The 114518-nt window shown below is 57.3% G+C and carries 107 protein-coding genes and 2 tRNA genes (1 of these 109 running past the window's edge); 70 read left to right on the top strand and 39 right to left on the bottom strand.

Features of this window, described 5'->3' with window-relative positions; all coding sequences use genetic code 11:
• From nqrE to sthA, 4 genes are all read left to right on the top strand, one after another.
• Positions 1-526, top strand: the 3' portion of a protein-coding gene (gene nqrE, locus NH398_RS12830) for an NADH:ubiquinone reductase (Na(+)-transporting) subunit E (protein ID WP_044628064.1). The gene continues 92 nt to the left of window position 1, outside the view; only the last 526 of its 618 coding nucleotides appear in the window; its start codon lies off the left edge, out of view; its stop codon occupies positions 524-526.
• Between the two features lie 68 nt (positions 527-594).
• Positions 595-1827 carry an NADH:ubiquinone reductase (Na(+)-transporting) subunit F gene (gene nqrF / locus NH398_RS12825; RefSeq protein WP_159341926.1) on the top strand — a complete coding sequence of 411 codons (1233 nt, stop codon included), beginning with the start codon at positions 595-597 and terminating at the stop codon, positions 1825-1827.
• Between the two features lie 211 nt (positions 1828-2038).
• Positions 2039-2293, top strand: a complete 255-nt coding sequence (gene nqrM / locus NH398_RS12820; protein ID WP_159341927.1) for a (Na+)-NQR maturation NqrM — start codon at positions 2039-2041, stop codon at positions 2291-2293.
• 121 nt (positions 2294-2414) lie between these two features.
• The gene (gene sthA / locus NH398_RS12815; RefSeq protein WP_253018860.1) at positions 2415-3806 is read left to right on the top strand and encodes a Si-specific NAD(P)(+) transhydrogenase; all 1392 of its coding nucleotides are present in this window, start codon (positions 2415-2417) and stop codon (positions 3804-3806) included.
• Positions 3807-3876: 70 nt separating this feature from the next.
• Here the strand turns inward: sthA and NH398_RS12810 are convergent, their stop codons facing one another.
• The 5 genes from NH398_RS12810 to leuS form a co-directional block, all read right to left on the bottom strand.
• Positions 3877-4848 carry a PA2778 family cysteine peptidase gene (locus tag NH398_RS12810; protein WP_253018859.1) on the bottom strand — a complete coding sequence of 324 codons (972 nt, stop codon included), beginning with the start codon at positions 4846-4848 and terminating at the stop codon, positions 3877-3879.
• Positions 4826-5224, bottom strand: a complete 399-nt coding sequence (locus NH398_RS12805) for a PA2779 family protein (RefSeq protein WP_159341930.1) — start codon at positions 5222-5224, stop codon at positions 4826-4828. The genes NH398_RS12810 and NH398_RS12805 overlap by 23 nt, the downstream gene beginning before the upstream one ends.
• Before the next feature lie 98 nt (positions 5225-5322).
• A complete protein-coding gene (gene holA, locus NH398_RS12800; protein WP_159341931.1) occupies positions 5323-6390 on the bottom strand; it encodes a DNA polymerase III subunit delta in 1068 nt (355 codons plus the stop codon).
• Positions 6387-6881 (bottom strand): LPS assembly lipoprotein LptE, encoded by a 495-nt coding sequence (gene lptE / locus NH398_RS12795; protein WP_253018858.1) that lies wholly within the window; start codon positions 6879-6881, stop codon positions 6387-6389. Before lptE ends, holA begins: the two co-directional genes overlap by 4 nt.
• Entirely contained in the window at positions 6878-9463 is a 2586-nt protein-coding gene (gene leuS, locus NH398_RS12790) for a leucine--tRNA ligase (RefSeq protein WP_253018857.1), read from the bottom strand. The genes lptE and leuS overlap by 4 nt, the downstream gene beginning before the upstream one ends.
• Before the next feature lie 162 nt (positions 9464-9625).
• Between leuS and NH398_RS12785 the strand changes: the two genes are divergently transcribed.
• Positions 9626-10144, top strand: coding sequence for a zinc ribbon-containing protein (locus tag NH398_RS12785; RefSeq protein WP_253018856.1), 519 nt, complete (start codon positions 9626-9628; stop codon positions 10142-10144).
• Positions 10145-10147: 3 nt separating this feature from the next.
• On the opposite strand, the gene NH398_RS12780 is transcribed toward NH398_RS12785, so the two are convergent.
• Positions 10148-11461, bottom strand: a complete 1314-nt coding sequence (locus tag NH398_RS12780) for a hypothetical protein (RefSeq protein ID WP_253018855.1) — start codon at positions 11459-11461, stop codon at positions 10148-10150.
• Positions 11462-12058: 597 nt separating this feature from the next.
• On the opposite strand from NH398_RS12780, the gene NH398_RS12775 reads away from it, so the two are divergent.
• From NH398_RS12775 to NH398_RS12740, 8 genes are all read left to right on the top strand, one after another.
• Positions 12059-12880: a hypothetical protein gene (locus tag NH398_RS12775; RefSeq protein WP_253018854.1), complete on the top strand. Its 822-nt coding sequence runs from the start codon at positions 12059-12061 to the stop codon at positions 12878-12880.
• Between the two features lie 122 nt (positions 12881-13002).
• On the top strand, positions 13003-14778 hold the full coding sequence (locus NH398_RS12770) for an AAA family ATPase (RefSeq protein ID WP_253018853.1): 1776 nt from the start codon (positions 13003-13005) through the stop codon (positions 14776-14778).
• Positions 14779-15010: 232 nt separating this feature from the next.
• The gene (locus NH398_RS12765) at positions 15011-15901 is read left to right on the top strand and encodes a transposase (RefSeq protein ID WP_253018852.1); all 891 of its coding nucleotides are present in this window, start codon (positions 15011-15013) and stop codon (positions 15899-15901) included.
• A complete protein-coding gene (locus tag NH398_RS12760; protein WP_253018851.1) occupies positions 15894-16274 on the top strand; it encodes a transposase in 381 nt (126 codons plus the stop codon). Before NH398_RS12765 ends, NH398_RS12760 begins: the two co-directional genes overlap by 8 nt.
• A 48-nt stretch (positions 16275-16322) precedes the next feature.
• Positions 16323-16535, top strand: coding sequence for a transposase (locus NH398_RS12755; protein WP_253018997.1), 213 nt, complete (start codon positions 16323-16325; stop codon positions 16533-16535).
• 128 nt (positions 16536-16663) lie between these two features.
• Complete coding sequence (locus tag NH398_RS12750) at positions 16664-18328, top strand: AAA family ATPase (protein WP_253018850.1); 1665 nt, start codon at positions 16664-16666, stop codon at positions 18326-18328.
• Positions 18329-18493: 165 nt separating this feature from the next.
• Entirely contained in the window at positions 18494-18661 is a 168-nt protein-coding gene (locus NH398_RS12745) for a transposase (protein WP_253018849.1), read from the top strand.
• Between the two features lie 97 nt (positions 18662-18758).
• Positions 18759-19724 (top strand): 5'-nucleotidase, encoded by a 966-nt coding sequence (locus NH398_RS12740; RefSeq protein WP_253018848.1) that lies wholly within the window; start codon positions 18759-18761, stop codon positions 19722-19724.
• Positions 19725-19994: 270 nt separating this feature from the next.
• Here the strand turns inward: NH398_RS12740 and NH398_RS12735 are convergent, their stop codons facing one another.
• The gene (locus tag NH398_RS12735) at positions 19995-20906 is read right to left on the bottom strand and encodes a LysR family transcriptional regulator (protein WP_253018847.1); all 912 of its coding nucleotides are present in this window, start codon (positions 20904-20906) and stop codon (positions 19995-19997) included.
• A 93-nt stretch (positions 20907-20999) separates the two neighbouring features.
• On the opposite strand from NH398_RS12735, the gene NH398_RS12730 reads away from it, so the two are divergent.
• The 3 genes from NH398_RS12730 (at position 21000) to NH398_RS12720 (ending at position 22931) form a co-directional block, all read left to right on the top strand.
• Positions 21000-21521, top strand: coding sequence for a DMT family transporter (locus NH398_RS12730; protein ID WP_253018846.1), 522 nt, complete (start codon positions 21000-21002; stop codon positions 21519-21521).
• 116 nt (positions 21522-21637) lie between these two features.
• The gene (locus tag NH398_RS12725) at positions 21638-22048 is read left to right on the top strand and encodes a thiol-disulfide oxidoreductase DCC family protein (protein WP_253018845.1); all 411 of its coding nucleotides are present in this window, start codon (positions 21638-21640) and stop codon (positions 22046-22048) included.
• A gap of 193 nt (positions 22049-22241) precedes the next feature.
• The gene (locus NH398_RS12720) at positions 22242-22931 is read left to right on the top strand and encodes an NAD(P)H-binding protein (protein WP_253018844.1); all 690 of its coding nucleotides are present in this window, start codon (positions 22242-22244) and stop codon (positions 22929-22931) included.
• Here NH398_RS12720 and NH398_RS12715 read toward each other — a convergent pair.
• The gene (locus tag NH398_RS12715; RefSeq protein ID WP_253018843.1) at positions 22928-23830 is read right to left on the bottom strand and encodes a LysR family transcriptional regulator; all 903 of its coding nucleotides are present in this window, start codon (positions 23828-23830) and stop codon (positions 22928-22930) included. The two genes, NH398_RS12720 and NH398_RS12715, sit on opposite strands and share 4 nt — an antisense overlap.
• A 156-nt stretch (positions 23831-23986) precedes the next feature.
• Between NH398_RS12715 and leuC the strand changes: the two genes are divergently transcribed.
• The 15 genes from leuC (at position 23987) to NH398_RS12640 (ending at position 41181) form a co-directional block, all read left to right on the top strand.
• On the top strand, positions 23987-25438 hold the full coding sequence (gene leuC, locus NH398_RS12710; protein WP_159341943.1) for a 3-isopropylmalate dehydratase large subunit: 1452 nt from the start codon (positions 23987-23989) through the stop codon (positions 25436-25438).
• 3 nt (positions 25439-25441) lie between these two features.
• Positions 25442-26089: a 3-isopropylmalate dehydratase small subunit gene (gene leuD, locus NH398_RS12705; RefSeq protein ID WP_159341944.1), complete on the top strand. Its 648-nt coding sequence runs from the start codon at positions 25442-25444 to the stop codon at positions 26087-26089.
• 59 nt (positions 26090-26148) lie between these two features.
• Positions 26149-27231 (top strand): 3-isopropylmalate dehydrogenase, encoded by a 1083-nt coding sequence (leuB, locus tag NH398_RS12700; protein ID WP_253018842.1) that lies wholly within the window; start codon positions 26149-26151, stop codon positions 27229-27231.
• A 137-nt stretch (positions 27232-27368) separates the two neighbouring features.
• Complete coding sequence (gene asd / locus NH398_RS12695; RefSeq protein WP_253018841.1) at positions 27369-28481, top strand: aspartate-semialdehyde dehydrogenase; 1113 nt, start codon at positions 27369-27371, stop codon at positions 28479-28481.
• A gap of 259 nt (positions 28482-28740) precedes the next feature.
• Complete coding sequence (locus NH398_RS12690; protein ID WP_253018840.1) at positions 28741-30813, top strand: FimV/HubP family polar landmark protein; 2073 nt, start codon at positions 28741-28743, stop codon at positions 30811-30813.
• A gap of 9 nt (positions 30814-30822) precedes the next feature.
• Positions 30823-31761: a tRNA pseudouridine(38-40) synthase TruA gene (gene truA, locus NH398_RS12685; protein WP_253018839.1), complete on the top strand. Its 939-nt coding sequence runs from the start codon at positions 30823-30825 to the stop codon at positions 31759-31761.
• Positions 31758-32393, top strand: a complete 636-nt coding sequence (locus NH398_RS12680) for a phosphoribosylanthranilate isomerase (protein ID WP_253018838.1) — start codon at positions 31758-31760, stop codon at positions 32391-32393. Before truA ends, NH398_RS12680 begins: the two co-directional genes overlap by 4 nt.
• A 101-nt stretch (positions 32394-32494) precedes the next feature.
• Positions 32495-33733 carry a tryptophan synthase subunit beta gene (gene trpB, locus NH398_RS12675; protein WP_159341950.1) on the top strand — a complete coding sequence of 413 codons (1239 nt, stop codon included), beginning with the start codon at positions 32495-32497 and terminating at the stop codon, positions 33731-33733.
• An 8-nt stretch (positions 33734-33741) separates the two neighbouring features.
• Positions 33742-34545, top strand: a complete 804-nt coding sequence (gene trpA, locus NH398_RS12670; RefSeq protein ID WP_159341951.1) for a tryptophan synthase subunit alpha — start codon at positions 33742-33744, stop codon at positions 34543-34545.
• Between the two features lie 92 nt (positions 34546-34637).
• Positions 34638-35648, top strand: a complete 1011-nt coding sequence (gene accD / locus NH398_RS12665) for an acetyl-CoA carboxylase, carboxyltransferase subunit beta (RefSeq protein ID WP_159341952.1) — start codon at positions 34638-34640, stop codon at positions 35646-35648.
• Positions 35641-36933: a bifunctional tetrahydrofolate synthase/dihydrofolate synthase gene (folC, locus tag NH398_RS12660; protein WP_253018837.1), complete on the top strand. Its 1293-nt coding sequence runs from the start codon at positions 35641-35643 to the stop codon at positions 36931-36933. The genes accD and folC overlap by 8 nt, the downstream gene beginning before the upstream one ends.
• Positions 36934-36950: 17 nt before the next feature.
• On the top strand, positions 36951-37649 hold the full coding sequence (locus NH398_RS12655; RefSeq protein WP_253018836.1) for an SPOR domain-containing protein: 699 nt from the start codon (positions 36951-36953) through the stop codon (positions 37647-37649).
• Between the two features lie 2 nt (positions 37650-37651).
• Positions 37652-38242, top strand: a complete 591-nt coding sequence (locus NH398_RS12650) for a CvpA family protein (protein ID WP_159341955.1) — start codon at positions 37652-37654, stop codon at positions 38240-38242.
• A gap of 113 nt (positions 38243-38355) precedes the next feature.
• Positions 38356-39876: an amidophosphoribosyltransferase gene (gene purF / locus NH398_RS12645; protein WP_159341956.1), complete on the top strand. Its 1521-nt coding sequence runs from the start codon at positions 38356-38358 to the stop codon at positions 39874-39876.
• A gap of 105 nt (positions 39877-39981) precedes the next feature.
• A complete protein-coding gene (locus NH398_RS12640; protein ID WP_159341957.1) occupies positions 39982-41181 on the top strand; it encodes an O-succinylhomoserine sulfhydrylase in 1200 nt (399 codons plus the stop codon).
• Positions 41182-41253: 72 nt separating this feature from the next.
• On the opposite strand, the gene NH398_RS12635 is transcribed toward NH398_RS12640, so the two are convergent.
• Positions 41254-41532 carry a hypothetical protein gene (locus NH398_RS12635; RefSeq protein WP_159341958.1) on the bottom strand — a complete coding sequence of 93 codons (279 nt, stop codon included), beginning with the start codon at positions 41530-41532 and terminating at the stop codon, positions 41254-41256.
• Between the two features lie 334 nt (positions 41533-41866).
• Here NH398_RS12635 and NH398_RS12630 point away from each other — a divergent pair, with 334 nt between their 5' ends.
• From NH398_RS12630 to NH398_RS12620, 3 genes are all read left to right on the top strand, one after another.
• Positions 41867-42424, top strand: a complete 558-nt coding sequence (locus NH398_RS12630) for a cytochrome b (protein ID WP_253018835.1) — start codon at positions 41867-41869, stop codon at positions 42422-42424.
• A gap of 84 nt (positions 42425-42508) precedes the next feature.
• On the top strand, positions 42509-43093 hold the full coding sequence (locus tag NH398_RS12625; RefSeq protein WP_159341960.1) for a YceI family protein: 585 nt from the start codon (positions 42509-42511) through the stop codon (positions 43091-43093).
• 91 nt (positions 43094-43184) lie between these two features.
• Positions 43185-44531 (top strand): MATE family efflux transporter, encoded by a 1347-nt coding sequence (locus NH398_RS12620; RefSeq protein WP_253018834.1) that lies wholly within the window; start codon positions 43185-43187, stop codon positions 44529-44531.
• A gap of 1 nt (position 44532) precedes the next feature.
• Here NH398_RS12620 and NH398_RS12615 read toward each other — a convergent pair whose 3' ends face one another.
• From NH398_RS12615 to NH398_RS12600, 4 genes are all read right to left on the bottom strand, one after another.
• Positions 44533-46017: an NCS2 family permease gene (locus tag NH398_RS12615; protein ID WP_159341961.1), complete on the bottom strand. Its 1485-nt coding sequence runs from the start codon at positions 46015-46017 to the stop codon at positions 44533-44535.
• 239 nt (positions 46018-46256) lie between these two features.
• Positions 46257-47447 carry an amino acid aminotransferase gene (locus tag NH398_RS12610; protein WP_253018833.1) on the bottom strand — a complete coding sequence of 397 codons (1191 nt, stop codon included), beginning with the start codon at positions 47445-47447 and terminating at the stop codon, positions 46257-46259.
• Positions 47448-47786 carry a 4a-hydroxytetrahydrobiopterin dehydratase gene (locus NH398_RS12605; protein ID WP_159341963.1) on the bottom strand — a complete coding sequence of 113 codons (339 nt, stop codon included), beginning with the start codon at positions 47784-47786 and terminating at the stop codon, positions 47448-47450.
• A gap of 29 nt (positions 47787-47815) precedes the next feature.
• Complete coding sequence (locus tag NH398_RS12600) at positions 47816-48727, bottom strand: GGDEF domain-containing protein (RefSeq protein WP_159341964.1); 912 nt, start codon at positions 48725-48727, stop codon at positions 47816-47818.
• A 284-nt stretch (positions 48728-49011) separates the two neighbouring features.
• Between NH398_RS12600 and cobA the strand changes: the two genes are divergently transcribed.
• The 4 genes from cobA (at position 49012) to dcd (ending at position 52636) form a co-directional block, all read left to right on the top strand.
• Positions 49012-49830: a uroporphyrinogen-III C-methyltransferase gene (gene cobA, locus NH398_RS12595; RefSeq protein ID WP_253018996.1), complete on the top strand. Its 819-nt coding sequence runs from the start codon at positions 49012-49014 to the stop codon at positions 49828-49830.
• A 149-nt stretch (positions 49831-49979) separates the two neighbouring features.
• Positions 49980-51113: a kinesin gene (locus NH398_RS12590; RefSeq protein ID WP_253018832.1), complete on the top strand. Its 1134-nt coding sequence runs from the start codon at positions 49980-49982 to the stop codon at positions 51111-51113.
• A 144-nt stretch (positions 51114-51257) separates the two neighbouring features.
• A complete protein-coding gene (apbC, locus tag NH398_RS12585; protein WP_253018831.1) occupies positions 51258-52058 on the top strand; it encodes an iron-sulfur cluster carrier protein ApbC in 801 nt (266 codons plus the stop codon).
• An 11-nt stretch (positions 52059-52069) separates the two neighbouring features.
• Entirely contained in the window at positions 52070-52636 is a 567-nt protein-coding gene (gene dcd, locus NH398_RS12580; protein ID WP_044628317.1) for a dCTP deaminase, read from the top strand.
• Positions 52637-52713: 77 nt separating this feature from the next.
• Here dcd and purN read toward each other — a convergent pair whose 3' ends face one another.
• On the bottom strand, positions 52714-53457 hold the full coding sequence (gene purN / locus NH398_RS12575) for a phosphoribosylglycinamide formyltransferase (RefSeq protein ID WP_253018830.1): 744 nt from the start codon (positions 53455-53457) through the stop codon (positions 52714-52716).
• Complete coding sequence (gene purM, locus NH398_RS12570) at positions 53454-54533, bottom strand: phosphoribosylformylglycinamidine cyclo-ligase (protein ID WP_253018829.1); 1080 nt, start codon at positions 54531-54533, stop codon at positions 53454-53456. The genes purN and purM overlap by 4 nt, the downstream gene beginning before the upstream one ends.
• Positions 54534-54732: 199 nt before the next feature.
• Here purM and NH398_RS12565 point away from each other — a divergent pair, with 199 nt between their 5' ends.
• Positions 54733-55845: an AI-2E family transporter gene (locus tag NH398_RS12565; protein ID WP_159341970.1), complete on the top strand. Its 1113-nt coding sequence runs from the start codon at positions 54733-54735 to the stop codon at positions 55843-55845.
• The gene (hda, locus tag NH398_RS12560; protein ID WP_253018828.1) at positions 55842-56546 is read left to right on the top strand and encodes a DnaA regulatory inactivator Hda; all 705 of its coding nucleotides are present in this window, start codon (positions 55842-55844) and stop codon (positions 56544-56546) included. The genes NH398_RS12565 and hda overlap by 4 nt, the downstream gene beginning before the upstream one ends.
• Before the next feature lie 67 nt (positions 56547-56613).
• On the opposite strand, the gene NH398_RS12555 is transcribed toward hda, so the two are convergent.
• Positions 56614-56988 (bottom strand): phasin family protein, encoded by a 375-nt coding sequence (locus tag NH398_RS12555; RefSeq protein WP_159343734.1) that lies wholly within the window; start codon positions 56986-56988, stop codon positions 56614-56616.
• A 324-nt stretch (positions 56989-57312) separates the two neighbouring features.
• Between NH398_RS12555 and NH398_RS12550 the strand changes: the two genes are divergently transcribed.
• On the top strand, positions 57313-58689 hold the full coding sequence (locus tag NH398_RS12550; RefSeq protein WP_253018827.1) for a class II fumarate hydratase: 1377 nt from the start codon (positions 57313-57315) through the stop codon (positions 58687-58689).
• 29 nt (positions 58690-58718) lie between these two features.
• Here the strand turns inward: NH398_RS12550 and NH398_RS12545 are convergent, their stop codons facing one another.
• Positions 58719-59789, bottom strand: a complete 1071-nt coding sequence (locus NH398_RS12545; protein ID WP_253018826.1) for an endonuclease/exonuclease/phosphatase family protein — start codon at positions 59787-59789, stop codon at positions 58719-58721.
• 179 nt (positions 59790-59968) lie between these two features.
• On the opposite strand from NH398_RS12545, the gene NH398_RS12540 reads away from it, so the two are divergent.
• Positions 59969-60045, top strand: a tRNA-Val gene (locus tag NH398_RS12540).
• Positions 60046-60066: 21 nt separating this feature from the next.
• Positions 60067-60143, top strand: a tRNA-Val gene (locus NH398_RS12535).
• Between the two features lie 53 nt (positions 60144-60196).
• Here NH398_RS12535 and NH398_RS12530 read toward each other — a convergent pair.
• The 4 genes from NH398_RS12530 to NH398_RS12515 form a co-directional block, all read right to left on the bottom strand.
• Positions 60197-60667, bottom strand: coding sequence for a GAF domain-containing protein (locus NH398_RS12530; RefSeq protein WP_253018825.1), 471 nt, complete (start codon positions 60665-60667; stop codon positions 60197-60199).
• A 72-nt stretch (positions 60668-60739) separates the two neighbouring features.
• On the bottom strand, positions 60740-61534 hold the full coding sequence (locus NH398_RS12525) for a MetQ/NlpA family ABC transporter substrate-binding protein (RefSeq protein WP_054640841.1): 795 nt from the start codon (positions 61532-61534) through the stop codon (positions 60740-60742).
• A 113-nt stretch (positions 61535-61647) separates the two neighbouring features.
• Positions 61648-62301 carry a methionine ABC transporter permease gene (locus tag NH398_RS12520; protein WP_159341975.1) on the bottom strand — a complete coding sequence of 218 codons (654 nt, stop codon included), beginning with the start codon at positions 62299-62301 and terminating at the stop codon, positions 61648-61650.
• A complete protein-coding gene (locus NH398_RS12515; protein ID WP_159341976.1) occupies positions 62282-63325 on the bottom strand; it encodes a methionine ABC transporter ATP-binding protein in 1044 nt (347 codons plus the stop codon). Before NH398_RS12515 ends, NH398_RS12520 begins: the two co-directional genes overlap by 20 nt.
• Positions 63326-63784: 459 nt before the next feature.
• Between NH398_RS12515 and NH398_RS12510 the strand changes: the two genes are divergently transcribed.
• The 10 genes from NH398_RS12510 to moaE all read left to right on the top strand — a co-directional run bounded on the left by NH398_RS12510 (position 63785) and on the right by moaE (position 71576).
• The gene (locus tag NH398_RS12510; protein ID WP_159341977.1) at positions 63785-64414 is read left to right on the top strand and encodes a riboflavin synthase subunit alpha; all 630 of its coding nucleotides are present in this window, start codon (positions 63785-63787) and stop codon (positions 64412-64414) included.
• Positions 64415-64618: 204 nt separating this feature from the next.
• Positions 64619-65917: an NCS2 family permease gene (locus NH398_RS12505; protein WP_159341978.1), complete on the top strand. Its 1299-nt coding sequence runs from the start codon at positions 64619-64621 to the stop codon at positions 65915-65917.
• A 34-nt stretch (positions 65918-65951) separates the two neighbouring features.
• Positions 65952-66497 carry an adenine phosphoribosyltransferase gene (locus NH398_RS12500; protein WP_139528053.1) on the top strand — a complete coding sequence of 182 codons (546 nt, stop codon included), beginning with the start codon at positions 65952-65954 and terminating at the stop codon, positions 66495-66497.
• Positions 66498-66503: 6 nt separating this feature from the next.
• Positions 66504-66983: a xanthine phosphoribosyltransferase gene (gene gpt, locus NH398_RS12495; protein ID WP_139528052.1), complete on the top strand. Its 480-nt coding sequence runs from the start codon at positions 66504-66506 to the stop codon at positions 66981-66983.
• 1 nt (position 66984) lies between these two features.
• Positions 66985-67668, top strand: coding sequence for a uracil-DNA glycosylase (ung, locus tag NH398_RS12490; RefSeq protein WP_253018824.1), 684 nt, complete (start codon positions 66985-66987; stop codon positions 67666-67668).
• Between the two features lie 98 nt (positions 67669-67766).
• The gene (gene upp, locus NH398_RS12485) at positions 67767-68396 is read left to right on the top strand and encodes a uracil phosphoribosyltransferase (RefSeq protein WP_044628300.1); all 630 of its coding nucleotides are present in this window, start codon (positions 67767-67769) and stop codon (positions 68394-68396) included.
• A gap of 86 nt (positions 68397-68482) precedes the next feature.
• Complete coding sequence (locus NH398_RS12480; RefSeq protein ID WP_253018823.1) at positions 68483-69712, top strand: uracil-xanthine permease family protein; 1230 nt, start codon at positions 68483-68485, stop codon at positions 69710-69712.
• A gap of 22 nt (positions 69713-69734) precedes the next feature.
• Complete coding sequence (mobB, locus tag NH398_RS12475) at positions 69735-70283, top strand: molybdopterin-guanine dinucleotide biosynthesis protein B (RefSeq protein ID WP_253018822.1); 549 nt, start codon at positions 69735-69737, stop codon at positions 70281-70283.
• Positions 70284-70301: 18 nt separating this feature from the next.
• Entirely contained in the window at positions 70302-71096 is a 795-nt protein-coding gene (moaC, locus tag NH398_RS12470) for a cyclic pyranopterin monophosphate synthase MoaC (RefSeq protein WP_159341982.1), read from the top strand.
• A gap of 3 nt (positions 71097-71099) precedes the next feature.
• On the top strand, positions 71100-71576 hold the full coding sequence (moaE, locus tag NH398_RS12465) for a molybdopterin synthase catalytic subunit MoaE (RefSeq protein ID WP_285264266.1): 477 nt from the start codon (positions 71100-71102) through the stop codon (positions 71574-71576).
• Between the two features lie 3 nt (positions 71577-71579).
• Here the strand turns inward: moaE and NH398_RS12460 are convergent, their stop codons facing one another.
• Complete coding sequence (locus NH398_RS12460; RefSeq protein ID WP_159341983.1) at positions 71580-73181, bottom strand: ribonuclease J; 1602 nt, start codon at positions 73179-73181, stop codon at positions 71580-71582.
• A gap of 273 nt (positions 73182-73454) precedes the next feature.
• On the opposite strand from NH398_RS12460, the gene purU reads away from it, so the two are divergent.
• Positions 73455-74309, top strand: a complete 855-nt coding sequence (gene purU / locus NH398_RS12455; RefSeq protein WP_253018821.1) for a formyltetrahydrofolate deformylase — start codon at positions 73455-73457, stop codon at positions 74307-74309.
• 17 nt (positions 74310-74326) lie between these two features.
• A complete protein-coding gene (locus NH398_RS12450; RefSeq protein ID WP_253018820.1) occupies positions 74327-74998 on the top strand; it encodes an energy-coupling factor ABC transporter permease in 672 nt (223 codons plus the stop codon).
• 33 nt (positions 74999-75031) lie between these two features.
• Here the strand turns inward: NH398_RS12450 and lexA are convergent, their stop codons facing one another.
• Positions 75032-75712, bottom strand: coding sequence for a transcriptional repressor LexA (lexA, locus tag NH398_RS12445; protein WP_159341986.1), 681 nt, complete (start codon positions 75710-75712; stop codon positions 75032-75034).
• Positions 75713-75938: 226 nt separating this feature from the next.
• On the opposite strand from lexA, the gene NH398_RS12440 reads away from it, so the two are divergent.
• From NH398_RS12440 to NH398_RS12425, 4 genes are all read left to right on the top strand, one after another.
• Entirely contained in the window at positions 75939-76616 is a 678-nt protein-coding gene (locus NH398_RS12440; protein ID WP_159341987.1) for a TetR/AcrR family transcriptional regulator, read from the top strand.
• Positions 76594-77109 (top strand): L,D-transpeptidase, encoded by a 516-nt coding sequence (locus tag NH398_RS12435; protein WP_253018819.1) that lies wholly within the window; start codon positions 76594-76596, stop codon positions 77107-77109. The genes NH398_RS12440 and NH398_RS12435 overlap by 23 nt, the downstream gene beginning before the upstream one ends.
• 85 nt (positions 77110-77194) lie before the next feature.
• A complete protein-coding gene (nagZ, locus tag NH398_RS12430) occupies positions 77195-78205 on the top strand; it encodes a beta-N-acetylhexosaminidase (protein WP_253018818.1) in 1011 nt (336 codons plus the stop codon).
• Between the two features lie 43 nt (positions 78206-78248).
• Positions 78249-78827 (top strand): hypoxanthine-guanine phosphoribosyltransferase, encoded by a 579-nt coding sequence (locus NH398_RS12425; RefSeq protein WP_159341990.1) that lies wholly within the window; start codon positions 78249-78251, stop codon positions 78825-78827.
• A 13-nt stretch (positions 78828-78840) separates the two neighbouring features.
• Here the strand turns inward: NH398_RS12425 and NH398_RS12420 are convergent, their stop codons facing one another.
• Positions 78841-79674 (bottom strand): pyruvate, water dikinase regulatory protein, encoded by an 834-nt coding sequence (locus NH398_RS12420; protein ID WP_253018817.1) that lies wholly within the window; start codon positions 79672-79674, stop codon positions 78841-78843.
• 234 nt (positions 79675-79908) lie between these two features.
• Between NH398_RS12420 and ppsA the strand changes: the two genes are divergently transcribed.
• Positions 79909-82293 carry a phosphoenolpyruvate synthase gene (gene ppsA, locus NH398_RS12415; protein WP_253018816.1) on the top strand — a complete coding sequence of 795 codons (2385 nt, stop codon included), beginning with the start codon at positions 79909-79911 and terminating at the stop codon, positions 82291-82293.
• A gap of 153 nt (positions 82294-82446) precedes the next feature.
• On the top strand, positions 82447-84234 hold the full coding sequence (ggt, locus tag NH398_RS12410; RefSeq protein WP_253018815.1) for a gamma-glutamyltransferase: 1788 nt from the start codon (positions 82447-82449) through the stop codon (positions 84232-84234).
• 9 nt (positions 84235-84243) lie between these two features.
• Here ggt and NH398_RS12405 read toward each other — a convergent pair whose 3' ends face one another.
• The 3 genes from NH398_RS12405 to acnB all read right to left on the bottom strand — a co-directional run bounded on the left by NH398_RS12405 (position 84244) and on the right by acnB (position 89443).
• A complete protein-coding gene (locus tag NH398_RS12405) occupies positions 84244-86130 on the bottom strand; it encodes a glycerophosphodiester phosphodiesterase family protein (protein WP_253018814.1) in 1887 nt (628 codons plus the stop codon).
• Positions 86131-86193: 63 nt separating this feature from the next.
• Positions 86194-86688 (bottom strand): ribonuclease E activity regulator RraA, encoded by a 495-nt coding sequence (rraA, locus tag NH398_RS12400; RefSeq protein WP_159341994.1) that lies wholly within the window; start codon positions 86686-86688, stop codon positions 86194-86196.
• 151 nt (positions 86689-86839) lie between these two features.
• Positions 86840-89443 (bottom strand): bifunctional aconitate hydratase 2/2-methylisocitrate dehydratase, encoded by a 2604-nt coding sequence (gene acnB / locus NH398_RS12395; protein WP_253018813.1) that lies wholly within the window; start codon positions 89441-89443, stop codon positions 86840-86842.
• 522 nt (positions 89444-89965) lie between these two features.
• On the opposite strand from acnB, the gene NH398_RS12390 reads away from it, so the two are divergent.
• Together NH398_RS12390 and NH398_RS12385 are read left to right on the top strand one after the other, a co-directional pair.
• Complete coding sequence (locus tag NH398_RS12390) at positions 89966-90622, top strand: tRNA-(ms[2]io[6]A)-hydroxylase (RefSeq protein WP_159341995.1); 657 nt, start codon at positions 89966-89968, stop codon at positions 90620-90622.
• A 29-nt stretch (positions 90623-90651) separates the two neighbouring features.
• Positions 90652-94557 carry an AAA family ATPase gene (locus NH398_RS12385; protein ID WP_253018812.1) on the top strand — a complete coding sequence of 1302 codons (3906 nt, stop codon included), beginning with the start codon at positions 90652-90654 and terminating at the stop codon, positions 94555-94557.
• A 3-nt stretch (positions 94558-94560) separates the two neighbouring features.
• Here the strand turns inward: NH398_RS12385 and NH398_RS12380 are convergent, their stop codons facing one another.
• The 4 genes from NH398_RS12380 to queC are packed head-to-tail and all read right to left on the bottom strand — an operon-like array spanning position 94561 to position 97038.
• Positions 94561-94842: a YkgJ family cysteine cluster protein gene (locus NH398_RS12380; RefSeq protein ID WP_159341997.1), complete on the bottom strand. Its 282-nt coding sequence runs from the start codon at positions 94840-94842 to the stop codon at positions 94561-94563.
• On the bottom strand, positions 94839-95666 hold the full coding sequence (locus tag NH398_RS12375; RefSeq protein ID WP_253018811.1) for a 6-carboxytetrahydropterin synthase: 828 nt from the start codon (positions 95664-95666) through the stop codon (positions 94839-94841). Before NH398_RS12375 ends, NH398_RS12380 begins: the two co-directional genes overlap by 4 nt.
• Positions 95666-96328, bottom strand: coding sequence for a 7-carboxy-7-deazaguanine synthase (queE, locus tag NH398_RS12370; protein WP_253018810.1), 663 nt, complete (start codon positions 96326-96328; stop codon positions 95666-95668). The genes NH398_RS12375 and queE overlap by 1 nt, the downstream gene beginning before the upstream one ends.
• Positions 96328-97038, bottom strand: coding sequence for a 7-cyano-7-deazaguanine synthase QueC (queC, locus tag NH398_RS12365; protein WP_253018809.1), 711 nt, complete (start codon positions 97036-97038; stop codon positions 96328-96330). The genes queE and queC overlap by 1 nt, the downstream gene beginning before the upstream one ends.
• Before the next feature lie 192 nt (positions 97039-97230).
• Here queC and NH398_RS12360 point away from each other — a divergent pair, with 192 nt between their 5' ends.
• Entirely contained in the window at positions 97231-97647 is a 417-nt protein-coding gene (locus NH398_RS12360) for an SRPBCC family protein (RefSeq protein WP_253018808.1), read from the top strand.
• Positions 97648-97677: 30 nt separating this feature from the next.
• Here the strand turns inward: NH398_RS12360 and NH398_RS12355 are convergent, their stop codons facing one another.
• The 8 genes from NH398_RS12355 to NH398_RS12320 form a co-directional block, all read right to left on the bottom strand.
• A complete protein-coding gene (locus NH398_RS12355) occupies positions 97678-97917 on the bottom strand; it encodes a DUF2789 domain-containing protein (RefSeq protein ID WP_253018807.1) in 240 nt (79 codons plus the stop codon).
• A 99-nt stretch (positions 97918-98016) separates the two neighbouring features.
• Entirely contained in the window at positions 98017-99087 is a 1071-nt protein-coding gene (locus NH398_RS12350; protein WP_253018806.1) for an asparaginase, read from the bottom strand.
• A gap of 27 nt (positions 99088-99114) precedes the next feature.
• Positions 99115-100317: an MFS transporter gene (locus NH398_RS12345; RefSeq protein WP_253018805.1), complete on the bottom strand. Its 1203-nt coding sequence runs from the start codon at positions 100315-100317 to the stop codon at positions 99115-99117.
• Between the two features lie 9 nt (positions 100318-100326).
• Complete coding sequence (locus NH398_RS12340) at positions 100327-100827, bottom strand: hypothetical protein (protein ID WP_253018804.1); 501 nt, start codon at positions 100825-100827, stop codon at positions 100327-100329.
• A 76-nt stretch (positions 100828-100903) separates the two neighbouring features.
• The gene (locus NH398_RS12335; protein ID WP_159342006.1) at positions 100904-102157 is read right to left on the bottom strand and encodes a DEAD/DEAH box helicase; all 1254 of its coding nucleotides are present in this window, start codon (positions 102155-102157) and stop codon (positions 100904-100906) included.
• A gap of 270 nt (positions 102158-102427) precedes the next feature.
• Positions 102428-103015 (bottom strand): ABC-type transport auxiliary lipoprotein family protein, encoded by a 588-nt coding sequence (locus NH398_RS12330; protein WP_159342007.1) that lies wholly within the window; start codon positions 103013-103015, stop codon positions 102428-102430.
• Between the two features lie 15 nt (positions 103016-103030).
• Positions 103031-104713, bottom strand: coding sequence for an intermembrane transport protein PqiB (gene pqiB, locus NH398_RS12325; protein WP_253018803.1), 1683 nt, complete (start codon positions 104711-104713; stop codon positions 103031-103033).
• Positions 104706-106049 carry a paraquat-inducible protein A gene (locus NH398_RS12320; RefSeq protein ID WP_253018994.1) on the bottom strand — a complete coding sequence of 448 codons (1344 nt, stop codon included), beginning with the start codon at positions 106047-106049 and terminating at the stop codon, positions 104706-104708. The genes pqiB and NH398_RS12320 overlap by 8 nt, the downstream gene beginning before the upstream one ends.
• Before the next feature lie 185 nt (positions 106050-106234).
• Between NH398_RS12320 and NH398_RS12315 the strand changes: the two genes are divergently transcribed.
• From NH398_RS12315 to NH398_RS12290, 6 genes are all read left to right on the top strand, one after another.
• Entirely contained in the window at positions 106235-107209 is a 975-nt protein-coding gene (locus NH398_RS12315) for a calcium/sodium antiporter (RefSeq protein WP_253018802.1), read from the top strand.
• A gap of 213 nt (positions 107210-107422) precedes the next feature.
• Entirely contained in the window at positions 107423-108838 is a 1416-nt protein-coding gene (locus NH398_RS12310) for a cytochrome ubiquinol oxidase subunit I (RefSeq protein WP_253018801.1), read from the top strand.
• Positions 108839-108840: 2 nt separating this feature from the next.
• A complete protein-coding gene (cydB, locus tag NH398_RS12305; RefSeq protein ID WP_253018800.1) occupies positions 108841-109842 on the top strand; it encodes a cytochrome d ubiquinol oxidase subunit II in 1002 nt (333 codons plus the stop codon).
• Positions 109843-109846: 4 nt separating this feature from the next.
• Positions 109847-111532: a thiol reductant ABC exporter subunit CydD gene (gene cydD, locus NH398_RS12300; RefSeq protein ID WP_253018799.1), complete on the top strand. Its 1686-nt coding sequence runs from the start codon at positions 109847-109849 to the stop codon at positions 111530-111532.
• On the top strand, positions 111529-113268 hold the full coding sequence (gene cydC, locus NH398_RS12295) for a thiol reductant ABC exporter subunit CydC (RefSeq protein ID WP_253018798.1): 1740 nt from the start codon (positions 111529-111531) through the stop codon (positions 113266-113268). Before cydD ends, cydC begins: the two co-directional genes overlap by 4 nt.
• Positions 113261-114253 carry an adenosine deaminase gene (locus NH398_RS12290; RefSeq protein ID WP_253018797.1) on the top strand — a complete coding sequence of 331 codons (993 nt, stop codon included), beginning with the start codon at positions 113261-113263 and terminating at the stop codon, positions 114251-114253. Before cydC ends, NH398_RS12290 begins: the two co-directional genes overlap by 8 nt.
• Positions 114254-114518: the final 265 nt, after the last annotated feature.

Raw genomic sequence — 114518 nt, 5'->3', positions numbered from 1 at the left:
ATCCAAGAAGGTGTCTTCTGCCATTGGCCTCGGCATCGCCGTTATCGTCGTACTGACGATCACGGTACCGGTCAATAACCTGGTATTCACGTACCTGCTGCAAGAAGGCGCGCTGACCTGGACCGGCATTAGCGGTGCTGAAAACATCGACCTGTCATTCCTGGGTCTGCTCTCGTACATCGGTGTCATCGCGGCGCTGGTACAGATCATGGAAATGTTCCTTGATAAGTACGTGCCGTCGCTCTACAACGCACTGGGTGTCTTCCTGCCGCTGATTACCGTTAACTGCGCCATCCTCGGTGGCGTACTGTTCATGGTGGAGCGTAGCTACAACTTTGGCGAAGCCGTGGTTTATGGCTTCGGTGCGGGTACCGGTTGGGCGCTAGCGATTGCGGCCCTGGCGGGTATTCGTGAAAAGCTGAAGTACAGCGACGTGCCGGGCGGTCTGCAGGGTCTTGGCATTACGTTTATCACCGTTGGCTTGATGTCACTGGGCTTCATGTCCTTCTCTGGCATTCAGCTTTAATCGGAGCCGGTTTTCTCGGCAGCCCAGGCTGCCGAGGTACAGAAAACCTTCAGCAATAGGAAACCGACATGGTTGATACATCTGTCATCTTGCTCGGTGTTGTCATGTTCACGGTCATCGTCATTAGTTTGACGGCGATCATTCTGGCAGCGCGCAGCAAGCTAGTGAGTAGCGGGGACGTGACGATCGAAGTCAACGGCGATCCCGAGCACACCCTGAAGACCCAAGCCGGCGGCAAGCTACTGAACACCCTGGCGGCCAACGGTATCTTCCTCTCTTCTGCCTGTGGCGGCGGCGGTTCCTGCGCCCAGTGTAAGTGCCGAGTCGAAGAGGGCGGCGGTTCTATCCTGCCGACCGAAGAGTCGCACTTCACCATGCGTGAGAAGAAAGAAGGCTGGCGCCTCTCTTGTCAGGTTCCTGTAAAGCAGGACATGAAAGTAGAAGTGCCGGAAGAAGTCTTCGGCGTGAAGAAGTGGGAAACCGAAGTAACGGCCAACCCGAACGTCGCAACCTTCATCAAGGAGCTCAACCTGAAGCTGCCTGAAGGCGAAGAAGTAGCTTTCCGCGCTGGTGGTTACGTTCAGCTCGTTGCACCGCCCTACGACATCAAGTTCTCTGACTTCGATATCGAAGAAGAGTACCGTGGCGACTGGGAAAAGTTTGGCCTGTTCGACATTTCCCATAAGAACAACGAGGAAATCATCCGCGCCTACTCCATGGCGAACTACCCGGAAGAGAAAGGTCTCCTCAAGTTCAACATTCGTATCGCGACGCCGCCTCCTGGCACCAGCCATCCGCCGGGCCTGATGTCGACTTACGTCTTCAGCCTGAAGCCGGGTGACAAAGTGACCGTCATGGGGCCGTTTGGTGAGTTCTTTGCCAAAGACACCGATGCCGAGATGGTCTTCATCGGGGGTGGTGCGGGCATGGCGCCGATGCGTAGCCACATCTTCGACCAGCTCAAGCGTTTGAAGTCGGATCGTAAGATCTCGTTCTGGTACGGTGCGCGCTCCTGGCGTGAGACCTTCTACAACGAAGAGTACGATCAGCTGGCAGAAGAGTTCCCGAACTTCGAGTGGCATCTGGCGCTGTCCGATCCGCAGCCGGAAGACAACTGGGAAGGCCCGACGGGCTTCATCCACAACGTGCTGTACGAAAACTATCTGAAGGACCACCCGGCGCCTGAAGATTGTGAGTACTACATGTGTGGGCCGCCCATGATGAACGCTTCCGTTATCAAGCTGCTGCTGGATATGGGGGTCGAGCCGGAAAACATCCTGTTGGATGACTTCGGCGGCTAATGTCGCGTCAGCGTACGTTAGAAACGGGGCTAGCCTTAGGGCTAGCCCCGTTTGTTTTTGAGGTGATGGGAACGCACATCGTGTGGAAATTGCCTCGAATGCCTGATCATTTTGCATCGGCTAGGGTACAATAGGCGGTAACTTTTAAGGCACTTATCGGCGCAATGACTGTCGGCAGGTAAGGCACCTAACGCAATGCTGGGAGGACCACATGGCAATTTGGCTACTGGTATTTGGTTTTATGGCGCTGATCATGGGGGCCATGGCCGTCGGTGTACTGATGGGGCGTAAACCCATCGCAGGTTCCTGCGGCGGGTTGAACCAAATTGGTATGAAAGATGGCTGCGATATCTGCGGTGGCAAAGACGATGTTTGCGAAGAAGAGAACCGCAAACGCGGTAGTCTGCGCCGTCGTAGCGATGAAAGTCGCGGGGCAGACCTGGGCTACGATGTCACACGCCGTTAAGCCCCATCGTGCCGTTATTCACTCATGATGTACGCGCACACATACGTCGAACGCTCGCTTAATCGCGGGCGTTTACGTATGCGCTGACGAAAATGTAAGGGAACAAGGAGATCCAAACCGTATGGCGGTTCACAATTACGATGTCGTGGTTATCGGTACCGGCCCCGCCGGAGAAAGCGCTGCCATCAATGCTGCCAAACACGGTATGCGGGTGGCGATCATTGAGAAACAGGCCCAAGTAGGCGGTAACTGCACTCACTGGGGCACTATCCCATCCAAAGCGCTGCGCCATCAGGTCAAGCAGATCATGGCGTTCAACACCAACCGCATGTTCCGCGATATCGGTGAGCCGCGCTGGTTCTCTTTCCCTAAAGTCATGGAGCGCTCGCGTGGCACGATCGACAAACAGGTCGAAATGCGCACCACCTTTTATGCGCGCAACCGCATCGATCTCTTTCACGGTGTGGCGCGCTTCAAAGACGAGCACACCGTCGTGGTTCGCGACCGCCAAGAGGGCATGGAAGAGCTAGTGGCCAAAAAAATCGTCATCGCCACCGGCTCACGCCCTTATCGCCCGGCGGATATCAACTTCCGTCACCCGCGTATCTATTGCTCCGATACCATCCTAAGCCTTTCCCATACCCCGCGTACGCTGGTGATCTTTGGCGCCGGTGTCATCGGCTGTGAGTACGCCTCCATTTTCTCGGGCCTGGGGGTCAAAGTCGATCTGATTAACAACCGCGATAGCCTGCTGTCGTTCTTGGACGACGAGATCAGCGATGCGCTCTCGTACCATCTACGCAAGCACGGCGTATTGATTCGTCACAACGAAGAGTACGAGAGCGTCGAGGGCGACGAGGCCGGGGTCGTGGTACGCCTCAAATCCGGCAAGAAAATCCGCGCCGATGCGTTCCTCTGGGCCAATGGCCGGACCGGTAACACTGACAGTTTAGGGCTTGAGAACATCGGACTAGAAGCCAACGGCCGAGGCCAGCTCAGCGTCGATGAACACTACCGGACGTCGATTCCGCATATTTATGCGGCAGGGGATGTGATTGGTTGGCCAAGCCTTGCCAGCGCCGCCTACGACCAGGGTTTGAACTCGTGTAACGAGCTGCTGGAAAAAGAGTACCGCTTCGTTAGCGATGTGCCGACCGGTATCTATACCATTCCCGAGATCAGCTCCTTTGGCCCCAACGAGCGCGAGTTGACCGAAGCCAAAGTTCCCTACGAAGTGGGCAAGGCGTTCTTCAAAGATACCGCCCGCGCGCAGATTACCGGCGATACCGTGGGCATGCTCAAGATCTTGTTCCACCAAGACACGCTAGAGCTTTTGGGTATCCACTGCTTTGGTGACCAAGCCTCGGAGATTCTGCATATCGGCCAAGCGATCATGCAGCAAGAGGGCGAAGCGAATACGCTCAAGTACTTCGTGAATACGACCTTCAACTACCCAACCATGGCCGAAGCCTACCGGGTGGCGGCGCAAAATGGCTTAAACCGCGTCTTTTGATCGGCCACACGAAGGGGGCGCTATGCCCCCTTCGTGTTTTTTCAAGCATCGCCTTCCGAAACCATACCCTTTATAGCGATTCCAGCAGCTGCTGGGCGCGAGGCTGCCATTCGCCTTCTAATGAAGCGGCCTGGCTGAGTGATTCCCTGGCGGCGGCGGTGTCCTCTTGCTGAAGCTGCAAGATGGCGAGGTTCAACCACGCGGCACCCATGTTCGGGTCAATCTGTGTGGCGTTTTCAAACGCAGCTAACGCTGCCTCGGGTTCCTGCGTTGCGTAAAGCGCGTTGCCCAGAGCGAACTGGCCCATCGGGTTCTGCGGGAAGCGCTCGGCGAATGCCTGCCAGCTACTCAGCGTTGTGTCGGGGCCGTGCTGCTCTTCAAAGGCGCTAATCGCTTCCAAGGCATTGCGCGCGATCACGCCCTCCGGCAGGCTGCCCGGCTCGCTGACCACAAAGCCCCAGCGCTCAGTGCGCGCCCAGGTAGCATCAAAACGGCTAAACGACAGGGTATGCCGCTCGATCTCACCGCTGCGCAGTATCAGCGTCTCGTTGGGCAAATCAAATCCAATGGCCACCGCATAGTGCCACATGGGAAAGGCGGGCAGGGCGAGGTTCTGCATCACGACGACCGGGTTGCCTGCTTCCAGATGCGTGAGCAGAGCATCCATGGTACCTCGGATGGGAATTGCCAGCTGTTCGTAGCGGCGTACCGTGGCCAACATTTCCGGCTGCACGCTGCCATCACGCCCAGGCAAGAATACCTGAGGGATTAGCTCGTCTAAGTTAACCTCGACGCCTTCGTGATTGAGCACCATAGCCAGGGTCGCCGGGCCGCACTGGTACTCGGTTTGGGCGAAAAACGGCACCTCGGTAAGCTCGGTTTGCGGGGCCAGGCTCGATCTAGTGCTCTCTAACAGTACCGGGCTGCGGGCGCAGCCGGTGAGCAGTACGATCAGCAGGCTTAACAGTAAAACGCCCGCAGAGCGGGCGTTGACGGAGCGATTCATCACTGCAGACGACTTAGCGAGTGAACGGGTAAACATCGGTCAGACCGAGAATATCCGTTACCAGCAGAATCACGAAGACCGCGAACAGCGCTCCTACCACACCGGCACCGGCAGGCAGTTGTTCGAGCTGTTGTGCCATTTGCTGAGCTTCGGCATCGCTAAGGGCCGCCACACGGGCTTCGACGTCGGCAGGATTGACACCCTGCTTTAGCAGCTGATCCTGCACATCGGCACGGGCGAGGATTTCATTGATACGCTCGCGATCAGCGCCGGCACGGTCGCCTGCTAAAACAGACTGCGTCGATACCAAGTCCATGCCTTGCGGGGCGGTCGGGGCTGCCACGACGGGCAGGCTGGCGAACACTAACGCAATCATCAAAAGGGTCGAGAGGTAAGCACGCACTGTTTTCATCGTCTTCATCCTTAGACTTATCAGGGAGCAGGCCATGAATGACCTAGCAAGTAGTATAGAAACAAACAGATGCGGTTTTAAGGCAAAAATGCAAAGTGCTAATTATTTGCACTAATGCGATAGGTCCAAGGGGTTTCGGCCAGAATGCCTTTTGCACCCGCCATAGTCATGGCCAGATCGTGAAGCCCCGGCCAAAGCGGCACGGCAGAGGCGCCTTTTACCGCTAAATCCAAGCGCTGGGCCATCAGCAATAGTTTGTGCAGCCGCTTCATGGAAAGGCGGCCAATGGCTTTTTGATATGCCGGACGGCGCTTATCGAAAATCATCGGCTTTTGGGTTTTGCAGGCGTGCTCGAAACTCTGCCCCTGATCCAGATGCTGATGTAGCGATAGTAGGGTGCGCAGCTCACGCGTCAGTGCCCATAGGACGATCGGCGCTTCCACGCCTTCGCTTTTCAGGCCGTTGACGATCCTAGAGGCACGGCTGGGCTCGCCCTTCAAGCACGCATCCGCCAGATTGAAGACGTCAAAGCGGGTGCTGTCCTCCACGCCCTGGGCAATGTGTTCGACGTTGAGTCGAGTGTTGGCCGGGTAGATCAGCGCTAGCTTCTGTAGCTCTTGATCCGCTGCCAACAGGTTGCCTTCGGTACGCTCACCCAGCAGCCGGGCCGCTTCGAGATCGATCTGTAGGCCGTGATGCGAGGCTCTATCCCGCAGCCAGTAGCCAAGGCGCGAGGCATCGACAGGCCACACGGGTACGAACAAGCCGTGTTTATCCAGGGCTTTGAACCAGGCGCTCTTCTGCTGTTTGGCATCCACCTTACCCATGCTGACCAGCAGCAGGTCATCGCTGCCGTCCATCATGTCTGCGTACTGCGCCAGCGCTTTGGTGCCTTCCTGCCCCAGTTTTTGATTGCCCAAACGCAGTTCTAACAGCTTGTTGGAGGCAAACAGCGAGAGGTTGCTGGCGGTTTCCAAGAGCCGTCCCCAGGCAAAGTTGGGCTCCACGTCCAGCACTTCCCGCTCTTCGATGCCCGCCTGGCGAGCGGCGGCACGCACTGCATCGCAGGCATCGCGATGCTGTAGCGGCTCGTCACCCGCCACGATCACCGCTTTCGGCAGCTTCTTGGCCAGGGCGGCAGGCAGTTGATCGGCAAATACCTTCACCGCAACGCCTCGAGATTGGCCAACCGCTCTACGATGCGCTGTGCGAGCTGGCGGGTCAGTGTCTGCTCCGCTTCCTGGAAAAGGGTTTCCCGATTCAGCAGATCGTCATCGCTGACGCGAATGCGCGTGCTGGTCGCCACCGTGGCATTGTTCAATGCGTAAGCGCTGGTGTCCCGCTGCTGCACCGACAGCGACGTGCTTAGCGTTAGTTCATGCTCACGGCTTGCGCGGCCATCGGTGCCAATGCGCCGCTCCTGCAGTGACGGTGTGCCCAGCGTTACGCGCCAAGGCGCGCTGCTCTCAACGTCCGTGCCTAACTGCTGTAAGCGCGTGCGAAGCTGCTGAGCGAGAGCGCTGTTGTCATCGCCCTCTAGCGAGAGCGCGGGCAGGCGTGGCATGGATTCCGAGCCGCGCAGGCGGAACCCACAGCCACTGAGCAGCACCGCCGCTGACGCGGCGATGCTGAGGGTCAAAAAGCGACGGCGATTCATCCACTCACCACAATGTTAACCAGCTTGCCGGGCACCACGATCACCTTACGAACCGTTTTGCCTTCCAAATGGCGCTGGACGTTTTCGTTTTCCATCGCCAGTTGCTCGATGGCGGCTTTGTCGGCGCTGGCCGGGGCTTCCAGGCGGGCGCGCAGTTTACCGTTCACCTGTACCACCAGCTCGATGCTGTCGCGGGTCAGGGCGGCTTCGTCTACTTTCGGCCACTGGGCTTCAATGGCGGGCTGCTCATGGCCCAACTGCTGCCACAGGGTGTGGCACAGGTGCGGGGTAATCGGAGCCAGCAGCAGCACACAGGCTTCCAGCGCTTCACGGCTAACCGCGAGGCCCAGTTCAGAGGTATCGTCGAACTTAGCGACCGCGTTAGAAAGCTCCATCACAGCCGCAATGGCGGTGTTGAACGTGGTGCGGCGACCAATGTCGTCGCTGGCTTTCTTGATGGTTTCGTGGGTTTTGCGACGCAACGCTTTTTGATCGTCGTTGAGTGCATCGACGTTCAGCGTGCCCGGCGTGCCCGCTTCCAGGTGCTCGCTCACCTGACGCCAGATGCGCTTCAGGAAGCGGTGTGCGCCTTCGACGCCAGAATCCGACCACTCCAGCGACTGCTCAGGCGGGGCGGCAAACATCATAAACAGGCGCACGGTGTCGGCGCCGAACTTGTCGATCATCGACTGCGGGTCCACGCCGTTGTTCTTCGACTTGGACATCTTCTCGATGCCGCCCATCTCAACGGGCTGGCCGTCGCTCATTAGAACAGCGCTCAGCGGGCGGCCTTTCTCGTCACGCTTCACTTCCACATCGGCGGGGTTAAACCACTCTTTACCGCCGTTCTCTTTAATGCGGTAGAAGGTTTCGGCGATCACCATGCCTTGGGTGAGCAGCTGCTGGAACGGCTCGTCAGAATCGACCATGCCGAAATCGCGCAGCAGCTTGTGGAAGAAGCGGGCATAGAGCAGGTGCAGAATCGCGTGCTCGATACCGCCAATGTAGAGGTCCACCGGCAGCCAGTAGTTGGCGCGCTCGTCCAGCATGGCTTCGTGGTTATCCGCACAGCAGAAACGGGCGAAGTACCAGGAGGACTCCATGAAGGTATCGAAGGTGTCGGTTTCACGCACCCAGCCATCGCCCATCTCGGAGAACTCCGGCATCTTCTTCAGCGGCGAGCCAGAGGCATCCACGGTGACTTCCATGGGCAGCGCGACGGGCAGCTCGTCATCGGAGAGCGGTACAGTTTGGCCTTCCGGGCCGTACTTCACCGGAATCGGCGCGCCCCAGTAACGCTGGCGGGCAATACCCCAGTCGCGCAGGCGATAGTTGGTTTTCACTTCGCCACGGCCAAGCTCGGCCAGTTTGGCGGCAATGGCATCGAACGCGGCTTGGAATTCCAGGCCATCGAACTCGCCGGAATTAATCAGCGTACCGTGCTCGGTGTAAGCGCCTTCCGAGATATCCGGCGTATTGCCGTGCTCGTCGGCCACTACCGGCTTCAGCTCAACGCCGTACTTGGTGGCAAACTCCCAGTCGCGCTGGTCGTGGGCGGGTACGGCCATGACCGCGCCGGTGCCGAACTCCATCAGCACGAAGTTAGCCACGAATACCGGCACTTCTTCACCGCTTAACGGGTGAATGGCCTTATGGCCCGTGGCCATGCCCAGCTTCTCTTTGGTGGCCATTTCCGCTTCAGAGGTGCCGCCTTTGGCGCACTCTTCACAGAACGCTGCCATCTCGCTGCTCTGCTCGGCGGCCTGTTTCGCCAACGGGTGACCGGCAGCCACGGCCACGTAGGTCACGCCCATCAGTGTATCCGGGCGGGTGGTGTACACCGCCAGCGGCTCGCAGGCGCTGCCATCGGCGGCTTTAATGTCAAAGCTCAGTTCGACGCCACGGGATTTACCAATCCAGTTGCGCTGCATGGTCTTGACCTGCTCGGGCCACTCGACGTTATCTAAGTCCGCCAGCAGCTCATCGGCGTAGTCAGTAATCTTCAAGAACCACAGCGGGATCTCTTTACGCTCCACCGGCGCGCCGGAACGCCAGCCACAGCCGTCGATGACCTGCTCGTTAGCCAGTACGGTTTGGTCGACCGGGTCCCAGTTCACCGTGGACATTTTCTTATACACCAAGCCTTTTTCCACCAGCTTGGTGAAGAACCACTGCTCCCAGCGGTAGTAGCTGGTATCGCAGGTGGCGAATTCGCGGCTCCAGTCGTAGGCAAAGCCCAGTGCCTTCAACTGGTTACGCATGTAATCAATGTTTTGATAGGTCCACTTGGCGGGTGGCACCTGGTTTTGAATCGCGGCATTCTCCGCCGGCATCCCGAACGCATCCCAGCCCATGGGCTGCATGACATTTTTACCCTGCATGCGCTGGAAACGTGAGACAACGTCGCCGATAGTGTAATTACGCACGTGGCCCATGTGCAGCTTGCCGCTGGGGTAGGGGAACATGGATAGGCAGTAGAACTTTTCGCGGTTGGCGTCTTCTACGGCTTTAAAGCACTGGTGTTTGTCCCAGTACTGCTGAGCATCACGTTCGATATCACGGGGGCTGTAATGTGCGTCCATCGGTGTTTTCAATGCCTTGGGGTCATTCGCCCAAAAAGGGCGCAAAGTGAATAGTAGATGACGACTGTCAGATAAGTAGCGTCGATTGTATCCTATGCAGGTGTATCCTTGAACGGCTAGCCGATGATAGGCAGCACCTATGGCGACAAAAGGAGAGGACCCATGGAAAAACATAACGATCACCGCCTTCGCGAAGGCTACGAGCGCCTGTTGGAGCGTATGCAAGACGGCGCCAACGAGCTCACCTGGGACAACCTGCAAAAGGATTTGGACGACGCCGTTGCCTTTGAAGCAGAGCTTGAAGAGTACACCAAAGACGAGCTGGCCCTACTGCGCGCCTGGGTAGAGCGCGACCTAAAAGATATGCGTTACTACATGGCGGATACCGGCAAGCAGGTCGCCAGTTGGCTAGGCATCGATATTGATCAGCTCTCCCGCCGAGTGGCGGAATCGCTGCTTTCGATTGCCGACCGCAGCGTGGTAGACCGCGAACGCTTCGAGGACGACCTAGAAGCCGCCCGTGCCGACTACTGTGAAGGCGAAATGGCCGCCCCCGGGTTAATGGCCTGCATCCACTGCGATGCCCAAGTAATGCTCAGCGAAGTCGCTCGGCTGGAACCCTGCCACCAGTGCGGCCACCGCTACTTCTACCGCTTCCCCAATAAAATCATCGAAACCTGATTGTTAACCCAGCCAAGCGCTCAAGCCTGCAATCGCCCCCAGCGAGAGCAGGCTCATCATCGCCGCGTAGGGCAGGTTATCTTTCATCATGCGATAACCGCTCACCCCATAGCGCCCCTGCAAGGAAAGGTTAATACCGGAAAGCGGCCCCACGCTGGTGCCCACCGCCCAGGCGCTTAACGCCACAAAGGCAAACAGCGTTTGCTCGCCACCGCTTAAATCCAAAACAGACGCCAGCACGGAAACACCAATAATTGGGTGCAGCCCCACCAGCGCACTCAGCGTAATGGCGGCAAAGCTGGCCATGGCCTGCCAGGTACCAAAGCGGGCAAACAGCGTCCACTCATCGCCCGCAGCAGCGGCCACCAACGTCGAAAGCCCTAATGTTAATAACCCCGCTGCCAAAAACAGCGAGATTTCCCCACGCATGGCGGGCAGCCGGGTCACGGTGTGTTGGCGAATGCGCCGCAGGGTAAAACGCGGGCCTTCCCGCAGGTTGCTCAACAGCGCCACCCCCGGCAGTAAAAAGGTAATGATGCTGACGATAGTGAGCGACGGCGTGACCCAGAAGTGAAACAGCATCACCAACGCCGCCATGCCCGCAGGCATCAGCAGGCTACGAGGCGAAAGCGAAAAGCCATCCACCTCGGTTAAATCAAACCGCCGCCGCAGCTCTAGCGTGGTTAATAGCCCCGAGAGCATGGCGATAGGAAAACCCACCACGGCAATCTGGGCGTATTGCACCGACGGCACCAGGGCAATCACCACCGCCATAGAAGCAAAGAAGGGCGACCAGAGGGCGGCGCTGGAAAGCCCACGGTTCAGCGCCAATAGCTGCGGTGTGGTTAACGGCGCACGGCGAGCCAAACGGTCGCCCACCATAAACACCGTGGAAAGATTCAAAATCGTGCCTAGGAAATGCACCCCCAGCCAAGTGCGCAGCACGCCATCTGCACCCGTTACCCGCTTACCCGGCGGGCGCTTATTGCCTTGGGTGCCAATCAGCGAAATAAAGCTCACGCCCACCAGCATCGTCGCCACAAACACGTTGCCTTGCAGCATGGCAGGCCAGTTCACTGCCGCGCCATACACCGTTTGCGCTACCACCAGCATTATCACGCCAAGGGCAATTAACACCCCCGCCTGAATGCGCGAACGCTTGGGAATATCCCGCCACAGCAGCGCCACCGCCGCCCACAGCAAATAGCTCACCACCTGCGCGGTCGGCACCGCCCCGGTAAAGCCCAAAATCTGCGCCAAAAGCCCCAGCAGCACCAACACCCCCGCCAAGCGCTGCCGCGTCGTTGTATCTTGCATCTCAATCCCTTACTGGTTGAGTTAGCAGGCTAATCGGGTTTGCGAGAGAAGGCCAGTAGCAAGAAGTGATGGGGGAAGGTGAGATAACAGATGTGGGGGATGCCATAGGTGGAAGGTGATAGAGGTGAAAGATGGAAGTTTTGGGAGATGACAGATGCGAGAGATGGAAGGAGTTGGAGATGGCAGGAGTGGGAGGGCGCTTCAGCGCGCGACGCTCAAGCCACCATCCCTACGACAAAGCCACCAACCCAGTAGCGCGGCGTAACGAACGAAGTGAGGCACCCGCGAAGCACCGCAACGCGGTGCCGATTCCACCATGCAGGCCAATCGGGCACAGCAAAAAAATTAACCTAACGCGTGACCTAAGCTGAATTTGTTAATAGAGTGTGATTAGACAGGCAAAACGAGCGGGCACGATAATAGGGGATATGTAGCCTGAGCCAAGGTGATGTTATTCAAAATCAATGGGTTGGGTGGTTTTTTGGCGCTGTGTAACATCAATGACTGTGATCGCTCAGTTATTGGGGTTATGTAGCGGGCTATATAACCACTGTTATGTTTCTATCAGCTAGTAGCACCAAGGATAAGAAATTCTATATGAGCAATAAGTTTACATATCAATCAGATGACTATGATCGACAGTCGCAAAGATTTGTAATCCCTTTATATATCAAGGATGAATTAGAAAATTACAATTTTTCATCTACAGGGACACTCGTTAGGTATAGAGAGCATCATTTTATAATTTTTGCTGCGCATGCATTAGGCAGTGGAATTGCAATTGAGAATATATGTACCTTTGGTATTGATGGGAACTTCCATCAGATCATGAGCTTTGCGATAGGTTATCAAGTATTTGAAAAAGAGGATATAGTAATTGTTGATTGCTTTAACCAGGCACTGGAAAACAAAAACTACTTTGATTTGAATGTAGAAAGTATGAATGGTTTTGATAAAAAGCACTTTGCATGGACGGGGTTTCCTTCAAGTAAATGTAAATCAAAAAAAGTTCATAAGAGTAATTCCCAGGAAGCTTTAAAAAATAAATTTGTATATATTGACGAAAATGGAAATTACTTTCAAAATGCAAAGTACTTCACAATAATATCGAAAGTTATAATAAACAATAGAGTTCAGATGTCTGGAGCTTATAATAGAGAGAAAGTTAATTTAAAATATCAAGGCGATGTAAGCATGGGGCCTCACCCACAAGGTATGAGTGGCGGTGCTATGTACTTTTTTTCGAAAAATCAGATATTAAAAGAAAACCTCGACGACACCTTCCGGTTTGCTGGTATAGGTATTGAATATAAAAAAGACAACTCGATTATTGGTGTTCCTAGACTGAAAATTATTGAATTAATAGAAATGTTTGATAATGAAAACCCCATAAAAGTAAGTCTGGTTCAAGACAGCTAGATCGAGGTTGAGACAATCGAAAAATAACAAGTAAATCCAGGCGACGCCTACGGCGCACCTGATTTAGGCGTTAAATTTCCGGCAGCCATTCTAAGGCTTTAAGCAGGTATCGAAAGTTTTTTATGAAGATAATTAAAAAAGTTGAAATCAGCTATTTTAGATCAGTATATTCAGTAGACCTGAAAAATATTGATGATTTGAATATTTTGATTGGTGGCAACGACAGTGGGAAGTCAAATATCTTAAAGTCTCTGAACCTTTTCTTCAATAATAAGACGGAGCTTGGTCAAGAGTATTATTTTTCAGATGATCTTACGAGGAAGAGAGAGCAAGAGGCGCGGGATACAAAGGGCCGTGCAACTATATGGATAAAAGTTCATTTCTATAACTTCTTAAAGTGGAAATCCTTACCAGAGGAATTTGTCATAAAGAAGGTTTGGAACCGCTACGTCTCTGAGCCAGAAGTGTCATACCCGAAGGGGCTACCCTCAACTGCTATAGCAAGATTTTTGAATAAAATATCCTTTCATTACGTACCTGCCGTTCGAGGTAGAGATATATTTAGCCACTACTTGTCGCTACTACATGACGCTCTGCTTGAAGATGAGAAGGCTGGTTTGATTGGCTCGACGGATGAGTTGATGAATACTTTGAATGATAGCACTCAAGATATGAGTGAAAAAATCATGAGGGGAGTAGGTATAGAAAGTAGCATTCAGCCTCCAACAAATCTGCGAGTGCTATTTAGTGCCTTGGACTTCTCGACTGGGTATGGAGATCACAGCGTCCCTCTTCAAAAAAGAGGAGATGGCGTACAAAGCAGACACATACCGTATATTCTTGATTTCATCGCTAGGCATACAAACACGCATCACATATGGGCCTATGAAGAGCCGGAGACATCTTTAGAACTTGGCCCAGCGTTTGAGCTCGCGAAACAATTCAAAGAGGAGTTTTGTGAGGAAAACCAAATTTTCCTAACGACCCACTCTCCAGCGTTTTATGACTTGTCTGGAGATCACATTTCTAAATGGCACGTTTATCAAAAGGAGATGGAAAGCGGTAACGAAACTCAAGCTGAGAAAGTGACTTCTGAAGAGATATTAGATCGGAAGCTGGGCGTGGCGGCATTGGTTGCTGATCGAGCAAGAGAGGCATATGAACAAATACAGTCATTAACAACTACAATCGATAGGCTTGATACGGAATTATCGCAGCATGCAATGCCTCATGTAATCGTTGAAGGCGTTACTGATAAAGACATAATGGAGGAGGCGTACCGTAAGCTTTATCCTGGTGATGATCCATTTTGCGAATTCCTACATGCTGGAGGGGCCACAAATATTCCTCCATATCTTAAGTCGGCAAAAGTACTATCAAAAGAATTTTCTCACGCTGTCATCGGATTGTTCGATAGAGATCAAGAGGGAAGGAAACAAATTAAGGACTTCTCTTCTAATGATCTAGTAGATGGCACTGAATTCTTCGAAATATCTTCTGATAGAAAGTTGTATGCTGGTTTACTAGCACTACCTGATGCGCTTCAAATAGTTGAACAAAGTTTGAACGACAACATGGGGCAGGACATCAATCTTCCCGTGCCAGTTGAGTTCATGTTTTCGGAAGAGATTGTACGTCAAGCACTGGACCAGGGCGTTATTGAGCTCGAGGATCGAATTGCAAAGGCAAATGATCCTGAGCTCCCTACTAGTATTAACCTCAGTGAAATGTATTCAAAGCACCTTCCAGATGGAAGTGAATACCTTGCAAAAAAGGTTAAGAAAAGTACTAAAACTCAATTTTCAAATTGGGTAGTCAATCAACCTGCAGAGTCGTTCGAAAATTTCAGGACGGTGTTCGAGCAGTTGAGAATAGTTATCAATACAGAGCAGCAATAATTTAACAAGGCATTGCAGCGGATAAACCGCTGAATGCGGCGTTGAGGCTGTAGAAAAACCCTTTTGACAGCCAGGTTTTGATAGGATCGGGAAAACAGACGGGGAGTGGTCAGCATGGCGCGCTTCAAGGTTTATAACTACGATCAGAACGCCATGGTGGTGATCAACTACCAGGATCAGCTTCAGCCTGGCACCTTCGAACACGCATTACCTGATCGAGCATAAACTCGACTTGTCGGTTTTACATCCGGGATATCGCAACGACACGACAGGTCGGCTGGCCTATGATCCGGACATCCTGTTGAAGATCATCCTGTTTGCTTACTCAAAAGGCATCACCTCCAGCCGCGAGATGCAATGGTATTGCGAGACCAATATCATTTTCAAAGCCCTTTCTTGCGATACCGTTCCCCACTTTACCACTCTGGCTAGCTTCGTAAGCCGTCATGCTGATGAGATTGAAGCGCTGTTCGAACAGGTGCTGCTTATGTGCCACGAACAAGGCTTACTGGGCAACGAGCTCTTTGCCATTGACGGCTGCAAGATGTCCTCCGATGCCTCCAAAGAGTGGTCGGGTACGTTCAAAGAGTTGGGCGAGAAGCGGGAGAAACTGAGAGGCCTGGTTCGGCATCACCTGCTAGAGCATTACGCACGTGATGAAGCTGAAACGGAAGCCGATCTGGATCGGGACATTCGTCGAGCCAGGATGATCCTCTCCCTGGATGCCGCCATGAACAAAGTGGATCGCTTCCTGAAGACGCACAGCCCAAGGATGGGCCGGGGGAAGCGACTCAAGGAAGTGAAAAGTAACCTCACCGATAATGAAAGCGCCAAAATGACCACCCGTAAAGGCACGATCCAGGGTTATAACGGTGTGGCCACGGTGGATAAGAAGCATCAGATCATCATTGACGCTCAGGCCTTTGGTGAAGGCCAGGAACACCACACCTTGCAGCCCGTACTGAAAGCGGTCGAAGCTCGTTTTAAGAAGCTAGGTATTGCGGACAACATCTACCAGAAAGGCACCGTCGTGACCGCAGATACTGGCTTCGCCAATGACAAATTTATCGGAAATAAATTTGCACAGCCGCAGGCTGGCCCGAAGGGCGAGTCTCATGGATGAGACGAGTAAACTCAATATGAAGTACCTGCACGAACGCCAGATTTATGGCTACATCCCCGATAACCAGTTTCGCAGCCCAGATACGAAGTTCGCCGACCAGAAAGATAAATACGGCAAGCGCCACCAGAACCTATCTGACAAAGGCTGGTGTGAGACGACGCCAGCCAGCGCGTTCCAGTTTGATTCAGTAGCGCTCACGTGTATCTGCCCAACCGGCGAAAAGCTGTCTTATCGCTGGCAACGAGAAACGGACACTGGCAAGATTCGGGTACGCTTTGAAGGACGTTTGCTGCAATGTCGGCACTGCCCAAAGAAATACCACTGCATGCAGAACCCAGGCTCGGCCGATCATCGCCACGGCGCAGGGCGATAAGTGTCTTTTGTTATCGAGAACAAACGCTTACCCAATTACACCGAATGGATGAGACACCGGGTGTATAGTCCGAAGGGCAAGGAAATCTACAGTCATCGCATGTCAGTCGTGGAGCCGGTATTCGGCAACATTGGCACGACGAAAAGGCTGAACCGGTTCAGTCTACGGGGTAAGAAAAAGGTACAGGGCCAGTGGCAGTTATACTGCCTGGTGCATAACATTGAGAAGTTAGCGAATTATGGTCATTTGGCCGCGTCATGAAAGGCTTGGAGAGGGATAAATTGCTTTGTAACAGCAAAATACTGCCTTCATCTAGCTTTAAATGGGCGCTCAGGTGGCGGAATACCGATATGAATATTATCCAGCCAGATGACTGGCTGGATCAGTAAATGATGACGAGAGGCGGTGGAGACGGCTCGAAATCGGGTTTTTCTACAGCTTTGTTAGCCATGCACCCAAAAAACTTCAACTATAGCGTAATAAGAATTTATATGAGCTACAGAGAAAGCAACCTTGACAGAAACCTAAGAAAATGGTTTGCAAACGACTTCTCAAAGTCACTGCTTAGATCAATAACGCTTAGAACGGGAAATATGCGAGGTTTATCCGCGTTCCATATTGACTTTGAGTATCCAATAACAGCAATTGCTGGAAAGAATGGATCGGGGAAGTCAACAATCCTCGCACTTTCGTCTTGCGCATATCACAATAAAGGCACGGGATTTAAACTTCCAAATAGAAAGACTTCTTATTACACTTTTGCTGATTTTTTTATCCAGCACTCTGAAGACTTACCACCACAAGGTATCGAGATCTCATATGGAATTTCTTATAACAACTGGAAGAAAACAGATCGGCTACCTAATGGTGTCGGAATTGGATATCAAACAAGAAGGAAGAAGCGTGCTGGAAAATGGAATGATTATGCAAGTAGGCTTAAGAGGGACGTTGTATTTTTAGGTATAGAAAGAATTGTTCCGCATAATGAAAAAAGTCAATCAAAAAGCTATTCAAGATCATTCTCACATGCAGGTAATGCCGGCTGGGAGGTTAAGGTAAAGGATGCTGTGGGAAAAATATTGGGGAAAAAATATGACGACTTTAAGTATGTGAGTCATTCTAAATATAGACTGCCCATAGTAAGTGTCAATGGCGATAAATACTCTGGATTTAACATGGGGGCAGGCGAGAATGCTCTTTTTGAAGTTTTTTCTGTTATGCACTCTGTGTCGGAGGGGGCTCTGATCGTAATAGATGAAATAGAGCTAGGTCTACATTCGGAAGCCCAAAAGAAGTTTGTCCGAACACTTAAAGAACTTTGTAAAGAACGCAGTCTCCAAATAATATGTACCACTCACTCAAGAGATATATTTTCGCAATTACCAGATGATGCAAGAATATTTATCGAAACTACGAATGGTAAATCTATTGTTACACCAGCCATCTCTCCTGATTACGCGTTTTCAAAGCTAAGTGCTGAAAACTCACAAGAGCTTAGTATTTTAGTTGAGGATCGGGTAGCCAAGTCTATTCTTTTGGCCGTTTTGCCTAGCTGTATTCGTGCAAGGATTAGTTTGGAGGTTATTGGTTCTGCATCAGCTCTTTCTAGACAGCTTGCGGCAAGTTATAACCGTGAAAATAGAAAATCAATTTTAGTAATATTCGATGGTGATCAAAAGGCAAAGGAGAAGCACAACCTAGACCACGCATTTTCCATGTCTGAGTCCAGGGATAAGGAGGGTTTTAAGGATTGGGCGTTAAATCAAATAACCTATTTGCCCGGAGACACTTGGCCCGAATCATGGCTAGTACAGAAATCTACAGAAAGTATCGAAGAACTCGCTAAGATTTTAAGTGTCGACTTGGATGAGCTTGAAGATGTATTAGAGCGGGGTTTGGAGGCCGGAAAGCATGATGAGTTTAATGAAATTGGAACGCTTATTGGTCTTGATGAGTCAGATGCTCTGAATAGATTTTGTATAAATGTTGCACAGCAACATGCTAATGAGTTTTCAAAGGTCGTAACTATTGTTGAAAATGCTCTGGATGGCTAACAAGTGCGTCAAATACTTTCCGGGCCAAAAGGCCCTCCACCGGACGGCTTTTTCTCCGCTTCGCTGCGCAAAAGCCGCCGTTTACGCAGGCGTTGAGGCTGTAGAAAAACCCCTTTGACAGCCAGGCTTTGGTAGGATCGGGAAAACAGACGGGGAGTGGTCAGCATGCCGCGCTTCAAGTTTTACAACTACGATCAGAACGCTATGATGTTGATCAACTACCAGGATCAGCTTCAGCCTGGCATCTTCGAACACGCAGTGCATTACCTGATCGAGCATAAACTCGACTTGTCGGTTTTCCATCCTGAGTATCGCAACGGCACAACAGAATAGCCTATGATCCGGCCATCCTGTTGAAGATCATCCTGTTTGCCTACTCAAAAGGCATCACCTCATCCCAAGCCCCACCAGCCACCCACAAAGGACACGCATGCCCTACGAACTTGATAACCGCTTGGTCATTGGCGTTGCCTCCAGTGCGGTCTTTGATCTGAGCGAATCCGATGCCGTCTTTCGCCGCGAGGGGGAGGAGCAGTACCGCGAATATCAGGAAAAGAATCTTGAGGTTCCGCTCCCCAAGGGCATCGCGTTTCCGTTTATCAAGCGGCTGCTGGCGTTGAACGACTTGAGCCCCAGCCCGGAAGACCCGCTGGTGGAGGTGGTGCTGCTGTCACGCAACGACCCGGATACCGGCTTGCGCGTCATGAAAACCATCGAGCACTACGGGCTGGGCATCACCCGGGCGATCTTCATGCAGGGGCGTTCGCCCTATGAGTACATTCCCGCGTTGAACATTGCGCTATTTTTGTCTGGTCACAAGCCAGACGTGGAGGCCGCCATTGGCAGCGGGCACCCGGCGGGGCAGGTGCTGGATTCCATGTTTGACGATGATGAAGACGACCAGACACTGCGCATCGCTTTTGACTTTGATGGCGTGCTGGCGGGCGACGAATCCGAGTCGGTCATGCAGGCATCAGGGCTCACGGCCTTCCATGATCATGAAGTCAAAAACGTGATGCAGCCGCACCATCCTGGGCCACTAAAAGAGTTCCTAGTACGCATTTCAAGAATCCAGTCGGCGGAAGAAGCGTACAAGCAGCAGCACCCCGAGTATGAAAACCGTATACGCGTGTCGATTGTCACGGCCCGCAATGCGCCTTCCCATGAACGCGCCTTGAAAACGCTGAAAAGCTGGGGTGTCATGGCCAACGATGCATTTTTCCTGGGCGGAATCGAGAAGGGCAGCGTGCTGGGTGTGTTGAAGCCGCACATCTTCTTCGATGATCAGTCTGGCCATTTGCAGTCCGCCAGTGCGGTAGTGCCTTCTGTCCATATTCCGTTTGGTGTCACCAACCAGCCCAGGGCGAAAGCAGACGAGCCTGCTGCTGGGAGCTGACCCTATTCACTTTACAAGATGGCAACCGACATGACCCTGGTGACGCTTCTGTTATTCATACCTGCATGTTTTCCCCTGAACATGGCCCCAGTCCCAACAATCTGCTCTCCATGGCGAATGCCAGGCGTTGCGGCAAACATGTTGCTGGGTGCATTTCGCTCAGCTCGGTGGCGCGGCCTCGCGGGTGCCTCGCTAATCGCTCGTTACCACGCGCTACCAGGGTATTGACCTGGGTGGTGGGTATCACCGTCGCGATCTGATGCCGCCCAATCACGCGCTTTCTCCCAACATCTCAACGATCGTTTGTCTCAGCCAGTTGTGCCCGGCATCGCTTTCCCGCCGTGAGTGCCAAACCATCTCGTAGGCAAACGGGTCAATGGGAAAGGGTGTGGCGAAGAGCTGCAGTGGTGAGTCCACTGGCAACGGATCGAAGCTGCGCCGTGCTGCCGTCACTATCAAATCCGTGTTGGCCACTAGACTGCTAGCGATGCCCCAGTGGGGCAGGGTCATCGCTATCCGGCGGCTAACGCCTTCGCGCTGCAGGGCGTGTTCTATCTCACCGGCTTCGTTGCTTTGCAGGGCGACCAGGACATGTGGCCGCGAGAGCCAAGCGTCTTTATCCAGGCTGCCAGTATTGGGCAGGGTGTGTTTATCCGCCGCACTCACGAAGTGCTCGATGAAGAGCGTTCGGGTGCGTAACTCATCGGCAAGCGGCGATGGGAACACCCCAAACGCCAAGTCGATCTCTCCATCATGTACGCCTGCCAGCATCGAGGCGCGGCTGCCTTGCGTGACTTGAAGATCGATCTCCGGGGCGCAGGAGCGCAAGCGCTTTATCAGCCCCGGCAGGATGACCCTAGAGCCATAGTCCGACATGGCGAGCCTAAATAGCCGCTTCGTCCGAGCGGGGTCGAAGGCGGGCTGGCCGAGCAGCGTGCCTACCTGATGCAGTGCTTCCGTCAATGCCGGTAGTAGCTCGCTGGCGCGGGAAGTGAGTTCCAGTTTGCCTGCCCGTCGCACCAGCAACGGGTCGTCAAAAATAGTGCGCAAATGAGCGAGTGCATGGCTGACGGCGGGCTGGCTTTTATGTAAGCGCCGTGCCGCTCGCGAGACGTGCTTTTCGGTCAGTAGTGCGTGCAGAGTGACCAGCAGATTGAGATCGATACGTCTTAAATTATTCATAGCTTGAATAATGAAAAATAAAAAATGGAATTTCAATTAATAAAATGAATTATACAAGATAAAAGACCCTTTCAGACGCATTAGGAGCTTGTCATGAATTCATCTCTCACCGTGGTAGGGTTGGCGGCAGTGGCGGTCGTCGCAGGGGCTTTGGTGCCATTTCAAGCCGGTAGTAACGCGGAATTAGGCCGAGCGCTAGGCCATCCTCTTTGGGCAACGCTGGTCTCTCTGGTGGTCAGTATTCTTGTCGTCATCCCTATTGCACTGGCGATGCAGGCAGCGCCTCCCGTTTTCGGCGCTGCTAGGCACTTGCCCGCCTGGGGATGGCTGGGCGGCGTCGCAGGCGCTATCTACGTTTCGTCGGCGCTAATATTGGTGCCGCGGGTGGGGGCCACGAGCTTTATGGTGTGTGTGATTGCAGGGCAGTTGATCGCATCGCTGCTGTTGGATTACCACGGCTGGATGAACTTGCCTGTTAGAGAGGTCAGCGTGGGGCGTGTGTTGGGCGTGGTGATGGTAATAGTGGGCATGGTGACGGTGCTGTGGTTCTCATCCACGACCAAGCCAGCTCAACACGATGCTGATCAGGTCGTATCACGCACCGCCCCTTCATGAAGGCACTAGGTTTTTCGATGAGTCTGCACGGTTTAACGTCGCTCGAACGGTAAGTGGACGTAGTGTAAGTTTGGTTATGCGCTTCAAGCGAACCATCATCTTCCTTTCAGGAGCCTATGGATAATCGATATATCGTCATATTCGATGGTGTTTGCAACTTCTGTAACGGCGCAGTGAATTTCATCATCAAGCGAGACCCAGAGGGAATCTTTGCATTCACCCCGATGCAGAGCGAGTTGGCGCAGGAGCTCACGCAGCGCTTTAACGTGCCCGATGTGGGAATGGACACCTTGGTACTTATCAAAGATGGTAAGTGTTACGTCCTTTCAGATGCGGCCCTTGAGATAGCCAAAGACCTGCAAGGGCCGTGGCGGTTCTGTTATGTATTCAAGGTTGTTCCCAGGCCGATCAGAGACGCGGCTTATAAGTTATTTGCTCGGAATCGTTATACGCTTTTTGGTAAGAAAGAGGCTTGTATGGTGCCGTCAGCAGAGGTGAAGTCGCGGTTTGTGGGTATCGACACTTAGCCCTTGTGCGGGTATTTGTTTCAACCAGACGTTGGTGGGGGGTAAGCGCGTGCATGTTATTTATTGAGGTGGCGCGGCCTCACGGGTGCCTCGCTGATCGCTCGTTACCACGCGCTACAATTTCATTCTTTGCCTACTCGCGTCAGTAGGGTTCTGTGTCTATGGCACTAGCACCATAAGGAAACGTTAATCCATGCCCACCGCCATCGTTCTTGGTGCCACTGGCGCTATCGGCCAGCAGCTCGTTACACAGCTTACGAGGCGCGAGGAGGTGGAAAGCGTCATCGTGATTACTCGCCGTGAGCTGGATATTACCCGTGAATTTCCCAACGCTATCGTTTCCAAAATCCAGCCTGCGCTGCTCGACTTCGACCAGTTAGAAGACCAAGCCGCCAAGTGTATGCCCGCAAGTGCCGTGGCCTTTGTGGCGCTGGGCACCACGAAGAAGCAGGCGGGGAGTAAAGAGGCGTTTCGCCGTGTGGATTATGTCTTAGTGCTGGCGTTTGCGCGGGCGTGTAAAACGGCAGGCGTTAGCAGATTAGGCGTGGTGACAGCGCACGGGGCGAATGCGCGCTCTTCGGTGTTTTATAACCGTGTGAAAGGCGAGGTGGAGCGGGATGTTCAGTCGCTGGGGTTGCCCTGCGTGTTCTTTGCTCGGCCTTCGCTGTTATTGGGACGGCCAGAGGATGGGCGGTTGGCAGAGTCGTGGGCGAGTGCGCTTTTAGCACCAGCGTCACGTTGGTTGCCGCGCTCGGTACGGCCGGTCGAGGTGCGCGTCGTGGCGGCGGCAATGGTCGACGCGGCGTTGGGCTCAGCCGACAGGCGCGCGTCGTCCGTGCTCTCGAATGCGGCCATGCACCAGAGTGAAAGCCCCCAGCGTTAATGCGTGTGGGCGGGTTGGCGGCTTTGCTCCAGCTCTTCGATCATCTTGCGCGCGGCGTTGGAGAGCGTTCGGTTGGTGTGCACCAGATAGCCGAGCGGGCGATGAATGGGCGCGGTGTCCACGGGTAGCTCTACCAGCTCGCTGTCGATCATCCTTTCCGGCAGCAGGCTCCAGCCGAGCCCTACGCCGCACATCATCTTGAGCGTTTCTAAGTAGTTGGTCGACATGCTCACGGGCAAGGTGAGGCCTGCTTCCTCAAATCGCTGGCCAATCAGCGTGCGAGTGAAGGTTTTGGCCCCCGGCAATATGCAGTTCACCTCACATAGTTCTGCCAAGCTGAGAGGCCTGCCGTTGTTGCGACTGCGGTCGGCGAGTGGATGGTCGCTGGCGCAGACGAAGCATAGTCGGTCACGCCATAGCTCCACGACCTGAAGCTGTTCAACGGGGTGGGGAGCCAGGGTGACGATGGCCATTTCCAGCGTGCCGTCCATCACGCCCTGGTAAGCCAGTTCGGAATCCAGGAAATGCAGATCCAGCGCCACTTCGGGATGGCGCTGGGTGTACTGCTTCAGTAGCGGCGGCAGGCGGTGAAGGCCAATGTGGTGGCTAGTGGCGAGCGTCAGTTTGCCGCCCACTTGACCAGAGAGATTGGCCAGCGCGCGGCGGCTATCTTCCACGGTAAACAGAATGCGCTGGGCGTTGGGCAGCAGCACGTTGCCTGCTTCGGTCAGCGCGATGCGCCGCCCAATGCGGTCGAAAAGTCGCGTGCCCAGCAGGTCTTCCAGCGTGGCAATGCGCTTGCTGACCGCAGGCTGTGTGAGATGGAGCTGTTCGGCAGCGCGGGAGAAGCTTTGGGTTTCCGCCACGGCGAGAAAGGCTTGCAGGCTTTGGGTATCCACGGGCGGCTCCCTGGTTGCTATTCCTGTTTGGAATCTAAAGTATGAATAACATGAATTGCTTTTATGCGCGAGTCGCGTAACACTCCTTGCATGCCATAGAAGCAGCACGCAGAGGCTGCCATAACGAACTAGCAGGGCACCGCCCAGGAGAGCCACATGTCAGGTCAAACGCTTTACGACAAACTCTGGAACCAGCATTTGGTGAAGCAGCGCGACGACGGTACGGCGCTGATCTACATCGACCGCCAGTTGCTCCACGAAGTGACCTCGCCTCAGGCGTTCGAAGGCCTGCGTTTGGCGAACCGTAAGCCCTGGCGTTTGGATGCCAACCTGGCCACGCCGGATCACAACGTGCCCACCACGGTGAAAGAGCGCGCCGAGGGTAACAGCGGTATCAAAGATCCGGTCTCGCTCATTCAGGTGCAAACCCTGGACGACAACTGCGTCGAGTACGGCATCGAAGAGTTCAAGATCAACGACCCGCGCCAGGGCATCGTGCACGTGGTGGGCCCTGAGCAGGGCGCCACACTGCCGGGTATGACCGTGGTATGCGGTGACTCCCACACGGCCACCCACGGCGCGTTTGGCGCGTTGGCCCACGGTATCGGCACCTCGGAAGTCGAGCACGTCTTGGCCACCCAGTGCCTGCTGGCGCAGAAAATGAAGAACATGCAGGTGCGCGTCGAAGGCGAGCTGGGCCTGGGCGTGACCGCAAAAGACGTCGTGTTGGCGATCATCGGTAAGATCGGCACCGCTGGTGGCACAGGCTACGCTATCGAGTTTGCGGGCAGCGCCATCGAGTCGCTCTCCATGGAAGGCCGCATGACGGTGTGCAACATGGCGATTGAAGCGGGTGCTCGCGTGGGCCTGATTGCCGTGGATGACACCACCATCGACTACCTCGCTAAACGCCCCTTTGCGCCCACCGCAGAACAGTGGGAAGCCGCCGTGGCCGACTGGCGCAACCTGGTATCGGATGCGGACGCCCACTTCGATAAAGTGGTGACGCTCAAAGCCGAAGAGATCGAACCGCAGGTGAGCTGGGGCACCAGCCCGGAAATGGTCACCGGTATTTCAGGCCAAGTGCCCGACCCCAAAGCCGCCTTGGATGAAACCGTGCAGCGCAGTCATGCCCGCGCGTTGGAGTACATGGGGCTGCAGGCGAACCAGAAGATCACCGATATCAAACTGGATAAAGTCTTTATCGGCTCCTGCACCAACTCGCGCATCGAAGACCTGCGTGAAGCTGCCAAAGTGGCGAAGGGCAACAAAGTGGCCGATTCCATCAAGCTGGCCATGGTCGTACCGGGCTCTGGCTTGGTGAAGCGCCAAGCGGAAGCGGAAGGCCTGGACAAAATCTTCATTGAAGCGGGCTTTGAGTGGCGCGAGCCGGGCTGCTCCATGTGCTTGGCCATGAACGCCGATAAGCTGGGCGCGGGCGAGCACTGTGCGTCTACCTCCAACCGTAACTTCGAAGGGCGCCAGGGCTATGGCGGTCGCACTCACTTGGTGAGTCCTGCCATGGCAGCGGCCGCCGCCATTGCCGGTCACTTCGTCGACGTACGCACCTTACCCGCTAACGACGCCACCCACGCGCAGGAGGCCTAAGCCATGAAAAAGTTCGAACGTTTTGAAGGCGTGGTCGCGCCGCTGGATCGCGCTAATGTCGATACCGACTTGATCATTCCCAAGCAGTTTTTGAAGTCCATCAAGCGCACGGGCTTTGGCGTCAACCTGTTTGACGAGCTGCGCTACCTGGATGAAGGCCAGCCGGGGCAAGACTGCTCGAAGCGCCCGCTGAATCCGGATTTCGTCTTGAACCAGCCGCGTTACCAGGGCGCTGAGGTACTGCTGGCGCGCCGTAACTTCGGTTGCGGTAGTTCCCGCGAACACGCGCCTTGGGCACTGGAAGATTTCGGCTTCAAGGTAGTGATTGCCCCCAGCTTTGCCGATATCTTCTACAACAACGCGTTCAAGAACGGCATTTTGCTGATCACTCTGGCGGAAGAAGAAGTAGATCGCCTGTTTGCTGAAGTAGAAGCTAACGAAGGCTACCAGCTCGACGTGGATCTTGAGCACCAGCGGGTGATTACGCCCAGTGGCGAGATTCTTGAGTTCGACGTTGACGCATTCCGCAAGCACTGTCTGCTCAACGGCTTGGACGATATTGGCATCACTCTGCAAGACGAAGACGCCATTCGCAGCTTCGAAGAGCAGCATCGCCAGCAGCGCCCGTGGCTGTTCCGCCAGCCTGCGTAGCGTTGGCTCACTGAGTAGTGGGCTATAAGTGCCTAAATTATAAGTGCTAAGGATTAAGCATGACTCATAAAGTGTTACTGCTGCCCGGTGATGGTATCGGCCCCGAAATCGCGGCCCAGGCAGCGCGTTTGTTGAAAGCCTGCCAAGAAGCGGGCTTGGATATTGAAGTCGAAGAGGGCTTGGTGGGCGGCTCCGCCTATGATGTTCACGGCGAGCCGCTGCCCGCTGAAACTCTGGAAAAAGCCAAAGCCGCCAGCGCCATTCTGCTCGGCGCAGTGGGTGGCCCTAAGTGGGATAAACTCGAAGATCTTTCCAAGCGCCCGGAAAAAGGCCTGCTGGGGCTGCGTAAGAACCTTGGCCTGTTCGGCAACCTTCGCCCGGCCATGCTCTACCCGCAGCTGGCCAGCGCTTCCAGCCTAAAGCCGGAGCTGGTGGCGGGCTTGGATATCATGATCGTACGGGAACTGACCGGCGGTATCTATTTCGGTCAGCCGCGCGGTATCGAAGAGCGTAACGGGGAGCGTGTTGGCTTCAACACCTACGTCTACTCCGAAAGTGAAATCGAGCGCATTGGCCGCGTCGCGTTCGAGATGGCTCAAAAGCGGGGCAAAAAGCTCTGCTCGGTGGATAAAGCCAACGTACTGGAAGTCACCATTCTGTGGCGTGAAGTGATGGAGCGCTTAGCACCGGAGTACCCGGACGTCGAGCTTTCCCACATGTACGTGGACAACGCCGCCATGCAGCTGGTGCGCGCACCGAAGCAGTTCGATGTTGTGGTGACCGGCAATATGTTTGGCGACATTCTCTCTGACGCTGCCGCCATGCTCACCGGCTCCATCGGGATGCTGCCGTCTGCCTCGCTCAACGAGAGCGGGCAGGGCATGTACGAACCCTGCCACGGCAGCGCGCCGGATATTGCGGGCCAGAACATCGCGAACCCGCTGGCCATGATGCTTTCTGTGGCGATGATGCTGCGCTACTCGCTCAATGAAACGGCGATGGCCGAGCGTATTGAAGCCGCCGTAGGCAGTGTGCTGGACGACGGCCTGCGCACCGCCGATATCGCCTCTGAAGGCACGCGCCGTGTGTCCACGGTGGAGATGGGCGATGCGGTACTCGCCGCCTTTGTACGCGGTGAGTAACAAAGAAAGCTTGCTAACTAATTGATTCGCCTCAATGCTTGTTTGAACAGCACATGTCGGCTGCCCTCAGGGGTGGCCGACGTCGTGTCTGATATGTGTGTATAATATAGGTCTCATTCTTAGTTGGAGGACTTCACATGTTGAAAGTCGGTTTCGTGGGATGGCGTGGCATGGTTGGCTCGGTGCTGATGCAGCGCATGCAGGAAGAGGGTGATTTCAACGGCATCGAGCCGATCTTTTTCACCACTTCTCAAGTCGGCCAGCCGGGCCCCGACATCGGCGTGGACGTGCCTCCGCTGAAAGATGCGTTTGCGCTAGACGACTTGAAAGCCCTGGACGTCATCGTGACCTGCCAAGGCGGCGACTACACCAAGAAAGTCTACGGCGACCTGCGTAACGACGGCTGGAAAGGCTACTGGATCGATGCCGCCAGCACCCTGCGCATGGAAGATGAGGCCACCATCGTCCTCGATCCGGTGAACCGTAAGGTGATCGACGCGCAGCTTGCCAAAGGCGCGAAAACATTTGTGGGCGGCAACTGCACCGTTAGCCTGATGTTGATGGGCTTGGGCGGCCTGTTTGAAGCCGATATGGTCGAGTGGATGACCTCCATGACGTATCAGGCTGCGTCGGGCTCCGGTGCCAAGCACATGCGCGAGCTGCTCAACCAGATGGGCCAACTGCGTGACAGCGTGTCCAGCGAGCTGGCCGACCCGGCGAGCGCGATTCTGGACATCGACCGCAAAGTGACGGCGGCCATGCGCGGTGGCGACTTCCCCACCGATAACTTCGCCGCGCCGCTGGCTGGCAGCCTGCTTCCGTGGATCGACACCAAACTGGATAACGGCCAAAGCCGCGAAGAGTGGAAGGGTAGCGTCGAGACCAACAAGATTCTGGGTCTCGAAAACAACCCGATCCCCATCGATGGCCTTTGCGTGCGTATCGGTGCCATGCGCTCGCACAGCCAGGCGTTCACCATCAAGCTGAAGCAAGATGTGCCGCTGGATGAGATCGAAGAGCGCATCGCCAAGCATAACGAGTGGGTCAAGCTCATCCCCAACGAGAAAGACGCCACCATTGCGGGTCTAACGCCTGCAGCCGCCACGGGCACGCTGCAAGTGCCGGTAGGCCGCCTGCGCAAGCTGAAAATGGGCGGTGAATACCTTTCAGCGTTCAGCGTGGGTGACCAGCTGCTGTGGGGGGCCGCTGAGCCGCTCAAGCGCATGCTGAAAATTCTGCGCGAGAAGTAAGTCGTCGCGCCATCGGTGCCGCTTATGACGCGGATGACCGAGCGCTAGACACAGCGCTAGACAAAAAAAGGGGAAGCTGTTCGCAGCTTCCCCTTTTTTTGCGCTGATGCAAGTGGCTAAGCCGCGTACTCATTCAAAGGGATGCGTTGAAGATGGCGTCATGGTAAATACGTTATGATAAGAACGAACTAACATATCTCATGGCAGAAAAGAGTGATCTTGCCATGGGGCAAGGGAATCGCAGGCAGTAGGGGCCGACATGAATAAAAAGCTGGCATGGTTGTTGTGGCTGCCGCTGAGCGCCGTGAGTCCGCTGGCGCTGGCCGTAGGGCTGGGGCAAGCCACCGTGAACTCACCGTTGCAAGCGCCGTTAGATGCCAGTGTACCGCTCGTGGAGGCTGCCGATGTGTCGCTGGACGACGTACGTGTAACCATTGCTGACCCCTCCGCCTTCAGCGCGTTGGGATTGGAGTGGACCCCTCTCGCCGCGAGCGTGCGCACCGAGCTTCAACGCCTGCCCTCAGGCGCGCGACTGGTACTCCGTTCCGATCAAGCCGTCAACGAGCCGTGGTTGGACCTGTTGATCACCATCACGACGCCAAACGGGCGGCGCACGGAAGCGCTGACGCTTCTATTCGACCCACCCAACTATGCCGCCAGCCCGTCGCCTGCGGCGGTGTCCTCATCGTCGGTTTCCTCGGCCTCTTCGTCTGCACCGTCAGCGGCGACGACCCGGCCCGCCAGCGCCGCCCGTGACATCGCCTATGTGGCCAGCGGTGACACGCTTTGGGGCGTGGCAGCCCGTATCAAACCTGCGGACGTCAGCGTTCAGCAGATGATGGTGGCGCTGGTCGAGGCGAATCCGTCGGCGTTCCCCACCGGCAACGTCGACGACATGCGTGCAGGCCAGACACTCGCCGTGCCCAGCCGAGAGCAGTTGATGGCGCGCTCGCCAGCCCAAGCCGCCCAAGCGATTCAGTCGATGCGCTCGTCATCTAGCGCGCCCTCTGCAGCAGAGCCCTCGACCAATGCCTTGGCACCTGAGTCGGCACCAGAGACGGCCAGCGACGTGTCGGCTTCTACATCTACGCCGCCCGACGCTGCCTCTGCCGACGGCGCGCCTGTGGCGACCGTGCAAGAGGGCGAGCTTGCTGGGTTGACCCTCAACGATCTAGCCGAGCAGCTGTTGGAAAGCCAGGCCATGCTGCAAACCGTGCTCGACGAGCGCGAGGCGATGCGTGCCGAGATGGCAGCGCTACGCCAGGAAGTCGCCTCGTTGACCGAGGCGCTCAATGCGTCTCAGCAGGAGACCCGACGAGCGCTGGCGGCGGCAGAAGCCCGTGCGATAGACCCCAGCTCGACCGACATCGACACCCAAACGGCCTCGGCGCCTGCCACCTTGGAGACGCCCTCTAACGCCGCCAGCACTGGCGTGATCGAACGTTTGGAGCAGTATCAGTGGCCGCTTGCCAGCGTGGCCCTGGCCCTGCTGCTTGGTGCCTTGGTGTGGTCGCGTAAGCGCCGTGAGCGCCAGTGGGAGGATGCGCCCACGCCCGCAGGCATGGGCGCCGCCGAGATGACGCCCCCCAAGCGCACCGAGCCGAGCGCGTCTTCGTCTGCCGCCTCACCGGCGCAGCCGGTGGCGCCCGAGGCGTCGCTGTATACGCCGCCGCTCACCGAGAGTGCTGTGCCGCCGAGTCACGAGGAAACGTCTCCCTCTGAAGAAGCAAGCGCGCCTGAGCGCCGCGAGTCCCCCGCAGCCGACGACACGAGTGACGACGTCGACAGTGAGGAACTCGCCAGCGCCGTGCGTGATGACTCGCAACGAGAAGCGCAGCGTGAAGACGCCAGCGATGAGTATGACGCAGGTGATCACGAGACGGGCGACCGGGAACTAGGGTACGCCGATGAGAATGACGACTTCTACTATGCCGTCAAGCATGACGAGGACGACGAGGGTGAGGACTCCGCCGTCTCGGAAGAGGACGAAGCCGCACTGGAAGCCGCGTTTCTAGAAACGCCCGAGCCGGTAGAGGAAGCGTCGCTTAGCGCGCCGATGCAGGAGCGCGATGAGGCACCGCTATCAGCGTCTCCCCAGGTGCCGCCACAGGATGACGATCGTGCGCACTACATCGACTATCATCCGCCGTCGCTGACTAGTGAGGCGTCAGCCGACGAGGAGGGAGCGGAGAGCCACGCGGGAGCGAGTCGGACACAGGAGGGCAGTATGGCGCGCCCAGGTCGCGTACCCGAAGAGGAGTGGGAGATTGAAGAGGTGGCATTCGAGCCGCGACGTCGGGATAATAGCGAACCTTCAAAACTCTCCAAATGACGTGGCTCGATGACGCTGTTCTACCACTTTGATGAGACACAACCGCTGGCGGGCCGTTTGGCGATGGGCGTGGAGTACGATGGCTCTCGCTTCTGCGGCTTCCAGCGATTAAAGCATGCGGCCTCGGTTCAGCAGGCCATCGAGGATGCCCTGACCAAAGTGGCCGGCGCACCGGTGCGTATTCACGCCAGCGGACGCACCGACTCCGGTGTTCACGCCACCCGCCAGGTGATTCACTTCGACCCGCCGGTGCAGCGCACTGAGAAAGCGTGGATTTTTGGTGCCAACACCAATCTGCCCAGAGACGTGGCGGTACGCTGGGTGAAGCCGGTATCCGACGACTTTCATTCGCGCCTGGGTGCGCTGGCGCGTCGCTATCGCTATATCTTCTTGAACCAAATCAGTCGTCCGGTCTTGGAACGCGCCAATGTGACTTGGTGCCGTGACCCGCTGGACGCCGACGCCATGCACCGCGCAGCCCAAGCGTTGGTGGGCGAGCATGACTTCAGCAGCTTTCGGGCGGCCGGGTGTCAATCGAAGACCCCATGGCGGCAGATGCACTTCGTGGAAGTGAAACGTTACGGCCCGCTGGTGGTCATCGATATTCAAGGCAACGCCTTTTTGCACCATATGATTCGTAACATCGCCGGTGCTCTTGCAAGTGTGGGCCGTGGTGCGCAGGATGAAGGCCACATCGCGCGCCTGCTGGCGCTGAAAAATCGCCGTAAAGGGGATGTCACCGCGCCCGCTTGCGGTCTGCATTTCGTCGACTCTCTTTACGACGAGCGTTTCGAGCTGCCCAAAGAGCCGCTAGGCCCGAACTTGCTGGCCTTTACCGGCGAGTGGACCGGCGAGCGCGTGCTGCCCGACAGCCCGCGAGTGACCGCACGTCGGCAGCTCACCTTCTCTAAACAAGCCAACCCCCAGCAGCAGGAGACGTCTTCATGACGCCTAACGTGACGCGCACACGCATCAAGTTTTGCGGGCTAACGCGACAAGCGGATGTGGCTCAAGCCGTCGCGCTGGGGGTCGATGCACTGGGCTTCGTCATGTGGCCCAACAGCCGCCGCAGCGTCACGCCGGACACCCTGGCAGCGCTGGCCGCCCAGGTGCCTGCCTTCGTGACGCGAGTCGGGCTCTTCGTCGACCAACCCGTCGAGTTCATCGAGCAGTGCCTGCCGCACTTGGATCTGATCCAGTTTCATGGCGATGAGTCGCCGGCATTCTGCGAGCAGTTTGGACGGCCCTGGATCAAAGCACTGCGAATGCGCGACGGGCTTGATTTACACGACGCCGCCACGATCTATGAAGGTGCACAAGCGCTGCTATTGGATGCCTATCGACCTGGCGTGCCGGGCGGAACTGGCGAGACCTTTGATTGGTCTAGAATCCCCGCAACCCTGGCAAAACCTGTTATTCTCGCGGGTGGGCTGACCGCCGACAACATCGCGGCTGCAGTGACCCAAGTTGCACCGTATGCGGTTGATGTGTCAGGTGGTATCGAGGCATCCCCCGGTGTGAAAGCGGCCGAGTCGATGGCCGCTTTTGTTCGCAACGTGACGCAGGCCTCCATCCGTTAGACGCGCCTGCGTGCACGCCCTGTTCGATGCGCCGCCCACCTTGGCGTGGGCGGGCCCGACACTTATTCATTCATTTGCCTTTTCTGGCGATCTTGTGAGGTATGCCTGTGACCGTCTCAGCAACTGAAACCAAGTTCAGCGACCTGACCCGAATGCCGGATGCCCGTGGTCATTTTGGGCCCTACGGCGGCCGGTTCGTGTCAGAAACCCTTAGCTTTGCCCTGGAAGAGCTGGAGCAGATTTACCTCAGCTTGCGCGACGATCCGGATTTCCAAGCCGAGTTCGACCGTGACCTGGCTTACTACGTGGGTCGACCGTCGCCGCTGTATCACGCCAAACGCTGGTCAGCGTCGCTGGGTGGCGCGCAAATTTGGCTGAAGCGCGAAGACCTCAACCACACCGGCGCTCACAAGGTAAACAACACCATTGGTCAGGCGCTGTTGGCGAAAAAAACCGGTAAGCCTCGCGTCATCGCAGAGACCGGTGCAGGTCAGCACGGCGTGGCTACCGCCACCGTCGCCGCGCGCCTCGGCTTGGAGTGTGACGTGTACATGGGGGCGGAAGACGTGCAGCGTCAGAAGCTCAACGTTTACCGTATGCGCCTGCTGGGTGCACGGGTCATTCCGGTGGAGTCGGGGACGCGGACGCTCAAAGACGCGATGAACGAAGCCCTGCGTGACTGGGTGACGAACGTCGACAACACCTTTTACATCATTGGCACCGTGGCGGGGCCGCACCCGTATCCGCAGCTGGTGCGCGATTTCAACGCCGTGGTGGGCCGCGAAGCGCGCCGTCAGTCGCTGGAACAAATCGGCCGCTTACCCGATGCGCTGATCGCCTGTGTTGGCGGTGGTTCCAATGCGCTGGGGCTGTTCTACCCGTTCGTCGAGGATGACGCCGTGGCGATGTACGGCGTGGAAGCCGGTGGCGATGGGGTCGAGACGGGCCGTCACGCCGCGCCGCTGTCATCGAACGCGCCGCGCGGCGTGCTGCACGGCAATCGGACGTATTTGATGTCCGACGAAGCCGGGCAGGTCTCGGACACTCACTCCATTTCGGCGGGCCTGGATTATCCCGGCGTTGGCCCCGAGCACTCGCTATGGAAAGACGTGGGCCGGGTGCACTACGTTGCCGCCAACGATAAAGAAGTGCTGGAAGCGTTCCGGGAATTGACCCACATGGAGGGCATCATGCCCGCGCTGGAGTCGGCCCATGCGTTGGCCCATGCCAAGGTGCTGGCCCCCACCATGCGTCCGGATCAGCATATCGTGGTGAACCTCTCAGGTCGTGGTGATAAAGACATCATGACCGTTGCGAAAATCGACGGCATCGAGTTTTAAGGGCGAGCATGAATCGTATTGACCAGCGTTTTTCAGAATTGAAGCAGCAGGGCCGCAAAGCCCTGATTCCTTACATCACTGCAGGCGATCCAGCACCGCAGTACACAGTGGGCTTCATGCATGCCCTGGTCGAGGCGGGTGCCGACGTGATCGAGCTAGGCGTGCCGTTCTCCGACCCCATGGCCGATGGCCCGGTGATTCAGAAAGCCTGCGAGCGGGCGCTGAAACAGGGCACCCGATTAGTCGATCTGCTGGACATGGTGGCCGAATTCCGCCAAACCGACACCACGACGCCCATCGTCTTGATGGGCTATCTCAACCCCATCGAGCGCATCGGTTACGAAGTGTTTGCCGACAAGGCCGCAAGCGTTGGGGTGGATGGCGTGCTGGTGGTGGATATGCCGCCTGAAGAGGCCGAAGAGTTCGGTCCGCTGTTGAAAGCCCGGGACTTGGCTGCGATTTTCCTGGTTGCGCCTACCACTTCCCACGCCCGTGCCGCTACAATATGCGCCCACGGTGAGGGCTACCTTTACTATGTTTCGCTGAAAGGCGTCACCGGTGCGGCCACGTTGAACGCTGAAGACGTGGCCGAGCACCTTGCGCCGCTGCGGGATATGACCGATTTACCGCTTTGCGTTGGGTTTGGTATTCGCGACGGTGTGACGGCTGCCGAGGTGGCGAAAGTCGCCGACGGCGTGATCGTGGGCAGCGCATTGGTGAACCGTATTGCTGATAGCGTCGACGCCCCTGAAACGATTGCCGGGCAGTTAAAAAGCGTGCTGGCAGAAATGCGCACCGCGATGGACGCCTAAGCGCGTTCCCTCATCGTCTACACTGATTTGATTGACGACACTCATCAGGCTTGGCGTGGCCAAGCCTTGACGTACACGGAAGCCTTTTTGATATGAGCTGGTTAGACAAGATCGTGCCCTCCATGGGGCGTATCCAGCGTAAAGACCGTCGTGCCAGCGTGCCCGACGGTCTCTGGCGTAAATGTCCCAAGTGTGAAGCCGTTCTCTACCTGCCTGAATTAGAGAAGCATCACAGCGTATGCCCCAAATGTGAGCACCACTTACGCCTGACGGCGCGCAAACGCTTGGACTGGTTCCTGGATAAACAGGGGCGCGAAGAGATCGCGGCAGAGATCGAGCCGAACGATCGCCTCAAGTTCCGCGACTCCAAGAAGTACAAGGATCGTCTGACGGCGGCGCAAAAAGAGACCGGCGAAAAAGACGCGCTGGTAGCAATGCGTGGCGAGCTGGATGGGTTGCCGGTCGTTGCCGTGGCGTTCGAGTTCACCTTCATGGGCGGCTCCATGGGCGCCGTCGTGGGCGAGAAATTCGTTCGCGCGGCGACCATCGCATTGGAAGAGGGCATTCCGCTGGTCTGCTTTGCAGCGTCAGGCGGCGCGCGCATGCAAGAAGCGCTGTTCTCGCTGATGCAGATGGCAAAAACGTCGGCGGCGCTCGAGAAGCTCAAGCAGGCAGGCGTTCCTTATATTTCAGTCTTGACCGATCCTGTATTTGGCGGCGTATCGGCCTCTTTGGCGATGCTGGGCGACTTGAACATTGCCGAGCCCAATGCGCTGATTGGTTTCGCGGGCCCCCGAGTCATCGAGCAGACCGTCCGTGAAACTCTGCCAGAAGGTTTCCAGCGCAGCGAGTTCTTGCTGGAGCATGGCACGGTCGACATGATCGTTCATCGTCATGACATGCGTGAGCGAGTAGGCGGTGTGCTGCGTAAATTGACGCACCACAGCGCTAACCCCTCGAAAGGCGAGCAGCCGGACGCCGAGGTTATCGAGCCGGTCGTCAACGAAGAACCGTTGGCAGACGCGTTCGAGTCACCGGCTAGCGGTGGGGCCAAAGCGGACGTACGCGCTGCACCGAGCGATGACGCGTCTCGCAATGCCTAACACGTTAGCGGAATGGCTTCATCACCTGGAAACCCTGCATCCCGTAGGGATCGATATGGGGTTGGAACGCGTCTCTTTAGTGGCCAAACGCATGGGGCTGCTGGATCGCCCCATTGCCAAACGGGTCATCACGGTGGCGGGTACCAATGGCAAGGGTTCGACCCTTGCCATGATCGATTCGCTGGCGCGTGCACACGGCTGGCGTACGGGCACCTACACCTCTCCTCATCTGTTGCGCTACAACGAGCGCGTCACGCTCGAAGGTCGTGAAGCCAGCGATAAACGCTTGGTAGAGGGCTTTCAGCAGGTAGAAAACGCCCGCCTGCAAGCGCCTGTCGTCAGCTTGACTTACTTCGAAGCCGGCACGCTCTGTGCGTTGTGGTGCTTGGCTCAGGCCGAGTTGGACCTGGCCGTGCTGGAAGTGGGGTTGGGCGGTCGTCTGGACGCGGTAAATATCATCGATGCAGACGTGGCGATCGTCACGACCATTGCCTTGGATCATGCCAACTTTCTCGGTACTGATATAGAGCAGATTGGGCGTGAGAAAGCGGGGATTTTTCGCCCGCTCAAACCGGCAGTGCTCGGAAGTCAGGCGCTACCTGCCAGCGTGTTGGATTCCGCGATTGGTATCGCAGCTCAAACCTATGCACTGGGAGCCGCGTTTAGCCACAGCGCTGGCGACGTGGCAGGCGCGACCTGGTGTTGGCATGGTTTGGCGGCAGATGGCGCTACGCTCTCGTTGGATGGCCTGCCAGATCCAGGTTTGCCGATCGATAATGCCGCCACGGCGCTGCAAGCGCTGTCGCTGGCCGGTGTCGTTCTCAAGGTCGATACCGTGCGCAAGTCGCTTCGGACGGTCACGCTATCCGGGCGCATGCAGTGGGTGGGCCAGTGGTGTCTGGACGTGGGCCATAACCCTCATGCCGCGCAGTACGTCGCTAGGCGCTTACCGGCACCGCCCAAGGGCGGTCGGCAGTGGGCGATCATCGGCATGTTGAATGACAAGGATGCCGACGGCGTCATTCAAGCCCTACTGCCCAGAGTGACCGACTGGGTGTGCGTGAGCCTTGACGGGGAGCGTGGCCGCACCGCAGCGGAGCTAGCCGAACGTATTACGTCGCTCGGCGGACACGTGTATGATTGCGCCGACTCCCCCGCGGCGGGAGCTGCCAAGCTGGCCAAGCAGCTCACCCCCGAGGACCGCGTGCTGGCCACTGGCTCGTTCTTTACGGTCGCTGAGTTGCTGGCGATGCCGCTGCCGCAAGCCACATTGCGAGCGCGCTAAGCTTGATGGAGAGGGATATGAAATACGGTAAAACGGAACGCATTAGTGGCATCGTGATACTGCTGGCGCTGCTGGCCATTGTTGTTCCATGGCTAATGAGTGATCCTGCGCCGCGTGAAGAGCGCCCTCAGCCGACCTTTGTCATCGAGCAGCCCGTGGATGTCGTCCGTCAGGACGTGCCCGCACCGGAAATGCCTGAATCCATCTCGACGCCCGCTCCCTCCGACCCCGTCGAGACAGACGAAGCGCTCGAAGAGCCGATTGACGAGATGCCTCGTGCACCGCAAACCGATCAGGTCGTGCGCGCCGAAGCGTCGTCGACTCAAGAGGCTCCTTCCGAATCGATGTCCTCGTCACCAGCGCCGGAACCTGCCTCTCCACCGCAAGATGACCCCATCGCTGCGCTGGTGGCCGCCAATGAGAGTCGTAATAGCAGCAGCGGCAATAGCAGCAGTAGTGCTTCTTCCGGTCCGGCCGCTCAGCAGCAAGGGGAGTGGGCCGTTCAGGTAGGCAGCTTTGGCGATACCGCCAATGCCCAACGCATCAGCGACCAGCTCAGTGGCGAAGGATTCAGTGTCTTTCAGCGGGCCAGAGACAACAACCTGACTACCGTACTCGTTGGCCCTTATGCCACCTCCGAAGATGGCGAGGCAGCCATGGCCCTGATCAAGCAGCGGATCAATGTCCAGGGCCTGCTTGTGCGAGTTAGAGATTGACCATGGCCTTGACCTGGATTGATGCACTGTTTCTAGCGGTTCTGGGGCTGTCCATGCTGGCAGGGTTCGTGCGTGGTTTCGTACGCGAATCGTTGGGGCTGGCCGCTTGGGTGGTGGCGCTGATGGTAGCTCGCGTGCTGGCTGAGCCCGTCGCCGAGCTAATGAGTGGCTTTATCGATAGCTTCGATGCCCGCTTGGTGTTGGCGTTCGTCCTGGTGATTTTTGCCGTCATCTTGTTATGTGGCATCGTCATTCGCGTGGTGCATGCGGCCGTCGAGTGGGTCGGCATGGGGTTGTTGAACCGGTTTGCGGGCGCTGCGTTTGGTATCGCACGAGGGGCGGTCATTCTTCTGGTAGCGACGGTTCTTATTACCTTGACGCCCCTGGCAGAACTCCAGGCGTGGCAACAGGCCTCGCTGAGGCCTACCTTCGTCGAGCTACGCGACTGGGCGGTTAGTCAGCTCGACCAGTGGGAGCGTGAATTACCAACGCCCCCAGAGTCACTGCGCGATATTTCGCTGCCCGAGCTGCGTCGTGCGCAGCCAACGCTACCCACCAGTGGCGCTCCGGAGGTGGAGACGGACGCGCAGTAGGGCGTTGCTTGAAAATTCTTCGCTGGCGCCGGGTCACGGCGCCAGTGTTTGTCAGTTAGATGAACGTACGGGCTTGCGTCCGTAAGCCATGGTATCAAAGCGAGGTAACTGGAATGTGCGGTATAGTAGGCCTTCTGGCCAAGCAGGCGGTAAATCAGGGAATCTACGATGCCCTGACCGTACTTCAGCATCGGGGCCAGGACGCTGCCGGCATGATGACTTGGAGCGAGGGACGCTTCCTACTGCGCAAGAGTAACGGCTTGGTCCGTGACGTCTTCCACACTCGCCACATGGCACGCCTCAAGGGCAATTTAGGGATTGGGCACGTTCGTTATCCCACGGCTGGTTCCTCCAGTGAGGCGGAGTCGCAGCCTTTCTACGTCAACTCGCCTTACGGCATCGCGCTGGCTCACAACGGCAACCTGACCAACTCCGAGCAGTTGAAGCAGGAGCTGTTCTCCACCGACCTTCGTCATATCAATACTAGCTCTGATTCCGAGGTGCTGCTGAACGTGTTTGCCCACGAACTGGGCAAGCAGGGGCTGCACCTGGAAGCAGAAGATATCTTCGATGCGGTTCGTAGAGTGCACCGGCGCTGCAAAGGCGGCTACGCGGCGGTCGCGATCATCAATGGCTTTGGCATGGTAGCGTTCCGTGATCCCCACGGTATCCGTCCGGTGGTCTTCGGTACCCGTCAAGACGCCGATGGCCAAGAGGTCATGATTGCTTCTGAATCCGTGGCGTTGGATGTCGGTGGCTTCGAACTCGAACGCGATCTGGCTCCCGGCGAGGCGATTTTCGTCGACATGCAGGGGCAAGTGCACACCCAGGTGTGTGCGGATCGCCCGCAGCTGCGCTCGTGCATTTTCGAGCACGTGTATCTCGCCCGTCCCGACTCCATTCTGGACGGTGCCTACGTGTACGGCACCCGCATGCAGATGGGGCGCAAGCTGGGTGACCGTATTTTGAACGAGTGGCCGGACCACGATATCGATGTGGTCATTCCCATCCCCGATACCTCGCGAACCTCGGCACTGGAGATGGCGCAACATCTCGGCGTGACCTACCGCGAAGGCTTTATGAAGAACCGCTACATTGGCCGTACCTTCATCATGCCGGGCCAGACCCAGCGTAAAAAATCGGTGCGCCAAAAGCTGAACGCCATCGATGTAGAGTTCAAGGGCAAGAACGTTCTGCTAGTGGACGACTCCATCGTGCGCGGCACCACCTGCAAGCAGATCATTCAGATGGCGCGGGATGCCGGTGCGCGTAAGGTCTACTTTGCTTCCGCTGCGCCGCCCGTGCGCTATCCCAACGTGTATGGGATCGACATGCCAGCAGCTTCCGAGCTGATTGCCCATGGTCGTACCGAGGACGAAGTGGGGCAGTTGATTGGTGCAGACCGCATTTTCTATCAAGATCTAGAAGACTTGAAAGACGCCTGTCGGGAGGTCAACCCAGACATGGAGGCCTTCGACTGCTCGGTGTTCGATGGCAACTACGTGACAGGCGACATCGACGACGCGTATCTCGCCGTTCTAGAGGCCAGCCGTAACGATGCGGCAAAAGATCAGAGCGCGGGTGACCACGCCTTGGTCGATATGCATAATCAAGACGATGATCTGGACGATTGAGCGTCGACGCCTGCGGTGCGGTTCGCCCGCAGGCGTTATGCCTAAGTTTTTTGCACATTGAATGTGCAGCTTTTTGATATCGCGGTTGGAATAAGGGGCTCTGCCATGCACGACGATAGCCATCAGGATGAGTGGTCGCTGGAAACGCTCGCCATTCGGGCGGGGCATCACCGCACGTTCGAGCAAGAACACGCGGAGCCGATTTTCCCCACGTCGAGCTTTGTGTACGAAAGTGCTGCCGAGGCGGCGCGCAAGTTTGGCGGAAAAGAGCCAGGCAACGTGTATTCACGCTTCACCAACCCGACCGTTCACACCTTTGAGCGTCGTTTAGCAGCACTGGAAGGCGGCGAGCGCTGTGTGGCCACCAGCTCCGGTATGTCGGCGATTCTTTCGACGGCGCTGGCGTTGCTATCGGCGGGAGATGAAATCGTAGCTTCCCGCTCTCTCTTTGGCTCTACGGTCAGCCTGTTCGATAAGTATTTGGGTAAGTTCGGAATCACCACACGCTATGTGGAACTGTCCAATCTGGCTGCTTGGGAGGAGGCAATCAGCCCCAAGACCAAGCTGATGTTTGCCGAAACCCCCTCTAACCCGCTTTCTGAAGTGGCAGATATCCCGGCCCTAGCAGCGCTTGCCAAACGCAGTGGTGCGCTGCTTGCCATCGATAACTGCTTTTTGACCCCCGCTCTGCAGCAGCCAATCGCGCTGGGTGCCGATTTGGTCATTCACTCTGCGACCAAGTACCTGGACGGACAGGGGCGCGCCGTGGGTGGCGCGGTCGTCGGTAAGCACGATGTGTTAGAGGAAGTCTTCGGGGTGGTGCGTACCTGCGGGCCCTGCATGAGTCCGTTCAACGCGTGGATTTTCACCAAAGGGTTGGAAACGTTGTCGCTGCGTATGAAAGCGCACTGTGACAATGCACTGACGCTTGCGCGCTGGCTCGATCAACATCCGGCGGTGAACCGCGTCTATTACAGTGGGTTGGAAGCCCATCCTCAGCATGCGCTGGCGAAACAGCAGCAGCAGGGCTTTGGCGCGGTGTTGGGGTTCGAAGTCACAGGAGGGCAAGAGGGTGCGTGGCAGGTCATTGATGCCACCCGTATGCTTTCCATCACGGGTAACCTGGGTGATGTTAAAACCACCATCACCCATCCGGCGACGACCACCCATGGCCGTCTTTCAGACGCTCAGAAAGAGGCAGCAGGCATTGCGCCGGGTCTCATTCGCGTAGCGGTAGGACTAGAGAGTCAAGAGGACATCCAGCGGGACTTGGCTCGTGGCTTGGATGCGCTAGCGGCGCGCTGAGGTTGCAAGGCGTGTCTCAATAAAAAACCCACCTGCCGGTGGGTTTTTTTTACCTAATTACCTAAGCGATGCTTAGGAAGCATTGCGATGCGGCAGGTCAGACTGTGCGATCTGACTGTCGCCACGGTTGGCAGACGTCGCTTCGGAGTGAGGCTCGGAGACACGGTTTTTGGCAGCGTCGCCGTTTACCAGTGTCAGGTCTGCAGGCGTCATCTTCAGGCTGTCAGCGCTGTGATGGACCGAGGAGCTAGCATGAACGATCTCATTGAGTTCCGCAGAGCCTTGCTCAGCGAGCGCGGCAGTGGAGGTCAACGTCATGGCAATAGCAGAAATAAGGGTCAATTTTTTCATGTGTCATACTCTCTATAGATAATGAAACGTGTTCTTTGACGTGGTGACGTGTCGTGTCAGAACGTGCGCTAATAATAAGCGCGCTAAACAAATTGTAAAATTGATTAAAATTGCTGGTTTTGTTCGTTTTTTTAAACTTTCGTCTAAGGTGCAAAATGTTGGCGTATCGATGCGCTTTCGTGAGGAAGGGGGCAAGCCGTTAGCGACGTAACCAATGGTTTTTACGAACGATGTATTCTGCTTTTTTCAGCAGAGTTTTGGCCGGTGAGACGGTATGCTCTTAACCAAACGAGCGGGCAGCCACTTGCGAGCAGTTTTATACGGGGAATCAAGGATGTTGCGGAACACGCGCAGCGGTTGGGGTGTCATTAGTATTCTTTTTCACTGGCTCAGCGCCTTGACGATCATTGGATTGTTCATACTGGGCTGGTGGATGACCGGGTTGGGTTACTACGATCCGTGGTACAACCAAGGGCCATGGGTTCACCGCTCGATCGGTATTTTGTTATTACTGGCGACCATAGGCCGATTGGCGTGGCGTTTCTCGCAACCCACGCCTGCGGCAGAGGGTCGTCGTTTTGAACGGCTGGCCACCCATCTGGGGCATATTGCGCTCTACGTTTTATTACTGCTGGTTTTGACCAGCGGCTATTTGATTTCCACCGCCAACGGGCGCGGCATCAGCGTATTCGACTGGTTTGAAGTACCTGCAGTGCTATACGACTTGCCCAACCAATCCAGTTTGGCCGGTGAGGTTCATTGGTACAGCGCACTTGCGCTCATGGTGCTGGCGGGTGGTCATGCGGTGATCGCATTGGTGCATCACTACCGTTATCGCCATGCCACGTTACGCAGGATGATGAATCCGCGTTATAGCAAGACAGGTCATTGAGATATTCGACACTTTTTGAACGCTGTTACGGCATGAAGTGACTTTGCTGGCAGTGCCCATAAGGAAAGAAAGGAGATGGACGTTATGATGAAGAAAAGCGTAATGGCAGCAGCGGTCGCGGCAGCTGCGCTGGTTCCCCTGAGCCAAGCACAGGCCGCTGATTATCAAATTGATACGGAAGGCCAGCACGCCTTCGTTCAATTCAAAATTAACCACCTAGGCTTTTCCTACATTCTAGGTAGCTTCGAAGAGTTCGACGGCCAGTTCTCCTACGACGCTGATGACCTAGCCGCGTCTTCCGTTGAGATGGAAGTACAGGTAGATAGCCTGAACAGCAACCATGCAGAGCGTGATCGTCACATCCTGAGCGGTGATTTCCTGAACGCCAGCGAATATCCCACGGCGACTTTCACGTCGACCGGTTTCGAACCAACGGGCGACAACGAAGGCGTCGTCACGGGTGAGTTGACGCTGCACGGCCAAACGCAAGAGATCGAGATGCCGGTCACGCTAATGGGCGAAGGTGAAGACCCCTGGGGCAATTACCGCGCAGGCTTCGAGGGCAGCACGATGCTGACCTTGGGCGATTTCGGTATCGACATGAGCGATTTTCCGGAAGCCATGCATGAAGTCGAGCTTTACGTGACGTTCGAAGGTATTCGCCAGTAAGCGATACCGGTCCAGAACGCCGCCACCTTCACGGGTGGTGGCGTTTTTTGCGTTTAGTCTTTCTAGTTTTGTGACGCTAAGGAGTCCGTTTTTGGCAGCTGTCATGCAACAACGCGAGTTGGCGATAACCCTATGGCGGCAAACGTGGCCAATGGCCATTGGTGTGCTGGCGCTATTGGGTTTTCAGCTTGTGGACAGTGCGTTTATCGCACGTTTGGGCACTGCGCCGCTGGCGGCTCAGTCGTTTACGTTTCCGCTATCGTTTTTGATTATCGGCATCCAGGTGGGAATGGGAATCGCCATTGCCGCGCTGATCTCTAGAGCGCTGGGCGCAGAGGAGCACGCCAGAGCCAAACGGCTCTCCTGCCTGGTGCTCATGGCCGGTGGGGCGGTCATTGCGTGTTTGGGTCTCGTGTTATGGTGGTTACAGGTGCCGCTGTTTCAATTGCTAGGCGCGGACGACACGGCGTTGGCCTACATTCGCGCTTACTGGGGGCCACAGCTTTTGGCTGCGTGGCTAGGTGCCGTGCTCTATTTCATGTACAGCGTCTTCCGTGCTCATGGGGATACCCGTATGCCGGGGAAGATGATGGTCGTCAGTAGCCTCGTCAACCTGGCACTGGATCCGCTGTTCATTTTTGGTGTAGGTGGTTGGGACGGCTGGGGCCTGCCAGGCGCGGCTTGGGCGACTGCAGTGGCATTTTCTGTGGGGTTGCTGCTGACGGGGCGAAAGCTGCATCGAAGTCAGTGGGCCACCACCGACGGCATTGGCCGGGAAGCGAAACGCTCGTGGCGACCGTTCATGGGTATTGCGGCGCCGGCCATGGTCAGCCAATTGATGCCACCTTTGGCCGCCATGCTGGCGATTGCCGCCGTAGCGGGCTTAGGGGATACCCAAGTAGCGGCATGGGGGTTGGCGAGTCGTCTTGAGACGCTGTCACTGATGGTGATTCTTGCCATGACCATGTCGCTGCCACCCTGGTTGGGGCGCTGCTACGGCGCGGGCGACTGGGGGCAAATTCAACGGCTGCTTCGTTTGGCGCTGAAAGTGGCCGTGATTTGGCAGTTGAGCCTGGGAGTCCTGCTTGCATTGGCATCGCCTTGGGTGGCGATGGCGCTGGCGGGTAATCCCGAGGTGCAGAGTGAGCTAGCGCTGCTGATCCGTTTCCTGCTGCCCAGCTACGCAGCACTGGGAGTGTGCATGCTGGTGGTGTCGGCAGGTAATGCGCTGGGCTGGCCGCTGCGGGCCATGCTGCTGTCGAGCGCACGGCTGTTCATCTGCTACTTGCCCTGCCTATGGTTGGGCGCGCAGCTATTTGGCTGGACAGGCCTGGCCGCAGGCGCTGCCATAGGTAATTTGCTGGCTGGATTGACGGCGTGGTTCGTGTTGAAGCGCATTCTCTCCCGCCCGCATCGGCAGGCGGGAGTTTCGCATTGAATCAGCGCTTATGAGGGGCTTCTTGAAACGAGAAGTAGACGAACAGTAACGCCATCGCCAAATAGCCCATGACGAACTCCGGCGCGGCGTTGAAGGCCAGTTTGGGGGCATGCATCAAACCGACGAACGAGAAGCCTGCGGCAATTACGGCGAAGGCCGCTGCTCGGCGAAATTGATGGTCGATCACCGAAACGGTCATGGCACCCAGGAAGATGGCCATGAACATGGCGCCTTGGCCCATTACGACGATGGCGCTGGAAATGTCGCTCACCACTTCGCCCGCTCCTCGGTTGAAACGGGTCATGACGTAGTTGGCGAAGTAGGGCAGCATGGCCAGCGCAATGGCTGGGTAGTAGCGTGTGTCGTTGGCTTGGAACGCCGTTGCAATCATCGACATGCCGACGAAGACCAAAATCGGAGCGACGACGGAGACGGGGATGATGGCGGCCAGCGCAGCAATGAGCCCGAACATGGTCGCTAGTGCGTAAACCGCCCCGTTGAGCAGGCTGTAGCCGCGCCCTGCGCCCATCCATTTCGCGCCCACCGTGGCGATATATACCGTCGTAGGAAACACGCCGCCAAACAACGCGCCGATCATGGTGCCTGCACCATCCACTGCCTGGCACTCGCGCACGTCGTACTTGTCGCCAGCGGCCTCCATGGCTTCGACGTTGTTCATCGTCTCGATGGCGTTATAGAGCGTGATGGGCAGTACCACGGTCAACACGGCCAGCATGCCGGTGAACAGCAGGCCTAGCCCTTCGAACCAAGCAAGGTTGGGGAGTAGCGGATAAAAGCCGAGATGCGTGAACGCATCGCTGAAGCGTTCACTGCCAGCGTCGCCGATCAGATAGGCCATGGCCGTTCCCACCACGATGGCGAACAGCGATGTCGGTAGTTTGAAGGGCATGCTGACGCGGGCCACCAAGCCAACGATGATGATCCCTAGCACCAGCAGGCCAATGACCGGCATTTCCAACGTTTTGAACAGCATTTCACCGGCAATGAAGGTCAAGGCTACGCCTGCGACGGCGCCCAGCATGGCGGCACGGGGTAGGTGATACTGTACCCAGCGGCCGATGACGCTAATCACCGCTTCGATGGCGCCGCTGATGAAGCAGGCCGCTACGGCGACTTTCCATGCGAGTTCCGCATCGCCGGTGAGCTGTTTGGCAGGCAGGAGAACGCCAAACAGAAACACAAACATGACAGGGGTCGAAATGCCGTAGGAGAGCGCGGTGACGTCGCTACGGTTCTCTTTGCGTGCGAGCCTGGCGGCGCTCCAGGCGTAGTAGAAGTTACCGACCATCACCGCGACGGCGGCGCCGGGCAGCACCTGACCATAGACGATCGACGTGGGAAAACCCATCCCTAACATCGTAATCGCGATGATGACGAAGTTAGCGATATTGTTTTGAAAGAGCGCAAAGAATGCGTCGGTATCTTCCTTTTTGTACCACGGGTAGTGAGTGCCGGCAGCCGCCATGATATGCCTCTTGGTTATGGTGTGTTGTATACAAGGCTACGCTGAGTGTGCCGAAAGTTTGACTGATCGGTCAAGCGCTGCGTTGTATCGGACGCCGCACGGGCGCCCCAGGCTCTGGCGGCGAAGGCGCAATTGTACACAACCTTGGCCAAAGGGTTGATAACCTTATGGCTTTTCTTGTGGGTGACCAAAAAAAACGCCCAGGCGATGGCCTGGGCGCTGTGACGGCATGCGATGTATTAGTCGTTAACTGCCGCAATCGCTTTGGCGAGGTAGGGAAGGTTCTCGTGGGAGAAGCCTGCCACGTTGGCACGACCAGAGCGAACCATGTAGATGCCGAACTCGTCACGCAGACGGTCGACCTGTTCCGGCGTCAAGCCGGTGTAGGAGAACATGCCGCGCTGTTCGGCCACGCAAGCGTACTTTTCATCCAAGCCGTAGGGCTTCAAGGCTTCGACGAAGTCGCGGCGCAGCGTATTGATGCGGTCGCGCATTTCGGTCAGCTCTTCACGCCACAGGGCGGAAAGCTCGGCATCGTGCAGAATCTCGCTGACGATCGCACCGCCGTGAGCGGGCGGGTTGGAGTAGTTTTCACGCGCTACGATAGCCACCTGAGAGCGCACGTTCTCCATCTGCTCGGTGTTTTTGGCGACCAGGATCAAGCAGCCTGTGCGCTCGCAGTAAATACCGAAGTTTTTGGAGCAAGAACTGGTGATGATCACCTCATCCAGATTCTCGGCCAGTAGGCGAACGCCGTATGCGTCTTCGTCCAGGCCTTCTCCGAAACCTTGGTAAGCAAAGTCGATCAACGGCAGCAGCTGACGCTCTTTCAGCACGGCCATGACCTCTTGCCACTGCGACTGAGAAAGATCGAAGCCGGTAGGGTTGTGGCAGCAGGCGTGCAGCACCACGACATCGCCTTCAGGGATCTTTTTCAGCGCGGCCAGCATGCCTTCGAAGTCCAGACGGTTGTCCGCATCGACGTAGGGATACTTATGCAGCTCGATACCCGCTGACGTGAAAATGCCGTGGTGGTTCGGCCAAGTGGGGTCGCTCACCCAGATGCCTTTGCCCGGCAGCTGGCTGGCCACGAAGTCGGCCGCCAGGCGCAGGGCGCCGGTGCCGCCCGGTGATTGAGTGGCGCTGGCTCGCTTGGCGTCGAGCACCGGAGAGTTTGCCCCCAGTACCATGGGCAGCACGGCGTCGCCATAGGCGGGAGCGCCGTGGGAGCCGATGTAAGTCTTGGTGGTTTCATTCTTGAGCAGGCGAGCTTCTGCTTCCTTGACGGCACGCATGACCGGCGTGTTGCCAGCAGCGTCTCGATAAACACCGACACCCAGGTCGACTTTCTGCGGGTTGGTATCTTTTTTGAAAGCTTCGATCAGCCCGAGAATGGCGTCTCCAGGGACTCGCTCAATTTGCTCAAACATTTATTCGGCTACCTCGTCGGTTCTGGCGGCAAGAATGAAGTCGTTAAGATGCAGGCCGTTGATTTCATGGGACCACCAAGTGACGGTGGTTTTGCCCCATTCGGTGACCAATACAGGATGATGACCAGCCTGCTCTGCGACATCGCCCACCCGCTGGCTAAACGCTAGCGCGTCGGCAAAGTTACGAAACGTGAATTGTCTCGACAGCTTCATGATGCCATCGTGTTCGATAATCTGCCACTCTGGAAGTGCCTTGAGGTGCGCTTGGCATGCGTCATGAGTGAGCGGCATGGCGTTGCCGCTGCAAGGTTCGCACTGTGATTGCGCTAGCGATGTCATGGGAGTACCTCCGCGTTGAAGTCCTCTCTTCAGGGTAGAAGGCATACGCAGTCGCGACCAACCTCTTTGGCGCTGTAGAGCGCGCGATCGGCCCGCTCGATGAGACTCACCAGCGGTTCACCCAAGCGGTACTCCGCCACGCCGATACTCAGCGTGACCCTGCCCTGGCCGATACCGAAATCGTGCTCGGCGATGGTCTGACGTAAGCGGTCGGCAAGCTTATGGCATTGCTGTAGCGAAGTGAGCGGCAGCACTACCATAAACTCTTCGCCTCCTAGCCGGGCAATCATGTCTTCGCAGCGCAGCAGCGACTGCGCCAGGGTGGCCAGCTGCTTGAGTACGCTATCCCCTTGTAAATGTCCCCAGCGGTCGTTGAGCTGTTTGAAATGGTCGATATCGATCATCATGATCGACAGCGGCGTGCCGTGGCGAGTGCTCATCGAACTCAGATGATTGAGCTGACCCATCAGCTTGCGCCGGTTCGGCAGGTTGGTGAGCGGGTCGGTGTCGCACAGTTTGCGAAGCCGCTGCTCCTCGATGACCTGATCGGTAATGTCCATCATCAGCCCATTCCAACGTACCCCGGATTCGATGGGTTCCGGGTTGGCGCTCACCGCAATCCAGTGTGGCTTCTCTTTAGGAAAGGGCAGCCGAAAGCGCGTGTTGAGCGGCAGCATCCAGCGCGCGGAGCGCTCGATGGCCGACATCACCTTAGGGTGGTCGTGACCGGTGAGTTGTTCCAGCAGTAGGCTGGCATCTTCGGCGAGCTGCTGCCTATCGACGTACGCTAACGCCATGCCGCCACCCTCAAGATAGGGAAAGTTCATATGGCCGCTATGGGAGCGGTAGAACTGAAAAATGACCCCAGGAATACGGGGTACGAGACTATCGGCACTGGCGGGTATGCCGATAGAAGGTGCGGGTAGGTCATTCACGGGCATGCGTGAATCTCCGGTTTTTATGCCTGTTGTAAGTTAGCCGTGAAGATTAGCGGTAAAAGCGTAAACAATATGTAAGCTTTTGCTGACAATTTTGCGGTTTTTAATACTTTTTGGTCATTAAAAATCTTTTGTATATTCCATTTTCTCAGATGTACCGCGAAAATGGTCGATTGTGTAAAGAGTGGCCGTTTTCATTCTTTTCTGAACTATCATTAGACTTGAATTTCCCATGGGTGGTGGCTTTGGATACGCAACGATCACACACGGTTCATGCCGACGCGGGCGTGCCAGAGGAGCCTCAAGCGCCGCTTGGGCGTGTCAGCTTGATTGGCGCAGGCCCTGGCGACCCCGATCTGTTGACGCTGAAGGCTTACAAGCGACTCATCAACGCCGAAGTGGTGCTGTACGACCGCCTGGTGAGCGATGAAATTTTGGCACTGTTACCGGCCAAGACTGAGCGCTATTACGTGGGCAAGGCACGCTCTTCCCATAGCGTACCGCAGGAGGAGATCAACCAATCGCTGGTGACTTGGGCTCAGCAGGGCAAGCAGGTCATTCGCCTCAAAGGAGGTGACCCGTTCATCTTCGGACGTGGGGGGGAGGAGCTCGAAACACTGGTGGCGGCGGGTGTGCCTGTCGAAGTGATTCCCGGCATTACGGCGGCGTCTGGCTGTGCTGCTTATGCGGGCATTCCGCTGACCCACCGAGATCATGCGCAGTCGGTACGCTTCGTGACGGGGCATTTACAAGACGGGGAATTTTCGCTGGATTGGGCGACGCTGGCGCAGCCGGGGCAAACGTTGGTGTTTTACATGGGGTTGAGCAATTTGGCCTCCATTTGCGATGCTTTGATGGCCCATGGCATGACGCCCTCGACGCCGCTGGCGCTAATCGAGCAAGGCACGACACAGCAGCAGCAAACCCACGTAGGAACCCTGCACTCACTGCCCGATAGCGCTCATCGCGGCGATATCAAGCCGCCTGCGCTGTTGATTATCGGTAGTGTGGTCTCTCTTCATCAAACGCTATCGTGGTTCGAGTGCGACCGTGGCACATCGGCAGGGTTCTCGCCGGGAAAACATGCTTGGTTGACGCGGGACTAGGCAAGGGGAGCGCTTTGTCGGGTGGCGTTATGACCTGCGCTGTGTATGCTAGTAACGAACAGATTCATAAAGCGACGACCTGATCACCATCGTGCTACTTGTCACTAACGCTGCTGATGTCAGCAGCCCAGCGAAAAGAGGGACGCAGCATGTCAGAAGCTAACCACTCCGATTCGAACACGCCTGCCCACAAGCCGGACATGAAAACGCTCTTTCAGGATAACCGCGTGAAGGGTATCGCCGGGATCGCGGCGATTGCCGTGATATGGGCCATCATGGCGCAATCCAACTCAGGCACGCATCAAGAACGCGTCGAGACCTTGGAAGGCCAGTTGTCCAGTGTCGAGCAAGAGAACGCTGAATTGAGCCAGCGGCTTTCGGAAGTTGAGCAGGCGGAAGCTGACCTGACGGCGATGCGCGATGAAATGGCCTCTTTAGAGCAGCAGCAAGCGGACGCCACGGCTAGCCTCGAGTCGGCGCAGGAAGATGTCAGCAGTGTCGAAGCGCAGCTGGAAGAGCTAACGAGCCAGCGTGACAGTTTGCAGCAAGACATCGCGGCGCTGGAAGAGCAGCTGGCAAGCGCCGAGAGTGACCTGCAGACGCTACGCGAAGAGCGTGATCAGGTCGTCAGTGAGCGTGACGAGGCCCAAGCTTCTCTGCAGCAAGTAGAAGAAGCGCGTCAAAGCGCAGAAGAGGCGCGCCAGCAGGCTGAGTCCGCGCGTCAGGAAGCAGAAGAGCAGCGCCAACAAGCCGTGGAAGCGCTAGGTACCGCAGAGACCGAGCTCGGTGAGATCGAGCGCCAGGTCAGCGAGGCCAACGAGCGATTGGCCTCACTCGAGGAGGAGATCTCTGCTCAGGAGAGCGAGCTGCAATCCCTCCAGGAAGAGCGCGACAGCGTGATGAGCGAGCGTGATTCGCTGCAGTCCGAGGTGGATTCGCTGACGCAGCTACGTGAAGAGGAGCAGCAGAGCCTAGAGCAGGTGCGCACCGAAATGGACGACCTGATGGTGGCGCTGGACATTGGCCGCGATGAAGTGGCGAGTGTCGAAAACGACATTGAAGCACGGCAAGAGCAGCTCGCCCGGTTGGAAACGCAGCTAAGCGAGTGGCGCGACGAGCTGTCGACGCTCGATGAGCGCCTGCATGTCGAGAATCCTGCTTCGGGTGACGTGCCTGACCTCACGGGGGAGCAGCAGAATCAGCAAGAAAATGCGGATGCTGACAGTGGCGAAGAAGGTGAAGACGCCCAAGCGGACGAGACGAGCCAGCAGAGCAGCAACTAATCGGAGACCAGCCGTCTTTGCGTGCTGAGCTCGAGCGGATGTGGTGTTCCCACATCCGCTTTTTCTTTGCTGGTTTAGAAATAGGGCGCTGAGGAGTATCATTCACGCCATGTTCACAATCGATAACCCACGGGAGTGCCATTGATGGATGGTGTAAAGCATATTGTGGCAGTGGCATCCGGCAAGGGTGGCGTTGGTAAATCCACCGTAACCGTTAATTTGGCGCTGGCGCTATCTGCCCAGGGCTACCGCGTTGGCGTGTTGGATGCCGATATTTATGGCCCGAGCCAGGCACAAATGCTGGGTGTGGAAGAAGGCGTCCGTCCTCAGGCGGCGGCAGACAATAAGTTTCTGCCGCTGGAGGCCCACGGCATTCAAGCTATGTCGATGGCGTTCATGGTCAACACCCGCGACGCGATGGTGTGGCGTGGACCGATGGTGGTGGGAGCGTTCCAGCAGATGCTGACTCAAACCCAGTGGGATGACCTGGACTTTCTGCTGATCGATATGCCGCCGGGCACGGGGGACATCCAGCTGACGTTGGCGCAGAAGGTGCCGGTATCCGGTGCGGTGATCGTCACGACGCCGCAGGACATCGCGCTGCTGGATGCCCGCAAAGGCATCGAGATGTTCCGCAAAGTCAACGTGCCGGTGCTGGGCGTGGTAGAGAACATGAGCCTCTACCACTGTGAGAAGTGCGGCCATGAAGCCGCGATTTTCGGGACGGGCGGCGGTGATCGTATTGCACAAGAGTATGACACCCAGGTGCTGGGCCGTCTGCCGCTTACGCTGTCGATTCGCGAGCTGGCCGATTCTGGACGCCCCAGTGTCGTGTCCGAGCCAGAGAGCGCGGTCAGCCGCACCTTCGCCGAGATTGCCAGCCAGGTCGCGCAGTCCGTCAGCGCTAGCCACAGTGGCGGCCCTACGATTTCTTTTAGCGAGTGATGAAGTAACCGATGAGCATTAAATCAGACAAATGGATTCGCCGGATGGCGCAGAGCGATGCCATGATCGAGCCTTTCGAGGCAGAGCAGGTGCGCTATGTGAACGATCAGCGGGTCATCTCCTACGGCACGTCCAGCTACGGCTACGACGTGCGCTGTGCCGACGAGTTCAAGGTATTTACCAATATCCACTCGGCCATCGTGGACCCTAAAGCGTTCGACGATAAAAGTTTCGTGGATGTGAAAGGCGATGTTTGTATCATCCCGCCGAACTCGTTTGCGCTGGCGCGGACGGTGGAGTATTTCCGCATCCCGCGTAACGTACTGACCATTTGTCTGGGTAAATCCACCTACGCACGCTGCGGTATCATCGTCAACGTGACGCCGTTGGAGCCTGAGTGGGAAGGGCACGTGACGCTGGAGTTCTCCAACACCACCAACTTGCCTGCGAAAATCTATGCCCATGAAGGCGTCGCCCAGATGCTTTTCCTGGAATCCGACGAGGTGTGCGAGACCTCCTATAAAGATCGTGGGGGCAAGTACATGGGGCAACGTGGCGTAACGCTGCCGCGCACCTGAGACGTTGCTTCGCTCGTGCTACAAAAAAGCCTTGCCGCATCATTGCGGCAAGGCTTTTTAACGCCGGTATTGGCAAGTTAGGCGTCGTCGATCTCTTCATCTAGCTCTTCGGCGGCATCCGCGTGAGAAAGGCGCATGCCGTATGGTGGAAGCGGGTGGCCGTCCATCGTGGCGCCCTCGGCCGCGTACTGCAGGCGTCCTTCTAGAAACCACTGTACTGCAATCGGGAAGATCAGATGCTCACGGGCGTGAACCTTCTCTTTTAGTGTCTCCACCGTGTCATCTGCACTCACCTGAAGCTCCGCTTGCAGCACCACGGGGCCACCATCCAGCTCTTCGGTGACGAAGTGCACGCTGCAGCCGTGATGCGAAGCACCGTCGGCCAGCGCACGGGCATGAGTATTCAAGCCTTGGTACGCGGGCAGTAGCGAAGGGTGGATGTTGAGCATCCGCCCCAGGAAGCGCTGCACGAAGCGCGGGGTGAGAATTCGCATGAAGCCTGCGAGTACGATCACATCCGGCTCGTGTCGCTCGATGACTTTGATCAGCGCGCCGTCGTAGGCGTCGCGGCTATCGTACTCGCGGTGAGGGAGAACCACCGCTTCGATGCCGGCTTCATGAGCCCGCTTCAAACCATAGGCGTCGGGCTCGTTGGAGATGACCGCGACAATCTCGCCGCCTAGACGATCATGCTGCTGGGCGTCGATGAGCGCTTGGAGGTTGCTGCCACTGCCAGAGATCAGTACCACCACGCGACGGGCGCCCATGGGTTCAGGCGTCATGCCGTTGAGGGTATCGCTGCTGTAGTCGGTATTGCTCATGCTTGTGAGCTCGCTTCGCCGTGGTCGAGGACGACGGCCTCTTCCTGGCGTTGAACGATCTGGCCGATCTGGTAAACGGTCTCGCCTTGGGCTTCTAGGTGTGCTTTGGCGTTCGCGGCCTGAGTGGCGGGCACGACCACGACCATACCAATGCCGCAGTTCAGCACGCGATGCATCTCGGTCTCGTTGACGTTACCTTTCGCCTGCAGCCAGTTGAACACTTCCGGGCGCTGCCAACTGGTCAAGTCGATACGGGCTGCCAGCGTGTCTGGCAGTACGCGGGGAATGTTTTCCAGCAAGCCGCCGCCAGTAATGTGGGAAAGCGCATGAACCGGGATATCGGTGCCGCGCATCATCGATAGCAGTGACTTCACGTAAATACGCGTGGGAGCCATCAGTGCGTCACCCAGCGGCTGGCCATCGACGCTCTCTTCCAAGGACGCATTGCTGACTTCCAGAATTTTGCGGATCAGTGAATAGCCGTTGGAGTGCGGACCAGAAGACGCCAGGCCTAACAGCACGTCGCCTTCGGCGACCTTGCTACCGTCGAGAATCTCGGACTTCTCCACAACGCCCACGCAGAAGCCTGCCAAATCATAGTCGCTGCCTTCGTACATGCCGGGCATTTCAGCGGTTTCGCCACCGACCAGCGCACAGCCCGCCAGCTCGCAGCCTGTGCCGATGCCGGTCACGACGTCGGCGGCAATGTCGACATCCAGCTTGCCCGTGGCGTAGTAATCGAGAAAGAGCAGCGGCTCGGCACCGGCCACGATCAGGTCATTCACGCACATGGCTACCAGGTCGATGCCGATAGTGTCATGCTTGCCAAGGTCCATGGCCAGACGCAACTTGGTGCCGACACCGTCGGTACCTGAGACGAGAACCGGCTGTTTGTAGCCTGCGGGCAGCTCGCACAGCGCGCCGAAACCGCCAAGGCCACCCATCACTTCAGGGCGTGACGTGCGCTTGGCAACGTGCTTGATACGATCGACAAGAGCGTTGCCGGCATCGATATCGACACCTGCGTCTTTATAGCTGAGAGAGGGCGTAGCCTGGGAGGGAGAAGTCTCGGTCATGACAGGTCCTGTGAAGCCTATGCAATGCTGCAATGCGATTGTGCTGGCAAGTAGCCAGTGCCGGAGCAATAACGGGGTGCGATTGTATCACCCAGCGACGTAAGTCGCATCGATGTGACGCGTTATCAGGTGCGTGGCGGCCAACTTTTGTTACTATTCAAGCACTACCGCTGACCGTATATCCAGGAAGGAGCAGGGAATGAGACATTCATGGTGGGGAATCGCGCTGGTCGTTGCGCTGGTGGGAACGGTGTATTTTCTTGATGCCGTGCTAATGCCCTTCATTGCAGGGTTGATTTTGGCCTACCTCGCGGACCCGCTAACCGACTATTTTCAGCGTCTGGGCATGCGGCGCACCTGGGCGGTCAGCAGCGTGTTCTTGGTGTTGATGTTCGTGCTGGCGCTGAGCCTGCTGATTCTCATTCCCCTCGTGGTACAGCAGATCAAGCAACTGGGAGAGGCCCTGCCGGGCGTGCTCAACTGGGTAGAAAGTGTACTGGCTCCCCAGGTTCAGGAGTGGACCGGTTATGACCTTGCCACAGAGCTTGGCAACGTTCGCGAAACCTTGATCGAAAACTGGCGGGACGCGGGTAGTTACGTAGCGCAGGCTCTGGGCCAGATTGGTCGCTCGGGCATGGCGTTCGTCTCTTGGGTGACGTATGTCGCGCTCATTCCCGTAGTGACGTTCTATTTGCTGCTGGACTGGGATCGTATGCTCGACAACCTGGGAAACTTGGTGCCGCGCCAGTGGGCAGACGATACGTTTCGCCTAGCGCGCCGCTGCGATGAAGTGTTGGCGTCGTTTTTACGCGGCCAGCTGCTCGTCATGCTGTGCTTGGGCATCATTTATGCCGCAGGGTTGACACTGCTAGGCCTCAATTTTGGCCTGCTGATCGGCGCGCTCTCGGGGCTGGTCAGCATCGTGCCGTTTTTAGGCTTCATTGTCGGGCTAGTGATCGCGTTGGTGGTGGCACTGTTCCAGTTCGATACGTGGTGGGCGCTGTTAGGCGTTGTGGCTGTTTTTGGTTTGGGACAGGTGGCGGAGAGCGTCGTACTGCAACCCAAGCTATTAGGCGATAAGATTGGCTTGCATCCGGTGGCGGTCATCTTTGCGGTGCTCGCGGGCGGGCATCTTTTTGGCCTCACGGGCGTGCTATTGGCGCTACCGGCCGCAGCGGTGATCATGGTGCTGCTACGTGAAGTGAAAGACCGATATAAAAATAGTGCGCTCTACGACGCACACTTAGAAACCCCAGAAGCGCATACTCCGGATGATGCACGGGGTCGCGACGACAAAAGGGAGTCATCATGAGCCGATTACCGGCACAGCTGCCGCTTGGGGTGGGGCTGCGCGACGATGCCACGTTCGATAACTACTATGCGTCCCGTGCGAATGCGTCGTTGGTCGATCACCTCAGTCATCAGCTTACGCCTGGCTCAGAGCCGTTTCTTTACGTATGGGGCGCCCCGGGTAGTGGGCGCAGCCATTTATTGCAAGCGGCCTGCCATGCGGCTTCCGACCAAGACAAGCGGGCCCTCTATTTGCCGCTTGCAGACCTTGGTCACTTTCCGCCACTCATGTTGGAAGATATCGAGCGGCTCGATCTGGTGGCCATCGATGACCTGGAGTACGTCATTGGACGCAAGCGCTGGGAAGAGGCGCTATTTCATGCCTTCAACCGTTTGCGAGATGAGGGCAAAGCGCTGCTGATTGCGGCCAACAAACCGCCGCGCCATTTGGAGGTGGTACTGCCGGACTTGGCGTCACGGTTGGCCTGGGGCGTGACGTTCCATCTTCACCCGATGGACGATAATGACCGATTGGCTGCACTGAAGCTGCGTGCCAATGTGCGTGGCATGCAGCTGCCGGATGACGTGGGGCGCTATATCATGCACCGCGGGCCGCGGGAGCTGGGTGAGCTTTGCCGCGCCTTGGAAACGTTGGATCAAGCGTCGCTATCAGCAAAGCGAAAACTGACGATTCCCTTCGTCAAGTCGGCGCTCAATTGGTAAAACGCCCCTGCCAGTCAACTGGCAAGGGCGTTGGAAGACGGCTCTATTGCGCGATCTATCAGGTGCGTTAGGCGGTCTTGCTCATCTTGGTGGCAGCGGCTTGTGCCTGCTTCACGTTCTCTTCAGTCAGCTTTTGACTCTTCTGCAGGAAGTCCTGCTGTAACGACACGACTTTGTCTGCATCGCCTTTGACACGCTCTGCCAACTCTTTCGCCACTTTTTGCTGGCCTTCCATGTAGCTGCGGAGGCCGTCGGCATCTTTGACGCTCATCAGCTGGCGCATTTGCGCAATGCCGGTATCGACATAGGCTTTGTTCGCGTCTAACTGAGCGTTCATCAGTTTTTCGGAGTAATCGATGCTCAAGCTCATGTAGGCGCGGGCCGGTGCCATGAACAGATTATCGAACTGCTGGGTCATTTCGTTGGTGTTAAACGTACGCATCATCAACACTCCTGTGCCATTTGCTAAGGTCGTGGGCTGCTAAGCTGCGCCCAAGACGGTTCGTTAATCAGCGTCGGCGAGTCAAGGAATGCACCGTCACTGATGAGATATCTTGCATCGCAGCATAGCAAGCGCTTTTGTGCAGTGCAACATTGCTGGCCAATAAACCTGGTCTAGCGTTTGTGTCAATGGTGCAACGCACGGGGTTGGCAAAGCACGGGTTTACCAAAGAGAGTGGGGCCGCTAGGCTGAATTATAGAGAGAATCGTTATCAAGCAGCGGAGAGGGAGTGCCCTCCCGCCGATGACTCACCAGGAGGGTAGTATGGAAACGCGTATTGAGCGGGATAGCATGGGGGAGTTGGAGGTGCCTGCCACGGCGCTCTACGGCGCACAGACCCAGCGTGCCATCAACAACTTTCCCGTATCGGGCACGCCTGTGCCGGTGGCGTTCGTTCATGCGGTTGCTCGTATCAAGCTGGCAGCGGCGCGCAGTAATCATCAGTTAGGGTTATTGGATGCCGAGCGTGCCCAGGCGATCGAAAAAGCCGCACAAGCGGTGATCGATGGCCAGCACGACGAGCACTTTCCTATCGATGTTTTTCAGACGGGGTCGGGCACGTCCACCAATATGAACGTGAACGAGGTGTTGGCGACGCTGGCCAGCCGTGAGGGCGTTGACGTCACACCCAACGATCACGTCAATATGGGGCAATCCAGTAACGATGTAATCCCCACGGCGATCCACCTCTCCGCCGCCATTGCCGTGCATGAGTCGCTACGCCCGGCGCTAATCGAGCTCAAGGCAACGATTGATCGCCGTGCCAGTGAGCTTAGCCATATCGTCAAAACCGGCCGTACCCACTTGATGGACGCCATGCCGCTCCGTATGGACCAAGAGCTAGGCGCGTGGTCCAGTCAGGTGGGGCAAGCCATCGAACGATTCGACAGTGCCATGACGCGGCTATGCCGCCTCGCCCAAGGCGGTACCGCCGTGGGCACAGGCATCAATGCGCCGCCAGAGTTTGCCGACTTGATGGCCAACGATCTAAGCCAGCAAACGGGCCTCTCCTTTGCGCCTAACGACAGCTTCTTTGCTAGCTTGGCGTCGCAGGATGCCGCGGTAGAACTATCTGGTCAGTTGAAGGGGTTGGCATGTGTCGTCATGAAGATTGCCAACGACCTGCGCTGGATGAACTCGGGCCCGCTGGCGGGGTTGGGGGAAATCGAACTGGAGGCGCTGCAGCCGGGCAGCTCGATCATGCCGGGTAAGGTCAATCCCGTCATCCCCGAGTCGGCGGCGCAAGCGGCCGCTCAAGTGATTGGCTTGGATGCTGCCATCACGGTGGCCGGGCAAAGCGGCAATTTCCAGCTCAATGTCATGTTGCCCCTCGTGGCCTCGAACCTGCTCACCTCAATCACTTTGATGAGCAGTACCGCCAAGCTGCTGGGCGAGCGTGCCATCGCCACCTTCAAAGTCCGTGAAGACAATCTGCAAGGCCCGCTAGCGCGCAATCCTATTCTCGTCACCGCACTCAATAGCGTGATTGGCTACAACGCCGCCGCAGCGATTGCCAAAAAGGCCTACCAAGCGGGCCGACCAATCATTGATGTGGCGGAAGAAGAGACCGAGCTGGACCGAGCGACCTTGGAGCGGCTGCTCGATCCCACGGTATTGACGAAGGGCGGCGTCCCAGAGTAACGGGGCGCCTCGATGCACGGGCAAAATGGCTACGTTTCTTGACGTTCCGTTTTGCCTTTTTGAATGGTTTCGCTGGCTTCTTGGCGTTCCTCTTGGCTCGCCTCTGGGTTGTCGTGCTCATCTTGACGGGAGGGGCGATAGCAGAGCGTCGCGAGGATCGGGAAGTGGTCGGAGCCGAAGGCGTCCAGGCGCTGCATGCTGTCCAGCGTAAAGTGTTCGCTCACGAATACGTGATCCAGTGGCCAGCGCAGAAACGGATAATTTGCATGAAACGTACTAAACATACCGCGCCCGCGGCGAGGGTCGAGCATGCCGCTGATACGGCAAAATCGACGCGTGGTGCGTGACCAGGCGACATCGTTGAGGTCACCTGCGACGAGCGTGGCCGATGGGTTTTGATGGATCTCTTTACCCACCAAGAGCAGTTCGGCGTCTCGCCATAGCGATTTTTCGCTTTCACTGGGAGCCGGGGGGCGAGGGTGCAACGCGTGTAGGCGAATATTGTCGCCGCTTGCCAGAGTGACATAGGTGTGGATGGAGGGAATGTCATCCTGGATCAACCATTTTACTTCCGTCTCACTGAGCGTAAGTCGAGAGTACAGATGCATGCCGTAGAGGTTATCGAGTGGGATTTTTACATTGTGCGGCCAGCGGTCCGCAAGGGCCTGATCGAGCTGATCTTGCCACCACTGGTCGGACTCTAACGTGATCACGATGTCGGGCTGGTGCTGATCTATCATGGCCAGCAGCGTGTCTGCCTTGCGATTGGGGGTAAGTACGTTGGCAATCAGCAGCGTGATTTTTTGGTCGTCTGGCGCGTCGTGAGACGATTGCACTTGTACGGGCCACAGCCGTGTCCAGGGAAGAACGTAGCGCAGCTGAAGTATGCAGGTGAGTAGCGCAAGCCCTATCGTCGCTGTTTGCCATCCGCTGGGTTCCAAAAGCAGTATGCCAACGGCGGCGCAGAGCCCCGCAAGTACCGCAATTTGCAGGCGGGGAAACTCAAAACTGCGTACCCACCACCAGCGGAGTCTTACCCGCGCGATGAGCGTTGATAGTAATAACAAACCGGCGACGCATCCCAGCAAAGGCCCTAGCAAAACTTACCTCCTTATCCGCAAGCGATTATGATTAATCTATGTGCAGCTTAGCCGTTAGCTTTGATAAGTGTCGATGTAATTTGCGGTAGCGGGCAGAGGAAGGCGCTAATGTAGCGGAAGACGCAAAAATGACTTGCAATTCAGCCATGAAGCCGTAGAATACGCATCCGTTGCACAGCAGGACCATAGCTCAGTTGGTTAGAGCGCCACGTTGACATCGTGGAGGTCGGCGGTTCAAATCCGCCTGGTCCTACCAAGTTTGTTGGTGTACATGTTTAGGACCATAGCTCAGTTGGTTAGAGCGCCACGTTGACATCGTGGAGGTCGGCGGTTCAAATCCGCCTGGTCCTACCAGATTCTAAAAAGCCCCGCTCATTGAGCGGGGCTTTTTGTTGTTTAATGCGCCATCAAACGAAGCGGGGAAGGTCTGTTTGCCGCACGAAAGTGGCCACCAGCGCCTCGATGCCAGCCTGGTCTGCTTGGCTAAAGCGCGCGTGCTGGGGGCTGTCGATATCCAGAACGCCCCATACGAAACCGTCGTGTACGATGGGGACGACCAGCTCGGAACGTGAATCGGCGTCGCAAGCGATGTGGTCAGCCACCGCGTGAACGTCATCGACCCGTTGCGTTGCCTGTTCACGGGCCGCAGCCCCACAAACGCCTTTGCTAAAAGGGATGGGGTGGCAGGCGGGTTTGCCCTGGAATGGCCCAAGGCACAGTAGCTGCGGTTCGCGCTGCAAATAAAAGCCAACCCAGTTCAGCGCTTCTAGCGTTTGCTGAATGAAGGCGCAGGTTTGGGCGCTGTTGGTCAGCCAGTCGCGTGTGTCTAGCAAGGCCTCTAGCTGGCGGTTGAGCAGGGTGTAATCGGTGGTCGACATACCATCTCCTTGGTGAAACGCATCAGGCCAGCCTTTCGGCTGGCCTGATAATGAATGACGAACGGATGAGAGTTACTCGTCGGTCCAGCCCGGTACCGCCGCGCCTTTGAACAGCTCGTCGGCTTTCTCGATCACTTCGTCACGCTGATAAGCGTCGACCAACTGGCGAATCTCTTCGCGATCTTCATCGCCACCGCGAACTGCGATCAGGTTGACGTAGGGAGACTCAGGGCCTTCCTTGATCAGCGCATCGTCCAGGCTCAGGCCAGCCGGTTGGGCGAAAGTGTTGTTGATGAAGGCCATGTCTACGTCAGGCAGTACGCGGGGCAGCTGCGCCGCTTCGATTTCACGGAAGCGGAAGCCGCGCGGGTTTTCTGCGATATCGATCGGCGTGGCTTCCAGGAACGTCGGATCGTTGAGCGTGATCAGGCCTTCGTTGTGCATTAGGATGAGCGCACGCCCTTCGTTGGAGGGGTCGTTGGGCAGAGCGATTTGTGCGCCGTCCGGCAGCTCATCGATGCTATCGTACTTCTCGGAATACGCGCCGATGGGGTAAACGAAGGTGTAGCCAGCAATGGCGAAGTCGTAGCCACGGTCATTGACCATCGCCTGCATATAGGGCTCGTGCTGGTAGGCGTTGGCATCCAAGCTGCCATCGGCCAGCGCTGCGTTCGGTGTGACGTAGTCGGTGAACTCAATGATTTCGACGTTCAGGTCGTATTCTTCTTTGGCAATGCGCGCGGCCACTTCCATGACTTCGGTTTCGGGGCCCGCGACGGTGCCCATTTTGATGGTACGGGTTTCCGCATTGGCCACGTTGATGGCCAGAGCCAGTGCGGTCAGGCTGCCGATAATGACTTTTTGCATGGCGTTACTCCAGTGTCGTTGTGCATCGTGTTGCAATAATGCGGGAATAAGAAACGCAAGTCTAATGCGTTTTTGTTATATTTAGCTATGCCCATGACAAAGGCTGGCTATGACTATTTGCGGTCGCTTTTGCGCACCAAGTAGTCGCCCAGGCTTTGAAACCCCTGTACCAGTACGACCAGGATCACCACGGTGATCAGCATGATCGTGGGGTTGAAACGGTTGTAGCCGTAGCGAATACCCAGGTCGCCCAGTCCGCCACCGCCTACGGCGCCCGCCATGGCCGAATAGCTCACTAGGGTGACGAGCGTAATGGTGAGGCCCGTAATGATGCCGCCGCGCGCTTCAGGAATCAGCACCTTGGTAATGATTTGCCAGGGTGTCGCCCCCATGGATTGTGCAGATTCGATCAGCCCTGGCGAGATCTCGTTCAGTGCGCCCTCGATAAGGCGTGCCACGAATGGAATCGCAGCAATCGTCAGCGGGACCGACGCAGCGTTGATGCCGATGGAGGTCCCGACCAGCATGCGGGTGAATGGGATAATGGCGACCATCAAAATGATGAACGGAATCGAACGCCCGATATTGGTGATGATGCCCAGTGCCTGGTTGAGGACGGGCATCGCCATGATTTGCCGCGGGCGGGTCACGTAAAGCATCACGCCCAGGGGGAGTCCCAGTAGGGTGGCGATCACGCCCGACACGGCCACCATATAAAGGGTATCCAGCGTGGCCTGTAAAATGAGATCAAACATTGCGCTGGACATGACCAAGTACCTCCACCTGTAGTTGATGCGCTTCTAGATAGGACATGGCTTGCTGGGTTTGCTCGTGGCTGCCCAGCAGCTCGGCAATCATCAGGCCCAGCGTGCGGTCTTGAATGGACTCGACTTTGGCTTGCAGGATGCTGACATCCACGCTGCACTCCCGCGCAAGACGAGAGATGAGCGGCGTGGAGACGGCGTCGCCCGAAAACGTCAGTCGCACCACCGGGTGCGTATGTTCACTGGGGCTCTCTTGCAGACGCTCCAGTAGCTCTTTCGGGGGGCTGAGCTGTAAGAAGTCGTTCAAAAAGTCGCGGCCAAGCTGCGTTGCGGGCGCGGTAAAGAAGTCGCCCACTTCCGCGTCTTCCACCAGCTTACCGTCAGAAATCAAGCTGACCCGATGGCAGATCGATTTCACCACTTCCATTTCGTGGGTAATGAGCAAAATGGTAATGCCCAATTGGTGGTTGATGTCCCGCAGCAGCTCAAGGATTGAGCTGGTCGTCTGTGGGTCCAGTGCCGAGGTCGCTTCGTCGCATAGCAGCACGTTGGGTTTGCTGGCAAGGGCGCGGGCAATGGCGACACGCTGTTTCTGGCCGCCGGAGAGCTGAGCGGGATACTGCTTCGCTTTATCGGCGAGGCCGACCATCTCTAGCAGTGGCAGTACGCGGTTTTTGATTGCGCTGCGCTTTTCACCCATGAGTTCCAGGGGGAGGGCGACATTGTCAAAAACAGTCCGCGTGGTAAGCAGGTTGAAGTGTTGAAAAATCATACCGATACGGTGACGAGCTTGGTTGAGCTCGTTGCGGCCAAGCTCGGTCATTTCCTGCCCGTCCACAACGACGCTGCCGCTCGTAGGGCGCTCGAGCAGATTGACGCAACGGATGAGGGTGGATTTCCCCGCGCCTGAGAGGCCGATGACCCCGTGGATGGTGCCTTTGGGGATCGTTAAATTGACATTTTGAAGGGCGTGAACGGCACTGTCGCCGTTGCCATAGGTTTTACTAACGTTGCTAAGTTCAATCATAGCGTCTGCCTTAATGGTAGGCCGAAGACGGAGTGCGAGGGGGCAAGCGTAGGGCGGGGAACAAAAAAAGGCCACCCTTGCGGGTGGCCATCAACGCTGGACACACCCTTTTAGCTGCACTTCACCCCGCCAAAGGCCAGGTGGACGCCCGCAATCTGGGTACAAATCGGCGTCATTACATTTGCGGCGAAAGTCTAAAGAGCGGCCGGGGTGTTGTCAACGAAAACCGTTCTATTTCATGTTTTTAAGTTGTTAAACAGGGTGATTTACTTTTTAAGTGCTTTTATTTGGTGGTTATTGCTGTTGGCGGCGGGTTTGGCTGGGTGTTGGTAGCAAAAAACCATGATCGATCACGCGGGGTTGCCGACTGGCTGCACAAGGTTGGGTCATTAGTAGTAAGCTTGCGCAAGTTTTTATGGCCTACGCCACCCTGTTCACCTGTTTTGAAAGGAAGGGATCATGTTTACGGGTATCGTTCAAGGTACTGCTGAGGTTGTCGAAGTGCGCGAGCTAGAGGAGTTTCGCACGCATGTGGTGGCCTTGCCAGAGAGTCTGCGTAGCGGACTGGAGATTGGCGCGTCCGTCGCGCATAACGGCGTGTGCTTGACGGTGACGGCCATCGAGGGCGAGCGTGTCAGTTTCGACCTGATGCGAGAAACGCTCCGGCTGACCAATCTTGGTGCAATTACGCCAGGGCAATGCGTCAACATAGAGCGTGCGGCCCGCTTCGGGGACGAGATCGGTGGGCACTCCATGTCCGGTCACATCATTTGTATGGCGCAGGTAGTCGCCATCGAGGAGGCGCCCAATAATCGCCGTCTCTGGTTCGCGCTACCCGAAAAAGCCGCCAAGTTCGTATTTGAAAAAGGCTACATTGGCGTTGATGGGATTAGTCTCACCGTGGGTGACGTGCGTCCTTCGGCGGATGGGGCAGGGGCCGAGTTCAGTGTTAACCTGATTCCCGAGACGCTGTCCCGTACGGTATTGGGTAGTCGCTTAATGGGCGACTGGGTCAATATCGAGATCGATCCGCAAACACAGGTCATCGTGGAGACGGTAGAGCGGGTGTTGGCGAGCCGGTCCATGTAGCCATGTGACGGTATCGTTTTGGGTTTTTGTTGACCGATCGGTTAGCTGATGGCCTAAAGTTTGCTAAACAGTAGGTGAGGGGACGTGCCCTCGATCAACGGCTGCACGTGAGGCACTCGCATCACGCGGTGCCTTTCGGTAGTATGTGCGGCTTTTCTCGCACCAAGGGACGCATTCGGCGTAAGCGCGAAGGATAAAAACTACATGAAATTTCTGGACAACTACTTCAAGCTCACAGAGCAGAAGACCAACGTCAAGACGGAAGTGATCGCTGGGGTCACGACGTTCTTAACCATGGCCTACATCATCTTCGTCAATCCGAGCATCCTCTCGGAAGCGGGAATGGATTACGGCGCTGTCTTTGTTGCCACCTGCGTGGCTGCGGCCATTGGCTGTTTCGTCATGGGGCTATGGGCGAACTATCCTATTGCACAAGCACCCGGCATGGGGCTGAACGCCTTCTTTACCTATGGCGTCGTGCTGGGCATGGGCTATACCTGGGAAGCGGCGCTAGGGGCCGTCTTCTTCTCCGGTTTGACGTTCTTCTTGCTGAGTATTTTCAAAATCCGCGAATGGATCATTAACTCCATTCCGCTTTCGCTGCGTTTGGGTATTGCTGCAGGGATCGGCCTGTTTCTGGCGATGATTGCTTTGAAAAACGCAGGCATCGTGGTCGCTAACCCGGCAACGTTCGTTTCTCTTGGAGACTTGTCCGAGCCAGCTCCTCTTTATGCACTGCTGGGCTTCTTCGTGATCACGGCCTTGGCCTACCTGCGCGTGACTGGCGCAGTCATGATCGGCATTATCGGGGTGACCGTCTTGGCCATGGTGCTGGGGCATAACCAGTACGGTGGCATCATGTCCATGCCGCCCTCCATTGCGCCAACTTTTATGGCCATGGATCTGATGGGCGCGCTGGACGTGGCCATGCTCAGCGTCATCTTCGCCTTCCTGTTCGTCGACCTGTTCGATACGTCCGGCACGCTGGTAGGGGTGGCCCACCGAGGCAAGCTGCTGGACGAAGATGGCAAGCTGCCGCGCATTGGTCGCGCCATGATGGCCGATAGTACGGCGTCGATGGCCGGTGCCGCGCTGGGTACCTCCACCACCACCAGCTATATTGAATCCACGGCGGGCATCGTTTCCGGTGGGCGCACGGGGCTGACGGCAGTCGTGGTTGGCGTGCTGTTCTTGATCAGCCTGTTTTTCGCGCCGCTGGCAGGCTCTATCCCTGCCTATGCGACCGCCGGTGCACTTCTCTATGTCGCTGTATTGATGGCGGGAAGTTTGGCGCATGCGAATTGGGAAGATCCCACCGACGCTGCCCCGGTTCTCATTGCGGCGATCGCCATGCCGCTGACTTTCTCCATTGCGGAAGGCATCGCCCTGGGCTTCATCAGCTACGTTGCGATCAAAACGCTGTCGGGCCGCTTTGCGGACCTCAACCCGGCGGTAGTGGTGTTAGCGCTGCTATTTGCAGCAAAGTTTCTATTCATGGGTTAACCACCCAATCTTCGACTAATCAATGAGAGACGCGATGAGCATCTACGGCGATTACATTAAGTCCGTTATTCGCACGGTTCCTGACTGGCCAGAGCAGGGGGTGAATTTCCGTGACATTACTCCCTTGCTGCAAAACAGCGCTGCCTTTCGTAAGCTGATCGACAGTTTCGTGCACCGCTACCAGGAAATGAATCTGGATGCCATCGCGGCCATCGATGCCCGTGGCTTTATCATCGGCGCACCGTTGGCGTACGAGCTGGGCTGCAGCTTCGTTCCCGTGCGTAAGAAGGGCAAGCTGCCGTTCAAAACCATCAGCGAAACCTACACGCTGGAGTACGGTCATTCGGAAGTCGAGCTTCATGCCGATGCGTTCCAGGAAGGTGATCGGATTTTGCTCATGGATGATCTGATCGCCACGGGCGGCACGATGCTGGCAGCGGCCAACCTGATTCAGCGCTGCGGTGGTCACGTCGTCGAGACAGCAACGATCATCGATCTGCCTGAACTGGGTGGTTCTCAGAAAATTCGCGATGCGGGTTACAGCGTATTCGCGGTCTGTTCCTTCAACGAAGACGAGTAACGTCCCATGAGCAGCGAACGCTATCATCAACACTTCACCGTTTCTTGGGACCAAATTCATCGCGACGTGCGCCAGCTGTGCCACCTGCTTATCGAGCGGGATTTCAAAGGCATCGTGGCGATTACCCGTGGCGGCCTGATTCCGGCGGCCCTGATTGCCCGCGAGCTGAACATTCGCCTGATCGACACCGTGTGCATCAAAAGCTATGACCACATGGAGCAAGGCGGCTTGGACATCATGAAAGGCGTCGACCACGATGGTGATGGCTGGCTGTTGGTCGACGATCTCGTCGATACCGGCAAAACGGCCCGTGCCGTGCGTGAAATGCTGCCTAAAGCACATTTTGTCACGATCTACGCCAAACCAGAGGGGCGTCCTTTGGTGGATCAATACCTGACCGAAGTGGCTCAGCAATGCTGGATCCAGTTCCCTTGGGATATGGGCATAGCTTACGTCGAGCCACTCGCCGATCAAATGAAGAAGTAATATGGCTAACCCGCTACCCGATGATTGGAGCCAGTGGCTAGGGCAAGAGTTTCAGGCGGAGTACATGTCCGCCCTGAAGGCGTTTTTGGCCGATGAAAAAGCGGCCAAGAAAGTTATCTACCCGCACTCGTCGAACTGGTTTCGTGCTTTCGAGCTTACGCCTCTCGCTTCGGTGAAAGTGGTGATTCTGGGGCAAGACCCCTATCACGGGCCTAAGCAAGCGCACGGGCTCTGCTTTTCGGTACAGCCGGGGGTGCCGGTGCCCCCGTCGCTCGTCAACATTTATAAGGAGTTGGCGAGCGACGTGGGTTTTACGCCGGTGCGTCACGGCTTTTTGGAGTCGTGGGCCAAGCAAGGGGTGCTGCTATTGAACACGGCGCTGACGGTAGAGCAGGGCAATGCCGCGTCGCATCGTGGTAAAGGGTGGGAGCATTTCACCGATCGGGCCATTGAGACCGTAAGCCGACACGCCGAACCTAGTGTGTTTCTTCTGTGGGGTAGCCATGCGCGTCAAAAGAAGTCGCTGATCGATACTTCTCGCCATTTGGTGTTGGAGTCGCCACACCCCTCGCCGCTATCGGCTCACCGCGGTTTTTTTGGCAATCGTCACTTTTCCAAGGCGAACCAGTTCTTGGAAGCACAGGGGCGTGCACCAATTGCGTGGCAATTACCGGAAACCCCTTAACCTGATGGTCAGTTGCGGGTAGAATGGCGCGCAATTTTGTAAGCATGTCGATGGCGGCCTATGTCGCCATCCTGAATCCCCTGCAGTGAGGAAGTCCCATGAGTGTCTACGCCATTAACCATCCGCTTGTTCAACATAAGCTGGGACTGATGCGCGAAGCTGATTTGAGCACCAAGAGCTTTCGTGAACTGGCAGGTGAAGTGGCTAAGCTTCTGACCTACGAAGCCACCAAAGGTCTGGAGCTTGAGGATCATGAGATTCAAGGCTGGAACGGCGAGCCCATTGCGACGCGTCGTCTGAAAGGTAAGAAGGTCACCATCGTCCCGATTCTGCGTGCAGGCTTGGGCATGCTCGAAGGCGTGACGGATTTGATTCCCAGCGCGCGCGTGAGCGTCGTCGGCTTGTACCGCGACGAAGAGACACTGCAGCCGGTGCCGTATTTTGCGAAGTTCGCCAACGACATCGAAGAGCGGATGGCGATCGTGATAGACCCGATGCTGGCGACCGGCGGTTCCATGGTGGCCACGTTGGACATGCTGCGTGAGCGCGGCTGTGAGCATATGAAAGTCATCGTTTTGGTGGCTGCCCCTGAAGGGATTAAACGGGTGCAAGATGCTTATCCTGATGTAGAAATCTACACCGCGTCGGTGGATGACCGACTCGATGAGAACGGCTACATCGTCCCCGGCTTGGGAGATGCCGGCGATAAGATTTTCGGAACGCGTTAAGCGCTCCGCCTCTAAAGGCCCCTTACGCATCGCGTTGGGGGCATTTTTTTGCCTCCGTGATGAATAACAGACCCAGGAGTGGTGTGATGACAACGAGTGCGAGACAAGAGTCTTGGCCAAAAATGCTGCTGACCGGCGCGCAGATGCTATTCGTCGCCTTCGGTGCGCTGGTGCTGGTGCCTCTATTGACCGGGCTAGATCCCAGCGTTGCGCTCTTTACCGCCGGGCTAGGTACGCTGGTGTTCCATGGTGTGACCAAGCAGAGCGTGCCGGTCTTTTTGGCCTCATCGTTTGCCTTCATTGCCCCGATACAGGGTTCCATTGCCAGCTTTGGCGTGTCGGCCACCTTGGGTGGATTGATGGCAGCAGGCCTGGTGTATGTGGCGATTTCCCAGGCGGTGCGGTTGAAAGGCACTGCTTGGCTGCATCGCTTGCTGCCTGCCGTGGTGGTTGGTCCCGTTATCATGGTGATCGGCTTAGCCCTCGCGCCGGTTGCCGTCAGCATGGCCACCGGGGAAACCAGTGACCAGATTGGCTACGGTCAGGCGATTTTTCTTTCCATGGCGAGCCTGCTGGTCACTCTAGTGCTAGCGGTGTTTGGGCGCGGCATTCTGCGCCTGGTGCCTATCATGGGGGGCATCGCGACAGGCTATGCCCTGGCACTCATCATGGGAGTGATCGACTTCACGCCGGTGCGGGAGGCTGCCTGGCTCTCGTTACCCAATTTTACGGCCCCTAGTTTTCATTGGGCGGCCATTCTCTTCATGATTCCTGTAGCGATTGCACCCGCCGTCGAGCACATTGGGGACATGGTGGCCATTGGTTCGGTCACGCGCACCAACTACCTGGAAAAGCCCGGCTTGCACCGAACGCTACTGGGCGACGGTTTGGCCACCACGGTTGCGGCGCTATTTGGCGGGCCGCCCAACACGACTTACTCGGAAGTGACCGGCGCCGTGACGCTGACCAAAGCGTTCAATCCCGCCTACATGATGGTAGCGGCGGTCATCGCGATCGTGCTGGCGTTCGTGGGTAAGCTAGGGGCGCTGCTGCAAACCATTCCTGGCCCGGTCATGGGGGGCATCATGACGCTGCTGTTTGGTTCGATTGCCGTGGTGGGAATGAACACCCTGGTGCGCGCGGGGCAGTCGTTGACGGCGCCGCGTAACTTGGTGGTGGTGTCGCTGATCTTGGTGTTCGGGATTGGCGGCATGCAGTTTGGCGGTGGGCAGTTCACGCTCCAGGGTGTCAGCTTGGCGGCGCTGGTGGGCATTGCGTTAAACTGGCTGTTGCCTGCTGAAAAAGAGGGTGAATGACCCGTGGCGCTAATGGTGAATTATGAGTGATACCCTACACTGCCCGTTTCCCGTATTGGGGGTGGCAGCCTGGAGCGGAACCGGCAAAACCACGCTGCTAGAGAAGCTTTTACCTAAGCTGCGTGAACAGGGCCTTTCGGTGGCGGTGATCAAACACGCCCATCACCAGTTCGATGTGGATCGGCCCGGGAAAGATAGCTACAAATTGCGCAGTGCTGGCGCAGCGCCCATGCTGATTGCATCGCGCCAGCGTTTTGCGCTCATGCAGGAAACGCCCGGGCAAGAGGAGCCCGATCTTGCCTACCTGTTGACGTTGATGGCCCCCCACGCGCCTGATTTGGTGATAGTGGAAGGGTTCAAGGCTTGGCCCATTCCCAAACTGGTGCTCTACCGCGACGGTATCGGTGATCCGGCGATTTTGTCCGATCCGTGGGCCCAGGCCGTCGCGCTGAGCGGTGAGCCGCCCGTGGCGCTGGCGCCCTCCGTTACGCGCTTGAATTTGAATCAACATGAAGAGATTGCTCGCTGGGTAAGCGAGTGGGTCGACCAACAACGCCGCTCTTTGGCTTGATGATGAAAAGGTGACACCATGCAGTTAACCCACCTGAATGCGCACGGCGAAGCAAATATGGTTGACGTCGGCGATAAGCAAGAAACCCGTCGAGAGGCGGTCGCCTCCGGGCGTATCGTCATGCAGCCCGCCACCTTGAAGTTGCTGAGTGATGGGGCGCTGCCCAAAGGTGATGTGCTGGCCACGGCGCGCATCGCCGGTATCCAAGCAGCCAAGCGAACCCATGAGCTCATTCCACTTTGCCACTCGCTGGCGCTATCCAAAGTGGCGGTAGCGTTCGATATCGACCATGACCAAGGGTGTGTGAACGTGTCGGCCATGTGCCGCTTGAACGGCCGCACTGGCGTCGAAATGGAAGCGCTGACCGCGGTGTCGGTCGCATGTTTGACGCTATATGACATGTGTAAAGCGGTCGACAAAGAGATGCGTATCGAGGCAATACAGCTGGATAGCAAGCAGGGCGGTCAGCGCGGAGATTACCGCCGGGAAATGACCGCGCCCATCGTCACCGGTGAAGGGGCTGCGGGCGAGGTGAGTCTCGGCGAGCGCTGCGCCTCCCCGTGTGTGCGGGTCAAGTTTCTGGCCGAACTGCGTGAGCGTATCGGTGAGAGCGATCTGGCCATTGGCTTGGACAAGCTGCCAAGTCGCGATGTCGCTGGCTTGAAAGCGGCGCTCAGCGCTCAAGACACGCGTTTTGCCGTACTTGCCGATCAGCGGACGCTATGTGCCATCAACCAGGTAATGGCTAATGACAGCGCACGCATTACCGATGAAGACGAAGTGGCCTTTTTTCCGCCGGTCACCGGAGGCTAAGCCGTGTCCGTTCACGAACCGACAGCGCCAGACATTGCGGTAGCGGTACAGCCCGCGCCATTTTCCATGGATTATGGCTATGAAAGTGCGTTGCGCCAGCGTACTGATATTGGCGCGATCGTTACCTTTACCGGGTTAGTGCGAGATTTCAACGAAACGCCTGACGTCACCGGCTTGACCCTGGAACACTACCCAGGCATGACCGAGCGCACCTTGACACAGATTGCCGAGCAAGCTTGGCAGCGCTGGTCACTGCAAGCGGTGCGGGTCATTCACCGGGTGGGTGATTTGTCCCCTGGGGATCCCATCGTGCGGGTACTGGTCGCCAGCGCGCACCGCCGTGATGCGTTCGAGGCGTGTGATTTCATCATGGATTATTTGAAAACGCAGGCACCCTTTTGGAAGAAAGAGCACTCTAAACAGGGAGCTTACTGGGTGAAAGAGCGCGACACCGACCAGCAGGATGCTGCTCGGTGGTAGTACTCAAGGCTCGTCGTTCAGCTCTTCGATGGTCGGCATTTCGGCGGCCATGATCTGCAGGTGCACGTCCGGCATATGCTGTAAGTGGTTCGCTAGCCAGTGCACCAGCCTTGGCTGAAGCGCATGACGCAAATCGGCCAACGTATCTGCCGGGATCTCGTCGAGCTGGTCATCCAGCCACTCGCTAAAGCTATCTTCGTCCATGGGGCTGGCGCCGCTGGCATCTAGCATCAAGCGCCCGATCCGGCACCAGCCGGTCTCTGTGGCAGCGACCGGCAGAGCCAGAAAGAGGCTGCCCCGGCGGGAAGAGGGCTGGCCAATATCCAAGCCGGGGTGGGGCACCACGCTATTTTGGTTGACGATGCAAGGGGGCTGCGGATAGCGCGTCTCGCAGCGCAATCCCTGGTGGTCGAGCACGAGCATGTCACCATTTACCGGTGCCAGCGGTGCTTGAATACCTAGCTCTTCGGCCAGCGCCTGATGCGCCGCTTGGTGGCGAGCCTCGCCGTGCACCGGCAGTAGCATTTTGGGTCTGACCCACTGATAGAGCTTTTTGAGCTCTTCCTGAGCGGGGTGGCCGGTGGCGTGAAGCTCGGGATGATTCGTTTCATCGAAGAGCGTGACATCGAGTTGCAACAAACGTTTTTTAAGCTGCTCAATGGGGCGCTCATTGCCCGGAATGGCTTTGGCAGAAAAAATGACGCTATCGCCTGGCTCCAAGTCGACGAACGGGTGGCGCCGCTGGGCCAAACGCTGTAAAGCGGCGCGAGGTTCGCCCTGGCTGCCGGTGGCAATGATCACGACCTCTTCGGGGGGGAGGTAGCCAAGGTCGTGGGCGGGCACTAGGGGCGGAAAGTCGTCCAAGTAGCCAAGGCCTCGGGCCACGCTGACCATGCGCTCCATCGAGCGGCCCATCAGGCTAACCCTGCGGCCACATGCCTGGGCCGCTAAGCCGATGGCCAACACCCGCGCCAAATTACTGGCAAAGCAGGACACCACCACGCGGCCTTTGCAGGCTTTTAGTGTGGTGGCCAGTGCCTTGGCGACGTCTCCTTCGCTCGCCGACTGTCCCGGCATGGGGGCATTGGTAGAGTCACCCACCACTAGATCCACCGGCGCCAAGGCCCGAAACTGTGCCGCACTGACCGGCGCACCGATGAGCGGCGTTGGATCGAGTTTCCAGTCTCCCGTGTGCAGGATGCGGTAATCTCCCGCTTGCATCATGATGGCGCAGCTTTCGGGGATGGAGTGGGTAACGCTGAGATAGCGAAGTGTGAATGGACCGCTCTCCACCGCGTCCCCTGGTTCGATGATCTGAATCGCTGCGCTACTGAGCTGGTGTTCGGCAAACTTGTAGCGAAGTAGTCCCGCCGCCAGTGGCGTGGCAAAGATCGGGCAGCCCCATTTAGGCCACAGCCACGCTACGGCACCGATATGGTCTTCATGGCCGTGCGTAATGAACAGCGCCTTAGGTACGATCTTGAGCGCTTCCAAGGTATCCGTGTTGGGTACTTGAAGCGGGGAGTTCGGCAGGTCTTGGCGAATCATCATGCCGCAATCGACGGCGATCCACTGATCGTCGTATCCATACAGCGTGAGGTTCATTCCAATTTCGCCACAGCCACCTAGCGGCAGTAGGCGCAGAGGCGGGCGGCGACGGGGACGAAGTTGAACGCGTGATGGATGCATCAGTTATGAAAAGCCTAGAAAGTAATACCTTAACTATACGGGATGCGGGGGGCGGGTAACAATCATCGCGGCACCTGTCCACGGTGCTTCATCATCCGGCTTACGTTACACTAAGGTCGCTACAGAGTTTACCTGCCGCCCGGCAGGTGCTTGGCGAGCGTGCCGTTAAATACGTTAAGAGTGTTTGTGATGTCTCATTATTACCGGTTAGTTGTTTCCTGCCCAGACCAAGTGGGCATTGTGGCGCGTGTCTCAAGCTTTATTGCTCAGCAGGGTGGTTCCATTACCGAGGCAAGCCAGCACTCGGATTTAGAGACTGGCCGCTTTTTCATGCGTTATGAAATTCTGGCGGACTCACTCGGCATGTCGGCAGAGGCGCTGCGTACCGCGTTCGAACCCGTCGCTGCGGAGTTCGATATGCAGTGGTCGCTGGTGGATACCGAGAAACGCCGCCGCGTGGTGTTGATGGTATCCCGAGAGTCTCACTGTTTGGTCGACTTGCTCTACCGCTGGCAGGCAGGGGAGTTGGATTGCGATATCGTCGGCGTGATTTCCAACCATGACGATATGCGTTCGCTCACCGAGTGGTACGGTATTCCCTACCATCATGTGCCGGTCGATCCTGCCAACAAACAGCTGGCGTTCGATCAGGTGCAAGAGCGGATCGACGCGGCCCGTGCAGACTGTGTCGTGCTGGCCCGCTATATGCAAATACTGCCGCCCTCGCTGTGCGAGCGCTATGCAGGTCGAGTCATCAACATCCACCACAGCTTCCTGCCGTCGTTTGCCGGTGCCAAGCCCTACCATCAAGCCTATGAGCGGGGCGTGAAGCTGATCGGTGCGACATGCCACTACGTGACCGAAGAGCTGGACGCCGGGCCGATCATCGAGCAAGACATTCATCGGGTCAGCCACTGTCATACGCCTACCGACCTCGTTCGGTTTGGTCGCGACGTGGAGAAAGCGGTGCTGGCTCGCGGCTTGCGTTGGCACTTGGAAGATCGCGTACTCATCCACGGTAATAAGACGGTCGTCTTTAGTTAATCGATTCTGGGGGCGCTATGTCCTTTGCACAAAGCGTATTGGCACCGTGGGCGCTCGTGATGAGTGGGTTGTTGTCACTGGGTGTGATGGGCTGGTGCGTTTGGCTGCGCCCCTGGCAACCTCTTCTGGATGATCCGGCGCTTCAGCACCGCTGGCTGGCCGCAACCCTGATCGTCATGCTGTTTTGGCAGCTACGCGCGCAAGCGGTGGATTGGCTGACGCTGCATTTGGTCTTTACGGTGCTGATGACGCTGGTATTCAAAATGCCGTTAGCGCTTATCAGCAACCTGATGATCAACGTTGCCATGGTGGCGATTGGACGAAACGACTGGGCCCTGCTGGGGGCAAACGTGCTGGTCACCGGCATCGTACCTGCCATGGTGACAGGCGTAGTGTGGCGGCTGGTTGATCGCCGGCTGCCGGATAATTTGATGGTCTTTCTGTTTGCCTGCGGCTTTTTTGGTGCGGCGCTGTCGACATTGGGGGGTGGACTGTCGGCGGTGGCGCTCATCCTCATGGCGGGCACTGACCCTGAAGCCGTGTATCTGGCTCAAGAGTATGCCCGCTTTTTACCGCTGCTGATGCCTTCCGAGGCCTTTATTACGGGGATGCTGCTCAGCATCCTGCTGGTCTACCATCCGAACTGGGTGGCCACGTTCAATGACCACCGTTATATCGACTCCCAGTAACGCAGGCGAGTGTATGCAGAGCGTCGGTGAGGATCAGCCCAGTGCCTGACCGTTGCCTCCACGAATTACCCCAACGCCGACGCCTTCGATATCCAGTTGCTGCGTGCGCAGATCGATCTCGATGGGGGCAAAGTCGGCGTTCTCGGCAATCAACGTCACTTGATGCCCCTGGCGTTTAAAACGCTTGACCGTGACTTCGTCTTCTAGTCGTGCTACCACGATCTGACCATCCCGCACGCGGTCGGTACGGTGAACGGCCAGTAAGTCGCCTTCCAAAATGCCGACATCTTTCATGGAGAGGCCGCGTACCCGCAATAAATAATCGGCCTTGGGAGTGAAGTACTCGGCAGGCAACGGGCAGTAACGGTCAATGTGCTCGGCGGCCAGAATCGGGCTGCCAGCGGCCACTTCACCAATCACGGGCAATCCGTTGGGGAGAGGGTCAGCGGCGACCGATGCTGTGGCAGGGGCTGGCGTATCGGCAGGTTCCAGCGGCTCTTGATTAGGCAGACGGATCCCACGGGACGTATTACGAATAATGCGAATGGCCCCCTTGCGCTCTAACGCGCGCAGGTGCTCTTCCGCTGCATTGGGAGAGCGGAAGCCAAGCGCTTTGGCGATTTCGGCGCGCGTTGGCGGATAACCCAGCTCACCCATGGTCTTAACGATGAAATCAAATACGTGCTGCTGACGTGCTGTGAGTGGACGCGACATACCAAACTCCAAAACAGTGAAAAGACAGTAGCTACATGTCGGCTTAATCAGTATGTGGTTAAGTATACAGTATGTTGCTCTGTCCAGTACATGGCGAGGACCACGAAAGCTAGACAAACATGAAACCCGTCAATGACTAGGCACGAATTGGATAAGAGATTGAGCCAGCAAAGCGAATGGCATAGTATTCAGCGTTGTTTAAAACACCTGTTTTTTGGAGGGCGTTATGGCCCAGTCGGATACGGTAACGCGTATTTTGGATACGGCAGAGGTGCTATTTGCAGAGCGAGGCTTTGCCGAGACGTCGCTGCGCAATATCACTAGCAAGGCGCGGGTCAATTTGGCCGCCGTGAATTACCACTTTGGTTCCAAAAAGGCGCTGATTCAAGCGGTGTTCGCCCGCTATCTCGATCCGTTCTCGGCGCGCTTTCATACCGCACTGGATGAACTAGAGGCGCGCTACCAGGGCCAGCCGATTCCCCTAGAAGTGTTGCTGGAAACCATGGCGACCACGGTGCTCGCCGTTCCCGCCGAGCGCAATAGCTTAAAAGTGTTCATGCGACTGCTAGGGTTGGCCTACAGCCAAGCGCAGGGACATTTGAGGCGTTACATCCAGCAGCAGTATGGTGATGTGTTCACCCGTTTTACGGAGCTGGTGCGCAAAGCGACGCCGGATCTGCCGGACGCCGAGCGCTTCTGGCGGCTACACTTTATGTTAGGAACGGTAATATTCACGCTGTCAGGGCTGGATGCACTGCGCGATATTGCTGCCAAGGATTATCAAGAGCAGGTCACGGTGCGTGATTTGGTGCGACGGCTGCGTCCTGTCGTAGTGGCAGCCATGAATGCACCGTTACCCGCTGTGGTTGAAGAGGGTCACCATGGTAACGCCCAAGCTAGCTGAGCTGCCGCCAACACGCGGGGGTTGGATAGAGATCGATACCCAGCGCCAGAGGCTGTGCTGGTGGCAAGGGAACGACATTCAGCATGAGTGTGCGATTTCGACGGGGCTGGCAGGCGTGGGGCAGGAAGAGGGTAGCGGTCAAACACCGCTTGGCTGGCACTATGTGCGAGCGTCGATTGGCCGCGGTTGTCCGGATAATGCCGTGTTTCGTGGTCGCCGCTGGACAGGCGAAGTCTTTTCGCCAGAGCTTGCGGCCGCGCACCCCTCGCGCGACTGGATTTTGACGCGCATTCTATGGCTGTGCGGGTTGGAGCGGGGTGTGAACCGCGGAGGGAGCGTGGATTCCCAGCGGCGCTATATTTATCTGCACGGTACCCCCGAGGACCAGCCCATGGGCGAGGCCGCTTCTCACGGTTGCATACGCCTGCGCAATGACGATTTACACTTATTATTCGACCATGCCCAGCCCGGTACGCCGGTTTGGCTTCATTAAGCCCATAGATGCGGCGTCCTGCCAGAATTTTGACACGCTAAGCGGTTAGTCTAGAATGGCGCCCTTTTTTGTTGGACTCACCACCATGACGCAACCCATCGGCCCGGTCATGCTTGACCTAGAAGGGCCACAGTTATCCAACGCGGAAAAGCGCCTGCTAAAAGATCCCGCCGTGGGCGGTGTGATTCTGTTTGCCCGTAACGTCGAAGACGCTTATCAAGTTCGCAAGCTGTGCGAGAGCATTCGGCGTGTGAGAGGCGATTTGCTACTGGGGATCGATCAAGAGGGGGGACGTGTCCAGCGAATCAAGCAGGGCGTTACCCGGTTGCCCGCCATGGCGCGTCTTGGGGAGCTGTTCGCCAGCGACCCAGTAGCAGGTTTGAACCTCGCCAAAGATACCGGCTGGCTGTTAGGCATGGAAATGGCCGCCTGCGGTCTGGATATTAGCTTCGCTCCCGTATTGGACGTGGAAAGTGGCGTGTCAAGCGTGATTGGTGAGCGCAGCTTCAGCAGTGACCCGCTTCACGTGGCCAAACTTGGTCATGCATTTGTCGAGGGCTTGCATGATGCCGGCATGGCCGCCGTGGGTAAGCACTTTCCCGGCCATGGGGGCGTGGCGGCAGACTCCCACGTGGCGCTACCCGTCGATGACCGAACGCTGGCGGAATTGAAAGCCCGCGACCTCGTGCCGTTTCGCGAGTTGGCGAGTGTCTTGAATGGCGTCATGCCGGCCCATGTGATCTATTCGGCTTTTGACAAACGTCCCGCCGGATTTTCGCCAACATGGCTGGGCATGCTGCGTGAATCGCTCGGGTTCAAAGGGTGTATTTTTTCGGATGATTTGAGCATGGCCGGTGCGCACGAAGCCGGTGGCCCCGCGGAGCGCGCCAAGGCAGCCCTGGCGGCTGGCTGTGACATGCTGCTGATATGTAATGATCGTGCGGCGGCTCTTGAAGTCGTTCACGCCTGTGACGGGGTGTTGAACAAACGTCCTGCCAAATTACGTTACGGCCGCGCAAGGCCAGAGCTCGATGCTTTGGCTGCGCTTGGTCGCTGGCGGCGCACCCATGCCAAGCTCGACGCGTTGGCACACTGATTTTTATACCGTTATCTTTTTGAAGGCTTTGTGGAGAAGTAGCATGTCCAAGTTGGATACAGAAGCGCTTGAATCGCTGGATTCCATGCGTGAGTTGATGGATAACGCCGACTGCCTGATTTCGCAAGAACAGGTAGAGCGGGCGCTGGATCGCATGGCAGAGGAGATCACGCGTGACTTGGGCGACAAGCTGCCGGTGTTTTATTGCGTTATGAACGGTGGGCTCATCACGACGGGGCACTTGTTGACACGTCTGGGGTTCCCGCTAGAGGTGGATTACCTGCACGCCACGCGGTATCGGAACGAACTGCGCGGTGGTGAGCTTTTCTGGCGCGTCTCGCCTGAAGTGCCCATGGCGGGACGTCATGTGGTCATCGTCGATGACATTCTGGACGAAGGGGCGACGCTGGCCGCCATCCTCGAATACTGCAAAGAGGCGCAGGCCGCCAGTGTCACGACCGCCGTACTGGTCGACAAGCAGCACGACCGTAAAGCAGTGCCGGGTCTAAAGGCCGACTACTGCAGTCTGGAAGTGGCCGACCGTTACGTTTTCGGTTTTGGTATGGATTACAAAGGCTATTGGCGTAACGCCCCAGGGATTTTTGCGCCTAAGGGCATGTAATACAAAGCGTTGCCTAGCGGGGCGAGAAGCGCCTCGCTAGGCCCGTCTCCGCGATCATGCGGGTCGAAATCTCCTCCACGGAAAACCGCGTCGTATCGATGTAAGGAATGTGCATCGTTCGATACAGCGATTCCGCCTGCTCTACCTCCTGCAAGCATTGATCCATCGAGCTATAGCGGCTGTTGGGTCTGCGTTCATTGCGAATGGCCGATAGCCGACGGGCATCGATGGTCAAACCAAACAGCTTGTGTCGATGGGGTGCCAATGCTTTGGGCAGCTTGAGGTGGCCGTCTTCGTCCAGATCGTCCTCGGTCAGCGGGTAGTTGGCTGCACGAATACCGAATTGCAGCGCGAGATACAGCGACGTGGGGGTTTTTCCGCAGCGAGAAACGCCTACCAGAATGATGTCGGCTTTGTCGTATTGGTGCGTGCGTGCACCATCGTCGTTATCCAGTGCAAAGTGGACCGAATGGATGCGATCCATGTAGACATCGTCACTCCCGATGGAGTGAGTGCGACCGACGCTGTAGGAGGAGTGGGTTTCCAGCTCCTGTTCGAGCGGCTCCAGGAACGTCGAAAAAATATCCACTTTGAATCCTGACGCCTGACGAATGACGTTCCGGATGTTTTGATCCACGATGGTATCGATGATGATGGGGCGGTGACCGTCGCGGATAGCGGTGGACTCGATGATCTCGGCCAGTGCTTGGGCTTTCTCTACCGTATCGATATAGGGTTTGGTCAGCATGTTGATCTCGACATCGCTGAATTGGGCCAGCAGGCTGCGTCCCAAACTCTCTGCAGTGATGCCGGTACCATCGGAAATGAAAAAGGCCGTTCGCTTCATAGACTGTTCCGCCAGCTAAGGGTGCATGATGCGTCTATTGTGGGCTGCGTCTGCCGTCAGCACAACGCTTCACCGCCACTACATAAAACGGCTATATCAGTGAGTTGTTGTAAAAATCCTCCACTCCCTTCGCTGTTAGACCAATGGCGAATAGGAACGCGTGGTGCTAGGGTGACAGCGTCTAACAGTGTCGCCCTATGGGGTTGCAACAAAGTCTGAAAGCGAGGGGGTTGCGTGGAAGAGTACATTCTGTGGTTCGATCAGCTAGGTATGGCAGACGTCGAACGCGTGGGTGGTAAAAACGCCTCGCTGGGCGAGATGATTTCCAATCTGTCGGGGGTTGGCGTGACGGTGCCCGGCGGCTTCGCGACCACTGCCCACGCGTATCGCGAGTTTCTCTCCCATGAGGGGCTGAACGACCGCATTAATGACACGCTCGCTCGCTTGGACGTTGACGATGTCAAAGCCCTGGCCGAAGCCGGTAAGACGATTCGTCAGTGGATCATCGATACGCCACTGCCTCCCGCTTTCGAGGCCGCGCTGCGCGATGCTTACGAAAAGCTCCAGGCTCAGCACCCCAGTCTGAAAGTCGCCGTTCGCAGCTCTGCCACTGCAGAAGATCTGCCGGACGCCTCTTTTGCAGGGCAGCAAGAGACCTTCTTGAACATCGAAGGGTTTGCCAATATCAAACACGCCGTGCATGAAGTGTTTGCTTCGCTGTTCAACGATCGCGCCATTTCCTACCGCATTCACCGTGGCTACGCCCATGAAAACGTGGCGCTATCAGCAGGCGTCCAGAAGATGGTGCGCTCTGAAACCGGTGCTTCCGGCGTAATGTTTACACTCGATACGGAGTCAGGCTACCGCGATGCCGTCTTCGTCACGGCCTCATGGGGGTTGGGTGAAACCGTGGTACAGGGGGCTGTCAATCCCGACGAGTTTTATGTGCACAAGCCCACTTTGGCCGCAGCTCGCCCGGCGGTGCTGCGCCGCACGCTGGGGTCCAAGCTGATCAAGATGGTTTATGGGCAAGATGCTAGCGCCGGTAAGTCCGTCGACACCGTCGATGTACCTTTCAAAGATCGCGGTCGCTTCTGTATCAACGATGAGCAGGTGATGGACCTCGCCCGTCAGGCGGTGACCATCGAGCAACACTACCAGCGCCCGATGGACATCGAGTGGGCGCTGGATGGCGACGATGGAAAGCTCTACATCGTACAGGCGCGTCCGGAAACCGTGGTGTCTCAGCAGGAGGGCGGGAAGCTCGAACGCTTCCAGCTACGCGAAAAGGGCCGCACCCTGATTACCGGTCGCGCCATCGGTCAGCGTATTGGACGTGGAGCGGTCAAGATCGTCTTGAGTCCCGATGAGATGGACAACATTCAGGAAGGCGACATCCTGGTCACCGATATGACGGACCCCGACTGGGAGCCGATCATGAAGCGCGCTTCGGCCATCGTGACGAACCGTGGTGGCCGCACCTGCCACGCGGCCATCATTGCCCGTGAGCTGGGTATTCCGGCGGTGGTGGGCTGTGGCGATGCCACAACGCAGCTTCAGGAAGGTACCGACGTAACGGTGTCCTGTGCAGAAGGCGACACTGGTCACGTGTATGAAGGGCTATTGGCCTTTGACTGCAACGTGTCCAGCGTCGATTCGATGCCGGAAATCCCCTTCAAAATCATGATGAACGTGGGTAACCCAGATCGTGCGTTCGGCTTTGCAAGCTTACCCCATGCTGGGGTTGGCCTCGCGCGACTGGAGTTCATCATCAACCGCATGATCGGTGTGCACCCGAAAGCGCTGCTGGAATACGATACGCTGCCTGCCGATCTTCAACAGGTGATCGACCTGCGTACCGCTGGCTATGCCGACCCGGTGAGCTTCTACGTCGATAAGCTGGTCGAAGGGATCTCCACGCTGGCAGCAGCATTCTACCCGCAACGAGTGATCGTCCGCCTGTCGGATTTCAAATCCAACGAGTATGAAAACCTGATTGGCGGCAAACTCTATGAGCCGGGCGAAGAGAACCCGATGCTGGGCTTCCGTGGTGCTTCCCGCTATATTTCGGACGCATTTCGCCCTTGCTTCGAGCTCGAGTGTCGCGCGTTGAAGCGCGTGCGTGACGAGATGGGCTTCACGAACGTCGAAATCATGGTGCCATTCGTTCGCACCACCGACGAGGCACGCGAAGTAGTGGACCTACTGGCCGCTAACGGCTTACCGCGTGGCGGGGACGAACATCCAGACGGTTTGAAAGTCATCATGATGTGCGAGCTGCCAGCCAATGCGCTGCTGGCGGATGAGTTCCTCGAGTACTTCGACGGTTTCTCGATCGGGTCGAACGATCTTACCCAGCTAACCCTGGGCTTAGATCGGGATTCCGGCATCGTGGCGCATCTGTTCGATGAACGTAATCCCGCAGTGAAAAAGCTGCTCGCCATGGCGATCAAAGCCTGTAAAGAGAAGGGTAAGTACGTGGGCATTTGCGGCCAGGGGCCGTCCGACCACCCGGATCTTGCTAAGTGGTTGATGGAGCAGGGTATCGATTCGGTGTCGCTCAACCCTGATGCGGTCCTGGAAACTTGGTTCATGCTGGCAGGTGAAACCATCGCCTAACGCATTGTTCATACGCTTAGCGTGCTTGCTATTTTGCGCCCGACCATTGTGTCGGGCGCAGTCGTTTTATAGGCTACGCTGTTGTTTGAACGACGACCGGGCGATTCCGCCTAGGATGTTAACGTCAGCGCGAAGGTTTCAAGGAGAAAAGCGATGCGGCCAACAAGGGCACTCTCACTGACTGGTTTACTGCTGGTGCCAATGGTGAGCTGGGGGTTTAGTTACGAGACACCCTCCATTACACCGGAAGTGGGATCAGGTTTCGAAGAGAAGCCCGGTTGGGCGGCTGACACCTTTGCCGTGGCGGCAGCGAACCCGCTAGCCACCGATGCAGGCTACCAAGTGCTCAAAGCGGGTGGCAATGCCATCGATGCGGCAGTAGCCGTACAAATGGTATTGACACTGGTCGAACCGCAGTCCAGCGGTATCGGCGGTGGCGCTTTTTTAATGCACTTCGACGGAGCGAAGGTGCAAGCCTACGATGGCCGCGAAACGGCGCCTGCCGCAGCCACTGGGGAGCTATTCATGGAAAACGGTGAGCCGCTGCCCTTTATGGATGCCGTGGCCAGCGGTCTCTCAGTGGGTGTGCCCGGTACGGTACGCATGTTGGAGCAAGCCCACGCCGAGCACGGACAGCTCCCTTGGGAAGCGCTCTTCGAGCCTGCGATCACGTTGGCAGAGGAGGGGTTTGCCGTCAGTCAGCGACTGCATACCAGTCTTGCCAACGACGAGGCCTTGCGTCAGAACGAGCGTGCCCGGGCATTTTACTACACAGCCGATGGCGAACCGCTTGAGGTGGGTACCTCTCTAAAAAATCCTGCGTTGGCTGCCATTTTGCGCCTTATCGCGGAGGAAGGCAGCGCCGCATTTTATGAAGGAGCGGTCGCGGAGGATTTGGTCGAGCAAGTGCAATCACACCCCGTCCGGCCAGGTACCATCACACTGGAGGATATCAGCGGTTATCAGTCGTTAGAGCGTGAGCCGCTGTGTACTCCCTGGCAGCAGTGGGAGGTGTGTGGTTTTCCTCCCCCCTCGTCGGGTCATCTTACCGTCATGCAGATTCTAGGTATGATGGACCAGCAGCCGCTGCTCGAAGCGCCGCTGGAGGATGGCGTGACCAGCAGCGGTTGGTTGCATCAGTTCTTGGAAGCCTCTCGACTGGCCTTTGCTGACCGTGGTCGCTACATCGCCGATCCTGACTTCGTCGATGCACCCGGCGGCGACTGGTCGCTGATGCTGGCGCCCGATTACCTGGACAAGCGTAGCCAGCTCATCGGCGACGAGAGCATGGGAGAAAGCGCCGAGCCTGGTAACCCAGGCGAACTCACCGTTAGCTTTGCCAGCCAGCCGGAGCAGCCCGAGTATGGCACGAGCCACATCAGCATCGTCGATGCCGACGGCAATGCCATCGCGATGACCACGACGATCGAACAGGCCTTTGGATCTCGACTACTGGCGGATGGCGGGACCGACCTGCCCGGCGGTTACTTGCTCAACAATGAGCTAACGGATTTCTCGTTTACCCCAGAGATCGATGGCCAGCCAGTGGCCAACCGCGTCGAGCCGGGTAAGCGACCCCGCTCTAGTATGAGCCCGACCCTGGTGTTCGACCAGGAAACCGGTGACCTGGTGGCGAGCCTAGGCTCCCCGGGGGGAGCGGCCATCATTCACTACACGGCGCGCACGCTGGCGGCCATGCGCGATTGGGGGTTGAACGCCCAAGAGGCGTTGAATCTCCCCCACGCGATTACCCTAGGGGGGGATGTTTACCTGGAAGAGGGGCGTTTTCCCGAATCGACGATCGAATCACTGCGTGAACGTGGCCATACCGTCAGTGAGCGTGAGTTGACGAGCGGCTTGCAAGCCATCCAGCGTTTGGAAGATGGCACCCTGTACGGCGGTGCCGACCCTCGTCGTGAAGGCGTCGTCATGGGCGAGTAAGACTCGCTGTCACTGGCGTAGCCAGTTACGTAGCTTAACCAACATGAGGCCGCCGTCGCTGAGAGCACGGCGGTCTTCGATGAGAGCACGCAGCCGATCTGGGTAGTCGGTGATGATGGCATCGACCCCTAAGTCAATCAGCGCCGACATGCGTGCTCGGTCATTGACCGTCCAGGCATGAATTTCGTACCCAAAACGAGCCGCCAAACGAACTTCCTGTCCGCTAATACGGTTATGACGCAACCCCAGCGCGTCAAACTGGCGACGATCCAGCGTGCCCGGCAGTATTAGCTGCGCCAGCAGTGTCACCCGTAGTTCGGGCGCCTGCGCTTTGATGAAGCGTACCAAGTCAGGTGACATGGTCGCCATGCGCATCTCCATCAGCGCATTGGGAAAACCGCAAGCGGCCATGCCGGTCAGTGCGCTCTGCTGCGTCGCCCAGCAGCGATAGCGAATGTCACTCTCCTGATTCAGCGTCTCGATGACCGCGTGTGCGAGCGCTTGCTCTTGGCCCGGTAGCGCTTTCATATCGATCATCAGTGACGCCCGACCGCGAACGGTGCGCAAGGCGTCATCCAGCCCAGCGATGCGCTCGTTCTGGAACGCGTCGCCAAACCAGCTGCCTACATCGATGTCGTTCAACTCTCGACGCGTCAGATCACCAAATTCCCGTGGATCGCCGGTGAGCCGAGCAAGCGTGCGGTCGTGATACAGCATAACCTGTTGATCGGCGCTCAAACGAACATCCAGCTCAACGGCGTGGGCTCCATCCTCCAATGCCTGCGTGACGGCCGCCAGCGTATTCTCCGGTGCCACCATGGAGCTGCCGCGATGGGCAATGATGGTTACGCTGTCGCGGATCTCGAAGCTGTTGAGAATCCACCATGCTTGCAGACCTGCCAAAAGCAGGACACTGAGCTCCAGTGCCCATGCCATGCGTCCAGAGTGTGCATCGGCCGTCGGTGGCGCTGGGCGGGGTTCTTGATGGGCCAGTTGTACGTATAGACAAGCCGACAGCAGAGCGTTAGTGGCAATACCCAGAAAGGTGAGGGTCAGGGTGATTAATACGTAGCCAGTCAAGTAGGCCAGCATCGCCGGTATCAACAAGGCGTTATGCTCGGGGAGCCACCACAGTAACGGCGTGACTATGCTGTCGAACAGCCATGTAATGACGATGGGTAGGCTGATGATGATCAGTAACAGAGTAAGTACCGCGCCGCCAATCGAACGATGCCAGCCGCGGGTCAAGCGAACGCTTCGTTTTAGCGCTTGTAAAGGCGAGCAGGTTTCCAAAGCCACGAGCGGCAGTGCCAACAGCCAGCGTAAGTACAGCCATGCGGCTAGCAGCATCCACAGCGTGACGAGCGGAAGCGCGCACGCCAGAAAATACCACAGCACCGGTGGGCGGACGCGCTGAAGATAGTAAGGATCGATGCCGCTCAGCCACAGCTCATACAGCCACGTCAGCGCCAACATAAAGGGGGCCATGAGCAGCAGGTGGCTGCCCACTTGCAGGATGACCAGCAGCGCCAGCGCCGGAAGTCGTCGAGTGCTTAGCCACAACGCCTCGAGTGCCAGTCGGTAGTGGTGGTCTTTCGGCCTCACCGCAACGTGCAGCATGCCCGCCTGCTGCCAGTAGATCAGTAAAAACGTCAGGCCAAGGCCGACCAGCATGACCAGTAACCCTGTAGGGCTGAAAAGCAGCGCCAAGAGCGCGTCCGTCGTAACCACCGTGCGATTGAGCTGCGCCAGCAAGCGCTGGGACAGCCAAGCAACGGCTGGAACCAATAAGGCAGAGGCCAGCAGGGTAAATAGCAGGTGATAAGCAATCAGTGGACGGAGATGGTCTCGCAGGGTGCGAAGGAGGGCATGGCCTAATGAGGTGAGCGGCTGCATGGTCACAAAAGTGTCAGAGTGAAGCCTCAGGGTGGCACTCTCTGCCACCCCTGGCAAGTGGGTTCAAGAGAGCTTTAACGGCTGCTCGGCTATGAGAATGCCGTTGTTGTCGGCATAGAGCCATTGACCAACGCGCAGCGTGACACCCGCGAACGTGACCGCAACGTCTCGCTGGCCCTCGCCGCGTTTATCACTTTTACGTGGGTGGCTGCCCAGTGCCTGGACACCTAGTGGAAGGGTGGCCAGGATATCGACATCTCGGACACAGCCATACATGACGACCCCGGCCCAGCCGTTTTGTGCGGCCTGCTCCGCTAGCATGTCGCCGAGCATGGCGCAGCGATGCGACCCACCAGCATCCACTACCAGCACGGCGCCTTCACCGGGCTCCGCCACGGCCTGCTTCACTAGGGAGTTGTCTTCGAAGCACTTTACCGTACGAATGGGACCATAAAAGCTGTCGACACCGCCGAAGTTTGCAAAGAGAGGCTCGAGCACCTCGACATCGGGGTAAGCGTCGCACAGATCGGGCGTAACCACTTGAGTTGTCGTTGTCATCGTTGACTCCTGTGTTGACGGCACTATGGTTCACAGCGTCATAAAAAACGCCCCAACCTCGAAAGGAAGGGGCGTTCTGTCATCGGCTCAGCGAGGTATTACCCTGGCTGCGATGTTGCGAGCATCGGCGATGGGTCGGTGCCACTGGCGATTAAGCCTCTTGGGCTACCGGAATCACGTTCGAGGCGATTTTTTGATACTCCTCGATTTCGTGGAAGTTCATGTAACGATAGATCTCGCCTGCCATGGCGTCAAACTCACCCATGTAACGCTGATACTCATCAACGGTCGGCAGACGACCTTCTACAGCAGCAACCGCTGCTAGCTCTGCCGAGGCGAGGTAAACATTTGCACCATCGCCCAGACGGTTCGGGAAGTTACGTGTAGACGTGGACACCACGGTGCTTTTCGCTGCAACGCGTGCCTGGTTACCCATACACAGAGAGCATCCCGGCATTTCCATGCGAGCGCCTGCACGGCCATAGATGCCGTAGTAACCCTCTTCGGTCAGCTGGTGCTGATCCATTTTTGTCGGTGGTGCGAGCCACAGACGGGTTTTCAGGCTGCCCGCAGGCTGTTTCTCGAGCAGTTTACCTGCCGCGCGGAAGTGACCAATGTTGGTCATGCACGAACCGATAAATACCTCGTCGATTTTTTCGCCGGCAACGTCAGACAGTAAGCGGGCGTCGTCCGGGTCGTTCGGGGCGCAGAGTACCGGCTCTTTGATGTCAGAGAGATCGATCTCGATGACTTCGGCGTATTCTGCGTCTTTGTCGGCACGCATCAGGCTCGGGTTCGCCAGCCATGCTTCCATGCCTTCGATACGGCGGCTGATAGTACGCTCATCGCCGTAACCGTTGGCAATCATCCACTTCAGCAGTGTGATGTTGGATTTCAGGTACTCGGTCACGCTCTCTTCAGACAGCGTGATGGTGCAGCCAGCAGCGCTACGCTCAGCGGAGGCATCGGAAAGCTCGAATGCCTGCTCGACGGTGAGGTCTTCCAGGCCTTCGATCTCCAGCACGCGACCAGAGAAGGCGTTTTTCTTGCCGGATTTCTCGACCGTCAGCAGACCTTGCTTAATCGCGTACAGCGGAATGGCGTGAACCAGATCGCGTAGCGTAACGCCCGGCTGGCGCTTGCCTTTGAAGCGCACCAGAACGGATTCCGGCATGTCCAGCGGCATGACGCCCGTAGCGGCGGCGAAGGCCACCAGGCCAGAACCGGCAGGGAACGAGATGCCCAGCGGGAAGCGGGTGTGGGAGTCACCGCCAGTTCCCACGGTATCCGGCAGCAGCATGCGGTTCAACCAGCTGTGGATGATACCGTCGCCGGGGCGCAGCGAAACGCCGCCACGGTTCATGATGAAGTCCGGCAGGGTGTGGTGAGTGTCCACATCTACTGGCTTCGGATATGCCGCCGTGTGGCAGAACGACTGCATGACCAGATCGGCTTGGAAACCAAGACATGCCAGGTCTTTCAGCTCGTCACGGGTCATCGGCCCCGTGGTATCCTGAGAGCCTACGGTGGTCATCTTCGGTTCGCAGTACATGCCGGGACGAACGCCGTCCATGCCGCAAGCCTTACCCACCATCTTCTGCGCTAGCGTAAAGCCTTTGCCGGTATCGGCCGGCTGATCTGGCAGGCGGAAGACATCAGAGGGCGCTAAGCCCAACGACTCACGCGCTTTGCCGGTCAGGCCTCGGCCAATGATCAACGGAATGCGGCCGCCAGCACGCACCTCATCAAGAATGAGCTGAGTTTTCAGTTCGAAGGTGGTCAGCACGTCATCGGTGCCGTGTTTGCACACTTTGCCTTCATAGGGGTAAACGTCGATGACGTCGCCCATTTCCAGTTTGGAAACGTCCATTTCTACGGGCAGTGCACCGGAGTCTTCCATGGTGTTGAAAAAGATCGGTGCGATTTTGCCGCCAAAGCAGAAACCGCCAGCACGCTTGTTCGGGACATAAGGAATGTCGTCACCGAAGAACCACAGTACGGAGTTGGTGGCGGATTTACGCGAAGAGCCGGTGCCGACGACGTCGCCGACATAGGCCACTGGAAAGCCTTTGGCTTTGACGTCTTCGATCTGCTTGAGCGGGCCCGTGGTACCCGGTACTTCAGGCTCGATGCCTTCGCGCTCGTTTTTGAGCATGGCGTTGGCATGCAGCGGTATATCGGGGCGTGACCAAGCGTCCGGGGCGGGGGAGAGATCGTCGGTGTTGGTTTCACCGGGTACCTTGAATACGGTGAGGGTGATTTTCTCTTCCAGCGCCGGCTTGGAGAGGAACCACTCGGCATCGGCCCAGGATTGGATCACATCTTTGGCGACGGCATTGCCTTGTTTGGCGCGCTCTTCCACATCGTGGAAAGCATCGAACATCAGCAGAGTGTGCTTGAGCTGTTCACCGGCTTCGCGGGCCAGTTCTTCGTTATCCAGCAGCTCCACCATAGAGACGATGTTGTAACCGCCCTGCATGGTGCCGAGCAGCTTGACGGCATGAATTTTGTCGATCAGAGGAGAGGTTGCTTCCCCTTTGGCAATCGCGGTCAAAAAGCCGGCTTTGACGTAAGCCGCTTCGTCGACACCGGGGGGCACGCGGTTGGTGATCAAGTCGAGGATGAACTCCTCTTCACCGGCCGGGGGCGCTTTGAGCAATTCGATCAAGGCCGCGACTTGCTCGGCAGTCAGGGGCTTGGGTGGGACGCCCTCTGCGGCGCGTTCCTCGACATGTTGGCGGTAAGCTTCAAGCACGTTGGGGCCCTCTCATCTTCTTGGTAGTGATGACTCAGTGGTGCCGAACGACTGCTAGCACGGTGGGTGAGGCGTTCGGACACGTGACATACGCTTGACAAACAGCGTCTGGTGGATGAGCGAGATTCTACGGGAAACTGTCGACAATGTTAAGAAGCCAAGCTAAGTGCTTGCTTGTACTTTATGTTGAGGCGCTGATATTCGGCTCCTTCCAAGCCGTTTTTTTCGTTAATGTGCCTTATATCTGAAAGTTTTTTACCAATCGGGGTGTTTTACGGTAAGGGCGGGTGTGATTATTGTGATGCCGCGTTACCATAGCCACTGATTTATAACGATGGATCGCGCGTCATTACGCGGTTTATGGGGTGTGTGGAGCACCAAATAAATCGGGCTTATATATTAGCGATATGCTATATGAGAATTGAGCCGTCATTTAATAAGCGGCCTTTGGTTATTAGGGAACAAACGCCAACGGCGTTTATATATTGTACAATAGTGTGATAAACGCTCGGTAGCGGTATTATGTCTATACAATTAGTCGAACTCAAAACGGCAGAGCACTCCCTTCAAGCGGACGATCTGCTGCCTGAAAGTCTTCATCAATTTCTTGCCTGCCCCACGCCGGATACCTGGCTTCAATGGGCGCTTGCCAATCCTGAAACACTGCTGATCGATCATGCACAGTGCGAGAAAAAAGCGGCTTCCACGGCCATGAGCTTGTTATATCGCTACGTGGATCAGCCGCTGTTGCTCAGTAAAATGTCACAGCTTGCTCGTGAAGAGCTGCTCCACTTCGAGCAGGTCGTCGGCCTCATGGAGAAGCGCGGGGTGGCGTACCATCACCTAACGGCATCGCGCTATGCCGAAGGACTGCGCCAACACTTACGCAGCAATGACCCCGAGCGTTTGATCGATGTGCTGATCATCGGTGCTTTGATCGAAGCGCGAAGCTGTGAGCGCTTTGCTCGGCTCATTCCTTACCTAGACGAAGAGTTGGCAAAGTTTTACCGCACGCTGGTGAAGTCAGAGGGACGCCATTTCGAAGATTATCTGCTGTTGGCCCGCCAACAGACCGATGAGCCGATCGACGATCGCATTGCCTTCTTCGTTGCACGTGAAGCGGAGTTGATCACGACTCCCGATACGGCGTTTCGTTTTCATAGCGGCGTGCCCGCCTAAGCCGCCGCTAGCCAGGCAGGATGTATTCCATGCGCGATGCTCAACAGACAGATCAACTGACCTTGTTTGGTCACTTCTCCTTAACGCAGGGGGAGGACGTACTCACTCATTTCAGTTACGACAAAGTGAAAGCCCTGTTGGTGTATCTGCTGTTGCATCGCCAGCCGGTCAATCGGGCAGCGCTGGCGGAGTTGCTTTGGCCAGATCAGGGGCTATCGTCGGGGCGCACCAACTTGCGCCACGCCTTGCACTGCCTGCGCCAGTCCATGGGTGACAACGCCGACCAAGTGCTGAATGTCTCTCGTCAGACGATTGCGTTTCACTTGCCGGCCCACTGGCAGGTCGATCTACACGATCTGCAGCAGCTACTGGAAGGCCCTAAGGATCTAGACACTCTCGAAGACGTCATGGCCTGCTACCAAGGCGATCTCATCGAAGAGCTTCAACTCGCCAGCTGCAGTGAATTCCAACGCTGGCTCGTTCAGGTGCGCAACGAGTGGCGCCAACGGGTGATCCGCTTTGCCGAGCAGGTGCTGGAGACCCATGACGAAACGCCGGACGGCATGCTGGAAGGGCTGGTCAGTCGCTTTTCAGGGTACGGGCCTTTCCATGAGCGGCTGGTGCGTCAACTGGCAGAAAAGAACCAAATGGCCGCCGCTCACGAACAGTACAACAGCTATTTACAGCTGTTGGCGCTGTCGGGTCAGCAGCCGGAACCCAGCTTTTTGCAGCTGGCGAGCTACTGGTCAGACGGCCACCACGACCCGCGCGCCATGTCACCCCAAGGGGCCTTTTCTCGCGCGTTGGCCGCCGATAGCAAGCCGCTGCGTGAAGATGAAATCGAGCTGCGCCAGCTATCGGTCATGGCGATTCGTTTGCGTTTGAAAGGGGATTGGCAAGATCGCGCCGCTACCCGCAACTGTCTTGCGCTTCAACTAGAGCTGATGCGCTGGCTGGAGCAGCAATGCCACCATTTGGGCGGTTTTTGGCTTCCAGGGGCGACCGGCGGCTTGGGCTTGGCATGCTTTGGTACGCATGGCCCAGCACACCAGCTCGCCGAGCTGGTCGCGCTTTACGAACACTGTCGCCAAGCGCTCCCCCAGGAAACCCAGCGCCACTGGAGCGGCGACGGCGAGGCTCCCTCCTTTGAGCTGGCGGCGGGTCTCAACAGTGGCCGCGTGGTTTATCTGCCCGAGCGCCAGTTTGCGGACCCGCTGGGCCAAGTCACCCAGGTATCGCTTGAATTGATGAGCGCTGCCGAAGGCAGTGAACTGGTGATTTCGCAAGAAGCTAGCCAGCACATGCCCCCCGCACTAGATCTGCAGCCGCGCTTGGTCTCGCGGCTAGTGGCCAGCGACGGTCGCGTTCGCTTGCGCGCACTGGTATTGGGTCAGAACGAGGGTGGCCGTGATGCGCTGCCGCCGAGTCTGGTCGGCCGCGAAACGTCGCTGCGTACCCTGCGGGATGCCCTGGCAAGGGCCGGCATTGGTTTACGCCAAAGCGTTTTGGTACGCGGGGCGTCTGGGATGGGGAAATCGGCGTTGATGGTGGGGTTTCGTCAGCTCGAACTGAGTCGCGATGCTGCCATCTGCTGGCAGCCCACCACACGCCTATCGGTGTTAGAGCCGTATGGCGTCGCGCGCACGCTCTTGGCTTGGCATCTCGATACGACGCCGACGCTGGCAGCGCTGCATCAGTTGCAGTCATCGCTGGGCGAGACGCCATTGGACGATGCGCGACAGCAGCTGTTAGAAGAGGCGCTGGGCGTTAGAGACGTTCAGGAAATCACCCAGCTCACACAAAACGGAGAAGCGGTAGAGCTGGTCGTGAAACTGCTGCACCGTCTGATCGACCAGCGCGCAGGCACCCAAACCCTCGTCTTGATGGTCGATGATTTGCAGTGGCTTGACGAGCCCTCCTTCAAAGTCCTTGCCGGGTTACAAGCGCGTCTGCCCATCAATACTGCATTCATGCTGGTCGCGAGCCATCATGGTCGTGAATCGCTGCCGGTGAAGCTGCATTGGGATCAGCAAATTACCTTGGGTAAACTCGATGCGCTGCAGTCGTCGCGACTGCTGTCGCAACTCTCCCGCCGGTATCGAATGCATTTGAGCCCCCGTTTGCGCAACCAAATCATCGAGCGATGCGACGGTGTGCCGCTCTATATGCAGGAGATTTGTCGCCGTCTAGACATGGATCGCCGCGAAGGGCGCAGCGTGCAGTTCGATGAGTTGCCGAAAGGGTTGCTGGGTCTACTGGCCAGCCGTATCGATCAGTTGGAAGGAGATCGCGAGATCGCCCATATCGCTGCCGTGCTGGGCAAGCGCTTCCGTCTGGATTTCTTGGCCGAGTGTAGCGGATGGGACAAGACGCGGCTCTCCCAGGCGGTGGAGCATATGCGCCTTTTGGAGATCATCGAGCCAGTGGACAAAGAGAGTGGTGAGCATGAGTACCAGTTCAGCCATCAGCTTCTGCAAGAAGCGGCGTACCTCTCCTGTCCACGAGACGTGCGGGTGAAGTTGCACCAGCAGGTCGTCACCTTGATCGAAGAGCGTTTCCCGGTGTGGATCAGCCGCCATCCTGGCGATTTCGCGACGCACCTACGCCGCAGCGGTCATTACGCCCGGGGGGCGCGCTATTTCGAGCTGTCTGCCCGTGAGGCTCTGAAAGTGAGTGCCAATCGTACAGCGCTGCGAATGGCCGACTTCGGTTTGGCGAGCCTGCGCCATGTCGAACATGAGGTAGAGCGCGAAGTCAGCTTGCTGACTGTGCGAGGCCAAGCGGCTTTTGCGCTGGAAGGCCACGGTTCGCCCACCGCTCACGAGAGCTTCGTGCGCGCGCGGGAGCTTTTGCGTCAGTCCGGAGGTGACACCCTGGACGACCCGGAAGATTTGGAGCAAATTTTCCTCGTGAAGTGGGGGCTATGGGTCGGCCGCAGCCAGCGGTACGCCCACGCGGATGCTTTTGCCCTCGCGTCCACGCTGGCGGACATCGCCGAGCGCCTGGAAGACCCTCGCTATCGTCGCTTGGCTGACTACGCGCGAGCGCACTGTGAGTACTGGGCCGGGCGCATTCAGCAGGCTCACGATCATCTGGATGAGATCGATCCGCTCAATGCACAAATGATGATCGAATGGCTGCCGTTCTCGGATCATCCCCAGGTCACGGCGGCCTGTTTCCAGGGCTGGGCGCTCTGTTTGCGTGGCGACTACCAGCGCGCCGAGCGCCACGTATCGTCGGCCATTCGGCTGGCCGAGAAAATCGGTCATCCGGGCACGCTGGCCATGGCGCTGATGTTTGCCGCTGCCCTGTATCGTCAGTTGGGACACGTGCATCTCGCGGCACGTCACGCCGAGCGTGCTGCCGCCATGACCGGCACCCCGGATCTACAGCTTTGGCAAATTTCTGCCCAGGGCGTGCTGGGTTGGCAGAAGGCCATGGCAGGGGATCACGCAGGGCTGGTGCAGTTGAGAGACAGCCTGGATCAAATGGCCGAGTTAAACGGGCGAGACCGCTTCCAGCGCCCTGTCCTATGGTACTCGGACGCCTGTATCGAACTGGGCGAACTAAAGGCTGCCGAGGAGTATCTGGATCAGTGTCTGGTCATAGCTCGCGAGCGCACCACGCTCTTTTTACCCGAGCTGGCGACTCAATTGGCGAGAGTGCGTGATTTGCTGGGGCACCCCGCCAGTGAAGTGAGGGCATTGGCCGAGATGGCGATCGTCCAGTCACGGGAACATGGTAATCGCCATCAGGAGCTGGCGGCCCTGGAGCTTTGGCTAACCCGAATTGCGCCCAACGATCAGGCGGCCAAAGAGGCCTTCCGTCGGCTGTTGAGCGAGGTGAGCCACAGTGATGCGCCGGTCTTGGTCCGCTGGGTGAGCCTGCTGGACCGCCGTTTACCTCACTCATTGAGTGTCGAAAGCGAGGTTTGAGCGTTAGCGCGTGCTCTCTTCTAGCCACGTCAGCGTGGCGAGCGCCTCATCGCGGTGCTCGCCACACACCAACGGGTCGTAATCGAACTGCCCGCACACCCGGGGGCGCTGCGGGCTGCCAAACAGTTTGCACAAGTTGTTGGCATCGAGCTGGACACAGCGCACGCCTGCAGGTTTGCCGTTAGGCATACCTGGAATAGGAGAGCTGATGGACGGCGCGATGCAGCAAGCGCCGCAGCCTGCTCGGCAGCCCCCTGACGTGTCGCTGGTGATCAAGTCGCTCATGCGTGTGCCGTGGCACCTTTGTCGATGCCTTCGAACGCGTGGACGGTGGTTGCGGTGGCCGTTTGCTGGGCAATTTGGTCAGCTAGCCACTGGGCGATGTTTTCGACCGTGGTCGGTTTGGGGAGCACGCTGCAGCGCTCGGCGGGCAGGGTGATCGAGAAGCGTCCTTGGGCCGCCTCATATCGGCAGGTCAGCCGCGTGTCACTCAGCTCGGCAATATCCGCCTCTTCCAGCAGATACCGATTGTCCAGCCACGCGCTCCACGTCTGCTCAAGCTGCGGCTGTCTCTGCTGCTCCTGGAAAATATGTAAGCGGGAGCGGTGCCCATGGGCAATTCGCTGGCAGTTCCCAGCATGGCGCTTCAGCCCATGGCTGTAGCCGTAGGCCGCACCATCAATGTGTTCATCGCTGAGTAGCAGCGTGACGCGCTCCACATTGACTGGCCGCTGCTCGGTGAGTTGATCGCTGAGATGACGGGTCACGCGCTGTAGCGTGATCGATTCCCAGGGGAGGAGCGTAAAGGCTTCTTTTGGCCCGCGAACCTCCATGGCATAAGGCGTGGTGGTACGAAGGCAGAGGCCCTCTTCGCACTCACTGACCTCCACCCCTGGCGCCTTAGTGGGCACCAGCAGCGTGTGATCCAGACCGTTGTCCAAAGTACGTTTGATCCACGGCTTCACTTCACCGAAATCAAATAGCATACCATCTTCACCCAATTCCCCCTCGAGTTGGGCATCTACCTGCCAGCTACAGCCAACCAGACCCTTCGTGGGGCACCAGAGGGAAACGTCGATGTGGGTCAGATGGTTAACGAATAGTGCCATTACTCGAATCCTGCGATTTTGTGCGTTTGTAGTGACAATCGCCACTGAGGGTGGGCCATGCAATAGGCCGTCGTGGCGTTCACCGTCTCTGCGCCATCGGTGGCAATGTGCTTTATCGCCACGGCACTGAGATCCATCGGCTGTAAGAAAAAATGGCGAAAGGCGAGGTGAGCGAATCGTTCCGGTGGTGCATCGGGTTGGGGGTAGACCAGTTTCAGCTCATCGCCCTGGGTGATCGCAAGCGGGTTGTTGCCCTTCGGGCTCACGCAGAGCCAATCGATACCTTCAGGGGCGGGCACCGTGCCATTGGTCTCGACTGCCACTTCAAAGCCTTTGCTGTGTAGCGCGGCAATCAGATCGCTATCGAGCTGTAACAGCGGTTCGCCACCGGTAAATACCACATACGGCGCAGCATGGCTGGCTCCTTGGGGCCACAGCGCTGTGATGTGGTCGACCAGCGCTTGAGCGGTATCGAACCGACCGCCGTTGATGCCGTTCGTGCCGATGAAGTCGGTATCGCAAAAGGTGCATTTGGCGCTTTCGCGATCCGCCTCTCGTCCTGACCACAGGTTGCAGCCCGCAAAGCGACAGAAGACGCTGGCGCGTCCTGCCTGGGCGCCTTCCCCTTGCAGAGTGTAGAAAGCCTCTTTGACGTGATACATCAGCGGCCACCTTGTGCCGTGTCGATGGCATAGTCGAGAGGGTCGACACTCTGGTTGGCTGCGAAGGCGGCTAATCGCTCACGGCAGCTGCCGCACTGGCCGCAGGCAAGCTCGCGGCCTTCATAGCAGGTCCATGTTTGGCGATAGTCCAAGCCCATGGCTAAACCATCACGCAGGATGTCCTCTTTCCGAGCGTGCAAGTATGGGGCATGCAGTGCCACCGGCTCGAAGTTGGCAATGCTTGCGACGTGGTTCATGGCATCGACGAACTCGGGGCGACAGTCTGGGTAAAGGATGTGGTCGCCACCGTGCGCGCCGTAATCCACGCGTTCGGCGCCAATGTTGACCGCTTTTGCGATGGCCAATGACAGCAAAATCATATTGCGATTAGGCACCACCGTCGCGCTCAGATTGTTCGCGTCATAGTCACCGGTGGGCATATCGATGGCGCTGTTGGTCAGCGCCGAATTATCGATCAACCCATGGATTGCGCGAATATCGACGACTTGGTGAGGGATACCTAGAGAGCCGCATACTTGACGAGCGGTGTCGAGTTCTCGGCGGTGGCGCTGACCATAATCGAAGGAGAGTGCGTGGACCGTCAGCCCTTCACGAATGGCGCGGTGCAAGACCGTGAAGGAGTCCATACCGCCGGAGTAAATCACGACGGTGGCTGACGCGTTAGCGTCAGATGAAGCGGTTGGGGACATACGAAATGCTCATCGTCGGAGAATTTATGCGTCCTTGCCAGGTTGGCAAGACAGTGTTCCGGGGTCCGGTCCGGAAGGGCGGCAGTTTACGCAATAGCAAGGAATCTGACCAGCACCGGCTGACGTTTCATTCGGTGTGTGGGAGCGGTTTGCCATGTTAAGCTAATCGTCCAAGCCGTTAGGAAGACACGTATGGCCACGATAGAACATAGTGAAATCGTTAAAGCCCCCCCGGAGCGAGTGTTCGATCTTCTGCGCCGAGTCGAAGATTTTGCCGATTACTCGGATCTTATCCGTTCCATCGATAGTTTGGGGGAGAATCGCTACCGCTGGCACGTTCGCGCGGTGGGAATGGATTGGGCGTTCGATGTTGCGGTCACCGAGATTCAGCCGCCCCACGTGCTGGCTTGGGAGTCGTTGGAAGGCGTCAAAAATCAAGGGCGTTACCAGCTTCGCGCCGTGCCCGAAGGCACGGAGGTGGCCTTGACGTTGCAGTACGACATTCGTAATCGTCTGATGGAAAAAGCCGTCAATAAAGCCGCAAAACCCTTGGTGGGCAAAGTAAGCCGACAAATTCTCGAACGGGTCGAGGCGCGCCTGAATGGCTAAGCGCCGCTCTTCAGGGCGGCGCTTCTTCGGTCAAGTCGTTTTGTGCATGGAGGTATCGAGGTGGTCGACCACTTCCGCCCAATCGGCGTCTTCCTGTACGGCCTCTCTGAGAAAATCCGCTTGACCCTCGTTCCAGCAGGGAGCGTCTGCCAGCGGCATCTCTTTGGGGAGCGGAGAATGGCGCTGGATGAAGCGCTCGATGGAATCCGCATCCGAACGTAAGCCAAGCTGCTCGAACAGTTCACTAAAGTGATGTACCGGCTGATCCATAGATGGCGTCCTATCCCGTCGGTGGTCAATACATGTTAAATGCGTTGTTTAACCATAGCGGTTATCAGCCAGTACGCCAGTCCAGGAGCGGGTGCTCCGTTATCGCTCGCCCACAAGTGACATCAAAAAGCGCCGCCGCCGGTCCTCGAGAGAAATGGGTTGAGCGATGAGGTGGATCAGCTTGGTGTAGGCGGCCTCGGGCGTCATGTCATCGCCTGAGAGCACTCCTGCGTCGGTTAGGCCGTCTCCCGCCGCGTAAGCACCCATGTGCACCCGCCCCTGTGGGCATTGGCTGATGGTAGCGATCAGCTTGCCTTCACCGCTCGCTTTGGCAATGACGGCAAGCAGGGCGGGGTCGTCAGGCAGGTTGCCCGCTCCCCAGAGCTGTAACAGGGCTCCTTTGATGCTTGGGTGGCTAAGCCATGCGTCCAACTGCCAAGCGGCCATTCCTGGCCAAAGAGTAATTCGGACCACCTCGCCCTGGGCCACGGGCCGATAATCCACTCGTTCGAAACGCGGCGCACCGCGCTGCTGATACGCTAAGCCACGGCTTGGAAACAGAATGAAATCGTCTCCAATGCGCTCTCCCAAGTAGGGATAGTTCGGTGACGTGAAGGCATCTGCGGCTTCACTGTGCTGCTTGATGGCACGCGTGCCCCGCAATAACCGGTTGGCAAAATAAATGGCCACTTCCTGCAGCGCTGGATGGGCGGCAAACCGCAACGCGCCATAGAGGTTGTCCAAGGCGTCGCTGTTAGGTGCTTCGAGCGGCGCCATCGCACCCGTCAAGACGACGGGACGATCCAAGCCCTGTAGCTGATACGCCAGGCTGGCGGCAGTCCAGCTCAACGTGTCGGTTCCATGGATCACGGCGAAACCGCGATATTGATCGAAGCGCTCGGCGATGTCTGTGGCCAGCTGCTGCCATGTTAGGGGCGTTGCTGCGCTGGAGTCGATCAGCGGCGAATAGCTGATGATGTCGTACGCTGGGAGCAGCGGCTGATCCCGCAACGGAAGCTGGCTTAACGCCTTGGCCAAGCGTTCAGCAAAATCCCCGGCCGGTGCTAAGCCGTTGGCCTGGGGCTGCATGCCTATCGTGCCGCCGGTGTAAATGACCAGAAGCCGCTCATGGCTATGGGGTGTGTCGGCAAGGAGAGGAGCTTGGCTCATCGCTGTATCCTGTGAGAGCTAAAAGGGTTATCGGTGGTGGACCTGCAGTTGGCCATTGTGGTCGTCGAGTTGCCGCTGGCGTCCTGCCAAGAGCGCAAAGCCACAGCAAATGCCAATCAGGCCGAGCAGCAGCCAAGCGATATGCTGCGTGCTGGCGCCAGCTTGCAGCAGCAGACCGACGCCGAAGGGGCCCAGGGCGGCCAGCGTATAACCACCTCCTTGTACCAGACCGGAGAGTTGGCCTGCCAAACGCTCGTTGGCGGTACGCAGCACCAACAAGCTTAACGCAAGGCTAAAGCTTCCGCCTTGCCCGAGCCCAAGCAGGACAGCGCCAGGCCAACGCCAGCCCAAGGGGGCCGCCAGCAGGAAGACAAGCCCCAGTGCAGTGCATAGCAAGACCAGTAAGAGCGCCGGTCGCTGATCTCGGTATAAGCGTGCGAACCAGGGGGCGCTCAACGCGGAGATCAGTTGGCACATGATGGAAACGGCCATTGTCCAGCCTGCGGTGGCCTCGGTGTACCCCCGCGCGATGAGCAGCGTCGGTAGCCAGCCAAAAACGATATAGGCCATGGAAGATTGGATGCCCATGAAGAGCATCACCTGCCACGTTAGTGGCTGCATAAGTAATGCACTAAGAGGCTGCGCAGCGGGCCGTTGAAGAACGCTTGCGTTGTTTGGGGCAGGCGCATAGCGCATCCACACGATGAGCGTGGTGAGCGCCAAGAGTGCCCAGCTCACGAGACTGGCTTGCCAGTCCCCCAGCCACTGCATGAAAGGGACGCTGAGCCCTGCACCTAGAGCACCACCCAAGCAGAGCGCCATGGTATATAGGCCCGTCAGCAGGTCGGCATTGGCGGGAAGTTCGCGCTTGACCAGGGCGGGCAACAGCGTGCCAGCCAGCCCGATGGCACTGCCGGCCATGGCGGTACCGACGTAGAGCAATCCTGGAAACGGTAACACTCGCACCCATAAGCCGGTGGCCAGCAGCAGCAGGGCAGCGCTTAGCGCACGTTCGCTTCCAATGCGGCGCCCGATCATGGGAGCCAGTGGGGCCGTCAAGCCCAAAAACAGCACGGGAAGAGTGGTCAATACTCCAGCCGCAGAAGCAGACAGCCCCGCGTTCTCTTGCAGCCGATTGAGTAGCGGGGCTACCGATGACATGGCAGGGCGTAAATTGAGCCCTACCATGAACATCAGCACAATGAAGCGACAAGCGTGGCGTGAGACCATGACGCGAGCTTATTTCAGGTGAGGGCGAAGGTCGCCGCGGACCGCGTCGAGCAAGGTAATGAAGTGAAAGTCTTGAGGGGTGTCCAGGCAGTCGACACGTACTTGAGTTCGCATGCCCTTGTTGATATCGAGCTTGTCGTAAATCTCGAGCGTCAATTTGCTAGCGGGCTTATCCCCTGGGGCAATGATGCCCTCTTCCAGGGTAAAGGTTTCCAGCAGAGTGACGCGTATACGGGTGCTGTTGCCTTCGCTCAAGACGCGGCGCACGAACAGCCAGCCTTCACAGGGCAAAGACGCATTGTCGCGCTCACGAAGAAAGAGCGTACGGTAGCAGGCCCCTTCGGTGGACGCTTTTTCGGCCATGCTGCGATATGCCTGGACGACTTGATTGGCCGAGGCGCGGGCGTCCTCTAGGCGTTGCGCAATGCCCTGATGCTCGCGGCTGAGTTGCTCCTGACGCTGAAAGGTCAGCCATTGGCGGTAATCGGCCATGAGTTGTGAAGACGCCATAGTCACTCCATGAATTAATTCAGCAAAAACGCCGGAATAGGCGAGGCGCTACCTTCGCATATTCCGGGCATTCGGGCTAGCGGCGGCTACGACGACGGCGCTCGCCACCGGCGTTGGCTGCCTGTCCTTCCGGCTTGCGCTGGCGCGGTGAACGCTGGCCGCGGCGGCCATTCTCGATGGGCTCTGGTTTGGCATTCGGGTCAGGTTCGAAGCCAGGTTCGATGTGCTTGGGCAGCGTCTGATTGATCAGTCGCTCGATGTTTTTGAGCAAGCCATGCTCATCGACGCATACCAACGAGACGGCTTCACCATTGCTGCCCGCGCGCCCCGTACGGCCAATGCGGTGAACGTAATCTTCAGCCACATTGGGTAGGTCGAAATTCACCACGTGGGGCAGTTCGTTGATGTCCAGGCCACGCGCGGCAATATCGGTGGCCACAAGCACCTGCAGGTCGCCGCTCTTGAACGCGCCCAGCGCTCGGGTGCGTGCGCCTTGGCTTTTGTTGCCATGGATCGCCATGGCCGGTATGTCCTGTTTCGAGAGCTGCTCGGCTAGCCGGTTAGCGCCATGCTTGGTGCGTGTGAATACCAGTACTTGGAACCAGTTGTGCCGCAGAATCAGATGCGCCAACAAGTCGCGTTTCTTATCACGGTCCACACGGTAGATAGCCTGTTCGATCTTTTCTGCTGTGGTGTTACGCGGGGCGACTTCAATCAGCGCAGGGTCGTTGAGCAGTTGTTTGGCCAGGGTCTGGATCTCGTTGGAGAACGTGGCCGAAAACAGCAGGTTCTGCCGCTGCTTGGGTACTAGACGCAGCAGTCGCTTGATATCGTGAATGAACCCCATGTCGAGCATGCGGTCGGCTTCATCCAAAACCAGAATCTCAACGGCGGCCAGGTCGACATGCCCTTGCTGGTGCAGGTCGAGCAGCCGCCCAGGGGTCGCTACCAGGACATCCAGGCCATGCCGCAGGGCATCGACTTGGGGCTGTTGGCCGACGCCGCCAAAAATAATGTGAGAGCGCAGCGATAGGTGTTGTCCGTAAGCGGCAACGCTCTCACCCACTTGAGCCGCCAGCTCACGGGTGGGGGTAAGAACGAGTGCACGCACCTGACGTTTGCCCGGGCGTTTGCCGTTTGCCAAGCGCTGTAGCATCGGCAGCGTGAATCCTGCCGTTTTGCCCGTACCGGTTTGCGCGCTGGCAAGAAGATCGCGTCCTTCTAGAACGACAGGAATGGCCTTTTGTTGAATAGGCGTCGGCTGTGTGTAGCCCTGCGCATTCACCGCGCGCAGTAAATCGTCGTGCAGACCAAGATCAGAAAAGCTCATGCGTTCTCCGCAGTCGCATAGCAATCGGCGCCACCAACTGGGCGGCGCTGCTAGGCGTCATGTTCAAAAAGCGAGGATAGTACACCGTCGCGGCAGCGAAGTTTGACAGATAGCACGCTGTGCCGCGACGGGCGTTAAAACGTCTTGTGATACCTCAGGGTGTCACAAGAGGGAGACAGGGTGGCGCTGACAGTGACGTCGTTAGTGGCCGTGAGTGTAACACGAAAGTCTCACGTCAACGCGCTACCCGTAGCGATCATGCTTAGAGGATTACAAGTGGCCGCCTTGGCGCAGCTGGTCGGCAATTTGCTCGGCCACTGCCTGCCAGCTCTCTCCCAACGAGCGCACCAGGGCAGGGTAGCCATCCTGGTCGAGGGTCGTTTCAGCGGTAAAGCTCTTGAGGGCGAGCATCTCGCCGTCGCTATCGCGCAGTTGCCACTGGCCGCTGGCCACGGCGACGCCATCGTAGCGACCCTGGAATTGATCCACTTCCATGGAGAGCGTCAGGGTACCGGGACGGCTTCCCTCTGCCCGCACGACTTGCACGCTGGGGAGCTGGTCAGCTAATTCAGCACGTAATGCACGCTCTAGCTGGCGGCCGATGCTCTCTGCCCACTGATGTTCGCGGGCTTCATTCAAGGTGATGTCGTCTAACTGCATCACGATGCCATCCACGTCTAAATAGTGGGCGAGGCGGGGCGCGCTGACTTGAAGCGTCGCCTCGGCGCTGCTGGATGCGCTGACTGCCGGGCTTGCAGGCAACATGTAGCGCGTGGGCGGAGAGACGCTGCTGGCACAGGCGGACAAGAGCAGGCTCATGGCAGCTGCCAGCCATAACAAGGGTAATCGACGTAGCATAACGGTCATCCTTAATTAGCGAGGAGCGCGAGGAATCGGGTCCTGGGTATCCAAATTGTCGAACAGCAGCGCCCGAGGGTTCTCGTTGAGCGTTCGGGTGAGCGGCTGAAGGTCACGCATCAGCCTGTCCAAGCGCTCGATAGCGCCGGTCAGTTCCTGATACGCCGGCGAAGAGGGCGAGACGCCTTCCAGCGTGCTGCGCAGCTCTTCCAATGTGCCGTTCAGGTTGCCGCCGATCGCTTGGGTGTCGGGATCGTTCAGCAGCTGATTGATGGATGCGCTGACCTCGCGCACTTCGTTGAGCACGCTTTCAGAGGCTTGCAGGTTACGATCCAATCCCGCCAGCAGTGGCTCCACTTCGAGCTCGTTGAGCTTTTCCAATAGGCTCGTTACCTGCGCCTGTATCTGTGCAAACCCACCGGCCACCGTTGGGAAAACGGTTCGATCGGCAAACCTCTCTGCCACGTATTCGTCGGCCAAATCGCGCTGGAAGTTAAGATCGACGAACAGTGCCCCTGTCAGCAGGCTACCGTTTTTGAGCGACGCGCGCAGGCCCAGGCCGAACATGCGCTTGAAGCGGTTATCCCACTCCTCCAAATCGATGTCGGTATTTTCGATGCCCAGGCGCTGAGGCTCGATACGAATCAGGACTGGAATCGCGAAACGCGCGCGTGAATCCGGCTGCGGCGCCGTGAAGTTCCAGGGGACGGCGGCCACGGTGCCGATTCTTACGCCGCGAAACTCCACCGGTGCGCCCCGAGACAAGCCACGCACCGTGTCATCCACCAGCAGGACATACTCCAGGTAGCGATTGAAGGTGCCTTCCCGGGCGGTGTCTTCATCGGCATAGAGGTTAAAGCGCGTATTGGCTTCAACAGGCTTGCCCATGGGGAGGTCTTCCGGTACGCCAAAGGTGACGCCGCCGCCAAGCAGCGCTTCGAGAGACTCTACGTTCACCCGTACGCCATCGGCATCCAGGCGGAAGTCGATGCCGCTGGCCGTCCAAAACCGGGTGCTGTCGGTGACGAGCTGGGCGTAGGGCTCTTCGATGAAGACTTGATGGTGCATGGTGCGGGTTTCTGGCTCGAAGCGCGTGTCTTCGACGCGACCTACCGTGTAGCCCTGATAAGAGACCGGATCGCCAATGCGCAGCGAATTACCCAGCTGGCTTACCAGGTTGATTTGCAGGCCTGCTTGACCGGCGGGCGCAACGGGAGGGACATCGCTGACTTCAAATTCGCGTTTCGGTTCGTCGGATTGGCCGGGTTCCAGTTGAATGTACGCCCCCGACAGTACCGTGCCCAAGCCGCTGATGCCTTCACGGCCAATACGCGGTTTGACGACCCAAAAGCGACTATCTTCCCTCAACATGGCTTCCGCTTCGGGCTGAATGCGCGCCACCATGACCGCATGCGAAAGGTCGTCGGAGAGACGGACGCTTTGCACGCGACCGATTTCCACGTTTCGACTGCGGATGAGGGTGCTGCCTGCTTCGATTCCTTCGGCACTTTCCATGGTAAGTGTGACCAGCGTGCCGCGACTCGAGTAATTATCGTACACCAGCCATAGGCCGATGATGACGGCGACCAGCGGCACGATCCAAATGGGGGATAGGCGCGTTTGTGGCGAGGATTTCGCTTTGTGTAATTCGCCATTGTCGGTGTCAGGTGTGTTCTGAGGCGTTGAATCGTTAGCCATCAACAGGTTCCTTGGTGGCCGTTTTACGGCGAAGAGGGCGTGGAGTATGAGTATCCCATATCAAACGGGGGTCGAACGTCATGGCCGCCAGCATCGTGAGCACGACGACTGCACCAAACGCAAGGGCAGCAGGCCCTGGCGTAATCGACATCAACGACCCGGCACGAATGAGGGCAACCAAAATGGCTACGACAAATACGTCAACCATAGACCAGCGTCCAATGAATTCCGTCAATCGGTAAAGACGGGTGCGGCTCTGGGCATTGAGGTCATTGCTGCGTTTCAGCATCAGGCAGAGCCAAGCCAGGGCCACCAATTTGCCCACTGGGACGATGACGCTGGCCACGAATATGACAGCGGCCACCGGCCATGACCCCATTTGGATGAGTTGTACCACCCCGCCGATGATCGTGGACGGCGTGGCGTTACCCAAGCTCGTGGTGGTCATGATGGGGTACAGGTTAGCCGGCAGATACATGACCGTGGCAGCGAACAGCAGTGCCCACGTGCGCTGCAAGCTGTGAGGCAGCCGCGTATGCAGTTTTTCATGACAGCGCAAACAGCGCTTCTTGCCGTGTTCGGTGCGATTGATCAAACCACAGGTGGGGCAGCCAGTGACGCCTTGGCTGGCAGCGGTCGTACCAGTTAGCGTTCCCTCGGGGGCGAGTGGCTCACCTTCGAGGGAGAACCACATCCAATCGCCATCGATGGACTGCACCGTCATCAACAGCAAAATTCCAAACAGACAGAACGCCCAAAACGAAATGCCCAGCTCGATTTGCGCCATGCCCGCTACTTTGATCAGACTGACCAATGCGCCAATGATGAAAACATCCGCCATCATCCACGGGTTCAGGTGAGCCAAAGAGCGGGCGATGTCGCGGCTAAACGGCATGGGGCGTGCACGCAAAAGGCCAAACTGTAACCATACCACCCCCACCAGATAGACGGCGGGCAGGACGATGATCGTCATCATCACCGCAATAGCGACGATGGGTTGGTGAAATTCGATGAGCGTCGTGGCGGTTTGCGACAGTTCGATTCGATTGCCTACTCCGCTGACACTGAAGCTGACGAATGGAAACGAGATCGCCACCATCAGTGCGATCAATGAGGCCAACGCCAGCGCCATGCTGCGCTGGGCGGGATAGCGGTGACGCTTGACCAATACATGCGAGCAGCGCGGGCAAGTGGCTTTCTCACCCGAATTGAGCGGCGGCAGGGCAGACACCCAGTCACACTCATGACAAGCGCGCAGACGCCGTCGCTGAGTGCGGGTCTCAGGCGGGAAACAATCTACCTCGGGCGTCTTAACCGGCAGCGATGGCCGTTTCATAAAGGAGTAATGGGGCAACAGCAAACTCTCTGTGCATAATGCGGTTAGAACCAATACGATGGGGCGTTGCTTATGTCAACCTAGGAAACGGGAAGGGCGCATGCAAACAGCGCTTGACCGAAGAGGCTAGTTAGACAAGGATGCAGCCGCGATAGTGCCTAACATTATGACATTAAGGAACTGAAATGTTACTCGCCTTTCTTGCTGTGGTCGCGGGCTTGGTCCTGCTGATATGGAGTGCAGAGAAATTCATCGATGGCGCTGCGGCGACGTCTCGCTGGTTGGGGTTATCGCCTCTGCTGATAGGGATGCTAGTGATCGGCTTTGGTACGTCGGCACCGGAAATGATGGTGTCGGTGTTGGCGGCCATGCAAGGCAACCCGGGCTTGGCGGTGGGTAATGCTTACGGTTCCAACATTGCCAATATGGGGCTGGTGCTCGGTTTCGTCGCGCTGATGGCACCTTTGGCCGTTCATTCGAGCGTGATTCGCAAAGAGATGCCGCTACTCGTCATCGTCATGCTGGTAACGGGTTACATGCTGCTTGATGGCTGGATATCGCGCATCGAAGCGGCCTTGCTGCTGGTGGGGTTGGGCGTCTTCATCACGGCCAGCATCATCAGCTCGCGCGGTCAGCAGGATGACCCGCTGATGGCAGAAGTGACCGAAAGCCTGGATAGCAAACCGATGTCCCGTGGTAAATCCATCATGTGGACGCTGATTGGTTTGGTGCTGTTGATTGCCAGCTCTCGCCTGCTGGTGTGGGGCGCCGTCGAAATTGCGGTAGGGTTTGGGGTCAGTGATTTGATCATCGGTTTGACCGTCGTCGCGGTGGGTACATCGCTACCGGAGCTGGCCTCGTCAATCAGTGCGCTGCGCCGTAACGAACACGATATGGTGTTGGGTAACGTAGTGGGCTCGAACCTGTTCAACAGTATGGCCGTGGTCGGTTTGGCAGGGGTCATCGTACCGATCGAAGCGGGGCGGGAAGTGCTGGTGCGTGATTGGGGCGTGATGACGGTCATGACACTCATCATGGTGCTGTTTGCGTTCTCTTGGCGTGGTCGCCCGCGGCGCATTAATCGTGTTGAGGGGGGTGTGCTGTTTTCCATGTTCATTGCCTACACCGCCTATATGGTCAGCGTCGTAGTCATGTCTTAAGTGTCGAATAACGGAAGTTGCCTGGAGAGTGTGCGTCAATGCGACACAGCTTTTCAGGCAAACTATCGCTGTATAACGATGGTCGAAGCGGTAAACTACAACTCATGTAAAGAATAAGCTTAGTGCTTATAACTAAAATGCAGCGCCATTAAGGCTCAACTAAGCTTGTGACACCCATTGACGGGATACCAACTCAGGTCTTAGGAGAGTGTGATGGAACTCGACCCCTTAGTACTATCGCGAATACAGTTCGCCTTCGTTGTATCGTTTCATGCGATCTTTCCAGTCTTTACCATTGGCCTAGCGTCTTACATTGCGCTGCTCCACGGGCTGTACTTCAAGACCGGCAATCCTGCGTGGGACCGCCTATCGCTGTTCTGGACCAAGGTGTTTGCCGTGGTCTTCGGTATGGGTGTCGTCTCGGGCATCGTGATGTCCTTCCAGTTCGGCACCAACTGGAGCAATTTCTCTCAGGCCGCCTCCAACTTCTTGGGGCCAGTGCTGAGCTATGAAGTCGTGACCGCGTTCTTCTTGGAAGCGGCTTTCCTTGGTGTGCTTCTCTTCGGTCGCGGTAAGGTCCCGCAAGGAGTGCACTTGTTTGCGGCTATCATGGTGGCTGTTGGCACGTTTATCTCTTCCTTCTGGATTTTGTCCGCTAACAGCTGGATGCATACCCCGGCAGGCGTGGAGCTGATCGATAATCGCTTCCACGTGCTCTCTTGGTCTGAGGCCATCTTCAACCCTTCTTTCCCGTACCGCTTTGCTCACATGGCCATGGCGTCGTTCTTGACCGGTGGTTTCGTGGTGGCCGGGGTCAGCGCTTGGTTCCTGCTGCGTGGACGCGACCCGGAAGCCAACCGTCGCGCGCTCTCCATGTGTTTGTGGCTGTTGCTGTTCCTGGCGCCTGCTCAAGCAGTGGTGGGGGACTTCCATGGCCTCAACACGCTGGAGCATCAGCCCACTAAGGTGGCAGCAATGGAAGGGCATTGGGAAACGTCTGGCAACGTCCCGTTGCTGCTGTTTGCCATTCCCGACCAAGAGGCACAAACCAACCATTTTGAGATTGGTATCCCGAATTTGGCGAGCATGATCCTGACTCACTCCCCCGATGGTGTGATTCCAGGTGTCAGCGAAGCAGCGCCCGACGAGCAGCCGCCGGTGATCATCGTTTTCTGGGCTTTCCGTGTGATGGTGGGGATCGGCTTATTGATGATTGCCACGGCCTTCGTCGGTTTATTGATGCGGCGCAAAGGCAAGGTGTATGAACATAATGGTTACTTGAAAGCGCTGGTGTGCATGATTCCGATGCCGTTTGCCGCCGTGTTGGCAGGTTGGATCGTCACTGAATCTGGCCGTGCGCCGTGGTTGGTTTACGGCATGATGACCCATGCCGAAGGTCTGACGCCTTCGCTAACCGGGCCGATGGCACTGTTCACTCTGATTGGTTACGTGGCGGTATACGCGGTCGTGTTTTACGCCGGTATCTACTACCTCACGCGTGTGGTGCGCAACGGCATGCTGCCCGAAGAGGAACAAGACACTACCAGCGAGAACTTCAAGCGTCCCATGCGTCCGTTCTCTGCTGCGCATACGCCTTTTGACGATGATGTCGATCCGGTAAGGAGCTAAACATGGAAATGTTTGATTTAACGCTAATTTGGGCGGGCATCATTGGCTTCGGCATCATGATGTACGTGTTGATGGATGGTTTCGATCTGGGCTTGGGGATACTGTTCCCCTTCGCCCCGGATGAAGATTCTCGTGATGTCATGATGAACTCGGTGGCCCCCGTATGGGACGGCAACGAAACGTGGCTAGTACTGGGGGGCGCTGGCCTGCTCGGCGCCTTCCCGCTGGTGTATTCGGTCTTTTTGCCAGCGCTCTATATCGGTGTTTTCTTGATGCTGGCCGGGCTGATTTTCCGCGGCGTCGCATTTGAGTTTCGCTTCAAGTCGCGTCGTAACCGCCGCTGGTGGAACCGTGCCTTCAGCTGGGGGTCTGGCGTGGCGGCGTTTGCCCAAGGGGCCGTCGTAGGGGCGTACATTCAAGGCTTCCGCGTCGAAAACTTTGCCTTCGTGGGTGGTGCTTTCGACTGGTTGACGCCGTTCTCAGTGCTCACGGGACTGGGTTTGATGGCGGGCTATGCGCTGCTTGGTGCGACCTGGTTGATCCTTAAGTCGGAAGGGCACATTCAAGATTGGGCCTATAAGATCACTCCTATGCTGCTGGTGCTGGTGCTGGGTGTGTTCGCGATCATTAGCATTTGGACGCCGTTTGTGAATCCGGTGGTGTGGGAGCGTTGGTTTGGCAACCTTCAACTGATCTGGATTTTCCCGGCGCTTGCGCTCTTTTCGGCCTTTATGGTGTATCGGTCCGTCAAACGCCGTGATGAGGGCATTCCTTTCGTCGCGACGATCGGTATCTACGTGTTTACCTACTTGGGGCTGATCGTCAGTAAGTGGCCGGTCATCGTGCCGCCCAATTACACGCTTTGGGATGCTGCGTCAGCGCCAGAATCACAGCTATTTTTGCTAATTGGCGTGCTGTTCGTTATTCCGATCATCCTGGCCTACACCGCATGGACCTATTGGGTGTTCCGCGGCAAGGTGCGTGTTGGCGAGGGGTATCACTAACGCTATGACAGACCATCCTCCCGAAGTAGAAACGGTGGAGGTCATGACGCCGCGCCATTGGCTCAATCAGCTTGCCAAGCGCGAGCGGAATCAACTGACGTGGGCTGCAATGTGGGGAGTGTTGGCAGGCGTACAAACGGTCCTGCTGGTGGTGGGGCTTGCTTGGCTTATCGATCAATTGGTCATTGCAGGCCGCTCCCCTTGGTCACTGATCACCCCATTGGCAGGCCTCGTGGCCGTTGTCTTACTTCGCTCTTTGTTCCAGGCGCTGCAGGAAATGTGCAGCGCCAAAGCAAGCCTTCGCATTCGCCAGTACGCCAGGCAAACCCTTCTCGATAAAATCTCGGCGCTTGGTCCGGTGTGGCTGACGCGTCAGCAAAGCGGTGCGTTGGCTACTCAGTCGGTTGAGCATATCGAGGCCTTGGATGGCTACTTCGCCCGTTTCTACCCGCAGCTAAGAATCGTGGTGGTTTTGCCACTGATTATCCTAGGGGTCGTCGTTGGGCTGGATTACTTGGTTGCCGTTTTCTTATTGCTATCTGCACCGCTGATCCCGCTGTTCATGGCGTTGGTCGGTATGGGGGCCGAGCGTATGAATCGCGATCAATTCATGGCCGTTTCTCGTCTATCGGCGCACTTCATCGACCGTGTGCGTGGAATGACGACGCTTCAGCTGTTCGGGCATACCAAGGCGGCCCAGCAAGACGTATGGTACGCCACCGATCACTACCGAAGGCTCAGTATGCGGACGCTGCGTTTGGCGTTCTTGTCATCGGCCGTGCTGGAGTTTTTTGCTTCCGTGGCCATTGCCGTCGTGGCCATGTACGTCGGCTTCGGTCTGCTGGGGTATATCGATTACGGGCCGTCGCCCCAGTTGACACTCTTCAGCGGGTTGGCGGTGCTTCTTCTAGCGCCAGAGTTTTTTCAGCCCTTGAGAACGCTTTCACAGCATTATCACGATCGTGCTGCTGCCCTGGGTTCAGCCGAAAGTTTGGTGGCCATCCTAAACGAACCTAGTCGCGTCGCATCACCGTCGAAGCCGCCTACAGAGGTGGGGGTGATTGTGGCGCTCGAGGGTGTCGATATTCGTTATGTAGAACGTTCGACGGTTTTAAGCCGTGTCAGCATGACGCTGCGGGCTGGCGACGTGGCGGTATTGACCGGTGAGTCGGGGAGCGGTAAGTCCTCGTTGCTGGCGCTCATGGCGGGGTTCATGGCACCAGATCGTGGGGAGTGCCGTATCGACACTTCGATACCCATTGCTTGGCTGGACCAATCACCCTGCATTTTGCAAGGTTCCCTGGCGGATAATCTACGCATGGCCTCGCCTGATGCAGACGATGCTCGACTCATCGAAGCGCTAGAGCGGGCCGGGCTTGGTGATCTCTTGGCTAGCTTGCCCCATGGCCTGGCTACCACGGTGGGTGAGCGCGGCGTTGGCCTTTCCGGTGGTCAAGCGCAACGGCTTGCGCTGGCGCGTGTTTATCTTAGCCATGCCCAGCTCATTTTGCTCGATGAGCCGACAGCGAGTTTGGATGCAGAAACGGAAGGCGCAGTCATTCGGGCGCTGCTGGAGTGGGCAAAAGAGGGGCGTACGCTGGTCATGGCGACGCATCATCCCGCAGTGGTGTCAGTGGCCAATCGTCATTTTGTGTGCCGCTCTGGTCAGCTAGTGGAGGTGACTCCATGAAGCAACTGTATCGTGACGTTGCGCCCTGGCTCAGCCTGCTGCTTCGCCGTCGTCAGGCGTTTTGGCTGGGGGCGCTGCTGGTATGGATTACCTTGCTCGCGGGGTTGTCGCTGCTAGGGCTTTCCGGGTGGTTCATTGTCTCCTGTGCCCTAGCGGGCATCGCTTTGGCAGCGGGCCTGCCCTCCTCGTTGGATGTCTACGTCCCTGGTGGGGGTATTCGTTTTTTTGCGTTGCTGAGAACCGTGGCGCGCTACATCGAGCGGCTTCATAACCATAACACCGTGCTTACGCTGCTGGCTGATTTGCGCTATCGCGTGTTTGGCGACTTGACGGGGTTGGATGATGCAACCCTCAAGCGTCGCCGAGTCAGCGAGTGGTTGAGTCGCCTCACGGCTGATATCGATCAGCTCGACAATCTCTACCTACGGTGCTTGATTCCACCGGTAGCCGCGCTGCTCACGATCTTGATGGTCTCGGGATTCATTGCGATATGGCTGCCCGCTGCCGGCATCGCGATAGCGTTCGTATTGACGCTTCTTTGGGGGGGGGTGACTTTTGGCTTTGGTTGGCTCGGCTTCGCCAATAGTTACCAGCAAGTCAGTGATCAGGAAGAGCTGCGCCGGCTGGTACTGGATCAGATACAAGCATCTGCGGAGCTGCTGAGTTATCAGACGGTCGCTTGGCACCGTCAGAAAGTGCACTCGCATGAAGTGGAGGCCATGACGAATCAGCGCCGTCTCGTCTTGAAATCAGCCCTGGGTAATGCATTTGTTTCCGCGGTCACTGGTCTTTTACTCATAGCGACGCTGTGGCTGGGCAGCCTAGCACTCTCAGCAGAAGCGGTCGTTGGGCCTATTGCCGTGATGGCAGTTATTGCCGTACTAGGCATTAACGAAGTGTTTGCACTGCTTCCTTCTGCGTTCTTGAAGCTCGGCGCGAGTTATGCTGCTGTTCAGCGTTTAAATGCGCTCAAAAAGGAGGCGCCTGGGCAGGGCGTGCAGCGTTTGCCATCAAATGCTGGCGAGTACGTCATCCAGCTCGACTCAGTGCATTACGTTTACCCTGGCGCGGCCTATCCCGCGCTGTCGGGCGTCCATGCCACACTTCGCCCGCAATCGCGTGTGGTGATTACCGGCGTCTCGGGGTCCGGTAAGTCGACGTTAGCTAGCATGTTGATGGGACGTATAGCCCCGACGCAAGGTGCGGTCAGTATGGCCGGTATCTCCCCTCATCGTGTTTCCGTAGAGAGCAGGGCAGAGCATTTCGTTCTTTTAACCCAGCAAACGGATCTATTCGATGGCACGTTAGAAGCGAATTTGCGTATGGCGAAAACCAGCGCAACCGATGATGAGTTGTGGCATGTGCTGGCCATGGTTGCCCTGGAGGACTGGGTGAGGCAGCAGCCCAAAGAATTGTTGACCCACGTAGGAGAGAAAGGTCAGCAGCTTTCTGGCGGTCAAGCGCGTAGAGTGGCGTTAGCCAGGTTACTGCTACGTGACCCGTCGGTTGTGCTATTGGATGAACCGTTTGCGGGCGTGGATGCGCGCACCGCCAGGCATTTGGCGACGGCGTTAGATCACTGGCTCGTAGGTCGGACGGTGATTTTCTTTGTCCATCAAGTAGATGACGCCGCGCTTTTACCAGGGGTGGAAGCGTGCTGGCACCTTGATGGAGGGCGGCTATTTATCGATACTACCTCGTCAACCTATCCGCAAGCAGGAGCCCAGTATGAATGAGTTTTTACGCCAACTTCCCAAAGTCGAGCTCCACTTGCATATTGAAGGTTCCCTTGAGCCTGAGCTCATGTTTACCTTGGCGGCTCGTAACGGTATCGAGCTTCCTTATGCCTCTGTCGAGGAAGCAAAAGCTGCTTACGACTTTCAAGATCTTCAGGGGTTTTTAGATCTGTACTATCAAGGCATGAACGTGCTGCGTAACGAACAGGACTTTTATGACCTTGCCATGGATTATTTCAAGCGCGCCCGTAGCGAAGGTGTCATGCATATCGACATGCATTTCGACCCACAGGCGCACCTCCAGCGTGGCGTCCCGCTAGAAGTCGTCATGGCTGGCCTGCTTCGTGCGAAAGAGGATGCCGAAGCTACGCTGGACTTGACGGTTGGAATGATCATGGCATTTTTGCGTGACCGTCCCGCCGAAGAAGCGTTGCATGTACTCGAGCAGGCCTCTCCTTACTGGAAGTTCCTTGACGCCATTGGGCTGGATAGCGCGGAGCGCGATCATCCTCCTGCTAAATTCCAGGCTCTGTTCGCCCGTGCCAAGGAATTGGGGCTAGTGCGCGTTGCTCATGCCGGTGAAGAGGGCCCCGCCGAATACATCGCAGACGCTCTCGACCTGCTGGACGTGCAGCGTATCGATCACGGCGTTCGCTGCTTGGAAAGTAACGATGTAGTCAAGCGCCTGCGTGATCAGCAAACGGTCTTGACGGTGTGCCCGTTGTCCAACGTCAGCTTGAAAGTCGTTGATCAATTAAGTGACCATCCGTTACCCCGGCTATTGGCAGAAGGGCTGAAAGTCACCATTAGCTCCGACGATCCTGCTTACTTTGGCGGTGGTCTGTTGGAAAACCACATGGCATGTGCTCAGGCGTTTGGTTGGAAAGAAGACACGTTTCGTATGCTCAATCGTAATGCGATTGAAGAAGCTTTTGTCAGCGAACAGCGTCGTGAAGAGCTTCTCAAGCGATTAACGGCTGCGTAACGGATGCTTTGAAAAAAAGGTGTTGACGCGCGACGTTATATGCGTAAAATACGCACCACATCGAACGGCAACGCCATTCGAAAGCTCTTTAACAATTTGATCAGGTAATTCATGTGGGCGCTTGCCGATGAGGGTGACTCATCACCTATTATCAAGGCAAGCGACTCGTCAAATAGGCTTCGGCCTAATGAATGAATTCGTTTGACCCTTGAGCCAAGTTTGGTTCGCTTCTGTGGCCTCGGTCACAGGCAAGAACCGCATTGAT

This window comes from Halomonas sp. CnH100-B (assembly GCF_024124605.1).
In the GTDB taxonomy this organism is placed as follows: Bacteria; Pseudomonadota; Gammaproteobacteria; order Pseudomonadales; family Halomonadaceae; genus Vreelandella.
The sequence above is the reverse complement of the archived record's forward strand: the minus strand, read 5'-3'. Positions and strand labels throughout refer to the sequence as shown.

Excerpts from the sequence above, each read along its gene's own strand:
- nqrF (WP_159341926.1), top strand. The coding sequence starts at position 595 with ATGGTTGATACATCTGTCATCTTGCTCGGTGTTGTCATGTTCACGGTC.
- nqrM (WP_159341927.1), top strand. The coding sequence starts at position 2,039 with ATGGCAATTTGGCTACTGGTATTTGGTTTTATGGCGCTGATCATGGGG.
- sthA (WP_253018860.1), top strand. The coding sequence starts at position 2,415 with ATGGCGGTTCACAATTACGATGTCGTGGTTATCGGTACCGGCCCCGCC.
- NH398_RS12810 (WP_253018859.1), bottom strand. The coding sequence starts at position 4,848 with ATGTTTACCCGTTCACTCGCTAAGTCGTCTGCAGTGATGAATCGCTCC.
- NH398_RS12805 (WP_159341930.1), bottom strand. The coding sequence starts at position 5,224 with ATGAAAACAGTGCGTGCTTACCTCTCGACCCTTTTGATGATTGCGTTA.
- lptE (WP_253018858.1), bottom strand. The coding sequence starts at position 6,881 with ATGAATCGCCGTCGCTTTTTGACCCTCAGCATCGCCGCGTCAGCGGCG.
- leuS (WP_253018857.1), bottom strand. The coding sequence starts at position 9,463 with ATGGACGCACATTACAGCCCCCGTGATATCGAACGTGATGCTCAGCAG.
- NH398_RS12785 (WP_253018856.1), top strand. The coding sequence starts at position 9,626 with ATGGAAAAACATAACGATCACCGCCTTCGCGAAGGCTACGAGCGCCTG.
- NH398_RS12780 (WP_253018855.1), bottom strand. The coding sequence starts at position 11,461 with ATGCAAGATACAACGACGCGGCAGCGCTTGGCGGGGGTGTTGGTGCTG.
- NH398_RS12775 (WP_253018854.1), top strand. The coding sequence starts at position 12,059 with ATGAGCAATAAGTTTACATATCAATCAGATGACTATGATCGACAGTCG.
- NH398_RS12770 (WP_253018853.1), top strand. The coding sequence starts at position 13,003 with ATGAAGATAATTAAAAAAGTTGAAATCAGCTATTTTAGATCAGTATAT.
- NH398_RS12760 (WP_253018851.1), top strand. The coding sequence starts at position 15,894 with ATGGATGAGACGAGTAAACTCAATATGAAGTACCTGCACGAACGCCAG.
- NH398_RS12755 (WP_253018997.1), top strand. The coding sequence starts at position 16,323 with ATGAGACACCGGGTGTATAGTCCGAAGGGCAAGGAAATCTACAGTCAT.
- NH398_RS12750 (WP_253018850.1), top strand. The coding sequence starts at position 16,664 with ATGATGACGAGAGGCGGTGGAGACGGCTCGAAATCGGGTTTTTCTACA.
- NH398_RS12745 (WP_253018849.1), top strand. The coding sequence starts at position 18,494 with ATGCCGCGCTTCAAGTTTTACAACTACGATCAGAACGCTATGATGTTG.
- NH398_RS12740 (WP_253018848.1), top strand. The coding sequence starts at position 18,759 with ATGCCCTACGAACTTGATAACCGCTTGGTCATTGGCGTTGCCTCCAGT.
- NH398_RS12735 (WP_253018847.1), bottom strand. The coding sequence starts at position 20,906 with ATGAATAATTTAAGACGTATCGATCTCAATCTGCTGGTCACTCTGCAC.
- NH398_RS12730 (WP_253018846.1), top strand. The coding sequence starts at position 21,000 with ATGAATTCATCTCTCACCGTGGTAGGGTTGGCGGCAGTGGCGGTCGTC.
- NH398_RS12725 (WP_253018845.1), top strand. The coding sequence starts at position 21,638 with ATGGATAATCGATATATCGTCATATTCGATGGTGTTTGCAACTTCTGT.
- NH398_RS12720 (WP_253018844.1), top strand. The coding sequence starts at position 22,242 with ATGCCCACCGCCATCGTTCTTGGTGCCACTGGCGCTATCGGCCAGCAG.
- leuC (WP_159341943.1), top strand. The coding sequence starts at position 23,987 with ATGTCAGGTCAAACGCTTTACGACAAACTCTGGAACCAGCATTTGGTG.
- leuD (WP_159341944.1), top strand. The coding sequence starts at position 25,442 with ATGAAAAAGTTCGAACGTTTTGAAGGCGTGGTCGCGCCGCTGGATCGC.
- leuB (WP_253018842.1), top strand. The coding sequence starts at position 26,149 with ATGACTCATAAAGTGTTACTGCTGCCCGGTGATGGTATCGGCCCCGAA.
- asd (WP_253018841.1), top strand. The coding sequence starts at position 27,369 with ATGTTGAAAGTCGGTTTCGTGGGATGGCGTGGCATGGTTGGCTCGGTG.
- NH398_RS12690 (WP_253018840.1), top strand. The coding sequence starts at position 28,741 with ATGAATAAAAAGCTGGCATGGTTGTTGTGGCTGCCGCTGAGCGCCGTG.
- truA (WP_253018839.1), top strand. The coding sequence starts at position 30,823 with ATGACGCTGTTCTACCACTTTGATGAGACACAACCGCTGGCGGGCCGT.
- NH398_RS12680 (WP_253018838.1), top strand. The coding sequence starts at position 31,758 with ATGACGCCTAACGTGACGCGCACACGCATCAAGTTTTGCGGGCTAACG.
- trpB (WP_159341950.1), top strand. The coding sequence starts at position 32,495 with ATGCCTGTGACCGTCTCAGCAACTGAAACCAAGTTCAGCGACCTGACC.
- trpA (WP_159341951.1), top strand. The coding sequence starts at position 33,742 with ATGAATCGTATTGACCAGCGTTTTTCAGAATTGAAGCAGCAGGGCCGC.
- accD (WP_159341952.1), top strand. The coding sequence starts at position 34,638 with ATGAGCTGGTTAGACAAGATCGTGCCCTCCATGGGGCGTATCCAGCGT.
- folC (WP_253018837.1), top strand. The coding sequence starts at position 35,641 with ATGCCTAACACGTTAGCGGAATGGCTTCATCACCTGGAAACCCTGCAT.
- NH398_RS12655 (WP_253018836.1), top strand. The coding sequence starts at position 36,951 with ATGAAATACGGTAAAACGGAACGCATTAGTGGCATCGTGATACTGCTG.
- NH398_RS12650 (WP_159341955.1), top strand. The coding sequence starts at position 37,652 with ATGGCCTTGACCTGGATTGATGCACTGTTTCTAGCGGTTCTGGGGCTG.
- purF (WP_159341956.1), top strand. The coding sequence starts at position 38,356 with ATGTGCGGTATAGTAGGCCTTCTGGCCAAGCAGGCGGTAAATCAGGGA.
- NH398_RS12640 (WP_159341957.1), top strand. The coding sequence starts at position 39,982 with ATGCACGACGATAGCCATCAGGATGAGTGGTCGCTGGAAACGCTCGCC.
- NH398_RS12635 (WP_159341958.1), bottom strand. The coding sequence starts at position 41,532 with ATGAAAAAATTGACCCTTATTTCTGCTATTGCCATGACGTTGACCTCC.
- NH398_RS12630 (WP_253018835.1), top strand. The coding sequence starts at position 41,867 with ATGTTGCGGAACACGCGCAGCGGTTGGGGTGTCATTAGTATTCTTTTT.
- NH398_RS12625 (WP_159341960.1), top strand. The coding sequence starts at position 42,509 with ATGATGAAGAAAAGCGTAATGGCAGCAGCGGTCGCGGCAGCTGCGCTG.
- NH398_RS12615 (WP_159341961.1), bottom strand. The coding sequence starts at position 46,017 with ATGGCGGCTGCCGGCACTCACTACCCGTGGTACAAAAAGGAAGATACC.
- NH398_RS12610 (WP_253018833.1), bottom strand. The coding sequence starts at position 47,447 with ATGTTTGAGCAAATTGAGCGAGTCCCTGGAGACGCCATTCTCGGGCTG.
- NH398_RS12605 (WP_159341963.1), bottom strand. The coding sequence starts at position 47,786 with ATGACATCGCTAGCGCAATCACAGTGCGAACCTTGCAGCGGCAACGCC.
- NH398_RS12600 (WP_159341964.1), bottom strand. The coding sequence starts at position 48,727 with ATGCCCGTGAATGACCTACCCGCACCTTCTATCGGCATACCCGCCAGT.
- NH398_RS12590 (WP_253018832.1), top strand. The coding sequence starts at position 49,980 with ATGTCAGAAGCTAACCACTCCGATTCGAACACGCCTGCCCACAAGCCG.
- apbC (WP_253018831.1), top strand. The coding sequence starts at position 51,258 with ATGGATGGTGTAAAGCATATTGTGGCAGTGGCATCCGGCAAGGGTGGC.
- dcd (WP_044628317.1), top strand. The coding sequence starts at position 52,070 with ATGAGCATTAAATCAGACAAATGGATTCGCCGGATGGCGCAGAGCGAT.
- purN (WP_253018830.1), bottom strand. The coding sequence starts at position 53,457 with ATGAGCAATACCGACTACAGCAGCGATACCCTCAACGGCATGACGCCT.
- purM (WP_253018829.1), bottom strand. The coding sequence starts at position 54,533 with ATGACCGAGACTTCTCCCTCCCAGGCTACGCCCTCTCTCAGCTATAAA.
- NH398_RS12565 (WP_159341970.1), top strand. The coding sequence starts at position 54,733 with ATGAGACATTCATGGTGGGGAATCGCGCTGGTCGTTGCGCTGGTGGGA.
- hda (WP_253018828.1), top strand. The coding sequence starts at position 55,842 with ATGAGCCGATTACCGGCACAGCTGCCGCTTGGGGTGGGGCTGCGCGAC.
- NH398_RS12555 (WP_159343734.1), bottom strand. The coding sequence starts at position 56,988 with ATGCGTACGTTTAACACCAACGAAATGACCCAGCAGTTCGATAATCTG.
- NH398_RS12550 (WP_253018827.1), top strand. The coding sequence starts at position 57,313 with ATGGAAACGCGTATTGAGCGGGATAGCATGGGGGAGTTGGAGGTGCCT.
- NH398_RS12530 (WP_253018825.1), bottom strand. The coding sequence starts at position 60,667 with ATGTCGACCACCGATTACACCCTGCTCAACCGCCAGCTAGAGGCCTTG.
- NH398_RS12525 (WP_054640841.1), bottom strand. The coding sequence starts at position 61,534 with ATGCAAAAAGTCATTATCGGCAGCCTGACCGCACTGGCTCTGGCCATC.
- NH398_RS12520 (WP_159341975.1), bottom strand. The coding sequence starts at position 62,301 with ATGTCCAGCGCAATGTTTGATCTCATTTTACAGGCCACGCTGGATACC.
- NH398_RS12515 (WP_159341976.1), bottom strand. The coding sequence starts at position 63,325 with ATGATTGAACTTAGCAACGTTAGTAAAACCTATGGCAACGGCGACAGT.
- NH398_RS12510 (WP_159341977.1), top strand. The coding sequence starts at position 63,785 with ATGTTTACGGGTATCGTTCAAGGTACTGCTGAGGTTGTCGAAGTGCGC.
- NH398_RS12505 (WP_159341978.1), top strand. The coding sequence starts at position 64,619 with ATGAAATTTCTGGACAACTACTTCAAGCTCACAGAGCAGAAGACCAAC.
- NH398_RS12500 (WP_139528053.1), top strand. The coding sequence starts at position 65,952 with ATGAGCATCTACGGCGATTACATTAAGTCCGTTATTCGCACGGTTCCT.
- gpt (WP_139528052.1), top strand. The coding sequence starts at position 66,504 with ATGAGCAGCGAACGCTATCATCAACACTTCACCGTTTCTTGGGACCAA.
- ung (WP_253018824.1), top strand. The coding sequence starts at position 66,985 with ATGGCTAACCCGCTACCCGATGATTGGAGCCAGTGGCTAGGGCAAGAG.
- upp (WP_044628300.1), top strand. The coding sequence starts at position 67,767 with ATGAGTGTCTACGCCATTAACCATCCGCTTGTTCAACATAAGCTGGGA.
- NH398_RS12480 (WP_253018823.1), top strand. The coding sequence starts at position 68,483 with ATGACAACGAGTGCGAGACAAGAGTCTTGGCCAAAAATGCTGCTGACC.
- mobB (WP_253018822.1), top strand. The coding sequence starts at position 69,735 with ATGAGTGATACCCTACACTGCCCGTTTCCCGTATTGGGGGTGGCAGCC.
- moaC (WP_159341982.1), top strand. The coding sequence starts at position 70,302 with ATGCAGTTAACCCACCTGAATGCGCACGGCGAAGCAAATATGGTTGAC.
- NH398_RS12460 (WP_159341983.1), bottom strand. The coding sequence starts at position 73,181 with ATGAACCTCACGCTGTATGGATACGACGATCAGTGGATCGCCGTCGAT.
- purU (WP_253018821.1), top strand. The coding sequence starts at position 73,455 with ATGTCTCATTATTACCGGTTAGTTGTTTCCTGCCCAGACCAAGTGGGC.
- NH398_RS12450 (WP_253018820.1), top strand. The coding sequence starts at position 74,327 with ATGTCCTTTGCACAAAGCGTATTGGCACCGTGGGCGCTCGTGATGAGT.
- lexA (WP_159341986.1), bottom strand. The coding sequence starts at position 75,712 with ATGTCGCGTCCACTCACAGCACGTCAGCAGCACGTATTTGATTTCATC.
- NH398_RS12440 (WP_159341987.1), top strand. The coding sequence starts at position 75,939 with ATGGCCCAGTCGGATACGGTAACGCGTATTTTGGATACGGCAGAGGTG.
- NH398_RS12435 (WP_253018819.1), top strand. The coding sequence starts at position 76,594 with ATGGTAACGCCCAAGCTAGCTGAGCTGCCGCCAACACGCGGGGGTTGG.
- nagZ (WP_253018818.1), top strand. The coding sequence starts at position 77,195 with ATGACGCAACCCATCGGCCCGGTCATGCTTGACCTAGAAGGGCCACAG.
- NH398_RS12425 (WP_159341990.1), top strand. The coding sequence starts at position 78,249 with ATGTCCAAGTTGGATACAGAAGCGCTTGAATCGCTGGATTCCATGCGT.
- NH398_RS12420 (WP_253018817.1), bottom strand. The coding sequence starts at position 79,674 with ATGAAGCGAACGGCCTTTTTCATTTCCGATGGTACCGGCATCACTGCA.
- ggt (WP_253018815.1), top strand. The coding sequence starts at position 82,447 with ATGCGGCCAACAAGGGCACTCTCACTGACTGGTTTACTGCTGGTGCCA.
- NH398_RS12405 (WP_253018814.1), bottom strand. The coding sequence starts at position 86,130 with ATGCAGCCGCTCACCTCATTAGGCCATGCCCTCCTTCGCACCCTGCGA.
- rraA (WP_159341994.1), bottom strand. The coding sequence starts at position 86,688 with ATGACAACGACAACTCAAGTGGTTACGCCCGATCTGTGCGACGCTTAC.
- NH398_RS12390 (WP_159341995.1), top strand. The coding sequence starts at position 89,966 with ATGTCTATACAATTAGTCGAACTCAAAACGGCAGAGCACTCCCTTCAA.
- NH398_RS12385 (WP_253018812.1), top strand. The coding sequence starts at position 90,652 with ATGCGCGATGCTCAACAGACAGATCAACTGACCTTGTTTGGTCACTTC.
- NH398_RS12380 (WP_159341997.1), bottom strand. The coding sequence starts at position 94,842 with ATGAGCGACTTGATCACCAGCGACACGTCAGGGGGCTGCCGAGCAGGC.
- NH398_RS12375 (WP_253018811.1), bottom strand. The coding sequence starts at position 95,666 with ATGGCACTATTCGTTAACCATCTGACCCACATCGACGTTTCCCTCTGG.
- queE (WP_253018810.1), bottom strand. The coding sequence starts at position 96,328 with ATGTATCACGTCAAAGAGGCTTTCTACACTCTGCAAGGGGAAGGCGCC.
- queC (WP_253018809.1), bottom strand. The coding sequence starts at position 97,038 with ATGTCCCCAACCGCTTCATCTGACGCTAACGCGTCAGCCACCGTCGTG.
- NH398_RS12360 (WP_253018808.1), top strand. The coding sequence starts at position 97,231 with ATGGCCACGATAGAACATAGTGAAATCGTTAAAGCCCCCCCGGAGCGA.
- NH398_RS12355 (WP_253018807.1), bottom strand. The coding sequence starts at position 97,917 with ATGGATCAGCCGGTACATCACTTTAGTGAACTGTTCGAGCAGCTTGGC.
- NH398_RS12350 (WP_253018806.1), bottom strand. The coding sequence starts at position 99,087 with ATGAGCCAAGCTCCTCTCCTTGCCGACACACCCCATAGCCATGAGCGG.
- NH398_RS12345 (WP_253018805.1), bottom strand. The coding sequence starts at position 100,317 with ATGGTCTCACGCCACGCTTGTCGCTTCATTGTGCTGATGTTCATGGTA.
- NH398_RS12340 (WP_253018804.1), bottom strand. The coding sequence starts at position 100,827 with ATGGCGTCTTCACAACTCATGGCCGATTACCGCCAATGGCTGACCTTT.
- NH398_RS12335 (WP_159342006.1), bottom strand. The coding sequence starts at position 102,157 with ATGAGCTTTTCTGATCTTGGTCTGCACGACGATTTACTGCGCGCGGTG.
- NH398_RS12330 (WP_159342007.1), bottom strand. The coding sequence starts at position 103,015 with ATGCTACGTCGATTACCCTTGTTATGGCTGGCAGCTGCCATGAGCCTG.
- pqiB (WP_253018803.1), bottom strand. The coding sequence starts at position 104,713 with ATGGCTAACGATTCAACGCCTCAGAACACACCTGACACCGACAATGGC.
- NH398_RS12320 (WP_253018994.1), bottom strand. The coding sequence starts at position 106,049 with ATGAAACGGCCATCGCTGCCGGTTAAGACGCCCGAGGTAGATTGTTTC.
- NH398_RS12315 (WP_253018802.1), top strand. The coding sequence starts at position 106,235 with ATGTTACTCGCCTTTCTTGCTGTGGTCGCGGGCTTGGTCCTGCTGATA.
- NH398_RS12310 (WP_253018801.1), top strand. The coding sequence starts at position 107,423 with ATGGAACTCGACCCCTTAGTACTATCGCGAATACAGTTCGCCTTCGTT.
- cydB (WP_253018800.1), top strand. The coding sequence starts at position 108,841 with ATGGAAATGTTTGATTTAACGCTAATTTGGGCGGGCATCATTGGCTTC.
- cydD (WP_253018799.1), top strand. The coding sequence starts at position 109,847 with ATGACAGACCATCCTCCCGAAGTAGAAACGGTGGAGGTCATGACGCCG.
- cydC (WP_253018798.1), top strand. The coding sequence starts at position 111,529 with ATGAAGCAACTGTATCGTGACGTTGCGCCCTGGCTCAGCCTGCTGCTT.
- NH398_RS12290 (WP_253018797.1), top strand. The coding sequence starts at position 113,261 with ATGAATGAGTTTTTACGCCAACTTCCCAAAGTCGAGCTCCACTTGCAT.